The 113,744-nt window shown below is 65.5% G+C and carries 99 protein-coding genes, 1 tRNA gene, 1 rRNA gene and 2 pseudogenes (1 of these 103 running past the window's edge); 40 read left to right on the top strand and 63 right to left on the bottom strand.

What is annotated here, in order from left to right; all coding sequences use genetic code 11:
• Positions 1–303, top strand: the end of a protein-coding gene (locus DN388_RS13460; protein WP_043861630.1) for a response regulator transcription factor. Its footprint begins 354 nt before the window's first position; 303 of the gene's 657 nt are visible here — the last part of the coding sequence; its start codon lies beyond the left edge, outside the window; the stop codon is at positions 301–303.
• Between the two features lie 12 nt (positions 304–315).
• On the opposite strand, the gene DN388_RS13455 is transcribed toward DN388_RS13460, so the two are convergent.
• Positions 316–744 carry a thioesterase family protein gene (locus DN388_RS13455; protein ID WP_255000352.1) on the bottom strand — a complete coding sequence of 143 codons (429 nt, stop codon included), beginning with the start codon at positions 742–744 and terminating at the stop codon, positions 316–318.
• Between the two features lie 179 nt (positions 745–923).
• Between DN388_RS13455 and DN388_RS13450 the strand changes: the two genes are divergently transcribed.
• Positions 924–1,238: a hypothetical protein gene (locus DN388_RS13450; protein WP_058541683.1), complete on the top strand. Its 315-nt coding sequence runs from the start codon at positions 924–926 to the stop codon at positions 1,236–1,238.
• A complete protein-coding gene (locus DN388_RS13445; RefSeq protein ID WP_043861671.1) occupies positions 1,238–1,525 on the top strand; it encodes a DNA-binding transcriptional regulator in 288 nt (95 codons plus the stop codon). The genes DN388_RS13450 and DN388_RS13445 overlap by 1 nt, the downstream gene beginning before the upstream one ends.
• 63 nt (positions 1,526–1,588) lie before the next feature.
• On the opposite strand, the gene DN388_RS13440 is transcribed toward DN388_RS13445, so the two are convergent.
• A complete protein-coding gene (locus tag DN388_RS13440) occupies positions 1,589–3,130 on the bottom strand; it encodes a phosphoenolpyruvate carboxykinase (RefSeq protein ID WP_043861627.1) in 1,542 nt (513 codons plus the stop codon).
• A gap of 179 nt (positions 3,131–3,309) precedes the next feature.
• Positions 3,310–4,212, bottom strand: coding sequence for an Hsp33 family molecular chaperone HslO (gene hslO / locus DN388_RS13435; protein ID WP_255000347.1), 903 nt, complete (start codon positions 4,210–4,212; stop codon positions 3,310–3,312).
• A gap of 105 nt (positions 4,213–4,317) precedes the next feature.
• Between hslO and DN388_RS13430 the strand changes: the two genes are divergently transcribed.
• Positions 4,318–5,121, top strand: a complete 804-nt coding sequence (locus tag DN388_RS13430; RefSeq protein WP_043861625.1) for a phosphatase PAP2 family protein — start codon at positions 4,318–4,320, stop codon at positions 5,119–5,121.
• Here DN388_RS13430 and DN388_RS13425 read toward each other — a convergent pair.
• A complete protein-coding gene (locus tag DN388_RS13425; RefSeq protein WP_043861624.1) occupies positions 5,118–5,519 on the bottom strand; it encodes an RNA-binding S4 domain-containing protein in 402 nt (133 codons plus the stop codon). The genes DN388_RS13430 and DN388_RS13425 overlap by 4 nt on opposite strands.
• Before the next feature lie 109 nt (positions 5,520–5,628).
• Here DN388_RS13425 and DN388_RS13420 point away from each other — a divergent pair, with 109 nt between their 5' ends.
• Both DN388_RS13420 and rimK read left to right on the top strand, forming a co-directional pair.
• Positions 5,629–6,111, top strand: coding sequence for an ATP-dependent zinc protease (locus tag DN388_RS13420; RefSeq protein ID WP_054915912.1), 483 nt, complete (start codon positions 5,629–5,631; stop codon positions 6,109–6,111).
• The gene (gene rimK, locus DN388_RS13415; RefSeq protein ID WP_043861622.1) at positions 6,108–7,013 is read left to right on the top strand and encodes a 30S ribosomal protein S6--L-glutamate ligase; all 906 of its coding nucleotides are present in this window, start codon (positions 6,108–6,110) and stop codon (positions 7,011–7,013) included. Before DN388_RS13420 ends, rimK begins: the two co-directional genes overlap by 4 nt.
• Before the next feature lie 12 nt (positions 7,014–7,025).
• Here rimK and DN388_RS13410 read toward each other — a convergent pair whose 3' ends face one another.
• On the bottom strand, positions 7,026–8,339 hold the full coding sequence (locus DN388_RS13410; protein WP_043861621.1) for an ATP-binding protein: 1,314 nt from the start codon (positions 8,337–8,339) through the stop codon (positions 7,026–7,028).
• 124 nt (positions 8,340–8,463) lie between these two features.
• Positions 8,464–9,204: a two-component system response regulator OmpR gene (gene ompR / locus DN388_RS13405; protein WP_043861620.1), complete on the bottom strand. Its 741-nt coding sequence runs from the start codon at positions 9,202–9,204 to the stop codon at positions 8,464–8,466.
• Between the two features lie 242 nt (positions 9,205–9,446).
• Between ompR and DN388_RS13400 the strand changes: the two genes are divergently transcribed.
• The 4 genes from DN388_RS13400 to DN388_RS13385 all read left to right on the top strand — a co-directional run bounded on the left by DN388_RS13400 (position 9,447) and on the right by DN388_RS13385 (position 14,513).
• A complete protein-coding gene (locus DN388_RS13400) occupies positions 9,447–11,762 on the top strand; it encodes a Tex family protein (protein ID WP_058541685.1) in 2,316 nt (771 codons plus the stop codon).
• Complete coding sequence (locus tag DN388_RS13395; protein ID WP_255000330.1) at positions 11,759–12,145, top strand: PaaI family thioesterase; 387 nt, start codon at positions 11,759–11,761, stop codon at positions 12,143–12,145. The genes DN388_RS13400 and DN388_RS13395 overlap by 4 nt, the downstream gene beginning before the upstream one ends.
• 153 nt (positions 12,146–12,298) lie before the next feature.
• Complete coding sequence (gene gshA / locus DN388_RS13390) at positions 12,299–13,885, top strand: glutamate--cysteine ligase (RefSeq protein WP_043861618.1); 1,587 nt, start codon at positions 12,299–12,301, stop codon at positions 13,883–13,885.
• A 1-nt stretch (position 13,886) separates the two neighbouring features.
• Entirely contained in the window at positions 13,887–14,513 is a 627-nt protein-coding gene (locus DN388_RS13385) for a TetR/AcrR family transcriptional regulator (protein ID WP_043861617.1), read from the top strand.
• A gap of 106 nt (positions 14,514–14,619) precedes the next feature.
• Here DN388_RS13385 and DN388_RS13380 read toward each other — a convergent pair whose 3' ends face one another.
• The 8 genes from DN388_RS13380 to DN388_RS13345 all read right to left on the bottom strand — a co-directional run bounded on the left by DN388_RS13380 (position 14,620) and on the right by DN388_RS13345 (position 21,737).
• Entirely contained in the window at positions 14,620–14,835 is a 216-nt protein-coding gene (locus DN388_RS13380) for a molybdopterin-binding protein (protein WP_043861616.1), read from the bottom strand.
• Positions 14,836–14,863: 28 nt separating this feature from the next.
• A complete protein-coding gene (gene ssuB / locus DN388_RS13375) occupies positions 14,864–15,676 on the bottom strand; it encodes an aliphatic sulfonates ABC transporter ATP-binding protein (protein ID WP_043861615.1) in 813 nt (270 codons plus the stop codon).
• Positions 15,673–16,467 carry an aliphatic sulfonate ABC transporter permease SsuC gene (ssuC, locus tag DN388_RS13370; RefSeq protein ID WP_043861614.1) on the bottom strand — a complete coding sequence of 265 codons (795 nt, stop codon included), beginning with the start codon at positions 16,465–16,467 and terminating at the stop codon, positions 15,673–15,675. Before ssuC ends, ssuB begins: the two co-directional genes overlap by 4 nt.
• A gap of 10 nt (positions 16,468–16,477) precedes the next feature.
• Complete coding sequence (gene ssuD / locus DN388_RS13365; RefSeq protein ID WP_078481609.1) at positions 16,478–17,626, bottom strand: FMNH2-dependent alkanesulfonate monooxygenase; 1,149 nt, start codon at positions 17,624–17,626, stop codon at positions 16,478–16,480.
• 58 nt (positions 17,627–17,684) lie between these two features.
• Positions 17,685–18,650, bottom strand: a complete 966-nt coding sequence (locus DN388_RS13360; protein ID WP_054915910.1) for a sulfonate ABC transporter substrate-binding protein — start codon at positions 18,648–18,650, stop codon at positions 17,685–17,687.
• Positions 18,651–18,746: 96 nt separating this feature from the next.
• Positions 18,747–19,340 (bottom strand): NADPH-dependent FMN reductase, encoded by a 594-nt coding sequence (ssuE, locus tag DN388_RS13355; protein WP_043861611.1) that lies wholly within the window; start codon positions 19,338–19,340, stop codon positions 18,747–18,749.
• Between the two features lie 277 nt (positions 19,341–19,617).
• Positions 19,618–20,256 carry a peroxiredoxin gene (locus tag DN388_RS13350; protein ID WP_054915909.1) on the bottom strand — a complete coding sequence of 213 codons (639 nt, stop codon included), beginning with the start codon at positions 20,254–20,256 and terminating at the stop codon, positions 19,618–19,620.
• Between the two features lie 158 nt (positions 20,257–20,414).
• Positions 20,415–21,737 carry an OprD family porin gene (locus tag DN388_RS13345; RefSeq protein ID WP_043861609.1) on the bottom strand — a complete coding sequence of 441 codons (1,323 nt, stop codon included), beginning with the start codon at positions 21,735–21,737 and terminating at the stop codon, positions 20,415–20,417.
• Between the two features lie 490 nt (positions 21,738–22,227).
• Between DN388_RS13345 and tauA the strand changes: the two genes are divergently transcribed.
• The 4 genes from tauA to tauD are packed head-to-tail and all read left to right on the top strand — an operon-like array spanning position 22,228 to position 25,706.
• Positions 22,228–23,205, top strand: a complete 978-nt coding sequence (gene tauA / locus DN388_RS13340) for a taurine ABC transporter substrate-binding protein (RefSeq protein WP_043861608.1) — start codon at positions 22,228–22,230, stop codon at positions 23,203–23,205.
• 15 nt (positions 23,206–23,220) lie between these two features.
• Positions 23,221–24,015: a taurine ABC transporter ATP-binding subunit gene (gene tauB, locus DN388_RS13335; protein ID WP_043861607.1), complete on the top strand. Its 795-nt coding sequence runs from the start codon at positions 23,221–23,223 to the stop codon at positions 24,013–24,015.
• Positions 24,012–24,851: a taurine ABC transporter permease TauC gene (gene tauC, locus DN388_RS13330; RefSeq protein WP_088514105.1), complete on the top strand. Its 840-nt coding sequence runs from the start codon at positions 24,012–24,014 to the stop codon at positions 24,849–24,851. The genes tauB and tauC overlap by 4 nt, the downstream gene beginning before the upstream one ends.
• A 21-nt stretch (positions 24,852–24,872) precedes the next feature.
• Positions 24,873–25,706, top strand: coding sequence for a taurine dioxygenase (gene tauD / locus DN388_RS13325; protein ID WP_054915908.1), 834 nt, complete (start codon positions 24,873–24,875; stop codon positions 25,704–25,706).
• Positions 25,707–25,856: 150 nt separating this feature from the next.
• On the opposite strand, the gene betT is transcribed toward tauD, so the two are convergent.
• Both betT and epsC read right to left on the bottom strand, forming a co-directional pair.
• A complete protein-coding gene (betT, locus tag DN388_RS13320) occupies positions 25,857–27,854 on the bottom strand; it encodes a choline transporter BetT (RefSeq protein WP_054915907.1) in 1,998 nt (665 codons plus the stop codon).
• 274 nt (positions 27,855–28,128) lie between these two features.
• Positions 28,129–29,061 (bottom strand): serine O-acetyltransferase EpsC, encoded by a 933-nt coding sequence (epsC, locus tag DN388_RS13315; protein ID WP_043861603.1) that lies wholly within the window; start codon positions 29,059–29,061, stop codon positions 28,129–28,131.
• A gap of 193 nt (positions 29,062–29,254) precedes the next feature.
• Between epsC and DN388_RS13310 the strand changes: the two genes are divergently transcribed.
• From DN388_RS13310 to DN388_RS13255, 12 genes are all read left to right on the top strand, one after another.
• On the top strand, positions 29,255–30,268 hold the full coding sequence (locus DN388_RS13310; protein WP_255000302.1) for a D-cysteine desulfhydrase: 1,014 nt from the start codon (positions 29,255–29,257) through the stop codon (positions 30,266–30,268).
• Between the two features lie 21 nt (positions 30,269–30,289).
• The gene (gene tcyJ, locus DN388_RS13305) at positions 30,290–31,084 is read left to right on the top strand and encodes a cystine ABC transporter substrate-binding protein (protein ID WP_043861601.1); all 795 of its coding nucleotides are present in this window, start codon (positions 30,290–30,292) and stop codon (positions 31,082–31,084) included.
• Positions 31,081–31,749, top strand: coding sequence for a cystine ABC transporter permease (gene tcyL / locus DN388_RS13300; RefSeq protein WP_088514101.1), 669 nt, complete (start codon positions 31,081–31,083; stop codon positions 31,747–31,749). Before tcyJ ends, tcyL begins: the two co-directional genes overlap by 4 nt.
• 3 nt (positions 31,750–31,752) lie before the next feature.
• Positions 31,753–32,514: an L-cystine ABC transporter ATP-binding protein TcyN gene (tcyN, locus tag DN388_RS13295; protein WP_255000298.1), complete on the top strand. Its 762-nt coding sequence runs from the start codon at positions 31,753–31,755 to the stop codon at positions 32,512–32,514.
• 182 nt (positions 32,515–32,696) lie between these two features.
• Positions 32,697–33,422 carry a hypothetical protein gene (locus DN388_RS13290; protein ID WP_054915905.1) on the top strand — a complete coding sequence of 242 codons (726 nt, stop codon included), beginning with the start codon at positions 32,697–32,699 and terminating at the stop codon, positions 33,420–33,422.
• 183 nt (positions 33,423–33,605) lie between these two features.
• A complete protein-coding gene (locus DN388_RS13285) occupies positions 33,606–34,847 on the top strand; it encodes an SfnB family sulfur acquisition oxidoreductase (RefSeq protein ID WP_054915904.1) in 1,242 nt (413 codons plus the stop codon).
• A 21-nt stretch (positions 34,848–34,868) separates the two neighbouring features.
• On the top strand, positions 34,869–36,074 hold the full coding sequence (locus DN388_RS13280) for an SfnB family sulfur acquisition oxidoreductase (RefSeq protein ID WP_054915903.1): 1,206 nt from the start codon (positions 34,869–34,871) through the stop codon (positions 36,072–36,074).
• Entirely contained in the window at positions 36,074–37,456 is a 1,383-nt protein-coding gene (locus tag DN388_RS13275; protein ID WP_255000293.1) for an LLM class flavin-dependent oxidoreductase, read from the top strand. Before DN388_RS13280 ends, DN388_RS13275 begins: the two co-directional genes overlap by 1 nt.
• On the top strand, positions 37,449–38,255 hold the full coding sequence (locus tag DN388_RS13270; protein ID WP_043861592.1) for a MetQ/NlpA family ABC transporter substrate-binding protein: 807 nt from the start codon (positions 37,449–37,451) through the stop codon (positions 38,253–38,255). Before DN388_RS13275 ends, DN388_RS13270 begins: the two co-directional genes overlap by 8 nt.
• Position 38,256: 1 nt before the next feature.
• Positions 38,257–39,378 (top strand): methionine ABC transporter ATP-binding protein, encoded by a 1,122-nt coding sequence (locus DN388_RS13265; protein WP_043861591.1) that lies wholly within the window; start codon positions 38,257–38,259, stop codon positions 39,376–39,378.
• The gene (locus DN388_RS13260) at positions 39,368–40,012 is read left to right on the top strand and encodes a methionine ABC transporter permease (protein ID WP_054915900.1); all 645 of its coding nucleotides are present in this window, start codon (positions 39,368–39,370) and stop codon (positions 40,010–40,012) included. The genes DN388_RS13265 and DN388_RS13260 overlap by 11 nt, the downstream gene beginning before the upstream one ends.
• A gap of 170 nt (positions 40,013–40,182) precedes the next feature.
• The gene (locus DN388_RS13255) at positions 40,183–40,638 is read left to right on the top strand and encodes a transposase (RefSeq protein ID WP_054915899.1); all 456 of its coding nucleotides are present in this window, start codon (positions 40,183–40,185) and stop codon (positions 40,636–40,638) included.
• Between the two features lie 85 nt (positions 40,639–40,723).
• Here DN388_RS13255 and DN388_RS13250 read toward each other — a convergent pair whose 3' ends face one another.
• The 3 genes from DN388_RS13250 to DN388_RS13240 are packed head-to-tail and all read right to left on the bottom strand — an operon-like array spanning position 40,724 to position 45,920.
• Positions 40,724–43,771, bottom strand: a complete 3,048-nt coding sequence (locus tag DN388_RS13250; RefSeq protein WP_043861588.1) for an efflux RND transporter permease subunit — start codon at positions 43,769–43,771, stop codon at positions 40,724–40,726.
• Positions 43,768–44,835 (bottom strand): efflux RND transporter periplasmic adaptor subunit, encoded by a 1,068-nt coding sequence (locus tag DN388_RS13245; protein ID WP_255000272.1) that lies wholly within the window; start codon positions 44,833–44,835, stop codon positions 43,768–43,770. The genes DN388_RS13250 and DN388_RS13245 overlap by 4 nt, the downstream gene beginning before the upstream one ends.
• Complete coding sequence (locus DN388_RS13240; RefSeq protein WP_043861586.1) at positions 44,832–45,920, bottom strand: efflux RND transporter periplasmic adaptor subunit; 1,089 nt, start codon at positions 45,918–45,920, stop codon at positions 44,832–44,834. The genes DN388_RS13245 and DN388_RS13240 overlap by 4 nt, the downstream gene beginning before the upstream one ends.
• A 104-nt stretch (positions 45,921–46,024) precedes the next feature.
• Here DN388_RS13240 and DN388_RS13235 point away from each other — a divergent pair.
• Positions 46,025–46,147 (top strand): annotated as a pseudogene (locus tag DN388_RS13235) (AAA family ATPase); the annotation flags it as partial.
• 127 nt (positions 46,148–46,274) lie between these two features.
• Here the strand turns inward: DN388_RS13235 and DN388_RS13230 are convergent.
• The 12 genes from DN388_RS13230 to DN388_RS13175 form a co-directional block, all read right to left on the bottom strand.
• Entirely contained in the window at positions 46,275–47,153 is an 879-nt protein-coding gene (locus DN388_RS13230) for a transporter substrate-binding domain-containing protein (protein WP_054915897.1), read from the bottom strand.
• Positions 47,150–47,923, bottom strand: a complete 774-nt coding sequence (locus tag DN388_RS13225) for an amino acid ABC transporter ATP-binding protein (RefSeq protein WP_043859913.1) — start codon at positions 47,921–47,923, stop codon at positions 47,150–47,152. The genes DN388_RS13230 and DN388_RS13225 overlap by 4 nt, the downstream gene beginning before the upstream one ends.
• On the bottom strand, positions 47,920–48,579 hold the full coding sequence (locus tag DN388_RS13220) for an amino acid ABC transporter permease (protein ID WP_043859912.1): 660 nt from the start codon (positions 48,577–48,579) through the stop codon (positions 47,920–47,922). Before DN388_RS13220 ends, DN388_RS13225 begins: the two co-directional genes overlap by 4 nt.
• Positions 48,560–49,225: an amino acid ABC transporter permease gene (locus DN388_RS13215; RefSeq protein WP_043859911.1), complete on the bottom strand. Its 666-nt coding sequence runs from the start codon at positions 49,223–49,225 to the stop codon at positions 48,560–48,562. The genes DN388_RS13220 and DN388_RS13215 overlap by 20 nt, the downstream gene beginning before the upstream one ends.
• 450 nt (positions 49,226–49,675) lie before the next feature.
• Positions 49,676–50,461 carry a MetQ/NlpA family ABC transporter substrate-binding protein gene (locus tag DN388_RS13210; protein ID WP_043859910.1) on the bottom strand — a complete coding sequence of 262 codons (786 nt, stop codon included), beginning with the start codon at positions 50,459–50,461 and terminating at the stop codon, positions 49,676–49,678.
• Positions 50,462–50,672: 211 nt separating this feature from the next.
• Complete coding sequence (locus DN388_RS13205; protein WP_054915895.1) at positions 50,673–51,311, bottom strand: hypothetical protein; 639 nt, start codon at positions 51,309–51,311, stop codon at positions 50,673–50,675.
• A 163-nt stretch (positions 51,312–51,474) separates the two neighbouring features.
• Positions 51,475–52,416 carry a sigma 54-interacting transcriptional regulator gene (locus DN388_RS13200; protein ID WP_043859908.1) on the bottom strand — a complete coding sequence of 314 codons (942 nt, stop codon included), beginning with the start codon at positions 52,414–52,416 and terminating at the stop codon, positions 51,475–51,477.
• A 66-nt stretch (positions 52,417–52,482) separates the two neighbouring features.
• The gene (locus DN388_RS13195; RefSeq protein ID WP_043859907.1) at positions 52,483–53,064 is read right to left on the bottom strand and encodes an alpha/beta hydrolase; all 582 of its coding nucleotides are present in this window, start codon (positions 53,062–53,064) and stop codon (positions 52,483–52,485) included.
• A 226-nt stretch (positions 53,065–53,290) separates the two neighbouring features.
• Positions 53,291–53,692: a biopolymer transporter ExbD gene (locus DN388_RS13190; RefSeq protein WP_043859906.1), complete on the bottom strand. Its 402-nt coding sequence runs from the start codon at positions 53,690–53,692 to the stop codon at positions 53,291–53,293.
• Position 53,693: 1 nt separating this feature from the next.
• Entirely contained in the window at positions 53,694–54,416 is a 723-nt protein-coding gene (locus DN388_RS13185; RefSeq protein ID WP_043859905.1) for a MotA/TolQ/ExbB proton channel family protein, read from the bottom strand.
• Between the two features lie 29 nt (positions 54,417–54,445).
• On the bottom strand, positions 54,446–55,246 hold the full coding sequence (locus DN388_RS13180; protein ID WP_255000255.1) for an energy transducer TonB: 801 nt from the start codon (positions 55,244–55,246) through the stop codon (positions 54,446–54,448).
• Between the two features lie 252 nt (positions 55,247–55,498).
• Positions 55,499–57,838, bottom strand: coding sequence for a TonB-dependent receptor (locus DN388_RS13175; RefSeq protein ID WP_255000252.1), 2,340 nt, complete (start codon positions 57,836–57,838; stop codon positions 55,499–55,501).
• Positions 57,839–57,982: 144 nt separating this feature from the next.
• Here DN388_RS13175 and DN388_RS13170 point away from each other — a divergent pair, with 144 nt between their 5' ends.
• Positions 57,983–58,927: a LysR family transcriptional regulator gene (locus tag DN388_RS13170; RefSeq protein ID WP_043859902.1), complete on the top strand. Its 945-nt coding sequence runs from the start codon at positions 57,983–57,985 to the stop codon at positions 58,925–58,927.
• 100 nt (positions 58,928–59,027) lie between these two features.
• The gene (locus DN388_RS13165; protein WP_255000250.1) at positions 59,028–60,626 is read left to right on the top strand and encodes an alkaline phosphatase family protein; all 1,599 of its coding nucleotides are present in this window, start codon (positions 59,028–59,030) and stop codon (positions 60,624–60,626) included.
• A gap of 119 nt (positions 60,627–60,745) precedes the next feature.
• Here DN388_RS13165 and DN388_RS13160 read toward each other — a convergent pair whose 3' ends face one another.
• The 6 genes from DN388_RS13160 to dibA all read right to left on the bottom strand — a co-directional run bounded on the left by DN388_RS13160 (position 60,746) and on the right by dibA (position 66,899).
• On the bottom strand, positions 60,746–61,735 hold the full coding sequence (locus tag DN388_RS13160; RefSeq protein WP_255000248.1) for a sulfate/molybdate ABC transporter ATP-binding protein: 990 nt from the start codon (positions 61,733–61,735) through the stop codon (positions 60,746–60,748).
• A gap of 3 nt (positions 61,736–61,738) precedes the next feature.
• The gene (cysW, locus tag DN388_RS13155) at positions 61,739–62,611 is read right to left on the bottom strand and encodes a sulfate ABC transporter permease subunit CysW (RefSeq protein WP_043859899.1); all 873 of its coding nucleotides are present in this window, start codon (positions 62,609–62,611) and stop codon (positions 61,739–61,741) included.
• Positions 62,612–62,625: 14 nt separating this feature from the next.
• On the bottom strand, positions 62,626–63,444 hold the full coding sequence (gene cysT, locus DN388_RS13150) for a sulfate ABC transporter permease subunit CysT (protein WP_043859898.1): 819 nt from the start codon (positions 63,442–63,444) through the stop codon (positions 62,626–62,628).
• 87 nt (positions 63,445–63,531) lie between these two features.
• Positions 63,532–64,539: a sulfate ABC transporter substrate-binding protein gene (locus tag DN388_RS13145; protein WP_043861301.1), complete on the bottom strand. Its 1,008-nt coding sequence runs from the start codon at positions 64,537–64,539 to the stop codon at positions 63,532–63,534.
• Between the two features lie 45 nt (positions 64,540–64,584).
• Positions 64,585–64,767 carry a sulfur starvation response protein OscA gene (gene oscA / locus DN388_RS13140; RefSeq protein WP_007941032.1) on the bottom strand — a complete coding sequence of 61 codons (183 nt, stop codon included), beginning with the start codon at positions 64,765–64,767 and terminating at the stop codon, positions 64,585–64,587.
• A gap of 236 nt (positions 64,768–65,003) precedes the next feature.
• Positions 65,004–66,899 carry a phosphodiesterase DibA gene (gene dibA / locus DN388_RS13135; protein ID WP_043861302.1) on the bottom strand — a complete coding sequence of 632 codons (1,896 nt, stop codon included), beginning with the start codon at positions 66,897–66,899 and terminating at the stop codon, positions 65,004–65,006.
• A 150-nt stretch (positions 66,900–67,049) separates the two neighbouring features.
• On the opposite strand from dibA, the gene desA reads away from it, so the two are divergent.
• Positions 67,050–68,234, top strand: a complete 1,185-nt coding sequence (desA, locus tag DN388_RS13130; protein WP_043861303.1) for a delta-9 fatty acid desaturase DesA — start codon at positions 67,050–67,052, stop codon at positions 68,232–68,234.
• Between the two features lie 150 nt (positions 68,235–68,384).
• Positions 68,385–69,374, top strand: a complete 990-nt coding sequence (locus DN388_RS13125) for a sensor domain-containing diguanylate cyclase (protein ID WP_255000782.1) — start codon at positions 68,385–68,387, stop codon at positions 69,372–69,374.
• 98 nt (positions 69,375–69,472) lie between these two features.
• Here DN388_RS13125 and DN388_RS13120 read toward each other — a convergent pair whose 3' ends face one another.
• The 3 genes from DN388_RS13120 to gabD form a co-directional block, all read right to left on the bottom strand.
• The gene (locus DN388_RS13120) at positions 69,473–70,675 is read right to left on the bottom strand and encodes a response regulator (protein WP_043861305.1); all 1,203 of its coding nucleotides are present in this window, start codon (positions 70,673–70,675) and stop codon (positions 69,473–69,475) included.
• Between the two features lie 136 nt (positions 70,676–70,811).
• On the bottom strand, positions 70,812–72,092 hold the full coding sequence (gene gabT / locus DN388_RS13115; RefSeq protein ID WP_054915891.1) for a 4-aminobutyrate--2-oxoglutarate transaminase: 1,281 nt from the start codon (positions 72,090–72,092) through the stop codon (positions 70,812–70,814).
• 182 nt (positions 72,093–72,274) lie between these two features.
• Positions 72,275–73,717: an NADP-dependent succinate-semialdehyde dehydrogenase gene (gene gabD / locus DN388_RS13110; RefSeq protein WP_043861307.1), complete on the bottom strand. Its 1,443-nt coding sequence runs from the start codon at positions 73,715–73,717 to the stop codon at positions 72,275–72,277.
• A gap of 262 nt (positions 73,718–73,979) precedes the next feature.
• Between gabD and DN388_RS13105 the strand changes: the two genes are divergently transcribed.
• A tRNA-Arg gene (locus DN388_RS13105) sits at positions 73,980–74,056 on the top strand.
• A 69-nt stretch (positions 74,057–74,125) separates the two neighbouring features.
• Here DN388_RS13105 and DN388_RS13100 read toward each other — a convergent pair.
• The 8 genes from DN388_RS13100 to DN388_RS13065 form a co-directional block, all read right to left on the bottom strand.
• On the bottom strand, positions 74,126–75,031 hold the full coding sequence (locus DN388_RS13100; RefSeq protein ID WP_043861308.1) for a hypothetical protein: 906 nt from the start codon (positions 75,029–75,031) through the stop codon (positions 74,126–74,128).
• Positions 75,032–75,162: 131 nt separating this feature from the next.
• The gene (locus tag DN388_RS13095; protein WP_255000195.1) at positions 75,163–75,780 is read right to left on the bottom strand and encodes a hypothetical protein; all 618 of its coding nucleotides are present in this window, start codon (positions 75,778–75,780) and stop codon (positions 75,163–75,165) included.
• A 4-nt stretch (positions 75,781–75,784) separates the two neighbouring features.
• On the bottom strand, positions 75,785–76,399 hold the full coding sequence (locus DN388_RS13090; RefSeq protein ID WP_043861310.1) for a GAD-like domain-containing protein: 615 nt from the start codon (positions 76,397–76,399) through the stop codon (positions 75,785–75,787).
• Positions 76,399–85,479, bottom strand: a complete 9,081-nt coding sequence (locus DN388_RS13085; protein ID WP_255000189.1) for a hemagglutinin repeat-containing protein — start codon at positions 85,477–85,479, stop codon at positions 76,399–76,401. Before DN388_RS13085 ends, DN388_RS13090 begins: the two co-directional genes overlap by 1 nt.
• Before the next feature lie 40 nt (positions 85,480–85,519).
• On the bottom strand, positions 85,520–86,038 hold the full coding sequence (locus tag DN388_RS13080) for a toxin-activating lysine-acyltransferase (RefSeq protein ID WP_255000184.1): 519 nt from the start codon (positions 86,036–86,038) through the stop codon (positions 85,520–85,522).
• 8 nt (positions 86,039–86,046) lie between these two features.
• On the bottom strand, positions 86,047–87,819 hold the full coding sequence (locus tag DN388_RS13075; RefSeq protein WP_054915887.1) for a ShlB/FhaC/HecB family hemolysin secretion/activation protein: 1,773 nt from the start codon (positions 87,817–87,819) through the stop codon (positions 86,047–86,049).
• A gap of 368 nt (positions 87,820–88,187) precedes the next feature.
• Complete coding sequence (locus tag DN388_RS13070; RefSeq protein WP_078481732.1) at positions 88,188–90,185, bottom strand: TonB-dependent receptor; 1,998 nt, start codon at positions 90,183–90,185, stop codon at positions 88,188–88,190.
• Between the two features lie 58 nt (positions 90,186–90,243).
• Positions 90,244–91,674 (bottom strand): PLP-dependent aminotransferase family protein, encoded by a 1,431-nt coding sequence (locus tag DN388_RS13065; protein ID WP_255000774.1) that lies wholly within the window; start codon positions 91,672–91,674, stop codon positions 90,244–90,246.
• A 110-nt stretch (positions 91,675–91,784) separates the two neighbouring features.
• Here DN388_RS13065 and DN388_RS13060 point away from each other — a divergent pair, with 110 nt between their 5' ends.
• The gene (locus tag DN388_RS13060; protein ID WP_213606680.1) at positions 91,785–92,411 is read left to right on the top strand and encodes a LysE family translocator; all 627 of its coding nucleotides are present in this window, start codon (positions 91,785–91,787) and stop codon (positions 92,409–92,411) included.
• Between the two features lie 104 nt (positions 92,412–92,515).
• Positions 92,516–92,956, top strand: coding sequence for a CBS domain-containing protein (locus DN388_RS13055; RefSeq protein ID WP_043861317.1), 441 nt, complete (start codon positions 92,516–92,518; stop codon positions 92,954–92,956).
• 3 nt (positions 92,957–92,959) lie between these two features.
• On the opposite strand, the gene DN388_RS13050 is transcribed toward DN388_RS13055, so the two are convergent.
• The 12 genes from DN388_RS13050 to DN388_RS12995 all read right to left on the bottom strand — a co-directional run bounded on the left by DN388_RS13050 (position 92,960) and on the right by DN388_RS12995 (position 103,900).
• The gene (locus DN388_RS13050; RefSeq protein WP_054915884.1) at positions 92,960–93,598 is read right to left on the bottom strand and encodes a hypothetical protein; all 639 of its coding nucleotides are present in this window, start codon (positions 93,596–93,598) and stop codon (positions 92,960–92,962) included.
• A 69-nt stretch (positions 93,599–93,667) separates the two neighbouring features.
• Positions 93,668–93,910: a DUF2789 domain-containing protein gene (locus DN388_RS13045; protein ID WP_043861319.1), complete on the bottom strand. Its 243-nt coding sequence runs from the start codon at positions 93,908–93,910 to the stop codon at positions 93,668–93,670.
• 279 nt (positions 93,911–94,189) lie between these two features.
• Positions 94,190–95,590, bottom strand: coding sequence for an efflux transporter outer membrane subunit (locus DN388_RS13040; RefSeq protein WP_043861320.1), 1,401 nt, complete (start codon positions 95,588–95,590; stop codon positions 94,190–94,192).
• Complete coding sequence (locus DN388_RS13035; RefSeq protein WP_054915882.1) at positions 95,587–96,462, bottom strand: HlyD family secretion protein; 876 nt, start codon at positions 96,460–96,462, stop codon at positions 95,587–95,589. Before DN388_RS13035 ends, DN388_RS13040 begins: the two co-directional genes overlap by 4 nt.
• On the bottom strand, positions 96,459–96,671 hold the full coding sequence (locus DN388_RS13030; RefSeq protein ID WP_043861322.1) for a DUF1656 domain-containing protein: 213 nt from the start codon (positions 96,669–96,671) through the stop codon (positions 96,459–96,461). Before DN388_RS13030 ends, DN388_RS13035 begins: the two co-directional genes overlap by 4 nt.
• Positions 96,668–98,758 (bottom strand): FUSC family protein, encoded by a 2,091-nt coding sequence (locus DN388_RS13025; RefSeq protein WP_255000167.1) that lies wholly within the window; start codon positions 98,756–98,758, stop codon positions 96,668–96,670. Before DN388_RS13025 ends, DN388_RS13030 begins: the two co-directional genes overlap by 4 nt.
• Positions 98,755–99,207 carry a MarR family winged helix-turn-helix transcriptional regulator gene (locus tag DN388_RS13020; protein WP_043861339.1) on the bottom strand — a complete coding sequence of 151 codons (453 nt, stop codon included), beginning with the start codon at positions 99,205–99,207 and terminating at the stop codon, positions 98,755–98,757. The genes DN388_RS13025 and DN388_RS13020 overlap by 4 nt, the downstream gene beginning before the upstream one ends.
• Before the next feature lie 97 nt (positions 99,208–99,304).
• Positions 99,305–100,117, bottom strand: coding sequence for a tetratricopeptide repeat protein (locus DN388_RS13015; protein WP_043861324.1), 813 nt, complete (start codon positions 100,115–100,117; stop codon positions 99,305–99,307).
• A gap of 90 nt (positions 100,118–100,207) precedes the next feature.
• On the bottom strand, positions 100,208–101,077 hold the full coding sequence (locus tag DN388_RS13010) for an ABC transporter permease (RefSeq protein WP_054915880.1): 870 nt from the start codon (positions 101,075–101,077) through the stop codon (positions 100,208–100,210).
• 15 nt (positions 101,078–101,092) lie between these two features.
• On the bottom strand, positions 101,093–101,956 hold the full coding sequence (locus DN388_RS13005) for an ABC transporter ATP-binding protein (protein WP_043861326.1): 864 nt from the start codon (positions 101,954–101,956) through the stop codon (positions 101,093–101,095).
• A 4-nt stretch (positions 101,957–101,960) separates the two neighbouring features.
• Entirely contained in the window at positions 101,961–102,980 is a 1,020-nt protein-coding gene (locus DN388_RS13000) for an ABC transporter substrate-binding protein (RefSeq protein ID WP_043861327.1), read from the bottom strand.
• 20 nt (positions 102,981–103,000) lie between these two features.
• The gene (locus DN388_RS12995; protein ID WP_054915879.1) at positions 103,001–103,900 is read right to left on the bottom strand and encodes a TauD/TfdA family dioxygenase; all 900 of its coding nucleotides are present in this window, start codon (positions 103,898–103,900) and stop codon (positions 103,001–103,003) included.
• 168 nt (positions 103,901–104,068) lie between these two features.
• On the opposite strand from DN388_RS12995, the gene DN388_RS12990 reads away from it, so the two are divergent.
• A complete protein-coding gene (locus DN388_RS12990) occupies positions 104,069–104,380 on the top strand; it encodes a hypothetical protein (RefSeq protein ID WP_043861329.1) in 312 nt (103 codons plus the stop codon).
• Positions 104,381–104,456: 76 nt separating this feature from the next.
• Here DN388_RS12990 and lapD read toward each other — a convergent pair whose 3' ends face one another.
• Together lapD and lapG are read right to left on the bottom strand one after the other, a co-directional pair.
• Positions 104,457–106,394 carry a cyclic di-GMP receptor LapD gene (gene lapD / locus DN388_RS12985; RefSeq protein ID WP_255000160.1) on the bottom strand — a complete coding sequence of 646 codons (1,938 nt, stop codon included), beginning with the start codon at positions 106,392–106,394 and terminating at the stop codon, positions 104,457–104,459.
• Between the two features lie 9 nt (positions 106,395–106,403).
• A complete protein-coding gene (gene lapG, locus DN388_RS12980) occupies positions 106,404–107,096 on the bottom strand; it encodes a cysteine protease LapG (RefSeq protein ID WP_043861331.1) in 693 nt (230 codons plus the stop codon).
• 211 nt (positions 107,097–107,307) lie between these two features.
• Between lapG and DN388_RS12975 the strand changes: the two genes are divergently transcribed.
• The 5 genes and pseudogenes from DN388_RS12975 (at position 107,308) to DN388_RS12955 (ending at position 113,409) form a co-directional block, all read left to right on the top strand.
• The gene (locus tag DN388_RS12975) at positions 107,308–107,997 is read left to right on the top strand and encodes a GntR family transcriptional regulator (protein ID WP_043861332.1); all 690 of its coding nucleotides are present in this window, start codon (positions 107,308–107,310) and stop codon (positions 107,995–107,997) included.
• Positions 107,998–108,092: 95 nt separating this feature from the next.
• Positions 108,093–108,590 carry a sigma-70 family RNA polymerase sigma factor gene (locus DN388_RS12970; RefSeq protein WP_054915945.1) on the top strand — a complete coding sequence of 166 codons (498 nt, stop codon included), beginning with the start codon at positions 108,093–108,095 and terminating at the stop codon, positions 108,588–108,590.
• Positions 108,580–109,548 (top strand): FecR domain-containing protein, encoded by a 969-nt coding sequence (locus DN388_RS12965; protein ID WP_043861333.1) that lies wholly within the window; start codon positions 108,580–108,582, stop codon positions 109,546–109,548. Before DN388_RS12970 ends, DN388_RS12965 begins: the two co-directional genes overlap by 11 nt.
• Positions 109,549–109,640: 92 nt before the next feature.
• Positions 109,641–112,145, top strand: coding sequence for a TonB-dependent siderophore receptor (locus DN388_RS12960; protein WP_255000147.1), 2,505 nt, complete (start codon positions 109,641–109,643; stop codon positions 112,143–112,145).
• A gap of 86 nt (positions 112,146–112,231) precedes the next feature.
• Positions 112,232–113,409, top strand: a pseudogene (locus tag DN388_RS12955) (PepSY-associated TM helix domain-containing protein).
• Positions 113,410–113,549: 140 nt separating this feature from the next.
• On the opposite strand, the gene rrf reads toward DN388_RS12955, so the two are convergent.
• Positions 113,550–113,665: ribosomal RNA gene (rrf, locus tag DN388_RS12950) — 5S ribosomal RNA — on the bottom strand.
• Between the last annotated feature and the right edge of the window lie 79 nt (positions 113,666–113,744).

Raw genomic sequence — 113,744 nt, 5'->3', positions numbered from 1 at the left:
TTGAAGAACGGCGGCCAGTACCTGTCGTCGGCGGTGTTGCCGCTGGTGATCGGGCAGGCGGTCAAGCACAGCCGCAAGCGCCATGCCGGCAGCAGCACCATGCAACTGACCACCCGCCAGCTGGAGATCCTGCGCCTGATTGCACGAGGCGAGTCGACCCGCTCGATTGCCGATGGCCTGGGCCTGAGCGTGAAGACGGTGGAGGCGCACCGCTCGCAGATCATGCACCGCCTGCAGATACACGACATACCGGGCCTGGTGCTGTTTGCGGTGCGCGAAGGCATCATCCGCATCAACGACTGACCGCGCCGGGTTTCAGCCTTGCAGGGCTACCAGGGCGCCTTGCAGGGCCGTCGGCAAGCTGGCGGGCTGGCCGGTGGCACGCTCGACGAACACCTGCACCATGCGCCCGGCGGCGCAGGGCTGAGCTTCACCGACCTTGAACAGGGCCAGTTGGTACTCCACCGAACTCCCGGCCACCCGCACCGCGCGCAGGCCGACTTCCAGGCATTCGGGGAAGGCGGCCGAGGCGAAGAAGTCGCACCCCGAACTGACCACGAACCCCACCACCTCGCCGTCCTGCGGGTCGAGCCCGGCATGCTCGATCAGGTAGGCCTGCACGGCGCTGTCGAAGAAGGCGTGGACCGTGGCGCTGGCGATGTGGCCGTTGACGTCGTTGTCCTGCCAGCGGGTCGGCAGGGGGTGGACGTGGGGGTAGTGGTGGCGTTCGGGTGTGGCAGACATGAATGACCTGTATGCAGTGAAGGGGGCGGGAAGCATCCCACAACGAATTCAGAAGCACGGTGACAGTAAACCGTAACAGGGCTGAATAGCATGGGCGCCTACTCGAAACATCCATGCGGTTGCGCCGCTACTGCGCAAGGCATAGACTCTAACTACGCCAATGGCGTACAAAGGTTGGCATGCTCTTCATCGAAACAAGCGTATTTACCAGCGACGTTTCAAGCCATCTCGACGATCACGAGTACCTGTCGCTTCAGGTATATCTTGCCGAGCACCCTGAAGCAGGTGACCTGATCGAAGATACCGGCGGGCTGCGAAAAACTCGATGGGCAGCAAAAGGCAAAGGAAAAAGCGGCGGGGTTCGAGTGATCTATTACTACGCCGTGTCAGCCAGCCAGATCCGTTTGCTGCTTATCTACCGCAAAGGCATCCACGACACATTGACTAAAAAACAGAAAGCCGTACTTCGAAGCCTCAACCAAGGGTGGAAATGATGGACAGGAATCTTTTCGGCCGTCTCGTTGACAGCATGACCGAGATGGCTGAAATCGATCGTGGGGAGCGCAAACCTTCACGCGAGTTCCAGGTAGACGCCATGCGGGTCAGGGCCATACGCGAGGCAACCGGGCTTACCCAGGAAAAATTTGCGCAGTGTATCGATGTACCGCTGGGTACGTTGCGCAATTGGGAGCAAGGACGCCGTGCTCCAGAAGGGCCAGCACGGGCACTGCTGCGTGCGATTCACAATGACCCGGAACATGTTCTGGCCGCATTGGCCTGAATCACAGCCCAAACGAAAAAGCCGCCCATTCGGGCGGCTTTTTCTCAGCTGGCGAGCAGCAACTTACAGTTGCGGGCCCGCTGCCTTGATGGCGTCGGAAACGTCGAACTTCTTGAAGTTCTCGATGAACAGCGAAGCCAGGCCCTTGGCCGCTTCGTCGTAGGCAGCGCTGTCAGCCCAGGTGTTGCGCGGGTTGAGCAGTACGGTTTCAACACCCGGTACCAGTTTCGGCACGTCCAGGTTGATGATGTCCAGGTGCTCGGTTTCAGCACCGACCAGTGCGCCGCTCTGGATGGCCGCGATCACCGCACGGGTGGTCGGGATGTTGAAGCGCTTGCCCACGCCGTAGCCACCACCGGTCCAGCCGGTGTTGACCAGGTACACCTTGGAACCGAAACCACGGATACGCTTGATCAGCAGTTCAGCGTATTCGCCAGCCGGACGCGGGAAGAACGGCGCGCCGAAGCAGGTGGAGAAGGTCGACTTGATGCCGCTGCCCGAACCCATTTCGGTGGAGCCCACCAGCGCGGTGTAACCGGACAGGAAGTGGTAGGCCGCCTGCTCTTCGCTGAGGATCGATACTGGTGGCAGTACGCCGGTCAGGTCGCAGGTCAGGAAGATCACTGCGTTGGGCTCGCCACCCAGGTTCTTCTCGGAACGCTTGGCAACGTGCTCGAGCGGGTAGGCCGCACGGCTGTTCTGGGTCAGGCTGACATCGGAGTAGTCAGCGTGCTTGGCGTCGTCGATGACGACGTTTTCCAGCACGGCACCATGCTTGATGGCTTTCCAGATGACCGGCTCGTTCTTCTCCGACAGGTCGATGCACTTGGCATAGCAACCGCCTTCGATGTTGAACACCACGCCCTCGCCCCAGCCGTGCTCGTCGTCACCGATCAGGTAACGGCTTTCGTCAGCCGACAGGGTGGTCTTGCCAGTGCCCGACAGGCCGAAGAACAGGGTCACGTCGCCTGCTTCGCCGATGTTGGCGGCGCAGTGCATCGGCAGCACGTCGGCAGCCGGCAGCAGGAAGTTCTGCACCGAGAACATGGCTTTCTTCATCTCGCCGGCGTAACGCATGCCAGCGATCAGTACCTTCTTCTGGGCGAAGTTGAGGATCACGCAACCGTCGGAGTTGGTGCCGTCACGCTCGGGCACGCATTCGAAGTTGGCGACATTGAGCACTTGCCACTCATCACGACCGGCCGGGTTGTACTGCGCCGGATTGATGAACAGGCAACGGCCGAACAGGTTCTGCCAGGCAGTCTGGGTGGTCATGCGTACCGGCAGGTAGTGCTCGGCAGCCGCACCTACGTGCACGTGGGAAACGAAATGATCCTGGGCGTTGTTGAACGCCTCGACGCGGTCCCACAGGGCATCGAACTTGTCGGCCGGGAACTTGCGGTTGATCGGGCCCCAGGCGATGGCAGACGAGGTGGACGGCTCGTCGACGATGAAACGGTCGACCGGCGAACGACCGGTGCGGTGACCAGTTTTCACGACCAGCGCGCCCGTATCGGCCAGCTCGCCTTCACCGCGGTTCAGCGCTTCTTTTACCAGTTCATCGACGCTCAGGTCGGTGTACACGGTGTTGTTGGCTTGCGTCATGAGATTCCCCATCCGGCCTGCGGCCGAGTGCTCCGAACGTTTTGTAGTAGAGCTTTTAAAACTACTACAGCGAAAAAAGTGGCGGGATTATGCCAGAAACGCCCAAAAAAAGTAGGGCCCTCCTGTCAGAACGGCGTGTTTCCGGCGTTCGACAGGAGATTTACCTGAGCTTAAACGTTTTAGTGACGAGTATATGACGGTGCGTCAACACCCCCGCCGGCGAACAATTGTGCGATTTCGGTTTCATCGAACAGGTAGCGCTGGTTGCAGAACTGGCAGTCGATTTCGATCGCCCCGCCATGCTCGGCCGCCAGGGCCAGGGCATCGTCCTGGCCGAGGCTGACCAGCGCGTTGCCCGAGCGCTCACGCGAGCAGCTGCAGCGGAACTGCAGCGGCTGGATATCGAACAGGCGCACGGCATCCTCGTGGTACAGACGGTGCAGCACGGTCTCGTTGTCCAGGCCCAGTTGCTCTTCGGCCTTCAACGTGTTGGCCAGGGCGGTGACGTGCTTCCAGCTGTCTTCGCGGTCGTCCTCGTCCTTCTGGCGGTCGGCCGGCAACTGCTGCAGCAGCAGGCCGCGGGCGCGCTGGCCATCGGCGTTGAGCCAGAAGCGCGTGCCCACCTGCTGGGACATCACGAAGTAGTTGGTGAAGCACTCCGAGAGGTTCTCGCCATCCAGGTCGACAATGCCCTGGTAGCGCTGGCCCTGCGCCGGGTCGATGGTCAGCGCCAGCTGGCCATCGGGCATCAGGTCGCCCAGGGTGGCATCGGGGGCGATCTGCTCGGCGTGGTAGCGCGCCAGGCCACGGATGTCGCGCTCGCTGGAGCACTCGATCATCAGCAGCGGGATCGGCCCTTCGGAGCGTGCCTGCAGGATCAGCAGGCCGTCGAACTTGAGCGCGCCCACCAGCAGCGCCGCCGCGGCCATCAGCTCACCGAGCAGTTGCGCCACCGGCTGCGGGTAGGGGTGCTTGGCCAGGACTTCGGCGTAGCTGCGCTCGAGCGAAACCAGTTCGCCGCGTACGTCGCGCTCGTCGAAGATGAAGCGTTGGGTGAAGTCGGTATCTGGCAAATCGGACATGGTTTCTGGCTTTCTGAAAGATGACAAAATAATTTCAAGGGCCTATAAAGCCCCGTTTAGAGCACCGGAATGGTGCGAACGATAGCGCTGTAAAAGAGGTAGTTTATGGACAATCCACCCCTGTTCCAAGCCAGGTGGGCTTGGGGCCCCCTGTGTCTGGCTACGTTGATTCCCGTTGCACTACTGTGTTTCTGGTTATGGCCCGTTGGCCAGGCCCTTTGCATGGCGCTCGACGAATGGCTGTTCCACGCCCTCAATCGCCCACTGGCCGACAACACCCTGTGGCGCAGCATCTGGACCCTGGGCAGCCTGCGCCCGTTCGACATCGTGGTCGGGCTCATCATGCTGATGCTGCTGATTCGCGGCGACTGGGTATTCAAGGCCGTCGAGGTGCGCCGGGCTTTTTTCGGCTTCCTGGTGACCCTGCTGGTGCTGGTGGTGATCCGCGCCCTGTTCTCCAAGCTGGTACGCCTGATGGGCTGGCAGCACCATAGCCCGTCGATGGTGTTCAGTGACGCCATCATGCTCAGCGACTACTACCCGGCGCTCGAAGCGCGCTGGGAGCTCAAGGACCGTTCCAGCCAGAGCTTCCCCGGCGACCACGCCTCGGTGCTGCTGCTGTGGGCACTGTTCATGAGCCTGTTCAGCCGCCGCCTGATGCAGCATGTGCTGATCTGGGCACTGGCGGTGCTGTTCATGCTGCCACGCCTGGTGGCGGGTGCCCACTGGGGCCAGGACGACTATATCGGCGGCCTGGGCATGGCCATCCTGGCGCTGGGCTGGAGTTACTATACGCCGTTTGCTGCCCGGACCAGCGCCGGCCTGGTGCGTGTCACCGCGCCCTTGTTCGGTTGGCTGGCACGGCTGCCGCTGCTCGGCCGCCTGAGCGTGATCGGCGCGCGGGGCTAACCGGCGCTGTCGTGCAACTGATGTAGCTGGCGGCGCTGCTTCTTGGTGGGCCGCCCGTCGGTGCTTACCCCAAGGGCGCCGGCCTTGCGCAGCGCCGCGGCCTGCTCGCGGCGTGCCAGGCTCTGTGCGGTCTCCTCGTACAGCGCCTGTGCCTCGGGTGCGCCGCGGCGCACCACCGACAGCGCCGTGACCACCACGGTACGCTCGTCGAAACCGGTACGCAGCACGAACTCGTCACCCACCCGCGGCTCCTTGCCCGGCTTGCAACGCTCGCCCCGACAATGCACCTTGCCGCTCTCGATCGCCGCCTTGGCCAGGGCGCGGGTCTTGTAGAAGCGCGCCGCCCACAACCATTTGTCCAGGCGAACCTTGTCGTCCTCTTCCGGCTTTTGTGCCATGGCATTTCCCCGATTCATTTGTTTCATGGAACTGTACTACCGTAACTGGCGGATGCAAAAAATACGCGGCGTGCTTACAGTTCACCGACTTTTACCCAGGTTGTGCATCTTGAAGACATTTGACCATTTGAGCGTGATCGGCCTGCGCGAGTGGGTGGCCTTGCCCGACCTCGGCGTGGCAGGCCTGCGCGCCAAGATCGATACCGGCGCCAGCACCTCCAGCCTGCACGCCACCGAAGTGGAAACCTTCGAACGCGATGGTGAAACCTGGGTCCGCTTCAACGCGCACCTGGGTTCGGTGGTACAACTGCGTCACCGGCGCTGCGAAGCGCCGCTGGTGACGATGAAGACCATCAAGAGCTCCAATGGCCATGCCCAAACCCGCTACGTGATCCGCACGCCCCTGGCGCTCGGCGACCGGGTGTGGGAAGTGGAGTTCACCCTGGCCTGCCGCAAGGCCATGCGCTATCGCCTGCTGCTCGGCTCCAAGGCCCTGGTACACGGCCAGCTGGTGGTCAACCCGGGCCTCAAATACGTACAGGACAAGCCGGCCTCTCCGGCCACCATTACCCCCTCCACAGGTGTTGCATGAAGATCGCTGTGCTGTCGCGGAACCCGCGTCTGTATTCCACTCGTCGTCTGGTCGAAGCCGGTACGCAACGAGGCCATGAAATGGTTGTGATCGATACCCTGCGCGCCTACATGAACATCGCCAGCCACAAGCCGCAGATCCACTATCGCGGCAAGCCGCTGGAAGGGTTCGACGCCGTCATCCCGCGCATCGGCGCGTCGGTGACCTTCTATGGCTGCGCGGTGCTGCGCCAGTTCGAGATGATGGGCGTGTTCCCGCTCAACGAATCGGTGGCCATCGCCCGCTCGCGGGACAAGCTGCGCTCGCTGCAGCTGCTGTCGCGCCGTGGCATCGGCCTGCCGGTCACCGGCTTTGCCCATTCGCCCGACGACATTCCCGACCTGATCCAGATGGTCAACGGCGCCCCCCTGGTGATCAAGGTGCTCGAGGGCACCCAGGGCATCGGCGTGGTGCTGTGCGAAACCACCAAGGCGGCCGAGTCGGTGATCGAGGCCTTCATGGGCCTGAAGCAGAACATCATGGTGCAGGAGTACATCAAGGAGGCCGGTGGCGCCGACATTCGCTGCTTTGTGGTGGGCGACAAGGTGATCGCCTCGATGAAGCGCCAGGCCAAGCCCGGCGAGTTCCGCTCCAACCTGCACCGGGGCGGCACCGCCAGCCTGATCAAGGTCACCCCGGAAGAGCGCATGACCGCCATCCGCGCTGCCAAGGTCATGGGCCTGAGCGTGGCCGGCGTGGATATCCTGCGCTCCAATCACGGCCCGCTGGTGATGGAGGTCAACTCCTCGCCGGGCCTGGAAGGCATTGAGGTCACCACCGGCAAGGACGTGGCCGGGATGATCATCGAACACCTGGAGAAGAACGGCGGGCCGAACCTGACCCGCACCAAGGGCAAGGGCTGAGCCCTTGCGTCCCTAGACCGCGTCGCGTGGCAGCAGCAGGCCCAGGGGCAAGCGTACCCGCGCCTCGATGCCGCCACCGGAACGGTTGCGCAGCTCCACATTGCCGCCGTGCTGGGCGGCGATGCGCTTGACGATAGCCAGGCCCAGGCCGGTGCCCTTGCCGCTGCGGGCGCGATCACCGCGAATGAACGGATTGAAGATCGCCTCCAGCTCACCCGGATCGATGCCGGCGCCGCGGTCGAGCACGCTCAGCACCACGTAGGGCGCGCTGGTGTCACCCGAGACATAGGCCGCCACTTCCACGCCCTGCCCGGCGTGATGCAGCGCATTGCCGATCAGGTTGTTGAGCAGGCGCTTGATCGAAACCCGGCGCAGCGGAAACGGCGGGATCGGCTCCAGGCACAGCCGCACCTGCTCTTCGGGCTGGTTGAACGGCGCGACCACCTCGCGTACCAGGTCGCTGAGGTCCACCTCCTCGACCGGCTCGTCGCGGCCATCGCGGATGAACGCCAGGAACTGGTCGAGAATCGCGTCCATGTCCTCGATGTCGCGCACCATGTCATCGGTCAGGTCGCTTTCGTTGGCCAGCAGCGACAGCGACAGGCGCAGGCGCGTCAGCGGCGTGCGCAGGTCATGGGACACCCCGGCCAGCATCAGCTCACGCTCGCGCCCCGCCTGCTCGACATCCTCTGCCATCTGGTTGAAGGCCCGGTAGACCTCGGTCATCTCGCTGGGCGTGTCGCTGATCGGCAGGCGCACGCTGCGCCCCTGGCCCAGTTGCCGGGCGGCGAACACCAGGCGCTTGAGCGGCTGGTTGAGCTGGCGCACGAAGATCCAGGCCGAAGCCGTGGACAACAGGCCGATGGCCAGGAACCAGCCCAGCACGTTCCAGATCTTCTGGCCGCGCAACGGGTGCGGGTACAGCGGCACCTTCAGCCAGCCATCGCCCAGGCTCGGGGCCTGTACCCACAGCGCCGGCGGCGCATGGATGCGCAGGCGCACCTCGGTGTCCTCGCCCAGTTCGGCCTGCATCTGGCGCTGGTAGATCTCGCTGTAGGGCCAGTGCTGCTCACCCTCGGGCACACCGGTGCCGACCACCCGCTTCAAGCCGGCGGCTTCGGCAATCTTCTCGCGGTTTTCCTCATCGGCCGCCCAGTAGGCGCGCAGCGTCAGTGCGACGCCGTGGCTGTACTGGCGGTCCACCAGCACGTCCTCGTTCATCAGCAGGTACACCAGCGTCAGTGCCTTGGAGAACAGCACCACGGCCAGCACCAGCCACAGCGTGCGGGCGAAGAAGCTTTGGGGGAACCACAATGGCGTTTTCATGGGCGACGGCTACACGGTTGGCAGGAGCGAGCGCGGCTCGCAGGCGTTGCGGATTTCGGCACAGGCAAAAACAGGGCAACCCGAGGGGCGCCCTGCCTATGCTGACCTGCTCCTGTACAAGGCTTCACTTGCCGGCATTGCCATCCGGCACGAAGACATAGCCCACACCCCAGACGGTCTGGATATAGCGTGGCTTGGAAGGGTCGGGTTCGATCATGCGGCGCAAACGCGAGATCTGCACATCGATGGAGCGCTCCAGGGCGTCCCACTCGCGACCCCGCGCCAGGTTCATCAGCTTGTCGCGGGTCAGCGGCTCGCGGGCATGCATCACCAGCGCCTTGAGCACCGCGAATTCGCCGGTGGTGAGCATGTGCACTTCGTCGCCGCGCTTGAGTTCGCGGGTGGCCAGCGACAGCGCGTAGTCGCCGAAGGTGACGGTTTCGTCCTCGCTGCCTGGTGCGCCCGGTACCACCGGGGCCTGGCGACGCAGCACGGCCTTGACCCGCGCCATCAGTTCGTCGGGGTTGAACGGCTTGGCCAGGTAGTCGTCGGCACCCAGTTCCAGGCCCTTGATGCGGCTGAGCTCGTCACCCTTGGCGGTGAGCATGATGATCGGCACCTGGTTGTTTGCCCCGCGCAGGCGCTTGCAGGCGGTCAGGCCGTCTTCGCCGGGAAGCATCAGGTCGAGCACGATCAGGTTGAACACTTCACGCGCCAGCAGGCGGTCCATCTGTTCGGTGTTGGGTACGGCGCGGGCACGGTAGCCCTTGCTGGTGAAGAAACGCTCCAGCAGGCTGCTCAGGCCCGGGTCGTCATCGACGATGAGGATTTTCTCGCCTTCGGCGGGTTGTGCAGTGCTGCTCATGGGTAGCTCCTTTAATCTCGGCGGGCATTATGGCTTAGGCGCCATTTGAGCGTGCCGTGTGCATTGTTAGCAGATTTTTCCCAAGTCGCCAGCGGCATGCCCCGACAGGCTGGCGCGCCGCGATCCCCGCAAGCCCGGATCGCTGGGTATAATGCGCCGCTTTGATCCAGCGTCGCCCTGCTCGAGCGCGCCCCGTGGCGCCGGCCTGCGGCCTTTGCATTCACGAATTGTCAGGTGGTTTTATGGACAGCATCAACAGCCGCATCGCCGAGGAACTCGGTGTCCGCCCGCAACAGGTCGAAGCGGCCGTGGCTCTACTTGATGAAGGCTCCACGGTGCCCTTTATCGCCCGTTACCGTAAAGAAGTGACCGGCAGCCTGGACGACACCCAACTGCGCAACCTGGAAGAGCGCCTGCGCTACCTGCGCGAACTCGACGACCGCCGCGCCAGCATCCTGGCCAGCATCGAGGAGCAGGGCAAGCTGACCCCGGAGCTGGCCCGCGAGATCAAGCTGGCCGACACCAAGACCCGCCTCGAAGACCTTTACCTGCCGTACAAGCAGAAGCGCCGTACCAAGGGCCAGATCGCCCTGGAAGCCGGCCTGGGCGAGCTGGCCGACGGCCTGTTCAACGACCCGCAGCTGAACCCGGAAACCGAAGCGGCGCGCTTCGTCGACGCCGAAAAAGGCGTGGCCGACGTCAAGGCGGCCCTCGAAGGCGCCAAGTACATCCTCATGGAGCGCTTCGCCGAAGACGCCAGCCTGCTGGCCAAGCTGCGCAACTTCCTCAAGCAGGAATCGGTGCTCAGCGCTCGCCTGGTGGCCGGCAAGGAAGAGGAAGGGGCAAAGTTTCGCGACTACTTCGAACACGACGAGCCGCTCAAGAGCGCGCCCTCGCACCGCGCCCTGGCGATCTTCCGCGGGCGCAACGAAGGCGTGCTGTCGGCCAGCCTTAAGGTCGGCGAAGAGCTGCCCGGCACCCTGCACCCCTGCGAAATGATGATCGGCGAGCACTTCGGCGTGAAAAACCAGAACCGCCCAGCCGACAAGTGGCTGGGCGAAGTGGTGCGCTGGACCTGGAAGGTCAAGCTCTACACGCACCTGGAAACCGACCTGTTCGGCGAGCTGCGCGACAACGCCGAGAGCGAGGCGATCAACGTGTTCGCCCACAACCTGCATGACCTGCTGCTGGCCGCCCCGGCCGGCCCGCGCACCACCCTGGGCCTGGACCCGGGCCTGCGCACCGGCTGCAAGGTGGCGGTGGTGGATGCTACCGGCAAACTGCTCGACACCGCCACGGTGTACCCGCACGTACCCAAGAACCAGTGGGACCAGACCATCGCCGTGCTCGCCGCCCTGTGCGCCAGGCACAAGGTCGAGCTGATCGCCATCGGCAACGGCACCGCCAGCCGTGAAACCGACAAGCTGGCCGCCGAGCTGATCAAGAAATACCCAGCCTTGAAGATGACCAAGATCATGGTCTCCGAAGCCGGCGCCTCGGTGTACTCGGCCTCCGAGCTGGCGGCCAAGGAATTCCCCGACCTGGACGTGTCGATCCGCGGCGCGGTGTCGATTGCCCGTCGCCTGCAGGACCCGCTGGCCGAACTGGTCAAGATCGACCCCAAATCCATCGGTGTGGGCCAGTACCAGCACGACGTGTCGCAACTCAAGCTGGCCCGTGGCCTGGATGCGGTGGTCGAGGACTGCGTGAACGCCGTGGGCGTGGACGTCAACACCGCCTCGGTGGCGCTGCTGGCACGCATCTCGGGCCTCAACAGCACCCTGGCGCAGAACATCGTGGCACACCGCGATGCCAACGGTGCCTTCAAGACCCGCGCCGCGCTGAAAAAGGTCAGCCGCCTGGGCGAGAAGACCTTCGAGCAGGCCGCAGGCTTCTTGCGCGTGATGAACGGCGACAACCCGCTGGACGCCTCGGCGGTGCACCCTGAAGCCTACCCGCTGGTACAGCGCATCGCCGCCGACACCGACCGCGACATCCGCTCGCTGATCGGCGACAGCGGCTTTCTCAAGCGCCTGGACCCGAAAAAATTCACCGACGAAACCTTCGGCCTGCCGACCGTCACCGACATCCTGCAAGAGCTGGACAAGCCCGGCCGCGACCCGCGCCCCGAGTTCAAGACCGCCGAGTTCCAGGAAGGCGTCGAAGACCTCAAGGACCTGCAACTGGGCATGATCCTCGAAGGCGTGGTCACCAACGTGACCAACTTCGGCGCCTTCGTCGACATCGGCGTGCACCAGGACGGCCTGGTACACATCTCGGCGCTGTCGGAGAAGTTCATCAAGGACCCGCGTGAAGCGGTCAAGGCCGGCGACGTGGTCAAGGTCAAGGTCATGGAAGTGGACATTCCGCGCAAGCGCGTGGGCCTGTCGATGCGCATGGGCGACACCCCGGGCGAGAAAATCGACGGCGCCCGCGGCAGCCGCCCGGGCTCGGCACCGCGCCAGCAGCAGCCGGCACGCGCCAAGGAGACCCCGGCCCCGGCCAACAACGCCATGGCCTCGCTGTTCGCCAACGCCAAGCAGTTGAAGAAGAAGTGACCGACCTGCCCGAAGAGCAGGTGCGCAGCGCATTCAGCCAACTGCTCGGCTGTCGCCTGCAACGCCTCGACCAGGGCGTTGCCGAGGTGGCCCTGGCCCTTGAGCCGCACCTGCGCAACCGCGGCGGCAAGCTGCATGGCGGGGCGATCTTCAGCCTGGTCGACATCGCCATGGGCCTGGCCTGCTCCAGCGCCCATGGCTTCGACAAGCAGAGCGTCACCGTGGAATGCAAGATCAACTACCTGCGTCCGGTCAGCGAGGGCGAGGTGCTGTGCTTGGCCCGCGTGCTGCAGGCCGGGCGGCGCATCCTGGTGGTCGATGCCGACGTGCTGCAAGGCGAAAAACTGATGGCCAGGGCCCAGGGCACCTTCACCGTGCTCTAGCCGCAAACGCCCAATGTGCGGTACTTTCGGCAGTGCGCGGGCACTGCCGGAACCCTGCGAAAACCAGGCGACCACGCCAGTTCCTCTGTCCACCCTTGTAGACCGTCGTTTCCACCCCCATATTGGGGCGACTGACGCGTGAAGGAATCCATCTTGAGCGAACTTCTCAACCGCCGCCTGAGCCTGCTCGGCCAGGGCGACAACCTCTCCCTGCTCAAGCAGTGCCTGCACGGCATCGAGCGTGAATGCCTGCGCGTGACCGAGGACGGTCGTCTGGCCCAGACCCCGCACCCCGAAGCCCTGGGCGCGGCCCTGACCCACGAGCAGATCACCACCGACTATTCCGAGTCGCTGCTGGAGTTCATCACCCCTGCCCTGGCCGACCCTGCCCAGACCCTCGAAAGCCTCGAGAACATCCATCGCTTCGCCTACAGCAAGCTCGGTAACGAGTACCTGTGGAGCCCGTCGATGCCCTGCCCGCTGCCGGCCGAGGAAGACATCCCGATCGCCTGGTACGGCACCTCGAACATCGGTCAGCTCAAGTACGTGTACCGCAAGGGCCTGGCCCTGCGCTACGGGCGCACCATGCAATGCATTGCCGGCATCCACTACAATTTTTCGCTGCCAGAACAGATCTGGCCGCTGCTGCGCCAGGCCGAAGGCCAGGCGGGCGACGACCGCGACTACCAGTCGTCGGCGTACATCGCACTGATCCGCAACTTCCGTCGCTACAGCTGGCTGCTGATGTACCTGTTCGGCGCCTCCCCGGCGCTGGACGCAGGCTTCCTGCGCGGCCGCGCGCACCAGCTCGAACAATTCGATGCCGACACCCTGTACCTGCCCTACGCCACCAGCCTGCGCATGAGCGACCTGGGTTACCAGAGCAACGCCCAGGCCGGCCTGACGCCGTGCTACAACAACCTGGCCAGCTACACCGACAGCCTGCGCAAGGCCGTCGCCACGCCCTATGCGCCGTATGTCGAGATCGGCACGCACAAGGATGGCGAGTGGGTGCAGCTGAACACCAACATCCTGCAGATCGAAAACGAGTACTACTCCAACATCCGCCCCAAGCGCGTGACCTACAGCGGCGAGCGGCCGATCCAGGCGCTGATGGCCCGCGGCATCCAGTACATCGAAGTGCGCTGCCTGGACATCAATCCGTTCCTGCCCACCGGCATCGACCTCACCGAAGCGCGCTTCCTCGACGCCTTCCTGCTGTTCTGCGCACTGGAGCAGAGCCCGCTGCTGGACAATGGCGAGTGCGGCCAGTGCACCAGCAACTTCCTCAGCGTGGTCAAGCAGGGCCGCAAGCCTGGCCTGGAACTGCAACGTGACGGCCAGCCGGTCGCGCTCAAGCAGTGGGCCGACGAGCTGCTGCAACGTATCGCCCCGCTGGCCGAACTGCTCGACCGCAGCCACGCCAGCGACGAGCACGCCAAGGCCCTGGCCGCGCAGGCGGCCAAGGTCAGCGACCCGTCGCTGACGCCGTCGGCCCAGGTGCTGGCGAGCATGACCGAGCACAAGGAGAGCTTCAGCCGCTTCTCCCTGCGCCAGAGCCAGGCGCATGCCGACTACTTGCGCGGCACGCCGCTGAGCAGCGAGGCGCAGCAGCGTTTCGAGGCCCTGGCGCGTGAATCGCTGGAGGCCCAGGCCACCCTGGAGCGCGAAGAGGACGTGGTCGATTTCGACCTGTTCGTGGGCGCCTACCAGGCCAGCATCCTGGCGATCAGCAACTGACATGAGCCGTGCAGCCACGCCCCGCAAACCGCGCGCTGCCAGCCAGGCCCGGATCGACTCGATCCTGGCCGCCGCACGCGACCTGCTGGCCAGCGAAGGCGTGGCCAGCCTGTCGATCTATGCAGTGGCCGAACGCGCACAGATCCCACCCTCGTCGGTGTACCACTTCTTCGCCAGTGTGCCGGCGCTGCTCGAAGCCTTGACGGCGGATGTGCACAGCGCCTTTCGCGCCTGCCTGCAGGCGCCGATCGAGCCTGGCAGCCTGCAGCACTGGGGCGACCTGTCGCGCCTGGTGGAGCAGCGCATGCTGAGCATCTACAACCAGGATGCGGCGGCGCGCCAGCTGATTCTGGCGCAGCATGGGCTGAGCGAAGTGACCCAGGCCGACCGCCAGCACGATATCGAGCTGGGCGACCTGATGCACAAGCTGTTTGCCGAGCACTTCCGGCTGCCGGCGTTGCCGGACGATGTGGATGTGTTTGCCCTGGCGATGGAGCTGGGAGACCGGGTGTATGCCCGTTCGGTGCAGCTGCACGGGCAGATCACCCCGCGTATGGCGGAGGAAGGAATGCGGGTGTTCGATGCGTACCTGGGGTTGTATCTGCCGCCCTTTCTGCCCAAACGCTGACGGCCTCATCGCGGGTCAAGCCCGCTCCCACAAGGTAATCGCCGTCCTTGAGAACGGCGGGACACCTGTGGGAGCGGGCTTGACCCGCGATGCAGACGGCGCGGTCTCAGAGCTTGGCGATCGACACTTCAGTCGACTTCACGAACGCAATCACCTCACTGCCCACCACCAGTTCCAGCTCCTTGACCGAACGGGTGGTGATCACCGAGGTGACGATGCCCGATGCCGTCTGCACGTCGATTTCCGACAGTACAGGGCCTTCCAGGATTTCTTTCACAGTGCCTTTGAACTGGTTACGTACGTTGATCGCTTTGATGGTCATGTGCAGGTTTCCTTTTAAAGACGAAAGATCAATGGGCCCAACGCAGTTGCGTGGGCAAAGGTGCTACAGGTTCAGGCTCGGGCGGGGTGCCCGGCACCGACAGGACACGGTTCAGCACTTCCGTTTCCAGCGCCGCCAGGCGATGCGAACCGCGTGCCCGCGGACGCGGCAGGTCGACCAGCAGGTCCAGGCCGATCTCGCCGTCCTCGATCAGGATCACCCGATCGGCCACGGCCACCGCTTCGCTGACGTCATGGGTCACCAGCAACACGGTGAAGCCGTGCTTGCGCCACAGGTTCTCGATCAGTTGCTGCATCTCGATCCGAGTCAGCGCATCCAGTGCGCCCAGCGGCTCGTCCAGCAGCAGCAGGCGCGGCTGGTGAATCAGCGCACGGGCCAGGGCCACGCGCTGCTTCTGCCCACCGGACAACGCCGCCGGCCACTCGTTGGCCCGGTCTGCCAGGCCCACCGCCTCCAGCGCCTGCAACGCACGCTCACGCCAGTTGCCGGTGAGCCCCAGGCCGACGTTGTCGATGACTTTCTTCCAGGGCAGCAGGCGCGCCTCCTGGAACATCAGCCGGGTGTCCTCGCGGGCATCGCTGAGCGCCGCAGAACCGGCCAGCAGCTCGCCGGCACTGGGCTGGTCGAGCCCGGCCAGCAGACGCAGCAGGGTGCTCTTGCCGCAGCCGCTACGGCCGACGATGGCAACGAACTGGCCCGCCGGGATGTGCAAGTCGATATCGCGCAGCACCTGGCGTTGGCCAAAGGTCTTTTGCAGCTTGTGCACGGCCAGCGGTATTCCGCGCAGCAGCCGTGGCGGTTGTTCCTTGAGCACGGTCATGCGCCGTCTCCCTTGCTGACTTGATAGGCCGGGTGCCAGCGCAGCCATACACGCTCCAGGCCACGGGCGGCCAGGTCGGCGAGCTTGCCGAGCACGGCGTACAGCACGATCGCCAGCACCACCACGTCGGTTTGCAGAAATTCGCGGGCGTTCATCGCCAGGTAGCCGATGCCGGCGTTGGCCGAGATGGTTTCGGCCACGATCAGGGTCAGCCACATGAAGCCCAGCGCGAAGCGCACGCCCACCAGGATCGAGGGCAGCGCACCGGGCAGGATCACCTGGCGAAACAGCGCAAAACCGCTCAGGCCATAGCTGCGGGCCATTTCCACCAGCGCCGGGTCGACATTGCGGATGCCGTGGTAGGTGTTCAGGTAGATCGGGAACAGGGTGCCCAGGGCCACCAGGAAGATCTTTGCCGACTCGTCGATGCCGAACCACAGGATCACCAGCGGGATCAGCGCCAGGTGCGGCACGTTGCGGATCATCTGCACCGAGCTGTCGAGCAGGCGTTCGCCCCACTTCGACAGGCCGGTGATGAAGCCCAGCGCCAGGCCGATGCTGCCGCCGATCACGAAGCCGACCGCGGCGCGCCAGCCGCTGATGGCCAGGTGGGTCCAGATTTCGCCGCTGCGCACCAACTCTACGCCGGCACTGAGCACCGCGCTCGGCGCCGGCAGGATGCGCGTCGACAGCCAACCGGCACTGACCGCCAGCTGCCACACCGCCAGCAGCAGCACGGGCAGGGCCCACGGCGCCAGGCGATGCGACAAGGGAATGGAGGATCGTTTCATGCTTCGATCCTCACGCCTTGGCCGCGGCTTTGGGCAGGATGTCGTTGGCGACCATCTCACCGAACGGGCTCACGTAGTTGGCACCGGCCGGGGCCTCGGGGCGCTGGATGTCCAGGTGCGGGAACAGCAGTTCGGCCACGCGGTAGGACTCTTCCAGGTGCGGGTAACCGGAGAAGATGAAGGTGTCGATACCCAGGTCGGCGTATTCCTTGACCCGTGCGGCCACGGTCGGGCCATCGCCGACCAGCGCGGTGCCGGCACCGCCACGCACCAAGCCGACCCCGGCCCACAGGTTGGGGCTGACCTCCAGGTTGTCGCGGTTGCCGCCATGCAGCGCAGCCATGCGTTGCTGGCCCACCGAGTCGAAGCGCGCCAGCGAGGCCTGGGCACGGGCAATGGTGTCGTCGTCCAGGTGCGAGATCAGGCGCTCGGCCGCTTGCCAGGCCTCGGCGTTGGTCTCGCGCACGATCACGTGCAGGCGGATACCGAAACGAACGCTACGGCCCTGCTGGGCGGCCTTGGCGCGCACCTGTTCGATTTTCTCGGCCACGGCGGCCGGTGGCTCGCCCCAGGTCAGGTACAGCTCGACCTGTTCGGCGGCGAGGTCCTGCGCCGCTTCCGACGAGCCACCGAAGTACAGCGGCGGGCGTGGCTGCTGCACCGGCGGGTAGAGCAGCTTGGCGCCTTTTACCTTGATGTGCTGGCCATCGTAGTCGACGGTTTCGCCTTCCAGCACGCGGCGCCAGATGCGGGTGAATTCCACCGAGGCCTGGTAGCGCTCTTCGTGACTGAGGAACAGGCCGTCGCCGGACAGCTCTTCCGGGTCGCCACCGGTCACCAGGTTGAACAGCGCACGGCCATTGGACAGGCGGTCGAGGGTCGCGGCCTGGCGCGCCGCCACGGTCGGCGAGATGATTCCCGGGCGCAGGGCCACCAGGAACTTCAGGCGCTGGGTCACCGGAATCAGCGACGCGGCCACCAGCCACGAGTCTTCGCACGAGCGGCCGGTAGGGATCAGCACGCCACCGAAGCCCAGACGGTCGGCGGCCTGGGCGATCTGTTGCAGGTAACCATGATCGACAGCGCGAGCACCTTCGGCGGTGCCAAGGTAATGACCGTCGCCGTGGGTTGGCAGAAACCAGAAAACATTGAGGCTCATTGGAGTTGTCTCCTAAGGGGTGGCGCAAGCCGGGGCGGCGCCCCGGTGCGGTCGAACGTCAAGGCGCGGTGGCGACCTTGGCCGGTGGCGTCCAGATCACATCCTTGATGCTCAGCGGCTTGGGAATCAGCTTCAGGGTATGGAAGGTGTCGGCGATCTTCTGCTGGGCGGTGACCACGTCCGGGGTCAGGAAATGCGCACCGTAGCCCTGGCGCTTGACCGAGGTCAGGGTGATGTCGGCCGGCAGGCCCAGCAGCGGCGCCACCTGGTCGGTGACCTCCTGCGGGTTGGCCTTGGACCACTCGCCCACCGCGCGCACCTCGTCCACCAGCGCGGCAATCACTTCAGGGTGCTGCTGCGCATAGGGCCGGGTGGCCAGATAGAACTGGTGGTTGTCGACGATGCCACTGCCATCGCGCAGGGTGCGTGCCTGCAACTGCTGCTCGGCGGCAGCCTGGTACGGGTCCCAGATGACCCAGGCGTCGACGCTGCCACGCTCGAACGCGGCGCGCGCATCGGCTGGCGGCAGGAATACCGGCGTGATGTCGGTGTACTTGAGGCCGGCGTCTTCCAGGGCGCGCACCAGCAGGTAGTGCACGTTGGAGCCCTTGTTCAGGGCGACCTTCTTGCCCTTGAGTTCCTTCACCGACTGGATCGGCGAACCCTTGGGCACCAGGATCGCCTCGCTGGTGGGGGCCGGTGGCTCGTAGGCCACGTAGAGCAGGTCGGCACCGGCGGCCTGGGCAAACACGGGCGGGGTTTCGCCGGTCACGCCAAAGTCGATGGAGCCCACGTTGAGGCCCTCGAGCAGCTGCGGGCCGCCGGGGAATTCAGTCCACTGCACCTGCACGCCCTGGGCAGCCAGGCGCTTTTCAAGGGAGCCCTTGGCCTTGAGCAGCACCAGGGTGCCGTACTTCTGGTAACCGATGCGCAGGCTCTCGGCCTGGGCTTGAGTGATGGCGCCGAAGGACACAGCCGCAGCAAACAGAGCGACCAGACCGCGACGCAAAACGACAGTGCGCATAGCGCTCTCCTTTTTGCTGTGGGGGTTCAGGCTGCACCTGCTTGCCCGTTGGCGGGCGAGTAAGGTGGGGTAAGACGGTAAAGCCGGTGTAGCGCTTCAGATGCTCCAGCGAGCACTGAGCAGACGTTCGTTGAGCAGGCCCGGGGCCACCGGCTTGGGGCGGCGCGCGAGGGCGCTGTGAAACAGTTCCAGCGATTCGTTGAGACGCTGCTCAAGCACCGGCGCCAATTGGGCGGCGGCGCTGCCTTCGCCGTAGGCGATCTGGCTGTCGTCGGCGAAGATCCCCTGCAGGGTCTCCTGGGCCTTGAGCGCCGAGAGCACCGGCTTGAGCGCGTAGTCCACCGCCAGCATGTGGGCGATGCTGCCACCGGTGGCGATGGGCAGAACCACCTTGTGTTCCAGCGCACGCTCGGGCAGCAGGTCGAGCAGGGTCTTCAGCGCACCGGCGAAGGACGCCTTGTATACCGGGGTGGCAACCACCAGGCCGTCGGCCTGGGCTACCAGTTGCAGGAAGTGCTGCACCGTGGGGCTGTCGAAACGTGCGTGCAGCAGGTCTTCGGCGGGGAAATCACGCACCTGGAAGCTCACCACTTCCACGCCCTGGCTGTTCAGCCATTGCCGCGCGCGGTCGAGCAGGACGCCGGAGCGCGAACGCAGACTGGGACTACCGCCGAGAGAAACAACCAGCATTGGAGCACTTCCTTGATCGTGTTCTAGAGGGCCGCGAGATTGGATCTCGCTGGAGTGGAGTGACCATAACAGCTCGGCATATATACCAATAAATCATATTTTTTCATTTGTTTATTCTATCTGGAACTATAAGAGCTTCGCCGGCAAGGCCGGCTCCTACAGGGGGCAGTGCAACCTTGCAGGAGCCGGCCCTGCCGGCGAAAGAGGCCCGCGCGGACATAAAAAAAGGGCCGTCGAAACGGCCCCGAAATGCCCTGCTGTGGCTACATCAAAACATTCAACGGTTAGGCTGCGGGGTCAGGCGCAGGTACGGCTTGACCGCCCGGTAGCCCTTCGGAAAGCGCCGCTTGATTTCCTCTTCGTCCTTGAGCGACGGCACGATCACCACCTCGTCACCGTCCTGCCAGTTGGCCGGGGTGGCGACCTTGTGGTTGTCGGTGAGCTGCAACGAATCGATCACCCGCAAAATCTCGTTGAAGTTGCGGCCGGTGCTGGCCGGGTAGGTGATGGTCAGGCGGATCTTCTTGTTCGGGTCGATCACGAACAGGGAGCGTACCGTCAGGGTGTCGCTGGCGTTGGGGTGGATCAGGTCGTACAGGTCCGACACCTTGCGGTCGGCGTCGGCCAGGATCGGGAAGTTGACGAGGGTGTTCTGGGTTTCATTGATGTCTTCGATCCAGCGGTGGTGCGAGTCCACCGGGTCGACCGACAGCGCGATGGCCTTGACCCCGCGCTCGGCGAACTGGTCCTTGAGCTTGGCGGTGAAGCCCAGTTCCGTGGTGCACACCGGGGTGAAGTCGGCGGGGTGCGAGAACAGCACGCCCCAGCTGTCGCCCAGCCACTCGTGGAAGCGGATCTTGCCCGCGCTGGAATCCTGTTCGAAATCGGGGGCGATATCGCCGAGTCTGAGGCTCATGGTGCGGCTCCTTGGCTGGGTTGTTTATGACCTCACTGTAGCCTGCCTGTGCATAAGGTTAAAAAGAATAAATATCGATTTATTTATAACTGAAAAGCCTATCAATTCATGGGCAAAAAAAACCCCGCACACGGCGGGGCTTTTCGTTCAGCCAGGCCTTACAGGAAGCTGTAGGTGTAGCTGAGGATCAGACGGTTTTCGTCCTGGTCGCGCTGGTTGACCGCGTCGGAACGCAGCGAGGCGTTACGCCAGGCCAGGCCCAGACCCTTGAGGGTACCTTCCGGTACGACATAGCCCAGGGTGAAGTCACGTTCCCACTCGGAACGGTCACTGCCCGGCGCGTTGACGTTGTCGCCCTTGAGGTAGATCACAGAGGTGGTCAGGCCAGGCACGCCGATGGCAGCGAAGTCATAGGCGTACTGCGCCAGCCAGGTGCGCTCGCCGGCACGCTGGAACTTGCCGATCTGCACGTCGGTGATCAGGTAGCTGGTCGCACCGTCGCCCTGGTTCAGGAACGGGAAGTCGCTGGTACCGTTGACGCGCTGGTAGCCAGCGCTCAAGGCATGGCCTTGCAGGCTGTAGGTGAACTTGGCGCTCCAGGTACGGTTGTCGACTTCACCGTTGTTCTGGTAGCCGGAGGCACGGTAGCCGGCCAAGCGGCCTTCGGTGCTGCCGTTCTTGCCGTCCGAATCACTGTAGAAGTAGCGCAGGTCGGACTTCAGGCTACCCACTGGCAGTGCCAGGGTGTGGGTCAGGCCCAGGAAGTGCTGCTTGTAGAAGTCGTCCAGGTTGCCGTAGTAGTACTGCGCCAGCAGGTCCTTGGTGACCTTGTAGTCGGCACCGGCGTAGTAGAAGCCGTTGCTGCGCTTGCCTCCGCTGGCGGCGTTGGAGCCGGCGATGCTCAACGACTCGTTGTTGGTCGAGTTACGGCCCTTGGCATGTTCCAGCTTGCCGCCGATCAGGGTCAGGTTGTCGATTTCGTTCGAGGTGATCTGGCCACCTTCGAAAGTCTGCGGCAGCAGACGACCGTCGTTGTAGGTCACGACCGGCAGTTTTGGCTGCAGGGTGCCCAGCTGAGCGACGGTTTTCGAGATCTTGACCTTGCCGGTCAGGCCCACGCTGCTGAATTCGTTGACCGCACGGCCGTCGCCGTCGGTTGGGAACACCAGGCCGCCCTTGGCAGAGCTGGTTGGGTTGTAGTGGGTGCCTTTACCCGAGTCCAGACGGAAACCGGCCAGGCCGATGGCGTCGACACCAAAGCCGACTGTGCCTTCGGTGAAGCCCGAGCTGAAGTTGAAGATGAAACCTTGGCCCCATTCTTCCTGCTTGGAAGGTTTGGCGGTGCCATCACGGTTGTCTTGGTTGATGTAGAAGTTGCGCGCAGTGATGCTCGCCTTGCTGTCTTCCACAAAACCGGCTGCACCCGCTTGCTGGGCCAGTACCCCTACGGCCACGGCAAGTGCCAGGCTGGACTTGTTCATGCATCACTCCTTTCGATTCTAATTTTTGTGTGTCGCTTGATGGGCAGACTCTGTCGTTCCGCTCCAAAGACGATTGGCGATTAGCACCAAAGCGTGACTGATAAGTCAATCGTAACCAGTCGTTTCACTACTTTGGTCTAAGGCGCCGGCCTTGGGTGCGAAGGATAATGACAATCCTATAAATCAAAAAAGACAATTTTGTGAATTTTTCAGATTATTACGGAATATAGTCCGATTATTTCAGCGTTTTGCAGGATAGCCCATAAGCTAATTCCCATATCTTCTTAAAAAGATATTTTTTATACCGATCATCTTCCTCATTGCCCCGGCAGCCCGCGATTGTTCACCACCCTGGCAGCGACCACCTTGACTCGGGTCATCCAGCCAATGACTCCTAAGCTAATGCCAAAAAGTTATTTATTTCGCCATTCTTAGATCAACTAGTCTTCTCGTCATCCACACCGCCTACCCGCCTGACGAGGAGTTTTCCATGACCCTGCCTGCCCCGCTGCGCCTGTTCACCGCCCTGGCCCTGGCCGGTGCCGCCTTCTTCGTCCAGGCCGCCGACCTGACCGTGGCCTACCAGACCACCGTCGATCCGGCCAAGGTGGCCCAGGTCGATGGCACCTATGAAAAGACCAGCAAGGCCAGCATCGACTGGCGCAAGTTCGACAGCGGCGCCGACGTGATCACCGCCGTCGCCTCCGGTGACGTACAGATCGGCTACCTGGGCTCCAGCCCCCTGGCCGCCGCCGCCACCCGCAAGCTGCCGGTGGAAACCTTCCTGATCGCCACCCAGATCGGCGCCGCCGAGGCACTGGTGGCTCGCGAGGGCAGCGGCATCAACTCGCCGCAGGACCTGATCGGCAAGAAGATCGCCGTACCGTTCGTGTCCACCGGCCACTACAGCCTGCTGGCCGCACTCAAACAGTGGAACATCGACCCGTCCAAGGTGCAGATCCTCAACCTCGCGCCACCGGCGATCATCGCCGCCTGGAAGCGCGGCGACATCGACGCCACCTACGTATGGGACCCAGCCCTGGGCGTGGCCAAGGAAAACGGCAAGGTGCTGATCACCTCCGGCGAGCTGGCCGAAAAAGGCGCGCCGACCTTCGACGCCTGGATCGTGCGCAAGGACTTCGCCGCCAAGCACCCCGAGATCGTCAAGGCCTTCGCCAAGGTCACCCTCGACGCCTACGCCGACTACCGCAAAAACCCGCAAGCCTGGCTGGCCGACAAGGCCAACGTCGACAAGCTGGTCAAGCTTTCCGGCGCCAAGGCCGCGGACATTCCGGGCCTGCTGCAGGGCAACGTGTTCCCGCTGGCCGCCGACCAGGTCGCGGCCCTGGGCGCACCGACCACCAAGGCCATCACCGACACCGCCACCTTCCTCAAGGAACAAGGCAAGGTCGACGCGGTACTGCCGGACTACGCGCCCTATGTCAGCGCCCAGTTCATCACCAACTGACACCGGAGCCCCTTCATGGCCCTGCTACAACTGGAGCGCATCAGCGCACAGTACCCCGGCGCTGCCGAACCCGTACTGGCCGACATCTCACTGAGCCTGGGCCCGCAGCAGCTGCTGGTGGCCCTGGGCCCTTCCGGCAGCGGCAAGACTTCGCTGCTCAACCTGATCGCCGGCTTCGTCACCCCCAGCGCCGGGCGCATCACCCTCGATGGCCAAGCGGTGCAGGGCCCCGGCGCCGACCGTGGCGTGGTGTTCCAGGACGACGCCCTGCTGCCCTGGCAGGACGTACTGGCCAACGTCGGCTTCGGCCTGGAACTGGCCGGCGTACCCCGTGCACAACGTGAAGCCAGAGCCCGCGAAATGCTCGCCCTGGTGGACCTGGCCGACTTCGGCAGCCGGCGTATCTGGCAGTTGTCGGGCGGGCAGAAGCAGCGTGTGGGCCTGGCCCGTGCACTGGCTGCCGACCCGCGCATCCTGCTGATGGACGAGCCGTTCGGCGCCCTGGATGCATTCACCCGCGAACAGATGCAGGAACTGCTGCTGCAGGTGTGGCAACGCACCGCCAAGCCGGTGTTCCTGATTACCCACGACATCGAGGAGGCGGTGTTCCTGGCCACCGAACTGGTGCTGCTGGCGCCCAACCCGGGGCAGATCGTCGAGCGCCTGCAACTGGACTTCGGCCAGCGCTACGCCGCAGGCGAATCGGCACGCGCGATCAAGTCCGACCCACGCTTCATCGAAACCCGCGAGCACGTACTGTCGCGGGTGTTCTCCCAACGCAGCGCCACCCCGCGCAAGGAGCTCGCATGAGCAGCCTCGACCTGCCGGTAACGGCCAAACCTGCCGCTGCTGCAGCGGTGCCCGTGAAGGCGCGGCGCAGCCTGAGCACACGCTGGATCAGCGTACTGACCCTGGCCACGCTGTTGCTGGCCTGGTGGGCGGTGACCGCCGCCGAATGGATCGAGCCGCTGTTCCTGCCCTCGCCCGAGGCGGTGCTGGGCAAGGCCTGGCTACTGATGACCCAGGGCTACATGGAATCGACCCTGTGGCAGCACCTGGGCGCGAGCCTGCAGCGTATCGGCCTGGCCCTGGGCGCGGCGATCCTGACCGCGATCCCGATCGGCATCGCCATCGGCCACAACCGTATTGCCCGCGGCATCTTCGACCCGCTGATCGAGTTCTACCGGCCGATCCCGCCGCTGGCCTACCTGCCGTTGATCGTGATCTGGTGCGGCATCGGCGAGTTGTCCAAGGTGCTGCTGATCTACCTGGCGATCTTCGCCCCGATCGCCATCGCCACCGCCACCGGCGTACGCACCGTCGACCCGGCCAGGCTGCGCGCCGCGCAGTCGCTGGGGGCCACCCGGGCACAACTGATTCGCCACGTGATCCTGCCCAGCGCACTGCCCGACATTCTTACCGGCGTGCGCATCGGCCTGGGCGTGGGCTGGTCGACCCTGGTGGCCGCCGAACTGATTGCCGCCACCAGCGGGCTGGGCTTCATGGTGCAGTCAGCCGCGCAGTTCCTGGTGACCGACGTGGTGGTGCTGGGCATTCTGGTGATTGCCCTGATCGCCTTCGCATTGGAAATGAGCTTGCGCGCCCTGCAGCGCAAGCTGGTGCCCTGGCATGGCCAGAGCCATTGAGACTTGCACAAAGAGACCGACATGAGCCTGACCATTACCCCGCTGAGCCCCGCGCTCGGCGCCCAGATCAGCGGCATCGACCTGACCCGCGAGATCAGCCGTGAACACCGTGACGCCGTGGAGCAGGCGCTGCTCCAGCACCAGGTGCTGTTCTTTCGCGAGCAGCCGCTGACCCCGCAGCAGCAGGCCAGTTTTGCCGCGCGTTTCGGCGATCTGCACATTCACCCCATCTACCCCAACGTGCCCGAAACGCCACAGGTGCTGGTGCTCGACACGGCCGTCACCGATGTACGCGACAACGCCATCTGGCATACCGACGTGACCTTTCTGCCCACCCCGGCGCTGGGTGCGGTGCTCAGCGCCAAGCAGTTGCCGGCCTATGGTGGCGACACCCTGTGGGCCAGCGGCATTGCCGCCTATGAGGCACTGTCGGCGCCGCTGCGCCAGCTGCTCGACGGGCTGACCGCCACCCACGACTTCACCAAGTCGTTTCCGCTGGAGCGCTTTGGCAACACCGCCGAAGACCTGGCGCGCTGGGAAGCGGCGCGGCGCAACAACCCGCCGCTGTCGCACCCGGTGATCCGCACGCACCCGGTGAGCGGGCGTAAATCGCTGTTCGTGAGCGAAGGCTTCACTACCCGCATCAACGAACTGGGCGAGGCCGAGAGCGAGGCGATCCTGAAACTGCTGTTCGCCCACGCCACGCGCCCGGAGTTCACCATCCGCTGGCGTTGGCAGGAAAACGACGTGGCGTTCTGGGACAACCGCGTAACGCAGCATTACGCGGTGGACGATTACCGACCGCAGCGGCGGGTAATGCATCGGGCGACTATTCTGGGCGACAAGCCGTTTTGAAGCGGTGCGCCGCGGCCATCAATTACGTACTACGTGGTACGAATCAAGGTATGAAAACACCCCGTTGGGCGTAGCTGGCAAGAGGGGGGCATTCGCCGGCAAATCCGGCTCCTGTAGGAGCCGGCCTTGCCGGCGAAGGGGCCGGCAGCCCTAACGCACCATGTGCAAAAACTGCAGGTGACGCTCGTACTGGTCGAGGATGTCGTTGATGATCTGCTCCTTGCTGTAGCCCACCAGGTCGTAATCCTGGCTGCCTTCGCTCAGGTGCACCTCGGCGCGGTAGTAGCGCCGGTTCTTCAACTCCTGCGTGCCCAGCCCTGCCAGTGCGAACGATGGCGTGAAGTAGCCGCGCATCTGCACCTGGTAGATGAACGGCTGCTCTTCGCCATGGCCGATCTTCAGGCTCACGTTGTCGTGGCTCGGGTCTTCCTGGGTGATGACATTCAGCCCCTTCTCGGCAAACACGTCGGTCACCTCGGCAATCGCCGGGCGCACCACGTCATCCATGAACCGGTACACCTCGTCCCGCGAGGGGAAGTGCACCGCCTGGCTCAGGCGATGCCGCCAGCCGCCACGCCCGCGCCGCGAGTTGGCGAACGGTGCCAGCGAGTGCATTTGCGCGATCTGACGCTGCGACTCCAGGTAGAACGCCTTGTGCAGGCCCCACATCATCGCCAGCAGGATCACCGAGAACGGCAGCGAGGTCAGCACCACCGCCGACTTGAGCGAGTCGATGCTGCCGGCAAACAGCAGCCCGCTGGTCACCAGCGCCGTCATCGCACCCCAGAACACCCGCAGCCAGTTGGGGCCGTCCTCGTCCGGGCTGCCGTCACGGGCCGACAGGGTCGAGAGCACCACCGTGCCCGAGTCGGCCGAAGTGACGAAGAACACGAAGCTGATGAACACCGTGACCGCGATCACCACCTTGCTCCACGGGTAGGTTTCCAGCAGCAGGTACAGGCTCATCGAGGGGTTTTCCAGCGCCGACTGCCCCAGCGCCGTGGCGCCATTGAGCACCTGCAGGATCGCGCTGTTACCGAAGATGGACATCCACGCCAGGGTGAAGCCCAGCGGAATCAGAAGCACGCCGAACACGAACTCGCGGATGGTGCGCCCGCGGGAAATCCGTGCGATGAACAACCCGACGAACGGCGCCCAGGCAATCCACCAGGCCCAGTAGAACACCGTCCAGCCGCCCAGCCAGTCGCTCGGTTCGTTGTAGGCGTACACATCGAAGCTCTTGCGCGGCAACGCGCCCAGGTAGTCGCCCAGGTTCTGGATCAGGGTGTTGAACAGGTGCTGGGTAGGCCCGGCGAACAGTACGAACAGCAGCAGTGCGCAGGCCAGCACCATGTTGATGTCGGACATCACCCGCACGCCCTTGTCGACCCCGGCGATGGCCACCACCACCGCTGCCCCCATCATCAGGCTGATCAGGATCACCTGCACCCACTGGGTGTGCGGGATGCCGAACAGGTAGTCCAGGCCCGAGTTCAGGTGCAGCACGCCAAAGCCCATGTCGGCGCCCAGGCCGAACACCGTGGCGATGATGCCGAAGCCGTCCACCGCGTAGCCGATGGGGCCGTTGATGCGCTTGCCGATCAGCGGGTACAGCGCCGAACGCAACGCCAGCGGCAGGTTGTGGCGGTAGGCGAAGTAGGCCAGCGCCATGCCCACGAAGGCGAACACGCCCCAGCCGTGCAGGCCCCAGTGCAGAAACAGCAGCTGCATCGCCTGGCGCCCGGCCTCGGCGGTGCCGGCTTCGCCCTGGGGCGGCTGCAGCAGGTGGGTCAGGGGTTCGGAGACGCAGAAGAAGAACAGCGTGATGCTGATGCCGGCGGCGAACAGCATGCCGGCCCACGACAGGTAGCTGAACTCGGGTTCGTCGTGGTCGGCACCGAGCTTGATCTTGCCGTAGCCGGACAAGGCGGTGACCACCACGAAGACCAGGTACAGGGTCATCGCCAGCATGTAGTACCAGCCCACGGTGTTGGCGGCCCAGTTCTGCGCCGCCAGCAGCCATTCACCGGCCACCTGCGGGTTGCTGATCACGGCCAGGCCGAACAGCAGGATGAAGCTGGCGGCAAAATAGAACACCGGGGGGTTCATGCGGATAGTGCTGGGGGTATTCGAAGACGGTGCACTCATTGCGTGTGCACCTCGCGGGGGTGTGTGAGAGTTGAGTTGTACGGGTTCAGCAAAGGGTTTCCTCCTGTTGAACACCGGCAGCGGACCACCGTTTAAGTTGAACGAGCGTTCAAGTTAAACATGGATGGGGTCGGTGCGCGACCCTGTAGGAGCCGGCATTGCCGGCGAAAAATGGATCAGGCCCGCATCAGCGCATGGGCAACCGGCGATCGCTACGCGCTCGATCGCCGGCAAGGCCGGCTCCTACAGAGGCTGGCGCTCCCAGGAAAGTTCCTTACTTCTGCGTCCCATCATCATGCTGCAGATTGGCCTGGGTCAGGTTGCTGCCTGCCGCCACACTGCGGGTCAGCCACACATTGCCGCCGATGGTCGAGCCCTTGCCGATGGTGATACGCCCCAGAATAGTCGCGCCGGCGTAAATCACCACGTCGTCCTCGACGATCGGGTGGCGCGGCTGGCCCTTCTGCAACTGCCCCGACTCGTCCGCCGGGAACCGCTTGGCGCCCAGGGTCACGGCCTGGTAGATACGCACCCGCTCGCCAATGATCGCCGTCTCGCCGATCACCACACCGGTGCCATGGTCGATGAAGAAGCTCGGGCCGATCTGCGCGCCGGGGTGAATGTCGATGCCGGTGGCCGAATGCGCCAGCTCCGAACTGATGCGCGCCAGCAGCGGCAGCCCGGCGCGGTACAGGTGATGCGCCAGGCGGTGGTGGATCACTGCCAGCACGCCGGGGTAGCACAGCAGCACCTCGTCCACGCTGCGCGCCGCCGGGTCGCCGTGATAGGCCGCCAGTACATCGGTATCGAGCAACGTGCGCAGGCCCGGCAGGGCGGCGGCGAAATCCTGGATCAGGCGCAGCGCCTGGGCGTCAATCTCCAGCGACTCGGCCTTGCCCTGGCGCGCGGCGTAGCGCAGCTCAAGGCGCGCCTGGGCCAGCAATGCGGTCAGCGCCGCGTCCAGGGTGTTGCCCACATAGAAGTCTTCGCTCTCTTCGCGCAGGTCCACCGGGCCCAGGCGCATGGGGAACAGCGCGCCGCACAGCTGCTCGAGAATCTGGCGCATCGCCTCGCGCGAGGGCAGCTCGCGCCCGCCCTGCTCGCCACTGCTGCGGCCATTGCGGCTGCGCCATTGGTCACGGGCTGAACGCAGCTGGCTGACGAGGGTTTGCAACTGCCAATGGCCTGTTTGCGCGTTGTCGCTCACGGTTGTCTCTCCTGACGCGGCGGCGGCTTGTGGAGGGGGTGGCCGCCTTGTTGCGGATCACTTTACGGCAAATGGCCACGGCGGAAAAAATATCCCTTTATGCACTTTGGCTATAAATCCGGCATAAGCCGGCCCAGTGGAAGAGACGCCCACGGCTGCCTATAGTCGAAGTTTCCCCAGTCAGCCCGATGCCATGATCGAACACCAGCTCGAACGCTTCAAACGCCTGCCCTTGCTCGATGCACCCACCCCGCTGCACCGGCTCGAACGCCTGTCGGCCTGGGCCGGGCGCGACATCTACATCAAGCGCGACGACCTCACCCCGCTGGCCCTGGGCGGCAACAAGCTGCGCAAGCTCGAGTACCTGGCCGCCGACGCGCTGGCCAGCGGTGCCGATACGCTGATCACCGCCGGCGCCATCCAGTCCAACCACGTGCGCCAGACCGCAGCACTGGCCGCGCAACTGGGCCTGGGCTGCGTGGCCCTGCTGGAAAACCCCATCGGCACCGATTCCCCCGCCTACCAGCACAACGGCAACCGCCTGCTGCTGGAGCTGTTCGACGCCAGGGTCGAGCTTGTGGATAACCTCGACGATGCCGATGACCAGTTGCAGGCGCTGGCCGTGCGCCTGCATGCCAGCGGACGCAAGCCCTACATCGTGCCGATTGGCGGTTCCAATGCGCGTGGCGCCCTGGGCTATGTGCGCGCCGGGCTGGAGCTGGCCGAGCAGATCACCCGCAGCGGGCAAACCTTCGCCGGGGTGGTGCTGGCCTCCGGCAGTGCGGGCACCCATAGCGGCCTGGGCCTGGCGCTGGCCCAAGCGCTGCCGCAACTGCCGCTGATCGGCGTGACCGTGTCGCGCAGCGAAGAGGCCCAGCGCCCCAAGGTGCAGGGCCTGGCCGAACGCACCGCCGAGCTGCTGGGCATCGACCTGCCTGACGCCTTCAAGGTCGAACTGTGGGACGAGTACTTCGCGCCGCGCTACGGCGAACCGAATGCCGGCACCCTGGCCGCCATCCGCCTGCTGGCCAGCCACGAGGGCCTGCTGCTGGACCCGGTGTACACCGGCAAGGCCATGGCCGGGCTGCTCGACGGCATCGCGCGCCAGCGTTTCGACGAGGGCCCGCTGATTTTTCTGCATACCGGTGGGGCACCTGCATTATTCGCCTACCCTGAGGTCTGGAGCAGTCAACCAATAACGGCTTAATTGATATCAGCGGGGCCAGTCATGACGATTTCCGTATTCGGTAAACAGTTGCTGGGCACAGGGGCTGCCCTGGTACTTGGCCTGGGCCTGCTTGGCCAGGCGGTCGCCGGCGAGCAATTGCAGAAGATCAAGGACAGCGGCAGCATCAGTGTCGGCCTGGAGGGCACCTACCCGCCATTCAGCTTCGTCGACACCGACGGCAAGCTGACCGGCTTCGAGGTCGAGCTGTCCGAGGCCCTGGCCAAGGAGCTGGGGGTCAAGGCCAGGCTGCAGCCGACCAAGTGGGACGGCATCCTCGCCGCCCTTGAATCCAAGCGTCTGGACATCGTGGTCAACCAGGTGACCATCTCCGACGAGCGCAAGAAGAAATACGACTTCTCCGAGCCCTACACCGTTTCCGGCATCCAGGCCCTGGTGCTGACCAAGAACAAGGACACCATCAAGACCGCACAGGACCTGGCCGGCAAGAAGGTGGGCGTAGGCCTGGGCACCAACTACGAGCAATGGCTCAAGGACAACGTGCCCAAGGCCATCATCAAGACCTACGACGATGACCCGAGCAAGTTCCAGGACCTGCGCGTGGGCCGCATCGACGCCATCCTGATCGACCGCCTGGCGGCACTGGAATACGCCAGAAAAGCCAAGGACACCATCGCCGCCGGCGACGCCTTCTCGCGCCAGGAAGCCGGCGTGGCCCTGCGCAAGGGCGAGCCGGAACTGCTCGACGCGATCAACAAGGCCCTCGACAAACTGCGCGCCGACGGCACGCTGAAAAAGCTTTCCGAGAAGTATTTCAGTGCTGACGTGACGCAATGATCGAAGAGAGCCTGCAACTGGCCCTGGACAGCGCGCCCTTTCTGCTCAAGGGCGCCTACTTCACGGTGTTCCTGAGCCTGGGCGGGATGTTCTTCGGCCTGTTGATCGGCTTCGGCCTGGCGCTGATGCGCCTGTCTGCGATCAAGCTGCTGAGCTGGACGGCGCGGGTCTATGTGTCGTTCTTTCGCGGCACGCCGCTGCTGGTGCAGCTGTTCATGATCTATTACGGCCTGCCGCAGCTGGGCATCGAGCTGGACCCGCTGCCCGCGGCGCTGATCGGGTTTTCCCTGAACATGGCCGCCTATGCCTGTGAAATCCTGCGCGCCGCGATCAGCTCCATCGACCGCGGCCAGTGGGAGGCCGCCGCCAGCATCGGCATGACCCGCGGCCAGGCGATGCGCCGCGCGATCCTGCCGCAGGCAGCGCGCACCGCCCTGCCGCCGCTGGGCAACAGTTTCATCTCGCTGGTCAAGGACACCGCGCTGGCCGCCACCATCCAGGTGCCGGAGCTGTTCCGCCAGGCCCAGCTGATTACCGCACGCACCTTCGAGATCTTCACCATGTACCTGGCCGCCGCCCTGATCTACTGGGTGCTGGCCAGCGCGCTGGCCCACCTGCAGAACCGTCTGGAAGCGCGGGTCAACCGCCATGACCTGGAGCCCTGAGGCATGATCGAAGTCACCCGCCTGAGCAAGCAGTTCAACGGCCTGACCGTGCTCGACGACATCAGCCTGACGGTCGAGGCCGGTGAAGTGATCGCCATCATCGGCCCCAGCGGCTCGGGCAAGACCACCTTCCTGCGCTGCCTGAACCTGCTGGAGACCCCCAGCAGCGGACGCATTCGTGTGGCCGACATCGAGATCGACGGCGACCGTCCGCTGGCCAAGCAGGCCACGTTGATTCGCCACCTGCGCCAGCAGGTCGGTTTCGTGTTCCAGAACTTCAACCTGTTCCCGCACCGCACCGCCCTGGAGAACGTCATCGAGGGGCCGCTGGTGGTCAAGAAGGCCCCCCGCGAAAAGGCCCAGGCCCTGGGCCGTGCGCTGCTGGCCAAGGTCGGCCTGGCGGGCAAGGAGGATGCCTACCCGCGGCGCCTGTCCGGTGGCCAGCAACAGCGCGTGGCCATTGCCCGGGCATTGGCCATGGAGCCGCAGGTGATCCTGTTCGACGAACCCACCTCGGCGCTGGACCCCGAGCTGGTGGGCGAGGTGCTGGCGACCATTCGCGGCCTGGCCCAGGAAAACCGCACCATGATCATCGTCACCCACGAAATGAACTTCGCCCGCGACGTGGCCAACCGGGTGATCTTTTTCGACAAGGGCGTGATCGTCGAACAGGGCGAGGCCAAGGCCCTGTTCGCCGCGCCGAAGGAAGAACGCACACGCCAGTTTCTCGGCAAGTTTCTCGGCGCGCAGGGCCACGCCCACTGACCCGGATGCACCGCCCGAGCACAGACAAATCCGAGTTTATCCACAGCCCCCATGCCGCTTCGGGTAGGACCGCTCTGAAGCGCTGCCGACTGCCCGGTCACGGCCATCGGGCACCTTGACTCACCTGCCGATCCAGCCAATAACCAAAGCCTCGTGCCACCACCCGCACAAGGAAACGGACCATGCACCGCGCAGCCAAAGGATCTGAACTGCCGCCCCCCGCCCTGCTCCATATCGCGCCCCATGGCATTGGCGTGCACACCGCCAGCCACCTGCAAGCCAGCATCCAGACCGCACCGACCCTGCAGGCCGGCGACCTGCTGGAGCTGTTCTGGGGCAACCGCTACGTGGCCGCGCATCTACTGCGCGCCGGCGAGCCCGGCACCTCGATAGCCCTCGCCGTGCCCAGGCAGATGCTCTACCCGGGGCTCAACACCCTGCACTACCGCCTGCTCCAGCCCGGCCAGCACCCGCGTCGCTCCGCGCCATTGCAGGTAGCGGTCAAGCTGAACTGCCCCGGCGGCTACGTGACCACCCCGGAGAACCCGCACCTGACGCCCTTGCGCCTGCCTGGCCGGCTGCTGCGCCAAGGGCTGGATCTGAGCCACTGCGGGCAGGGTGTACCGTTCAACATCGCGCCGTACCGGCACATGGCCGAAGGCGATGCGATCACCCTGCGCTGGGCCGACCTGCGCATCGACCTGGCGCCACTGCCCGGCGACGGTATCGGCGGCCCGATACAGGGCCTGATCCCGCCCCAAGTGCTGCTGGAAGCCGGCAACGACGAGCACCTGGACGCCAGCTACTGCATTCTGGACAAGGTCGGCAACTGCTCGCAGTGGGCCCCGGCCGTGCGCCTGCGGGTGTTCGGCCAAGGGCCGCGGAGGCACTTCTATGCATATTCCTAAAGGTTAGTTTATTTAATTTTTATACACGCTTAGGGTATATAGACCGGACCACCGGACCAGCGCATTTCTGTCGCCCATATCGATCACGGCGACGTTTCCAATACGTGAGGTAGGTATGGTCAGGAACACAATCACCCCAGTGCGCAACGCCAGGGCATTGAGTGCAGCCAAGGAGCGGTACTGATGTCCAGCTTGGTACACGACGCAGTCCACAGCGATCTGGACAACGCCCCATTACTGCTGCCGGCCAAGGTCCTGCGCAATGACGCAGAGGCCCTGGAGGCCGCCCATGAACTGGCCGCCGCCGCGCGCCTGCAGGCCGCCCGCCGCGACCAGCAGCGCAAGCTGCCGTGGGCCGAGATCGAGCAGTTCACCCGCAGCGGCCTGGGCAGCATCAGCATCCCGCGCGAGCACGGCGGGCCGGACGTTTCCTTCGCCACCATCGCCGAGGTGTTCCGCATCATCAGTGCGGCCGACCCGGCCCTGGGGCAGATCCCGCAGAACCAGTTCGGCATCCTCCAGCAGGTCAAGAACACCGGCAACGAACGCCAGAAGCACCTGCTGTTCAAGTCGGTGCTCGACGGCTGGCGCATCGGCAATGCCGGCCCCGAGCGCGGCAGCAAGAACACCCTCGAACTCAAGGCCCGCGCCGTGCGCCAGGGCGATCACTTTCTGCTCACCGGGCAGAAGTTCTATTCCACCGGCGCGCTGTTCGCCCACTGGGTGGCAGTCAAGGCGCTGAACGACGACGGGCGCCAGGTCATGGCCTTCGTGCGCCGTGGCAGCCCGGGCCTGCGTATCGTCGACGACTGGTCCGGCTTCGGTCAGCGCACCACCGCCAGCGGCACGGTGCTGCTCAACGAGGTGCCGGTGGACGCGGAGCTGGTGCTCGACAACTGGCGCCAGGCCGACAGCCCCAACATCCAGGGCGCCGCCTCGCAGCTGGTGCAGGCCGCCATCGACGCCGGCATCGCCGAGGCCGCAGTGGCCGATGCGATCAGCTTCGTGCGCGAACGCGCGCGGCCGTGGGTCGACGCCAAGGTCGATCGCGCCAGTGACGACCCCTATGTGATTGCCGACATCGGCCGCCTGACCCTCGAACTGCATGCCGCCCAGGCGCTGCTCGGCCGCGCCGCGCGCGTGCTCGACGAGGTCAACGCCGCGCCCATCGATGCCGCCGCTGCCGCACGTGCCTCGATTGCCGTGGCCGAAGCCAAGGTGCTGACCACCGAGATTGCCCTGCAGGCCAGCGAGAAGCTGTTCGAGCTGTCGGGCAGCCGCGCCACCCTGGCCGAGTTCAACCTCGACCGGCACTGGCGCAACGCCCGCGTGCACACCCTTCACGACCCGGTGCGCTGGAAGTACCACGCCGTGGGCGCCTACCACCTCAACGCGACCCTGCCTGCCCGGCATTCCTGGATCTGACCAGACCACTGGAGCCCTCTCATGAGCCTATTGCCGCAACCGCACGATCTCGTGGCGGTCATCTCTTCTGATGCCCAGGCGTTGGAAACTGCCGAACAGATTGCCGAACAACTGCGCCGCGACAGCATCGAGCGCGACCGCGAACGCCGCCTGCCGCACCCGGAACTGGCGCTGTTCTCGCGCTCGGGCCTGTGGGGCATCAGCGTGCCGAAAGCCTTCGGTGGCGCGGGCGTGTCCAACGTCACCCTGGCCAAGGTCATCGCCCGTATCGCCCAGGCCGACGCCTCGCTGGGGCAGATCCCGCAGAACCATTTCTACGCCCTTGAAGTGCTGCGCGTGAACGGCAGCCCGCCGCAACAGGCGCGCCTTTACGCCGAGGTGCTGGCCGGCAGGCGCTTCGGCAACGCCCTGGCCGAACTGGGCACCAAGACCGCCCACGACCGCACCACCGCCCTCACCCGTGACGGTGACGGCTACCGCATCAACGGCCGCAAGTTCTACGCCACTGGCGCGCTGTACGCGCAGCGCATCCCCACCTCGGTGATCGACGAACAGGGCGTGCAACAGCTGGCCTTCGTGCCCGCCGACAGCGCCGGGCTCGACGTGATCGACGACTGGAGCGGCTTCGGCCAGCGCACCACCGGCAGTGGCTCGGTGGTGTTCGACAACGTGCGTGTCGAAGCCGACGATGTGGTGCCGTTCCAGAGCGCCTTCGAGCGCCCGACCCCGGTCGGCCCGCTGGCGCAGATTCTGCACGCCGCCATCGACACCGGCATCGCCCGCGCCGCCTATGAAGATGCCCTGCATTTTGTGCGCACGCGCACCCGGCCATGGATCGACTCGGGTATCGACAAGGCAGTCGACGACCCGTTGACGCTCAAGTCCTTCGGTCACCTGGCGATCCGCCTGCATGCCACCGAAGCCTTGCTCGAACGCGCCGGCGAATACCTCGACCGAGCCCAGGCCGAGACCAATGCCGACACCGTCGCGGCGGCCTCCATCGCCGTGGCCGAGGCGCGCGCCATCAGTACCGAGATCTCCCTGGCCGCCGGCAGCACGCTGTTCGAACTGGCCGGCAGCCAGGCCACCCTGGCCGAACACGGCCTGGACCGCCACTGGCGCAACGCCCGCGTGCACACCCTGCACGACCCGGTGCGCTGGAAGTACCACGCCATCGGCAACTTCTACCTCAACGATGAAAACCCACCGTTGCGGGGCACTATCTGATGGCGAAAAAGAAGATCCTGCTCAACGCGTTCAACATGAACTGCGTGGGGCATATCAACCACGGCCTGTGGACGCACCCGCGCGACACCTCGACCCGGTACAAGACCCTCGAGTACTGGACCGACCTGGCGCGGTTGCTCGAGCGCGGGCTGTTCGACGGGCTGTTCATCGCCGACATCGTCGGGGTGTACGACGTGTACCAGCAGTCGGTCGATGTGCCACTCAAGGAGTCCATCCAGCTGCCGGTCAACGACCCGCTGCTGCTGGTGTCGGCGATGGCCGCGGTCACCCGCCACCTGGGTTTCGGCCTCACCGCCAACCTCACCTACGAGCCGCCGTACCTGTTCGCCCGCAGGCTCTCGACCCTCGACCACCTGAGCAATGGTCGGGTGGGCTGGAACATCGTCACCGGCTACCTCGACAGCGCGGCCAAGGCCATGGGCCTGGACGCGCAGCCCGAGCATGACCGGCGCTACGACCAGGCCGACGAGTACCTGCAGGTGCTGTACAAGCTGCTCGAAGGCAGCTGGGAAAACGACGCCGTGCGCAACGACCGCGAACAGCGCGTGTTCGCCGACCCGGCCAAGGTGCACAAGGTGCAGCACCACGGCGAATTCTACCGGGTGGAGGGTTATCACCTGTGCGAACCGTCGCCACAGCGCACCCCGGTGCTGTTCCAGGCCGGCGCCTCCGAGCGTGGCCTGGCGTTTGCCGGGCAGCATGCCGAATGCGTGTTCATCAGTGGCCAGAACAAGGCCGCGACCCGCGCCCAGGTCGACAAGGTGCGCGCCGCGGCCACGGCGGCCGGGCGTGATGGCGACGCGGTGAAGGTGTTCATGGGCCTCACCGTGATCGTGGCCCGCACCGAGGAGCAGGCCCGCGCCAAGCACGCCGAGTACCTGCGCCATGCCAGCCCCGAGGCCGGCGTGGCGCACTTTGCCAGCTCCACCGGCATCGACTTTGCCGAATACGACCTGGACGAGCCGATCCAGTACGTCAAGAGCAACGCCATCCAGTCCGCCACCAAGCACCTGCAGAACAACGACTGGACCCGGCGCAAGCTGCTCGACCAGCACGCCCTGGGCGGGCGCTACATCACCCTGGTCGGCTCGCCGACCCAGGTTGCCGACGAACTGGAGCGCTGGATCGAGGAGACCGGCCTGGACGGCTTCAACCTGGCCCGCACCGTCACCCCTGAAAGCTATGAGGACTTCATCGACCTGGTGATCCCCGAGCTGCAACGTCGCGGTTCGTACAAGACCGCCTACACCGACGGCAGCCTGCGCGAAAAACTCTTCGCCGCCGGCCCGCACCTGCCCGCCGACCATACCGGCGCGGGCTATCGCACCCTCAACCCGACTGGAGCGCAACCGCATGCTTAAGACATTTCTGGCCCGCCCTGTCGCGGCCCTGGCCCTGGCCCTCGGCCTGATCGGTGGCGCCCATGCCAACGATGCACCGCTCAAGGTCGGCACCACCGCAGCCTTCGCCCCGGCCCTGGAAGCGGCCGTGGACGAGGCCAAGAAGCAGGGCCTCAAGGTGGAACTGGTGGAGTTCAGCGACTGGATCGCGCCCAACGTCAGCCTCGCCGCCGGCGACCTCGACGTGAACTACTTCCAGCACATCCCGTTCCTGGAAAACGCCAACGCCGCGGCGGGCTCGACGCTGGTGCCATATGCACCGGGCATCATCAACAACGTCGGGCTGTACTCGAAAAAGTACAAAAGCTTCGACGAGCTGCCCCAGGGCGCCACCGCCGCCATCGCCAACGACCCGATCAACGGCGGACGCGGCCTGCAACTGCTGGCCAAGGCCGGCCTGATCACGCTCAAGCCGGGGGTGGGCTACAAGGCCACCGAGGACGACATCGTCGCCAACCCGAAAAAGCTCAAAATCCTGCAGGTCGAGGCCGTGCAACTGGTGCGTGCCTATGACGACGCCGACCTGGTGCAGGGCTACCCGCACTACATCCGCCTGGCCAACACCTTCGATGCAGGTTCGGCACTGATGTTCGACGGCGTGGAGCACAAGGAATACGTGATCCAGTTCGTGATCCGCCCGCAGAGCAAGGACGACCCGCGCCTGGCCAGGTTCGTGGATATCTACCAGCACTCGCCGGTGGTGCGCGCAGCCCTAGACAAAGCCTACGGCAAGCTCTACCAGCCGGGCTGGGAGAGCTGAGATGAGTGCTGCCACCGCCCGCCAGACGGCGCACCCCAGCCCACCTGCGCAGCCCGCGCCACGGCACGCGCTGCACCCTGAGTTGAGCAGCGCGCAAGTGCGCCTGATCGGCGTCAACAAGACCTACCCCGGGCAGGCCACGGCGGCGCTGGCGGACATCGACCTGAACATCCAGCGCGGCGAGATCTTCGGCATCATCGGCCGCAGCGGCGCCGGCAAGTCGTCGCTGATCCGCACCCTCAACCGCCTGGAGCAACCCAGCAGCGGCCGGGTGCTGATCGACCAGGTCGACATCGGCGAGCATAACGAGGACCACCTGGTGGCGTTGCGCCGACGTATCGGCATGATCTTCCAGCACTTCAACCTGATGTCGGCCAAGACCGTGTGGCAGAACGTCGAACTGCCGCTGAAGGTGGCCGGCGTGCCCAAGGCCCAGCGCCAGCGCAAGGTGGCCGAACTGCTGGAGCTGGTGGGCCTGCAGGACAAGCACGGGGTGTACCCGGCGCAGTTGTCGGGCGGGCAGAAGCAGCGCGTGGGGATTGCCCGCGCGCTGGTGCACGACCCGCAGATACTGCTGTGCGACGAGGCCACTTCGGCGCTGGACCCGGAGACCACCGGCTCGATCCTGGCGCTGCTGCGCGACATCAACCAGCGTCTGGGCCTGACCATCATCCTGATTACCCACGAGATGGCGGTGATCCGCGATATCTGCCATCGCGTGGTGGTGCTCGAGCGCGGGCGCATCGTCGAGCAGGGGGCGGTGTGGCAGGTGTTCGGCGACCCGCAGCACGCGGTCAGCAAGACCTTGCTGGCGCCGCTGCAGCCAGCCTTGCCGCAGCACCTGCAGGCCCGCCTGCTGCCCGAGGCGCCGAATGCGCAGGCCGCGCTGGTACTGCGCCTGCGCGTCAGCGGGCGCGACCGCGAGGCACCGGAACTGTCGACGCTGTTCGCGTTGCTGGGCGGCCAGGTGAGCCTGCTGCAGGGCGGTATCGAACCGATCCAGGAACGTGCGCTGGGGCAGTTGGTGGTGTCGGTGGCCAACTCGGCGCACGGGCATGCGCAGGTGATCGAACGGGCGCGCCAGTGGGCGGCGCAGGTGGAGGTGCTGGGCTATGTGGTTTGATCGATTGTTGCAGGGAGTGCTCGACACCCTGCTGATGGTGGGCGTGTCGTCGCTGATCGCGTTGCTGGCGGGCATTCCGCTGGCGGTGATCCTGGTAACCAGCGGCAAGGGCGGCATCTACGAGGCGCCGCTGGTTAACCGCGTGCTGGGGGCGTTCGTCAACCTGTTCCGCTCGATACCGTTTCTGATCCTGATGGTGGCGTTGATCCCGTTCACGCGGCTGATCGTGGGCACCACGTATGGCGTGTGGGCGGCGGTGGTACCGCTGACGATTGCGGCCACACCGTTTTTTGCGCGCATTGCCGAGGTGAGCCTGCGCGAGGTGGATCATGGGCTGATCGAGGCGGCGCAGGCGATGGGGTGCCGGCGCTGGCACATCGTCTGGCATGTGCTGTTGCCCGAGGCGCTGCCAGGCATCGTGGGCGGCTTCACCATCACCCTGGTGACCATGATCAATTCGTCGGCGATGGCCGGTGCGATTGGTGCCGGAGGGTTGGGGGACATCGCGTACCGGTACGGGTACCAGCGCTTCGACAGCCAGATCATGCTGACGGTGATCGTGATGCTGGTAGTGCTGGTGGCGTTGATCCAGCTGGGCGGGGACCGGTTGGCGCGGGGGTTGAACAAAAGATAGACCGCAGCGTCCGTATCGCGGGTCAAGCCCGCTCCCACAGGTCCGCTGAAGTCCTTGTGGGAGCGGGCTTGACCCGCGATTGGCCAGCCCGGACACATCCGGAGTCAATGACACCCTTCATGCAGGTGCACACCTGACTACCTTGAGATTTCAACCTCAAGGAGATCGACATGGACTGTCCAAGCTCTCGTTTCCTGCGCCGCGGCCGTTTCTCGGAACCTGGCCGACTTTACCTGCTTACCAGCATCATCGAACACCGCAAACCTCTTCTTCGGGACTTCCACATCGCGCGCCTGGTGGTAGCCCAGTTCATGCAGGCGCAGCGAGAAGGCAGTGCACACTCGCTGGCCTGGGTCGTCATGCCTGACCACGTTCACTGGTTGATCGAGTTGCAGAACCTGACCCTGGCGACACTCATGCGACGTTTCAAGTCGCGCACGGGTTGTGCCGTACTCAAGGCTTGCAGGCATCAGGGGCGCATCTGGCAGCCCGGGTTTCATGATCGTGCGTTAAGACGGGAAGACGATGCGCGCGCAGTCGCCCGCTACATCGTTGCCAATCCTTTGCGGGCGGGGCTGGTAAAGCGGCTCGGCGACTATCCGCATTGGGACGCCGTATGGCTCTAGAACCGGTAACGGCCATCGCGGGTCGAGCCCGCTCCCACAGGGACAACTCCGGACCTCTAGAAACGGGCTCGACCCGCGATGGCCATCACTCGCGCTGCGGCTCCTTGATCTTGTACCAGGCCACATACAGCGCCGGCAAAAACAGCAAGGTCAGCAACGTGGCGACAATGATGCCGCCAATCATCGCGTAGGCCATCGGCCCCCAGAACACTTCCCGCGCAATCGGAATCATGCCCAGGCTCGCCGCCGCCGCCGTTAGCAGAATCGGCCGGCGACGATGGTCCGTGGCCTCCACCACCGCATCCCACGGCGCATACCCATCGGCCTCGTACGCATCGATCTGCGTCACCAGGATCACCGAGTTGCGGATGATGATCCCCGCCAGCGCCAGAATGCCCAGTATCGCCACGAACCCCATCGGCGTACCCGTGGGGATCAGCGCCAGCACCACGCCAATCAACCCCAGCGGCGCCACGCTCGCCACCAGGAACAGCTTCTGCACACTGTGCAGCTGAATCATCAGGAACGTCGCCATCAGAAACAGCATCAACGGCACCACCTTGGCAATCGGCCCCTGGGCCTTGCCGCTCTCCTCCACCGTGCCCCCCGTCGCCACCTGATAACCGGCCGGCAACTTACGCGCAAACTCGTCGATCTGCGGCTTGAGCTGCGCCACCAGGTCGGTCGGCTGGATCTCGTCACGCACCGCCGCCTTGACCGTGATGGTCGGCTTGCGGTCACGCCGCCACACCAGCGGCTGCTCCAGCTCGTAGCGCACCGTGGCAAACGCCAACAACGGAATCGAGGTGCCGCTGGGCGTGACGATCTGCAGGTTCTGCAGGGTCTGCGGCGAGTCACGCTCGCTGTCCACCGCGCGCCCGATCACGTCGATCAGGTAGATGTCATCGTTCACCTGGGTCACCGGCGAGCCGCTGACGATGCCGTTCATCAGGTTGGCCACGTCCTCGGACGACAGCCCAAGCTGGCGCGCCTTGTCCTGGGCAATGTCGATGCGCAGCACCTTGCCCGGCTCGTTCCAGTCGTAAATGATCTCGCCCACATGGGAGTTGCCATCGAGCAGCGCCGCCAGTTCGATCGCATGCTTGCGCACCTGGTCGATGTCCTTGCCGCTGACCCGGTACTGGATCGGCCGCCCCACCGGCGGGCCCATCTCCAGCGATTGCACGTAGCTGCCGATGCCGACGAAGTCCTTGCGCAGGCGCTCCTTCAGGCGCGCCGTCAGCGCCTCGCGCGACTCCAGGCCCTTGCTCACGATCACCAGCTGGGCGTAGTACGGGTTCTCCAGCTGCTGGTCCAGCGGCAGGTAGAAACGGATCGCGCCCTGACCGATGTAGGTACTCCAGCGCACGATGTCCGGGTCGTCCTTGAGGGTCGCCTCCAGCTTGTCCACCGCCTTGCGCGTCTCGTCGATGGAGGCGTTCTGCGGCAGGTTGAGGTCCACCAGGATCTCCGGGCGGTCCGAGGACGGGAAGAACTGGTTCTGCACGAAGCGCATGCTGAACACCGCCAGGGCGAACAGCACCACGGTGCCGATGATGGTGATCCAGCGGTGGCGCATGCACCACAGCAGGCCATGGTTGAAACCGCGACCGATGCGCCCGGGCTCGGCGTCGTGGGCCTTGACCTTGGCGCTGAGCAGGTGCACCCCCAGCACCGGCGCGAACAGCACCGCCACCACCCACGACACCAGCAGCGCCACGGCGATCACCGCAAACAGGGTGAAGGTGTACTCGCCCGCGGAGCTGGCGTTCAGGCCGATGGGCACGAAACCCGCCACCGTCACCAGGGTGCCGGTGAGCATCGGGAACGCAGTGGAGGTGTAGGCGAACGTGGCCGCCTGCTCCTTGCTCTCGCCCTTCTCCAGCCGCGTGACCATCACCTCCACGGTGATCATCGCATCATCCACCAGCAGGCCCAGCGCGATGATCAGCGCGCCGAGGGAGATCCGCTGCATGGTGATGCCGCTGTACTCCATGAACACGAACACCATGGCCAGCACCAGCGGAATCGAGCAGGCCACCACCAGCCCGGCACGCACCCCGAGGCTGATGAAACTGACCACCAGCACGATCACCACCGCCTCGAACAGCGCACTGGTAAAGCCGCCCACGGCCTCCTCGACCACCACCGCCTGGTCCGACACGGTGTGCACGCCCACGCCCACCGGCAGGTCGGCAGTGGCGGCCTCCATGCGCTCGTGCAGCTGCTTGCCGAAGGCCTGGATGTTGCCGCCCTTCTTCATGCCGATGGCCAGGCCGATGGCAGGCTTGCCGTCGTAGCGGAACATCGGCGTGGGCGGGTCGGCGTAGCCGCGGCTGATCTCGGCAATATCGGCCAGGCGATAGAAGCGGTCGTCCAGGCGCAGGTTGACCTGCTCCAGGTCTTTCTCCGAGGCGAACTGGCCAGTGGTGCGCACCGAGATACGCTCGGGGCCGGCCTCCATCACCCCGGCCGGGGTCACCGCGTTCTGCGCCTGCAACGCCTGCACCACCTGACGCTGGTCGATGCCCAGGGCCGCCAGCTTGCGGGTGGAGAAGTTCAGGTACAGCACCTCGTCCTGCTGGCCGATCATCTCGACCTTGCCCAGCCCCGGCACCTCGCGGATTTCTGCACGTACCTGCTCGACGTAATCGCGCAGCTGGCGCATCGAGATGCCGTCGGCGGTGAACGCATACACCGAGCCGAACACATCGCCGAACTCGTCGTTGAAGCCGGGGCCCTGGATGCCCTGGGGGAACTCGCCGCGGATGTCCTGGATCTTCTTGCGCACCTGGTACCAGATCTGCGGGATGTCGCCAGCCTTGGTGGTATCGAGCAGGTTGACGAACACCGTCGACTCGCCGGGCCGGGTGTAGCTTTTCACGTAGTCGAGCGAGTCCAGTTCCTCGAGTTTCTTCTCGATGCGGTCGGTGACCTGCAGCAGGGTCTCGTCCTGGGTGGCGCCGGGCCAGCGGGTCTGGATGACCATGGTCTTGATGGTGAACGAGGGGTCCTCTTCACGGCCCAGGTTGAAATAGGAAAACACCCCCATCAGCAACGCGACGAACATCAGGTACCAGACGAAGGATTGGTGCTTGAGTGCCCATTCCGACAGGTTGAAGCTTCCTTTCATCGCGGGCCTTCCTCATCGATTTTTACCTTCTGGCCAGGCTTGAGGCTGTTGACCCCCGCCGTGACCACACGCTCGCCCGGCTGCAGGCCGGCACTGAGCACCACGCTGTTGTCCAGCCGCTCGCTGACCTTCACGTCACGCAATGAAACCGTATGCTCCTGCGGGTCGACGACCCATACCCGGGTGTGCCCGTCGACCTCCTGCAGGGCGCTCAACGGCAGCTCGCTACGCGGTTGGATCGCCGAGCTCAGGGTGACGCTGATGGCCGTGCCCAGGCGAAAGGCCTCGGGGGTGTCGGCCAGGGTCAGGCGCGCGCGCCGGGTACGCGTGGCCGCGTCGGCCTGGGGCTCGATCTCGCGCAGCACGGCACTGGTGTTCACGCTGGGGTCGAGCTGCGCGGCCACCAGGAACTTCACCTCGCCCGACAGTTCGTCGGCCAGGCCTGCGGGCAGGTCGATCACCGCCTCCTTGACGTCCGGGCGCGCCAGCGTGACCACGCCCTGGCCGGCGGTGACCACCTGCCCGGCCTCGGCCTGCCAGGCAGTGACCACGGCGGGGTGGTCGGCCTGCAAGGTGCTGTAGCCCAGCTGGTCGCGGGCCTGGTTGACCGCCGCCTTGGCCTGTTCGAGCGAGGCGCCGGTAGTCTTCAGGTCGGTCTGGGCGATGTCCAGCTGGGCCTGGGCCCCCACGCCCCGGTCGAACAGCTGCTGCTGACGACGGGCGTTGGCCTGGGCGTTGATCCACTGCGCCTGCACCTTGGCCAGGTCGCCTTCGGCGGCACGCAACTGGTTCTGCTGGTCGGTGGGGTCGAGGGTGGCCAGGGTGTCGCCGGCCTTCACCGTGGCGCCCACATCCACCCAGCGCCGGGCGATGCGCCCGCCCACGCGAAAGCCCAGGGTGCTTTCGTAGCGCGCCTGGATGGAGCCGGCAAAGCGCCCCAGGCGCGCCTGGTCCTGCGCCTGCACCACCTGGGACAGCACCGGGCGCACCGGCTCGGGCGGCGGCTCGTCATCGGCGCAGGCGGCCAGCAACACACAAGCGAACATCAGCCACAGGGTTCTCATTGCGTCACCCCGATATCGGCTGGGTCTGCCACTTCCACCTGCATGTCCGGGTGCAGCAACTGCCCACCCGCGATCACCACGGTTTCGCCGCCCTTGAGGCCGTCGCCCACCACCACCTTGCCGGTGAGGTAGCGCAGCACCTTGACCTTGCGCAGGTTGACCTTGTTGTCCTGGCCCACCAGCCACACCGCCGGGTCATGCACATCCTTGGTCAGCGCCGACCACGGCAGCTCGATGCTCGGGGTTCCCTCGGCCCTGGCGGTGGCACTCACCACCGAGCCCAGCTGCATGGCCGGCGGCACCTCGCTCAGGCCGACCTTGACCTGCACCGTGCCGCTCTGCGCCGAGACCGTCGGGGTGATTTCACGCACGTGCCCCTTGGCTTGCACCTTGGGGTCGTCGAGCAGACTGACGATGATCGCCTGCTGGGTGGGTGGCGCCATCAGCAGCGATTCGTAGACGTTGAACACCGCGTCGCGCTCGCCGTCGCGGGCCAGGGTGAAGATCGGCACGGTGGCCTGCACCACCTGCCCCACCTCGGCCTGGCGCGCGGTGATCACCCCCGGCGCCTCGGCGATCAGCGCGGTGTAGCTCAGTTGTTCGCGGGCGTTGGCCAGTTGCGCCTGGGCGGCCTTGAGCGCGCTCTGGCTGCTGCGCAGGGCGGCCTGGGCCGCGTCGTATTCGCTCTGGCTGGTGTAGCCCTTGGGCAGCAGCTTCTGCTGGCGCACGAAGGCTGCGGAAGTTTGGGTCACGCGAGCCTGTTCGGCGAAGACCTCGGCCTTGGCCGAGTCGACATTGGTTTGCAGGTCCTTGGGGTCCAGGCGCGCCAGCACCTGATTGGCGCTGACGTGATCGCCCACGTCGACGTTGCGCTCGATGATCTTGCCGCCCACGCGAAACGACAGGTCGGCCTGCACCCGTGCCTGGACATCGCCGGTGAGGGTCACGGAGGCTGCAAAGTCGCCGGCCTTGACCTGTTGCACCGCCACCCTGGGCAGGTCGGGTGCGGCGGCTTTCTTCTCGCCGCAGCCAAGCAGCAGCGCAAGCCCCAGGCAGACGATCAGGTTGGGGGGCGACACCGTCATGCGGGCTCCTTGCGTGGGTTCTGGGCAGTTGCTAGATGCGACTGTTAGCGTAGATCAGGGTTCCGCGTGCCGCTTGTCCTGGGGGCAATTGAGCACAGCGGCGACGTTGCGAGGGGTGGGGGCTGTCGCCTGCATCGCGTTTGATCGCGGCGCTGGAGCAGGATGCGCAGAGCAACTGCATCGTGCTGGAGAAGGCGTTGGGGCAGACGCGGGGGGTGGGGCAAGGGCGGTGGCCGGAGAGAAGACGGGGCCGCGGGGCGGCCCATCGCGGGTCAAGCCCGCTACCACACAGACAGCGACGGTCCTTGTGGGAGCGGGCTTGACCCGCGATAAGAGCGACGCGGTGTCAGGGCCTCAGCCCTGCCATTTGCCGCCCTCGACGATCACGCTCTCCGGCTTGGTGTCGTCGCTAAGCTCCTTGCGCACGTACTGGTCATACAGCTTGAGCAGGTACTTCTGCTCGCCCAGACGCGCCAGCTCGCTGTTGACCCAGTCACGCAGCTCGATGTTGCCCTTCTTCACCGCCGGCGCAATCGGCGCTTCCTCGCCCAGCTTCTCGTCCAGCACGCGGTAGCCCGGGTTCTGCTTGGACCAGCTGAACAGGATCAGGTTGTCCTGCGCATATGCATCGCCACGGCCATTGGCCAACGCCTGCAACGACTCGGAGTTCTTCTCGAACTTGAGCAGTTTCCAGTCCGGGTGGTTCTTGGTCAGCCAGATGTCCGCCGTGGTGCCGGTGGTGACGATGGTGGTCTTGGCCGCCAGGTCGTCGAGCTTCTTCACCTCGCTGCCCTCGGGCACCAGCGCCTGTACCGCCACGCGCAGGTTGGGGTTGGTGAACTCCACCGCTTCCTTGCGCTCCGGGGTCACGGTCATGTTGGCCAGAATCAGGTCGACCTTGTCGCTCTGCAGGAAGGGAATGCGGCTGGCCGGCTCCACGGCCACGAACTCCACCTTGTTCTCGTCGCCCAGCAGCGACTTGGCCAGCTCGCGACCGATGTCGGTGTCAAAACCCACATAGCGCCCGCTTTCATCCACATAGCCGAATGGCGGCTTGTCGGTGAACACGCCGACGATCAGTTTGTCGCGGGCCTTGATGGTTTCCAGGTAGCTGGTGGCCGGCGCTGCGGCATTGGCGGCAGGCTTGCTCGGCGCTTCGGATTTGTTGCACCCGGCCAGTACGGCCAGGGTGAACAGCGACAGCAGCAGTTTTGAAGCGTGGGCAGTCTTCATGACAGTTCCTTGTGTGGTGTCTTGGGCAGGCTTTCGACAAAGGAGAATTTCTCCAGGAACTGCTGCGCGCGTGCGGTCTGCGGGTTCGTAAAGAAGCTCTCGGGGGGGCTCTGTTCAAGGATCCTGCCGGCCTCCATGAACACGATGCGGTCGGCCACCGCGCGAGCGAAGGCCATTTCATGGGTCACGATCAACAGGGTCATGCCGTCGCGGGCCAGGCCCTGGATCACCTGCAGCACTTCCTTGACCATCTCCGGGTCGAGGGCGGCGGTCACCTCGTCGAACAGCATCACCTGCGGGTTCATGCACAGCGAACGCACAATGGCGATACGCTGCTGCTGGCCACCGGAAAGCTGGCGCGGATAGGCGTCGCGCTTGTCCAGCAGGCCCACCCGCGCCAGCAGTGCTTCGGCCTGGGCCTGGGCCTCGAGGCGTTCGCGCTTCTGCACCTTGAGCGGCCCGAGCAGCAGGTTTTCCATCACGCTCATGTGGCCGAACAGGTGGTAGCTCTGGAACACCATGCCCACCTGCTGGCGCACCTGGCGCCAGTCGGTGGCCTTGCTCAGCAACTCTTTACCGGCCAGTGTCAGGCTGCCGCCGTGGGCCACTTCCAGGCCATTGAGGCAGCGCAGCAGGGTGCTCTTGCCGCAGCCGCTGGGGCCCAGGATCACCACCACTTCGCCGCTGCGCACCTGCAGGTCGATGCCCTTGAGCACCTGGTGCTCACCGAAGAACTTGTTGAAACCCTTGAACTCGATCAATGCGCTCATGCGTGTGTCCAGCGCCGCTCCAGCGCGCGCGAGGCGGCCGACAGCGGGTAGCAGATGAAAAAGAAGAACAGGAACAGCGCGCCGTAGATCAGCACCGACTCATAGGTGCGCTCGATGATCTGCTGGCCCACCTTGATCACGTCCACCACGCCGATCAGCACTGCCAGCGAACTGGTCTTGATGATGCGCGTGTAGATGTTGATGGTCGGCGGGGTCATGCGCTTGAGTGCCTGGGGCAGCAGCACGTAGCCATACAGCTGCCAGCCATCCAGGCCGATCGACAGCCCCGCCTCGCGTTGCCCGCGCGGCAGCGAATGCAGTGCACCGCGCACCACCTCGCCCACCTCGCTGGCACCCCACAGCGACAGCACCAGCACCGCGCACCAGAAGCTGGGAATGCTCACGGCAAAGAAGATCGGCAGGCCGAAGAACAGCAGGTACAGCCACACCAGTACCGGTATCGCCCGAAACAGCTCCAGGTACACCCGCAGCACCAGGTTCACGCTGCGCTTGCCGAGGGTGGCGAGCACGCCGTAGAGCACCCCGCCCAGGGTGCTGAAGGCGATGCCCAGGGCCGAGATCGACAGGGTTTGCGCGGCGCCCTGGGCCAGTTGCGGCAGCGACACCAGCAGCAGTTCAAGACCCGAACTGGCCATGTTGCAACCTCCTTTCCAGGCGGCTCAGCAGCAGCGACAACGGCAAGAACAGCAGCACGCAGATCAGCGTCAGCACCGCGAGCATTTCGTAGGTCTTGTAGTACAGGGCGATGTAGCTCTTGGTGGTGTAGAGAATCTCGGGCACCGCCACCGCCGACACCACGGTGGTTTCCTTGAGCAGGAAGATGAAGTTGGCGAACAGCGCCGGCAGGCTGAGGATGCCGGCCTGGGGCAGGATCACGTGGCGCAGCAGCTGGCCTTCGGACAACCCGATGGAGCGGCCGGACTCCAGCTGTGCGGCAGGCACCGCCTCGACGCCGGCGCGCAGCACCTCGGTCAGGTAGGCACCGCCGAGAAACGTCATGGTGATGATCGCGGCGGCGAAGCCGGAAATCTTCAGGCCCAGGCTGGGCAGCGCGAAGTACACGAAAAACAGCTGGATCAGCAGCGGCGTGTTGCGTGCCAGCTCCACGTACAGGCCCACGGCACGCTGCAGGTAGGGCGTGCGGTAGACCAGGATCGCGGTGTTGATCACGGCCACCACCAGCGAGGTGGCGATGGCGATCAGGCCGACCTGCAGGGTGACCCCGACGGCCTTGAGAAACGCGGGCAATGTGCTGAGGATGAATGCGACGTCGAAGCTCATCGGCGTGGCCTCGGCGTCCGAAACAGGGTGCGCTGCATGGGGGTGGTCTCGAACCGGCCCGAGGGTAGACGGGCGGTGGCGGCTAGGGTTGGGCGTGCCGGTAAGCACTTTGGTAATACTCTAAAGCTATAAAAATATTTATTTAAATATCTTTATTGCATATTGATATCACGCAAAAAACTAACCGCAAATTTCCTCGTGGCAGGCGGGATCTTTCCCGCGCGCGCGCCATCAAACAGCTGTCGTGCGCGGCCCCGTGGGCCGTTCAACCCACAAGGAAAACAACACCATGAACAGCGACCAGCCGACCCTCGACCCCAGCGAACTGATCAAATGGCTGACGGCCCTGCGCCGCGCGGTCAACACACCACGCTGAAACCCCATTCAAAAAAAACGCCGACCCGGTAACCGGAGTCGGCGTTTTGCATCGTGCGGTCTACAGCGGGCGAATCAGAACGCCGGCAGTACCGCGCCTTTGTATTTCTGCTCGATGAAGGCTTTCACTTCAGGGCTGGTCAGGGCCTTGGCCAGCTTCTGGATGGCGTCGCTGTCCTTGTTGTCGGGGCGCGCCACCAGGAAGTTCACGTAAGGCGAGTCGGAACCCTCGATCACCAGGGCATCCTTGGCCGGGTTCAGGCCGGCTTCCAGCGCATAGTTGGTGTTGATCATGTCCAGGTCGACCTGGTCCAGCACGCGTGGCAGCAGGGCCGACTCAAGCTCCTTGAACTTGAAGTTGTGCGGGTTCTTGGCGATGTCCTTGGGCGTGGCCAGGGCGTTTTTCGGATCTTTGAGTTCGATCAGCCCGGCCTTCTGCAGCAGGATCAGCGCACGGCCACTGTTGGAGCCTTCGTTGGGGATGGCGATGGTGGCGCCGTCCTTGAGCTCGGCCAGGCTCTTGACCTTCTTCGAGTAGCCACCGAACGGTTCGACGTGTACGCCGATCACGGTTTCCAGGTGGGTGCCTTTACCTTCGTTGAAGCTCTTGAGGTAGGGCAGGGTCTGGAAGTAGTTGGCGTCCAGACGCTTCTGATCGACCTGCACGTTGGGCTGCACGTAGTCGGTGAACACCTTGATTTCCAGGTCCACGCCTTCCTTGGCCAGGGTTGGCTTGATCAGCTCGAGGATCTCGGCGTGGGGCACCGGGGTGGCGGCAACCACCAGCTTCTGGCCGGCGTGGGCGAAACCTGCAACCGACAGAGCGGCTGCCAATGCAGTCAACAACAAAGCCTTTTTCATGCGCAGTCCTTATTCGAATCACAGCCATCGTCGACGGCGAAAGAGAGGGTGCCAGTATTGTGCTAGCTGGCGTGGAGGCGACAATACCGAGATTTTTTATTCCTTAACAATATCTTTTATGCAGACGCTTATATCTTTTTGACTGATAAAGAAGAGAGCATCGGCTGGCCTGCCAGGTGCATCCGGCGCCGCAACAGACAATGCTCGCGGTCTATCGATTAGCGGTCTCGATGGCAACCTCGGTGATGACAGTGGCCAGTTCCTTCTCGAGTGCACCATCACCCTGCACATTGGCGTAGATGTCATACCTGATCTCATGCGTGGAATTCATCCAGCGCAATCCTGTCCTCCTGACCCCACCCATTACTTTTTCCGACGTTTTCACCAGGGGCTTGCCGGGGTCCTGAGGCTTGGCGTAATCATCGTCGTAAACCACCACGCGCTGTGTCAGCTCGCGCTCATAGTGGGTCTCGTAGGTCACCACATAATCATCGCCGCACGAATAAAGCGACATGACGCCGTTCAAGCCGCCCTCCTTCATCTCGACGCCGGAGGGGAGTTCTTTGGACAGCCGACATTGCAACTTCTCGATCGCTGCTCTGGATTGCGATTTGAATCGGACGGCTTGAGCCAGCCTTCTGTCGCTCGCCTGGGCGAGTGTGATCATCGAACTGAATTGCTCGAAACCAGGAAAGGTCGAGTTCTTCTCTGGCTCGGCCGTGGGCGAGACCGCCCTTTTCTCAATGACCTTCTGGATATGGGTATTGCCACTGAGCGGTAGAATCTCCAGCTCGGCGCTTGCCGAAAAGGAAGCGAGCAGCGTGCTCATGCACAGCATCGACAGGCGCATCAGCGGCTGGCCTGGGCAAGGAAGACACGTACCGCGCAAGGTAGGTTTTTCATGAATATCCTTTCAATGCTTCAAGCGATCCAAGGCTTGCGAAGCAAGAAGGTAATCCACCTCATTCGCATCTGCAACGGTTGCTCCGCAGACAACCGCCTGTGCGTTACGCCTACACACCCAACCGCAGCGCCACCTTCTCCAGCAAGGCCTTCAGGCCACTGCGCTCACTTGCACCTGCGCGCAGCAACACCTCGATCTGCCGCTCCAACGCGGCCAGCGGCGTCAAGGTTTCCGGCAGGTTCAGATGCTCGGGCAGTATTTCCTCCCCGCTGCTGACCAGCAGGGCGAAGTGAATGACGTTTTCCAGTTCGCGGGTGTTGCCCGGCCAGCTGTGCAGTTCCAGCACCCGCTGCGCGGCCTCGCTGAGCAGCGGCGGCACGGCCAGGTTCAGGCGCGGGCTGTAGATGCCCACGAAGTACTCGGCCAGCGGCAGGATATCGCCCACCCGCTCGCGCAACGCGGGCAGCTCGAGGCGGCCTTCGTGCAGGTAGTGGTAGAGACGGTCGTGGAACTTGCCGGCGGCCACAGCCTGGGCCAGGTCGATGCTGGAGGCGGCCACCAGGCGCACGTCCACCGGGTTGGGTTGCTGGGCGCCAACGCGGGTGACTTCGCGGTTTTCCAGGGCGGCCAGCAGCTTGACCTGGATCGGCAGCGGCAGGTCGGCGATTTCATCCAGGTACAGCGTGCCGCCGTTGGCCGAGCCGAACCAGCCGGCGCGGCTGCTGGCGGTACCACTGTGGGCGCCGGCGCTGTAGCCGAACAGTTCGGCGTCGGCGTAGGTGGGGCTGATGGCGCCGCAGTTGACCGAGACGAACAGCCCGCCGCGGTCGCTGGCGCGGTGGATCTGCCGGGCCAGCAGCTCCTTGCCGGTGCCGCTTTCGCCGCGGATCAGCACGGGCAAGGCCAGCGGCGCCAGCAGCTCCAGCTCTTCGCGCAGCTGGCGCGAGCGCGGGTCGACGAACACCAGCGCCTTGGCGCGGATGCTCAACGGGCTCTTGTCGCTCTCGGGGAAGGTCAGCAGTGGCTGGCCGTAGGTGTCGTGAAGGCTCATGGCAAACTCCCGCCCGAGCGACTCACGGCGCGGACGTCTTGATGAAAAAGAGGGTAGCGCCCGGGGTCAGGCGCGACGCAGTGCGTGCTGTTCCAGGCGGCTCTGCAGGCGATAGAGGTAGGCAAAGCCCTGCTCCCAGCGCCGGTGTCCGGACTTGACGTTGATATGCCCGGCGCCGCCGAGCACACCGGCTTCTGCGCCCCAGGCGCGAGCCAGTTGCATCGCCCGTGGCGCGCTGACCGCCGGATCGTTGTCGGAGGTGACCACCTGGCTGGGAAACGGCAGCAGGTTCTGCGGAATCGGCGCGAAGTTGCGCAGGGCCGGTGCACAGGCCGGGCGTTCGACGTCGGCCGGGGCCACCAGCAGTGCGCCACGTACCTGCTGCAGCAGGGTTTCGCTGGCGTGGGCGGCCCAATGCGCGACGGTGATGCAGCCCAGGCTGTGGGCGATCAGGATCACCGGCGAGGTGTCGGCGGCGATGGCATGTTCGAGCGCGGCAACCCAGTCTTCACGACGCGGGGTGATCCAGTCGGCCTGTTCGACGCGGGCACTGTTGGGCAGGCTGTTCTGCCAGTGGGTTTGCCAGTGATCGTCTGGCGATCCTTGCCAGCCCGGCACAATCAGGTAACGAATCGACTCATTGCGCATGAGATGCCTCCTGCTGGGTTTGCATTGCATGAGGGCAAGTATAGGGCGGGGGTTATATTCGTAAAGGAATAAGAAGCTATTTATTAATAACCAAAACTGCTTTCCGAATGCTGTGTGCAACCCTGTGGGAGCTGGTATCGGCGCCCTCGGAACGGGCATAAAAAAAGGGGCCGTCCCCTGCCAGGATACGGCCCCCGAATGCGTTGCCCTTACCGTTGCATCGTGTTCAACGCGCGGTGATCACCGAAAGCTTGGTGATCCCCGCCCGCTCGATCGAGGCCATGGCGCGCGCCACTTCCCCATAATTCACACCGTCGTCCGCCTGCAGTTGCACGCGTACCTCCGGGTCCTTGGCCTTGGCCGCCTGCAAGCTGGTCTCCAGCAAGTCCGGCTGGATCTCGTCCTTGTTGATGAACAACTTGCCGCCCCCATCGATGCTCACCACCAGCGGGTCCTTCTGCTCCACCGGGGCCACGGCCTCGGTCTTGGGCAGGCTGATCGGGATCGCGTTGGTCAACAACGGCGCGGTCACGATGAACACCACCAGCAGCACCAGCATCACGTCCACCAGCGGCGTCACGTTGATCTCGCTGAGTACCTCGTCACTGTCCTGGGTAGAAAAGGCCATGTCAGGACGCCTCTTTCACAGGTTGGCCGCTCACTGTTGCAGCTTTGTGAAGCGCAGGGTGCACCAGCACGCGGAAGGCACTCTTCTGCGCCAGGCTGTAGAAGTCGTGGGCAAAGTCGTCGAGGTCGGCCGCCGTGAGTTTCAGGCGACGCAGGAAGTAGTTGTAAACCAGCACCGCCGGCACCGCGACCGCGATCCCCACACCCGTGGCCACCAGCGCCGCACCAATCGGCCCGGCCACGGTTTCCAGGCTCGCCGAGCCCGCCGCACTGATGCCCTTGAGCGCTTCCATGATGCCCCACACGGTACCGAACAGGCCGATGAACGGCGACGTGCTGCCGATACTGGCCACCACCGCCAGGCCGGTTTCCAGCGAGCGGCGCTCACGCACGATCTGCTGGCGCAGGGCGCGTTCGAGGCGGTCCTGGTGGTTGATCGCCTGGCTCAGGTCATTGGCCTGGCCGGGCTCGCCCACCGCGATGGCGGCGTAGCCGGCCTGGGCCACGCGGGCGGCAGCGCCGGGCTGGGTCTGGGTGAGTTCGGCGGCCGAATCAAGGCTTGAGGCCGCCCAGAACTGCTTGTGGAAGCGCTTGTCCTGGTTCTTCAGGCGGGCGAACTGCAAGCCCTTGACCAGGGCCAGGCCCCAGGTCGCGACGGAAAACACCACCAGCAGCCAGATCACCGCGCTTTCGATGGATTCAAGGGGGGATGCCAATACACTCATGATGGTTTCTCTCTGTTAGCGCGAAATTTTTAGCGAATCTTGAAATCGATCGGCACGCTGACCCAGCCCGCCTGGGCCACTTCGCCCTGCTTGGCCGGCACGAAGCTCCAGCGCTTTACCGCCGCCAGCGCGGCGTCGTCGAGCTGCTGGCGACCACTGCTCTTCTGCAACTGGATCTCGCCAGGCTTGCCGCTGGGCAACACATGCACCCGCAGCAGCACGGTGCCTTCCCAGCCGCGACGCTGGGCCAGCGACGGGTATTCCGGCGCCGGGTTCTTCAGGTACGCCGCGCTGGCCGAAGCCGGGGTCACCGGCGCCGGGGCAGGTGGCGCAGGCGGGGCGGCAGGTTGTGGCGGTGCCGGCGGCGGCTCGACCGGTTTGGGCGCAGGCTTGGGCTCGGGCTTGGGCACCGGCTTTGGCTTGGGCTTGGGTACCGGCTTGGGCGGTGGCGGCGGCTTGACGGCCAACTCGTCGACCACCGGCGGTGGCGGCTCCACCACAGGCTCGGCCGGCGCCGGGGGCGGCGGCTCGACAACCGGTGGCGCCGGCTGGGAAAACTCGATGGTCATCGGCGGGATTTCCGGTGGAACCACCGGCAACACCGGGGCCGGTGCCTGGCTGACCCAGTAGGCCACGGCACCATGCAGCACCAGCGCGAAAACCCCGAGCAGCACCTTCTCGCGGCCCTTCAAGGCACTACGCGGGGTGCGCTGCAAGCGCTGTTGCGCCAGCGGCAACCGGTGCGGCCGACCGAGGTCGACCAGCTCGCCGCCCGGCGCCTGGCGCCAAAGCACATCGAGAGCACTGGCGGCGGTCTGGACATTACCCATTGATCAACTCCTGGGAGGTTCGGTGCATGTGCATCGAAGGCCGCCCGGTCTGGCCGGCCTTCGCTGAGGTGGATGATCGACGCGTGCTGCTTATCTCTTAAAGTAATCTTTAAAGTTATGGATAGAACCTGATCGCATATACAAAACCGCTGAACCGCTCTAGCCCGCGCCAATCAAGGGCTGGAGGGCATTGCTGATCTGGCAATGCCTTTGCGGCATCGAAAATATTCGCCAAAGGCATCGAAAAACCCCTCAGAAGTCATAGCGACCGGTCACGCCCAGGGTCCGCGGGGTGCCGAGCAGCCCTTCGTAGCCGCCGTTGGCGGCGCTCCACAGGGTGGTGTAGTAGGTCTTGTCGAAGGCGTTCTTCAGCCATAGCGACACGTCCCACTGCCCGCCCCCGGCATCGCCGCGCAGGCCGGTACTGAGGTTGACCACGGCGTAGCTGGGGATCTGCGCGAAGTCCGAGTCCTCGACCGTGCCCACCGCCCTGGAGCGGAACGCATAGCTGGCGGTGACATAGGGCTGCAGGCCGTTGTCCAGGTCCCACTGGTACTGGCCGTTGGCGTTGGCGATCCATTTGGAGGCGCCGACCACCTGATGCCCGCTGAGGTCGCAGGCGGCCGGGGCACCCGGTTGCAGAGCCACCTCCGGCGCGCACGGGGCGTCCTTGTAGGCGAGGTAGCGCACGTCGTTGAACGAGCCGTTGAGGTTCAGCGTAAGGCCGCGCAGCGGCACCAGGGTGCTGTCGAACTCGACCCCGCGTGAGCGCACCGAGCCTGCGTTGGTCAGGTACTGCACGCGGTTGGCGTCGTCGTAGGCGTTGGTCTGGTAGCCGTTGACCTGGGTCCAGAACAGGTTGGCGTTCAGTTGCAGGCGGCGGTCCCACAGGGTGCTCTTGAAGCCCAGTTCGGCGTTGTTGGCGCGCTCGGTGCCGATCAGCAACGAGTCGGCGCCAGCCACCGGTGCGGTGCCCACCGCCAGGTTGACCCCGCCGGACTTCTCGCCGTGGGACAGCGTGGCGTAGCCCAGCAGGTCGTCGGTGAAGCGGTAACTGAGGTTGAGCAGGCCCGAGGGGCTGGTGCTGTACTGGTTGAGGTCGCCCGAGTCATACGCACCGGCCCGTCCCTGGCGTACCGCTGCCGCCGCCCCGCTGACCGCAGCGCCGCCCACCGGGGCGCTGCGGTTGACCCAGGCGCTTTTCTCTTCGTAGGTGCCGCGTATCCCGGCGGTGAAGTCCAGGCGCGGGGTGAGGTGCCAGGTGCCCTGGCCGAACAGGGCGAAGCTGTCGGTCTTGATGTGCCCCTTGCCCACCGAGCTGACGTTGGCCAGCGCACCGGTCGGCGTGCCGTTCCACACGTCGGCCTGGGGGCCGTAGAAGGCGAAGGACTTGTTGTCCAGGTTGGAGCCGAAGTAGTACGCGCCCAGTACGTAGTCGAAGAAGCCGCCCGTGGGCGAGGCCAGGCGAAATTCCTGGGAGTACTGCTTGTCTTGCACCGACACCCCGGCGTTGTAGGTCGCCGGCACATCCAGGCCGTCGTCGTTGCGCGGGGTGAAGTCCCACCAGCGGTAGCTGCTGATGGAGGTCAGGGTGAAGTCGTTGTCCAGGGTCCAGTTGGCCTCCAGCGAGGTGCCGCCCTGGAACACCGTTACCTTCTGGTCGTCGTCCAGGTTGACCTTGCGGTGGCGGCCGTCGACCAGCGTGGCGCCGGCCGCCGCCGCACGGTTTTCATAGCGGTTGACGCCGTTGATGGTCGGCCCGGTGCTGTACAGCACGCGGGTGCCGGCGCTGGAGTCTTCCTCGTTGTAGTCGCCGATCCAGCGCAGGTTGAACCGCTCGCTGGGCTTGTACAGCAGTTGCCCGCGAAAGCCCTGGCGCGCGCCACCGTTGAGGGTGTGGCCGTCGTGCTCGTTGCTGATGTCGCCGTCGCTGCGCGTGCGGTAGGCCGAGAAGCGGCCGGCCAGGGTCTCGGTGAGCGGGCCGGAAAGCGTGCCCTTGGTCTGGAAGTAGCCGTCCTTGCCCACCGAGGCCTCGATGCTGCGCTCGGGGGTGAAGCTGGGCGCACGGGTGCTGATGTTGATGACCCCCGCAGTGGTGTTCTTGCCGAACAGGGTGCCCTGGGGGCCGCGCAGCACTTCGAGCTGCTCGATGTCCATGAGGTCGAACACCGCCATGCCGGGGCGGCCGAGGTAGACGTTGTCCAGGTACAGCCCCACGCTGCCTTCCAGGCCGTCGCTGGCCGGGTTGTTGCCCAGGCCGCGGATCGACACGCTGGACTGGCGCGCATGCATGTAGGCCACGTTGACGCTGGGCACCAACTGCTGAAGGTCCTGGATGCGGTACACGCGCTGGCTTTCCAGGGCCTGGCCGTCGAGCACGCTCATCGGCGTGGGCACGTCCTGGGCGCTCTCTTCACGTCGGCGCGCAGTCACGGTGACGGCCTTGAGCTGGCTGTCGGGCTTGACCTCGGGCGTCGCGTCGGTGGCCGCCTGGGCCGGCAGCCAATGCGCGCTGCCGGCCAGCAGCAAGGCCAGCGGCAGGCGCTTGAGCCGTCGGGAAGACAAGGGTGCGGCGGGGGAAGACGGGCGCATGGGCGGCTCCTGGGCAAGGAATTGATATTCCTTAAAGTTATTTATTTATGATTTCACATATGTTTACTGCATAAGAGATTGCCTTTATAAGGAGTGCAGCCGAGGCAGAGCAAATGCATTTGCCCGATACTTTTCATGTGAAAAATGCATATCGACCTACGCCAGCTTCGCCACCTGATCGCGCTTGCCGAGCACCGCAGTTTCGTGGCGGCGGCGAACGCGGTGAGCCTTTCGCAATCGGCCTTCAGCCGTAGCATCCAGGCCCTGGAACACAGCGCCGGGTGCCTGCTGGTGGACCGGTCGAGCAAGGAGCTGGCGCCGACCAAGCAGGGCCTGGTGGTGCTCGAACATGCACGCCGGCTGGTCAGCGGCGCGCACCAGTTGAGCAACGAGATCAGCCAGTTCAACGGCCTGGAGGCCGGCGAGCTGCGCTTTGGCTGCGGCCCGGCGCCGGCCGCCGGGCTGGTGCCGCGTGCCATCGGCACGTTCATCGGGCGCTACCCCAGGGCACGGGTGCGCTTTCAGGTGGATGACTGGCAGAACCTGGACAAGCGCCTGCTGGCCGAGGAGTTCGAGTTCTTCGTGGCCGACACCCGCCGCTTCGAGGCCGACCCGGCCTACCACACCGTGCGCCTGCGCCCGCGCCGCTGGCACTTCTGCTGCCGCGCCGCGCACCCGCTGGCGCAACTGCCGAGCGTCAGCGCCGAGCAACTGCTGGCCTACCCCCTGGCGGTGACCCTGCGCCCGCCCAACCTGCGCAAGGTGATCAGCGACCTGAGCGGGCGCCCGGACTTCACCGCCAGCGTCGAGTGCGAGAACGGCTACAGCCTGCTGGGGGTGGTGCTGAACTCCGACGCGATCGGCATCTGCAGCGCCAACAGCGATGCGCTGCACAGCGCAGCCCAGCAACTGGTGCGCCTGAACATCGACGGCCTGCACGACGACTGCGAGGAGCTGTACACCCGCTACGGCATCGTCAGCCGTGCGCGCCAGCGCCTGTCGCCGCTGGCCGAGGCAATGATCGCGCAGATCGTCGCCACCGATCAGGCCGACCAGGACCTGTGCAACCTGGAGCGCCTGGCCATCTGAGGTGTTGCGCCGGGCGCATCGAAGGTATTCGGCAAATGCGCTTGTGGTCGCGTGGCGTGCAGGGCGAAATCACCCACCAGACTTTCAACCGGTGAGCGCCATGACCCAACCTGCCCCCGTGCGCAACGTGCTGTACATCATGTGCGACCAGCTGCGTCGCGATTATCTGTCGTGCTACGGCCACCCGCACCTGCACACGCCCAACATCGACCGCCTGGCCGCTGCCGGGGTGCGCTTCAGCCGCGCCTACACCCAAGGCACCATCTGCGGGCCGTCGCGCATGTCGGCGTACACCGGGCGCTATGTGAGCAGCCACCAGGTGGCCTGGAACAGCGTGCCGCTGCCGCTGGAGGAGCTGACCCTGGGCGACTACCTGCGCCCGGCCGGCATCCGCACCGCGCTGGTGGGCAAGACCCACGCCACGCCGAACCTTCAGGCGCAGCAGCAGCTGGGCATCGACGCCGACATGGCCAGGCAGCTCGATGAAGTGGGTTTCGAAGCCTATGTGCGCCATGACGGTATCTACCCCGACGACCCGCAGTTCGCCGACAAGCGCGAGAGCGCCCCATACACCCGTTACCTGCGCGAACACGGCTATGGCGGCGACAACCCCTGGCACGACTGGGCCAATGCAGCGCAGGGCGAAGACGGCGAGGTGCTCAGCGGCTGGCACATGCGCCACGCCGACCGCCCCACGCGCCTGCCCGAGCAGCATTCGGAGACGGTGTACACCACCGACCGCGCCATCGACTTCATCACCGAACAGGGCGAGCAGCCGTGGTGCCTGCACCTGTCGTACATCAAGCCGCACTGGCCGTACATTGCGCCGGCGCCGTACCACGCGCTGTATGGCGCGGCGCAGGTGCTGCCGGCGGTGCAGGGCGGGCGCAGCGATCACCCGGTGTATGGCGCGTTCCGCCAGCATCAGGAGAGCGTGAACTTCTCCCGCGAGGAGGTGCGCCTGAAGGTGATCCCCACCTACATGGGGCTTATCAGGCAGGTGGACGACCAGCTCGGACGGCTGTTCGAAGTGCTTCGACGCACCGGGCGCTGGGACGACACGCTGATCGTGTTCACCAGCGACCACGGTGATTTTCTGGGCGACCACGGGCTGGGGGAGAAGGAGTTTCTGCTGGAGCAGGCGGTGGGTGTGCCGTTGATCGTGCGCGACCCGCGTGGGGCGGCAGATGCCACCCGCGGCACGGTGGATGCGCGGCTGGTGGAGACCATCGATGCGCTGCCGACGTTTCTGGACGCACTGGGATTGCCAGGGGCCGAGCATCGGCTGGAGGGGCGGTCACTGGTACCGTTGCTGCACGGTACGGCGCAGGGATGGCGCGAATACGCGATTGCCGAGTACGACTATGCGTTCCAGACCCCGGCGCGGGAGCGGCTGGGGCAGCCGATCGACCGTTGCCGCATGACCATGGTGCGCAGCGAGCGCTTCAAGTACATCGCGTATGACGGCTTCAGGGCGCAGCTGTTCGACCTGCAGGAAGACCCGCAGGAGCGGCACGACCTGGGCGATGATCCGGCGCATGCCGGCGTGCGCGAGGTGCATCAGGGATACCTGTTGCAGTGGCTGCGCGGGCTCAAGCGCCGCACCACGATCAGCCATGCGGAGATCGAGCGGCGGGGGGAGCGGTTCCGCTACGGGGAGCCGCAGGCGGACAGCGTGGTGAAGATCGGGGTGTGGTGAGGCGGGCCGCTTCGCGGCCCGTCGCGGGTCAAGCCCGCTCCCACAGGTACTCCACTGCCCCTTGAATCAGTGATATCCCTGTGGGAGCGGGCTTGACCCGCGATGAGGCCCGTGAGGCCTCAGATACTGCCGACCTTCTGCCACACCTTCGGCTTGAAGAACAACGTCTCGCCTCGGGCCAACCCAGTCAGGCTGTCGTGGTCCTTGACCACCTCGGCCTCGATCAGCTCGCTCTGCCCTTCCACCTTCAGCGTCACCCGCGTGGTCGCGCCCAACGGGCGGATGTCACGCACTTCAGCTGCGTGGTGGCCTTCCACCTCCTGCCGCGACAGCGACACTTCGTGCGGACGAAACAGCACGTGCTGGTCCTCGCTCAGGTGCAGGCGGTTGGAGTCGCCCAGAAAGTGGTAGACGAAGTCGCTGGCCGGGTTCTCGTATACCTCGCCCGGCGAGCCGATCTGCTCGATCACGCCCTTGTTCATCACCACGATACGGTCGGCCACTTCCATGGCTTCTTCCTGGTCGTGGGTCACGAACACCGAGGTCAGGTTGATGTCTTCGTGCAACCGCGCCAGCCAGCGACGCAGCTCCTTGCGCACCTTGGCGTCCAGCGCACCGAACGGCTCGTCCAGCAGCAGCACCTTGGGCTCTACCGCCAGCGCCCGCGCCAGGGCGATACGCTGGCGCTGGCCACCGGACAGTTGCTCGGGGTAGCGGTCGCTGAGCCAGTCCAGCTGCACCATGTTCAGCAGCTCGTGGACCTTCTCGGCAATGCGCGTCTCGTTCGGGCGCTCGCCCTTGGGCTTCATGCGCAGGCCGAAGGCGACGTTGTCGAACACGCTCATGTGGCGAAACAGCGCGTAGTGCTGGAACACGAAGCCGACGTTGCGATCACGCACGTCGTGCCCCGACACGTCCTCGCCATGGAACACGATGCTGCCCTGGTCCGGCGTCTCGAGCCCGGCGATGATGCGCAGCAGGGTGGTCTTGCCGCAGCCGGACGGGCCCAGCAGCGCTACCAGCTCGCCGCTGTGGATATCCAGGTTGATGCTGTCCAGGGCCTGGAAAGCGTTGAAGCGCTTGCTGACGTTACGAACTTCGATCGACATGAATTATTCCTCCGCGGCGCTGTGGCGCAGGCGGTTAATGCGGGACTCGCTCCACTGCTTGAGCAGCAGGATGAAGAGCGCCAGGATCAGCAGCAGGCTGGCCACGCTGAAGGCCGCGACATGGTTGTATTCGTTGTAGAGGATCTCGACATGCAGCGGCAAGGTGTTGGTCACCCCGCGAATATGCCCGGACACCACCGACACCGCACCGAACTCGCCCATCGCGCGCGCCGTGCACAGCACCACGCCATAGATCAGGCCCCATTTGATGTTGGGTACGGTGACGTGCCAGAACATCTGCCAGCCGTTGGCCCCGAGCAGGCGTGCGGCCTCCTCTTCCTGGGTGCCCTGCTCCTGCATCAGCGGGATCAGCTCGCGCGCCACGAACGGCACGGTGACGAAGATGGTCGCCAGCACGATGCCGGGCAGGGCGAACACGATCTGGATGTCATGGTCCTGCAGCCACGGGCCGAAGAAGCCCTGGGCACCGAACATCAGCACGTAGACAAGACCGGCGATCACCGGCGACACCGAGAACGGCAGGTCGATCAGGGTCACCAGGATGCTCTTGCCGGGGAAGCTGTACTTGCTCACGCACCACGCCGCGCTGACCCCGAACACCAGGTTCAGCGGCACCGAGATGGCCACCGCGATCAGGGTGAGCTTGAGCGCCGACAGCGCGTCGGGCTCGAAGATCGCCTCGAAGAAGGTGCCCAGGCCCATCTTCAGGCCCTGGGACACCACGATGAACAGCGGCAGCAGCAGAAACAGCGCGAAGATCAGCCAGCCGAGGCCGATCAGCACGCGCCGTGAAATCGCGCTGCCACGGCGGGCAGCGTTGGCCGAAGCGGCCACACCAACAGATGATGCAGACATGGGTCAGGCCTCCTTCACGGGGTTTCGATGCGCCGCTGCAACAGGTTGATCAGCAGCAGCAGGATGAAGGAAACCACCAGCATCATCACGCCGATGGCGGTGGCGCCGGTGTAGTCGTACTGGTCGAGCTTGACCATGATCAGCAACGGCAGGATCTCGGTCTTCATTGGCATGTTGCCGGCGATGAAGATCACCGAACCGTACTCGCCCACACCCCGTGCGAAGGCCAGCGCGAAGCCGGTCAGCCAGGCCGGCAGCAGCGCCGGCGCCAGCACGTAGCGGAACACCTGCAGCGGCTTGGCCCCCAGGCACGCGGCGGCCTCTTCGACCTCGCGCGGGATGTCGGCCAGCACCGGCTGCACCGTGCGCACCACGAACGGCAGGGTCACGAAGGTCAGCGCCAGGGTGATGCCCAGCGGCGTGTAGGCGATCTTGAAGCCCAGGTCGGTGGCGAACTGGCCCACCAGACCGGACGGCGCATACAGCGCGGTCAGGGCGATGCCAGCCACCGCGGTGGGCAGGGCGAACGGCAGGTCGATCATCGCATCGATGACCTTGCGCCCTGGGAAGGTGTAGCGCACCAGCACCCAGGCCAGCAGCGTGCCGATCACGCCGTTGATCAGCGCCGCATAGAACGCGGTGCTGAAGCTGAGCTTGAGCGCGGCCAGCACCCGGGGTGCGGTGACGATGGTCCAGAACTGGTCCCAGGTGAGCTGGGCGGCATGGATGAACATGGCCGCCAGCGGTATGAGCACTATCAGGCTGAGGTACACCAAGGTGTAGCCCAGCGTCAGCCCGAAGCCGGGTATGACGGGGGAGATACGACGCGACATAGAAGTCCCTGGTTTAACGCACGAAGCCCGAGACGAATCCCGGGCCCATGCTGGCTACTGAATGGCGATTATCCTAACGGCCACGCATCACTGCGCCGTGTAGATCTGGTCAAACACACCACCATCGTTGAAGAACTTGGGCTGCGCAGTTTTCCAGCCACCGAAGTCTTTGTCGATAGTCACCAGTTCGAGTTTAGGGAACTGCTTGGCGTATTCGGCAGCGACCTTCTCGTCACGCGGGCGGTAGAAGTTCTCGGCGGCGATCTTCTGGCCGGCCGGGCTGTACAGGTACTTGAGGTATTCGGTGGCGATCGCGGTATTGCCCTTTTTCTCGGCGTTCTTGTCCACCACCGCCACCGGCGGCTCGGCCAGGATCGACAGCGACGGCACGACGATGTCGAACTTGTCGGCGCCACCGTCTTCCTTGAGGGCCAGGAAGGCTTCGTTTTCCCAGGCCAGCAGCACGTCGCCCTGACCGTTGTTGACGAAGGTGATGGTCGAGCCGCGGGCGCCGGTGTCCAGTACCGGCACGTGCTTGAACAGCTCCTGCACGTATTCCTGGGCCTTGGCTTCGCTGCCGCCGGCCTTCAGGCCGTAGGCCCAGGCGGCGAGGAAGTTCCAGCGCGCGCCACCGGAGGTTTTCGGGTTGGGCGTGATCACCGACACGTCCTTCTTGATCAGGTCGCCCCAGTCCTTGATGCCCTTGGGGTTGCCCTTGCGCACCAGGAACACGATGGTCGAGGTGTACGGGGTGCTGGCGTCGGGCAGGCGGGTCTGCCAGTTCTCCGGCAGGGTCTTGCCGAGCTTGGCGATTTCGTCGATGTCGCCGGCCAGGGCCAGGGTCACCACGTCGGCGCGCAGGCCGTCGATCACCGCACGGCCCTGCTTGCCCGAGCCACCGTGGGACTGCTGGATCTTGACCTTGTCGTCCGGGTGCGCCTGCTGCCAGTGCTTGATGAATTCGGCGTTGTACTGCTGATACAGCTCGCGGGTGGGGTCATAGGACACGTTCAACAGCTCGTAGTCCTTGGCGATGGCGGAACCGGCAAACACGGCACTGGCCAGTGCGGCCAGGGCATAACGGCGGATGGACATGGTGAAGCTCCCGATTGGCGTATTTTTTCTAATTAGAGGGCTGAATCAGCTGGGCTTGTTGCCTGGATTCTGCAGGCGGAATTTTTCCTTGCGTTCGATCTGCACGACCTGGGCGTTGTGCACGGTGATTTCCACCGCGCCGAAACGCAGGTCGCGCAATGCGCTCTGGATCTCGCGCAGAATGGTGGCTTCGTCCTGTCCGTCAACGCTACGCAGAGATGCGCTCATGCTCGTGCTCCTGGAAATAAGGGGTGCCGTGCAGCTGCATCTGAAGGGGACGACTGCGCCTGGCTTGAGGGCAATCTTAGAGAGGGTGGAATATTCTTAAAAATACTATTTAAGAATTTTTATATAACTAAAAAGTGCAGAGGCGGGCTGCTTTGCAGCCCATCGCGGGTCAAGCCCGCTCCCACAAGGTTCTCCACCGGCCCCTGTGGGAGCGGGCTTGCCCCGCGAAAGGGCCCTCAGGACCAGCGCAGTTGCTGCGCCGGCACCGGTCGACCGTACCAGTAGCCCTGGCCCATGTCGCACTGCTGCTCCAGCAGGAAGCGCGCCTGCTCGGCCTCTTCGATGCCCTCGGCCTGGATCTGCATGCCCATGCTGCGCGCCAGGGCGATGATCACCCGCACGATGGCGACGTCATCATCGTCATGGGGCAGGCCCGCCACGAAGCCCTGGTCGATCTTGAGCTTCTGCACCGGCAGGCGCTTGAGCCGCAGCAGCGAGGAGTAACCGGTACCGAAATCGTCGATGGCCAGTTGCAGGCCCAGCTCGCGCAGGCGGTGCAACTGCTCCAGCGCCACCTCGGGGTCTTCCATCACCGCGCTTTCGGTCACCTCGACCTCCAGCCGCGCCGGGTCCAGCCCGGTGTCGTGCAGCACCTGGGCCACCAGTTGGTACAGGCTGCGCTTGCCGAACAGGCGGCTGGACACGTTGACCGCGACAAACCTCAGGGCCTTGCCCTCGGCCTGCCACTGCACCATCTGCTGGCAGGCCTGGCGCATCACCCAGGTGTCGATCTCGGCAATCAGCCCGGTGCGTTCGGCAATCGGGATGAACTCGCCCGGCGGCACCAGCCCGCGCTCGGGGTGCTGCCAGCGCACCAGTGCCTCGACGCCGATCATGGCACCGGTGAGCAGGTCGTGCACCGGCTGGTAGTACACCCGCAGCTCCTGCTGCTCCAGGGCACGGCGCAACTCGCCGGCCGTCTCGACCCGCTGCTGGGCATGGGCGGTCAGCTCCTCGGTGTACAGGGCGTACCCCGAGCGGCCATTGCCCTTGGCCTTGAACAGCGCCGAGTCGGCGTTGCGCAGCAATTGCTCGGCGCTCAGCGCATCGCTGGGGAACAGGCTGATGCCGATGCTGACGCTGGTGAACAGGCGATGGTGGTCGAGCTCGAACGGCTCCTTGAGGCAATCGATGATGCCTTGCGCCAGGGCAGCGGCCTGGCCGACCTGAGCGCAGTTCTCGGACAGCACGGCAAACTCGTCGCCGCCCAGCCGCGCCAGGGTCATGCCGGTGCCCAGTTGGGCCAGCAGGCGTTCGCTCACGGCCTTGAGCAACTGGTCGCCGGTGTTGTGGCCGAGGCTGTCGTTGATGCTCTGGAAGTGGTCCAGGTCCAGCAGCAACAGGGCACAGCCGCGCTTGTTGGCCTGGGCCGCAGCCAGGGTCTGCTTGACCCGGTCGTTGAACAGCAGGCGGTTGGGCAGGTCGGTGAGCGGGTCGTGGTGCACCAGGTGCGCCAGCTCGCGCTCGGTGTGCTTGATCGCGCTGATGTCGCTGAACACCGCCACGTAATGGGTCAGCTGGCCGCTGTCGTCGTGAATGGCGCAGATGGTCTGCCACTGCGGGTAGATCTCGCCATTCTTGCGCCGGTTCCAGATTTCGCCGCTCCATTCGCCCTTCTCGGCCAGGGTGGCGAATATCTGCTGGTAGAACGCGGTGTCGTGGCGGCCCGACTTGAACTTGCTCGGGCGCTGGCCCAGCACCTCGTCCTTCTGGTAGCCGGTGATCTGCATGAACGCCCGGTTGACGTGCACGATCAGGCCGTCGCGGTCGCTCACCAGCACCCCTTCGAGGGTGCTGTCGAACACCGCTGCGGCCATGCGCAGGCGCTCGCGGTCCTCGCGGCGCAGGCGCGCACCCACGCCGATGAAATTGAGCAGGCGCCAGCGCGACACGAAGATCAGTGCAGCGCTGCAGCCCATCCACGCGTAGGCGTTGATCAGCTCCCAGCGTGCCAACTGGGCGGGATCATCGAAAAGATTGCTCAGTATTTGATCAGACAGCACCAACCACATGACCGACAGCACCAGATACAGCGCGGACATACGCAGGGCGTCTCGAACGGATACAGACATAGAGTCGCTGGAACCCAGGGCAAAATGATGGCCATTATAGGGGTAGAAATATCCCGTGACCTCCTATCTAAAACGCCGACTGGTTTTATTTAGTAGGGTAGGGATAATACTTTGCGCTGTTTCTTTCGCTTTACGAGGGCCCACCCGCCTATGTGGTACAACGGTTTTCTCGACCTGTCAGCCTGGCAACTGCTGGCCGTCACCCTGCTGATGACCCACGTGACGATCGTCGCGGTCACGGTTTATCTGCACCGCTATTCCGCGCACCGCTCCCTGGAGCTCAATGCCGGGCTCAAGCACTTCTTCCGCTTCTGGCTGTGGCTGACCACGGCGCAGAACACCCGCGAATGGACCGCCATCCACCGCAAGCACCACGCCAAGTGCGAAACCGTCGACGACCCGCACAGCCCGGTCATCAAGGGCCTGTCCACGGTGCTGCGCAAGGGTGCCGAGCTGTACCGCGAAGAGGCGCAGAACCCCGAGACCCTGCGCATCTACGGCAAGAACTGCCCCGAGGACTGGATCGAACGCAACCTGTACTCGCGCTACAAGCTGGGCGGCATCGCGCTGATGGCGCTGATCGACGTGCTGCTGTTCGGCACCATCGGCATCACCATCTGGGCAGTGCAGATGATGTGGATTCCGTTCTGGGCCGCCGGCGTGGTCAACGGCCTGGGCCACGCGGTGGGCTACCGCAACTTCGAATGCCGCGATGCCGCCACCAACCTGGTGCCGTGGGGCATCATCATCGGCGGCGAAGAGCTGCACAACAACCACCACACCTACCCCAACTCGGCCAAGCTTTCGGTCAGGCGCTGGGAGTTCGACATGGGCTGGGCATGGATCAAGCTGTTCACCTGGCTGCGCCTGGCCAAGGTGCAGCGCGTGGCACCCATCGCGCACCGCGTCGAGGGCAAGGGCCAGCTCGACATGGATACCGCCATGGCGATCCTCAACAACCGCTTCCAGATCATGGCGCAGTACCGCAAACTGGTGATCGCGCCGCTGGTCAAGCAGGAGCTGATGCGCGTGGACGACTCGGTGCGCCACCAGTTCCGCCGCGCCAAGCGCCTGCTTTCGCGTGAGCCGAGCCTGCTCGAAGACCGCCACCACCAGCGCATCGAGTCGATGCTGGCGCACAGCCAGGCACTCAAGACCATCTACGAGAAGCGCCTGGCCCTGCAGCAGATCTGGGCACGCACCAGTGCCAACGGCCACGATATGCTGGCCGCGATGAAGGACTGGGTACACGAGGCCGAGGCCAGCGGTATCCAGTCGCTGCGCGACTTCGCCGCACAGCTCAAGACCTATTCGCTACGCCCTGCCCTGGCCTGACGCCGTTGATCAGCGCGCCCCGTCCTGGGGCGCGCCTGAGGAACTCTCCCTTCGATTTTCACTCTGACTGGCATATCGCCCGCGTGGCGGGCCGTGTCAGGCCGCACGCCCTTCGCCTTTCGATTCCGCTTTTCGAGACGCTTCGTGCACATGGTCAACAAGAACCCGCCGTCCCCGTCGTTCAGCCCACCGTCGCATCCCGCGCACACCTTGCTGGCCCTGCTGCATGCCCAGGGTGAAGTCGCGCGCCTGAGCGAGCGCGAGCAGCTGTTCAGCTCGCTGCTGGACAGTGTCAACGCGGTGCTCTGGGCCATGGACTGGGAAACCCGGCGCGTGCTGTACGTGAGCCCGGCCTACGAGCGGATTTTCGGGCGCTCGGCCGGTCTGCTGCTGGCCGATCACAACGAGTGGCGCGACAGCATCTACCCCGACGACCTGGAGTACGCCGAACGCAGCCTGGCCGAGGTGCTGGTCAAGGGCGCGGTGGAAGACCGCGAGTACCGCATCATCGCCGCCGACGGGCAGGTGCGCTGGCTCAGCGACAAGTGCTTCATCAACCAGCAGGCCGACAGCGCACAGGGCGTGATCGTGGTCGGCATGGCCGAGGACATCACCGAAAAGAAGCAGCTCGAAGGCGAGTTGCAGCGCCTGGCCACCACCGACGTGCTGACCCAGAGCAGCAACCGCCGGCACTTTTTCGAATGCGCGCACCACACCTTCGCAAAGGCACGCCAGGAGCAGGCGCCGATGGCGTTCCTGCTGCTGGACATCGATGACTTCAAGCAGGTCAACGACACCTACGGGCACCAGACGGGTGATCAGGTGCTGCAACGCATCGCCGACAGCGGCAAGGCGGTGCTGCGCCGTGGCGACCTGTTCGGGCGCATTGGCGGCGAAGAGTTCGCGGCGGTGTTTCCCGGGTGCACGCCGGAGCTGGCGCTGCAGGTGGCGCAGCGTCTGCAGCGCGAGATCCAGCGCCTTAGCTTCAGCCAGGACGAACAGGTGTTCGGGGTGACGGTGAGCCAGGGGCTGACCGGCATCGATGAGGAGGATGAAGTGCTCGACAGCCTGTTCGCACGGGCGGATGCGGCGATGTATCAGGCCAAGCGGCAGGGCAAGAACCAGATTGTCAGGGGCTGAAACGTCCGGCGCCTGAGCCGGCCCCATCGCGGGCCAAGCCCGCTCCCACAGGTTTACCAGGGCCCTTGTGGGAGCGGGTTTGACCCGCGATTGCGGTCTCAGGCCTTGCGCAGCAGCTCCAGCTGCGCCAACCCCACCCTCAGCAAGCGCGCCGTCTTGCTCTCGGCCAGTTGCTCCAGGCCCTGCTCGGCCGGCAGCCGCGCCAACTGCCCGGCCAGGTTCAAGATCAGGTTCTCCCGCGAGTACACCCCGCCCCCCAACTGATACACCGAGGCAATCAGTTCGCGCAGCTCCAGCGGCAAGCGCCAGCGGGTACGCAGCGCCGAGCCGTACGCAGCGCCATACTCGTTCAACGACAACTGCACCGCGTCCTCGTCCAGCTCGCCCCCGGCCAGGCTCCACTCCTGCAGGCAGCGCAGCAACGCCAGGTCGCCCAGGCAATGCAGCAAGCCGGCACAGTAGCAACGCTCCTGGTCCAGCTCCATCGACCGCGCCAGGCTGGCGGCATACTCGGCCGTGTGCAGCGACAGGCCCCAGAAATGCTCGGCATGGCGTGACAGCAACGGGTCGCTGAGCCTGGCGCTGCGCTTGAGTGCCAGGCCCATTATCAGGTTCATGCTCTGGGTGGTGCCCAGCTTGTTCAACGCCTGCAGAAGGGTCTGCACCGCACCGTCACGATGCAGCGCCGCGCTGTTGGCCGCAGCGATCAGCACCGCGGTGATCTGTGGGTCGTTGCGGATCTCTTCTTCCAGTGCCTTGAGGTTGAGCCCCTCGGGGTTGAGCGCGTGCTTGATCGCCTGCTTCACATCAGCCAGCAACGGCCCGCCATCGGCGGTGCTGCGGTGGTCTTCGAGAAACCGCGACAAGGTGATGCCCGGGCGCAATGCCGGCACCGGGCAGGCCACCGCCTCGCCGGCACCAAGCAGTTGCTCCTCCAGGCGCTGGCGCAGCAGCTCGGCATTGAGCGGCTTGCTCAGGTACGCCGTGGGCGCCAGCGGCAGCGCCTCGCGCACGCTGGCCACATCGCTGCGGCTGCTGATCAGGATGAACGGCAAGCTGCGGCGCTTGGCGCGCACGCTGCGCAGCAGGTCCAGGCCGTCGATGCCGGGCAGCTCGCGGGCGGCGATGATCAGATCGGGTTGGCTGGCCAGCGCGGACAGCGCCTCGTGGCCATTGGCACAGACGTGCAGGCGGGCATCGCAGCGCACGCTGAGCAGCATGTCCTTGAGCATGTCACGCACCCACGGGTCGCCTTCGGCAATCAGCACACAGGGTGCGGTGGGTGGGTTTGAAACGGTCATCGGGCTTCTCCTGACATCTCGATGCACGCCATCCAGGGCGTCTTCCAAGGTAGCTCCTGTGCAAACCTTAGCGCCCTTGTCGGGCTTTGGGCGAAAAAAAACCCGCCGAGGCGGGTTTTTTCCTATCGTGTCACACTTACGCCAGTTCGGCGAAGCACTCTTCGATGATGGCCAGGCCCTTGTCCAGCTGCTCGTCAGGCGAGGTCAGCGGAACCAGGATACGCAGCACGTTGCCGTAGGTACCGCACGACAGCAGAATCAGGCCCTTGTCACGCGCCTTGGCCACGACGGCTGCAACGGCAGTCGGGTTAGGGGTGTGGGAACCGGCCTTGTCGAACACCTCGACCGCGATCATCGAGCCCAGGGCACGCACGTCACCGATGATCGGGTGCTTGTCCTGGATCTTGCGCAGGCCAGTGACCAGACGCTCGCCGACTGCCTTGCTGCGGTCCAGCAGTTTTTCTTCTTCGAACACTTCCATCACGGCCAGGGCCGCGGCGCAGGCGATCGGGCTACCGGCGTAGGTGCCGCCCAGGCCGCCTGGAGCGATGGCGTCCATGTACTCGGCCTTGCCGCACACACCGGCCAGCGGGAAGCCGCCAGCGATGGATTTGGCGAAGGTGGTCAGGTCAGGCGCGACGCCCATCTGTTCCATGGCGAAGAAGGTACCGGTACGGCCAGCGCCGGTCTGTACTTCGTCGGCGATCAGCAGGATGCCGTGCTGGTCGCACAGGGCGCGCAGACGCTTCATGAACTCTTTAGGCGCGACGTAGAAACCGCCTTCGCCCTGGACCGGCTCCAGGATGATCGCAGCGATATCCTTGGCTTCGGCGTCGTTCTTGAAGATGCGCTCGATCGAAGCGATCGAGTCGTCGATGCTCACACCGTGCAGTTCGTTCGGGTAGATGGCGCGGAAGATGCCGCCTGGCATCAGGCCCATGCCGGCCGAGTACGGTACGACCTTGCCGGTCAGGCCCAGGGTCATCATGGTGCGACCGTGGTAGGCGCCGGTGAAGGCGATCACGCCGGCACGGCCGGTGGCGGCACGGGCGATCTTGATGGCGTTTTCAACGGCTTCGGAACCGGTGGTGACCAGCAGGGTTTTCTTGGCGAAATCACCCGGGATCAGCGCGTTGATCTTTTCGCACACTTCGACATACGGCTCGTAGGCCAGTACCTGGAAGCAGGTGTGGGTCAGCTTGTGCAGTTGAGCTTCAACGGCAGCGATGATTTTCGGATGCACGTGACCGGTGTTGAGTACCGCGATACCGCCGGCGAAGTCGATGAACTCGCGGCCTTCGACGTCAGTCACGGTGGCGTTCTTGGCCGACTCGGCGAAGATCGGGTGGATCTGGCCGACGCCACGTGGGACGGCGGCTACACGGCGTTGCATCAGGGATTCGTTGGTCTTGCTCATAATGTCCTCATTTCGCCACACGCAGGTGGCGCGATTCGATCGGGGCGGCCGGTATTCGACTGCAGCAGCATGCGTTGATCGACTGCTGCAGGGGCCCAGGCGGCCGGATGTCACGGTGTAAAAAAGGCCAGCGGGACGGCGCTCTCGCGCCCCGCTGGCAGAGGTAAAGCCTTACGCTGCGATCAGACGCTGATGCACAGGTATTTGATTTCGAGGTAGTCCTCGATGCCGTACTTGGAGCCTTCGCGGCCCAGGCCCGAGGCCTTGATACCACCGAACGGCGCGACCTCGTTGGAGATCAGGCCGGTGTTGATACCGACCATGCCGTATTCCAGGGCTTCGGCGACACGGAACACACGGCTCATGTCACGGGCATAGAAGTACGAGGCCAGGCCGAATTCGGTGTCGTTGGACATGGCGATGACTTCGGCCTCGTCCTTGAAGCGGAACAGCGGAGCCAGTGGGCCGAAGGTTTCTTCCTTGGCCACGGCAGCGCTTTTCGGCACGTCGACGAGGATGGTCGGCTCGAAGAAGTTGCCTTCGATCAGCTTGCCGCCGCTCAGTACCTTCGCGCCCTTGCTCACCGCGTCAGCGATGTGCTCCTGCACCTTGGCCACGGCCTTGCCGTCGATCAGCGGGCCGGTGGTGGTGCCGTCTTCCAGGCCGTTGCCGATCTTGAGCTTGGCGACTGCCGCCTTGAGCTTCTCGGCGAACACGTCGTAGACGCCGTCCTGCACGTAGATACGGTTGGCGCAGACGCAGGTCTGGCCGTTGTTGCGGTACTTGGAGATGATCGCGCCCTCGACGGCCTTGTCCAGGTCGGCGTCGTCGAACACGATGAACGGAGCGTTGCCGCCCAGCTCCAGGGAAACCTTCTTGATGTCCTTGGCGCATTCGGCCATCAGCTGGCGACCGATTTCGGTCGAGCCGGTGAAGGACAGCTTGCGCACGATCGGGTTGCCGGTCAGTTCGCTGCCGATGTCGCCGGCGCTGCCGGTGACCACGCTCAGCACGCCAGCCGGGATGCCGGCACGGGTGGCCAGCTCGACCAGGGCCAGGGCCGAGTACGGGGTCTGCGAAGCGGGCTTGAGCACCATGGTGCAGCCAGCGGCCAGGGCCGGGCCGGCCTTGCGGGTGATCATCGCAGCCGGGAAGTTCCACGGGGTGATGGCCGCGGTAACGCCGATCGGCTGCTTGATCACGATCAGGCGCTTGTCGGGCTGGTGGCCCGGGATGGTGTCGCCATAGACACGCTTGGCTTCTTCGGCGAACCACTCGATGAACGAGGCGGCATAGGCGATTTCGCCCTTGGCTTCGGCCAGTGGCTTGCCCTGCTCGGAGGTCATCAGGCGGGCCAGGTCGTCCTGGTGCTCGATCATCAGTTCGAACCAGCGGCGCAGCTTGCCAGCACGCTCCTTGGCGGTCAGTGCGCGCCAGGCCGGCAGAGCCTTGTCGGCGGCCTCGATGGCGCGACGGGTTTCGGCGGCGCCCATTTTAGGCACGGTGCCGAGCACTTCACCGGTGGCCGGGTTGGTCACCTGGATCGTCTGACCGTTGTCCGCGTCCAGCCACTCTCCGTTGACGAAGGCTTGCTGGCGGAACAACTGGGCGTCTTTGAGCTGCATGTCGGGCTTCCTTAACTGCACCGTGCGAACACAGGGCGAATTATTGATTTGTAGAAAAAGGAGAGCGTTTGAAATCTCAAACGAATCCTAGGATCAACGGGAACAAAGGACAATAGGGTGTTCGAAAAAAAGAACAAAAAGCCTAGCAGACCCTGAAATTTCAGATCAACGTCACTTTTGCGCCAGCGAGTGTTCGGAATCGAACACAACATTACTGGCGATGGACGCCAAGGGTGCAGATGGGTATCATGGCGCCCGCGTTGCACTCGTAGCTCAGCTGGATAGAGTACTGCCCTCCGAAGGCAGGGGTCGTGGGTTCGAATCCCGCCGAGTGCGCCATCTACGACAAAAGGCCCAGGTGAAAACCCGGGCCTTTTTTCATGGGCGCGCAAAAGGGGCAGGCCGGGCTCAGACCGTGCGCTCGCCCTCTATCAGCTGCCCCTGGCTGTTGCCATGCAATGCCGAATACCTGGCCAACTGCCCCAGCCGCCGATCCAGCTCCTGAAGCAGGCGGTTGCGCCGGGTGGTCACCTCATTGCCGTTGAACAGCCCGGGCTCGACGGTATACAGGTTGAATATCTGGTTGATCGCGGCCGGCCCGGCGATCACATGGTTTTCCTGCGAGCTGTGGTTGTACAGCGCCACCATCTGCCCGGTCTGGGTGTCGGCAGGGCGCGCGAACAGCATACTCACTGTCTGCCCGGTGCGGATGCGCACGGCGCTGTCGGCGAACTGGAAACACGCTTCCCTGCCATCGCGCAGCTTCACCCAGAACTCATGCTCCTGGATGTTGTGGCTGCTCACGTGCATCGACGACGAACTGCCGCCGATGGAGCCGTAGCCGTCGATCATGTAGCCGCCGCCGGAATGGTGCGAGTGGCTGGCGCTGAGGTGGGTCTGGTTGCGCTTCTGGGTGTCGAGAATCTCGCCGGTGACCACGAAGAAATGCAACTGGCGATCGTAGTGGTTGAACGGCTCGTCGATGAAATTGGGGTCGTCGGGCGACAGGCTGATGTCGTACATGGTGCGCACCATTTCCTCGCGCGCGGCCTTGTCGTGCCTGGCGCGCTCCTTGAGCTCGGCGCGGCGCACCTTGGCGTCGTCGATGGCCTTGAGCGCCTGGGCCTTGAGGATTGGGGTTTTCTCCTGGGCGTAGGCAGCGGCCTTTTCGCTGGCCTCCTTGAGCACCGGCGCGGCCTTCTGCCCGGCCTCCACGGCCAGTTCCCTGGCCTTGGTCAGCGCCTGGGCCGCCTTGGCGGCAAGCTCGGGGTTGGCGTCGACGGCTTTCTTTTTCAGGTCATCCCAGAGACTCATTCTCTATCCTCTCAACGCTTGATCGATCAACCGCACAGGTGCGGGGCGCTGGAGAGTCTACAGGCAGTGCCGGAGGTTTTGGCAGGCGGTGCGGGCCTGTTCGCCGTCGATGCCGGCTCTGCTGATACCTGTCAACCGGCCACCAGCAGCCGGTCCTGCAGCACCACGCTCATGCCCCCCAGCCGCCACAGCTCGAAGTAACGCGCAAAATCCACCTTCAGCGCCAGCAGCGGCGCCGCGATGTACCACGCCAGGTAATAGTCAGCGGCAATCCCGTACAACGCTTCGAGCAGCGCGTACATCGGCAGTTGGCTGTCACGCACGTCCTCGATGACCGTGTCGGCGAAATGCTCGAACACCCAGGCATTCGGCGCATCGCTCTGCAACGCCTTCAACGCCACCTCGCGGCTTACCACCTCGACCACAGGCTGCCAGTGGGCCTGCTCCGGCCACGGCCCCTGGGTGGACAGGCAGTACCGTGCCTGTTCGTTCCACCAGGCCAGCGCCGCGGCCTTGAGCCGGCCTTCATCGCAGCCGCGCTGCGGCAACAGGTACAGGCTGCTGTCCAGCGAACCTGCCGCCAGCACCTGCTGCGCCCGCGCCTGCAAGGCATCGGCCTGGGCAAAGCCGGCAAAGATCTGCGCCAGCTCCGCGTCGCTGCCATGCTCCTTGAACAAGCCGAGAAAATGCGAGCTGTCGAGCACGACGCGACCTTCGCGGCACGCTATCCAGTCATCGAGCAGGGTCATGCGCTCAGCGACCGAACTGGCGAAGAATCGTCAGGTGCACATCCAGCTGCAGCTTGCGCAGGTTGCCCAGCACCGCCTTGCCGCCCATCACCAGCGCGGGCTCGAAGCCGTACAGCTCCTGCTCGCCCAGCGGGCCCAGGGCCTGCAGCGCACGCTCGAACAGGAACTCGCCATCGGCGTCCTCCATGTCGAAGTCCTCGCGCTCGACCATCGACAGGAACGACTGCAGCTCCAGGTCCGGGTTGCTGCAGGGCACGTTCTTTTCGCTGCTCATGGCGTACACGCGGTTGTACGCACACAGCACGATCAGCTTGCGGCCATAGGTTTCGCCCCATGCATAGAGGTCGCCAAAGGCCGTGCGGCCGATCACATGGTAGGTGTCCAGCTTCTCGAACTCGGTGCCTTGCAGCCACATGTCCAGCAGGTGCTGGTAGTCGTGCGGGTTGACCAGCCAGAACAGGCCGTCGGCATAGCTGCCCCACCCCTGCTCCTGCCAATACTCCAGCAGTTTGTCCGGCAGGCGGCCACGGTACTGCGCGATGCTTTCGGCCGGCACGGGCCGCTGATGGGCAGGCTCGCCCATGGCCTCGATAAACATCTCGAGAAATGCGTCCTTCATCACTGACTGGCTCCCCTGGCTAGCTCTAACCTGATGTTCAATTTGGCACTGCCGTTGCCCGCCTCCACCGCCTTGCGCACGGTCTCGTCCAGCAGCGGCAGCCGGCTCGACCAGCTGGCGCCGATCGACGAGTTGACGTTCGAATTGCCCATTCTAACAGGGTCGGGTTTTACCCACCCGCCAGCCACCATGTCGGGCTCGTGCAGTGCGGCCAGGTTCGACTTGATTTCCTTGGCCCGTGCCTTGGCCATCTGCGCCGCGACCTTGGGGTCGACGCCGTTGTTGACCAGGCCCTTCTGGATGTTCTCCGCCACGCTGCGCTCGAATTCGCGGCCGAACTTGCGTTGCAGCGCCACCGCGTCGGGGTTGCGCCCGGTGCTGTCGAACGCCTCGCGGGCGAATTTGAACTCGTCGGCGGTCATGTTGTTGATGGCGTCCTGCTGGGCCTGCAACTGCTTGTTGTATTCCTTGAGGTACGCCTGCTGCTCGGTGGGCGTCATCTCCTTGTAGCGCGGGTTGTCATAGGGGTTGAACTGCTTCACGGGCAGTTCGTCCAGGCGCTCGACGGTGGCCACGGTGCCCGCACCCACCGCCGGCTTGCCGGCAGGGGGCAGCTCGACCTTGGCCACCGGCGCTTCCTTGACCAGCACTTCGGCCTTGGCGGCCATTTTTTCCAGACCCGCCCGGCCCATCTTGATGCCGGTCTTGGCCAGCGTCACGCCGGCCTTGGCCGCGCCGCCCACGCCGGTGGCAATGCTGCCGGCCTGCCACACGATCTCGCCCAGGTCACGCCCCAGTTGCATGGCGTGCTCGTCACCGCCCACCTCCAGCGCCAGGGTCACGCGGTCGATCTTGGCGTTGAGTTCATCCACCACATCGGCGCCCAGCTTGTCGCGCGCCTCCTGGTTGGAAATCAGTTCCTTGATGCCCTTGAGGCCATCGATAGGGTGCGCGATGAACTGCGCCAGCCCCTCAATATCGTTGATGCCGGCCTCGACCAGGCCACGCCCCACGCCAACCTGGGTCAGCAGGTCCTGCTTCTTGCTGATGAAGCCCCACTTGGCAATGACCTTGAGCTCGTCCGCCAGGCCCTCGGCTTCCTTGAGCTCCTTCTTGGCCTGCACCAGTTGCTGGGTGGCCAGCCAGTTGTTGTCGGTGGCGGCGCCAGCGGCGGTGTTGGCGGTGGCAGCATCCAGGCCGGTGCTGGCGGCCAGCCCGGTGACCAGGCTGGTGATCAGGTTGCGCTTGGCTTCACGCTGCGCCTCGGACTCGTTGGGGCTGGCTTCGGAGAACAACCCGGTGAGCACGCTCGATGCCGCCGCCCCGGCCGCACCGCTGCCACAACTCTGGCTGCTGGCCGCCGCGCCCGCGCAGGCGAGGATGCCGTGCAGCGCCGCGTGTACCGGCGAGCCTTCGATAAGGCTGCCGTTGGCCACCAGCTCGCCGATATAGCCCGCGCCCTGCTGCTGCACGTAGTTGACCACCAGGCCCTGCATGAACGCCGTGTTGCCGGCGCTGATGTTGCCGCTGGCCGCGCCCACCAGCGCGGTGGTGATCTGCCGGTAGGTGCCGCCGGCGCCCCAGTTTTCGGCAATGCCGTCGGCCTGATGGCGCAGGTCGCTGGCCGCCAGCAGCAAGGCAGTACGCTCGCCGTCGCCCAGTTCCGGGTTGGCGGCCTTGGCTTCGGCCTCCTTGGCCTGGTTGCGCTTGGCGTCGACTTCCTTGGCCTTGTTGTTGAGCAGGGTGCCCGCCTCGTTGGCGAACGCGCCGACGATCTCGAACCCGGCGCGAATCTGCTCCTCGTTGAAGATCGGCTTCAGCGCATTGCTGCCATCGCGGTCGCTGGACACGTCGCGGTTGAGGCTGGCTATGGCCTCGTCCACGCTCTTGCCGGTGCGTTTGTGCTGCTCGGCAGCATCGGTGATGACGATACTGCCACCACTGATACCGCTGCGGGTCACGCTGCTGGCGCTATCGCTGGCACTGATGGCGATCGGCATGCTCACACCGATGTCGTTCTCGTTTTTCGCAAGGTCGGTGCCAGGGGTTTGCGTGGCGCCGCTGGTGGCGTTGCCCTGCTGGTCCTTGCCGACCTCGCGGTAACCGCCGCCTAGGCTCAGGCTGCTGCCCTTGTACTCGGCCTCGTTCCTGATGTCGCGGCTGGTCAGGCTGGCGGTGACCAGGCGGTTGCTGCCGTCCTGCACGGCCTTGTCGCTGCTGGCGATCACTGCGCCCACCAGGTCGGTGTTGCCGGCCACGTAGATATCGAAGCCGCCGTCGCCGGCCTTGATCCCCGACTGCTCGGTGACGCTGGCGTACCTGGAGTCGATGTCGGTGGCGCCGAAGCTGCCGCTGGCACCACTGACCGAGCTCATGCCATAGCAGAACGGCGGAATGCACAGGCTGATACCCACGCCCAGGCTCTTCTCGTCCACGGTGTAGGTGCTGGTGTCCTGCAGGCTCTCGATGTTGAGGTTGCCGCCCACGTCCATCACCACCTGCTTGCCGCTGACCACCGCGCCCTTGAGGTTGGTGTCGCCGCCCGAAACCATGACCAGCTGGTTGCCGGCATCGATATGGGTGTTGGTGTGGGTGAGGTCCTCGCCATCGGCTTCGCCGCGATTGCCCGACACCCCGAGGTCGAGGGTGAAGCCGTTGCGCGTGCCGCCCAGCGACAGGCCGATACCGACGCTGGCACTGCTGCCGGTGCTGTCGGTTTGCTGGGTGCTGGTGTTGGTGGCGGCCAGCAGGTTGATGTCGCCGTCGGCCAGCAGGCTGGCATTGTTGCCGGCCTTGATCTGGCTGCCGCGTACGGTGAGGGTGCTGTCCTCGTCGGCGCCGGTGGCGATCAGGCGCACGTCGTTGCCAGCGACGATGGTCGAGCCGGCAGCGGTATCGCTGTGCTGCTCGGTGGTGCTCTGGTTTTTCTTGGTGCCCAGCGACAGGCTCAGGTTGATCCCGCCCGCCGAACCCGGATCGGTGGCCACCGCGGTGGCCGCGTTGTTGGCCGCCAGCGCCGCGGTGGCCGCGGCCAGCGCCTTCATGCGCCCGTCTTCGGTCTTGTCCGAGGCCTGCTTCATCTGCTGAGTGGTCTGGATGGCGCTGATCACCGGGTTGGTCAGGGTCAGCGACACGCCAGTCTGCTTGAACAGGGTCTGGCGCTCACGCTCGCTGGTGTTGCGCGCCTCGACGATGGCGATCTTCTCGGCACGGATATCCACGTCGCCCTTGGGCGCCATGACCTGGCTGCCGACCTGGCGATAGCTTTTGCCGGCCTCGATCAGCACGTCGCCTTCGGTAGAGCCGACGGTGCTGGCCACCGCGGTGGTGCTGGTGGTCATGTCCTTGACCCGCTGCTCCTGGGTGCCGACGGTCACGGCGATGCCACCACCGCTGAACAGGCCGCTGGTCTTCTCGGTCTTGTCGTGGCGCTCGCTGCGGCTATCGCTGGCCGCCGCGATGTTGACGTCGTTGCCCGCCACCAGGATGGTCTGCTGGCTGGACACCACGTTGGCGCCCTGCAGGTTGATGTCGCGCCCGCCCTGCACGTAGGTGTGCTCGCCGCTGAGGGTCGAGCCCTGGGCGGTGGTTTCGCTGAGCGTGTCACGGGTGGTTCTGGTGGTCTTGGAGAACATGCCGTTGCCGCCGGTGACCTTGTGCGCCTCGTCGGCGAACTGGTAGTTCTGCCCGGCCATCAGGTTCACGTCGCGGCCGGCGTCGGCCATCACCATGCCCTGCTCGCTGCTGGCCTGGCTGGCGCGCAGGTTGATGTCCTGACCGGCCTTGAGGCTGACGTCGCCGGTGCCCTGCACATTGCTGCCCACCTCGGTGCGGCTGGCGTCCTTGCGCCAGTTGCTGCTGTTCCAGGTGATCGACTGCTGGTGCGACTCGGTGACGGTGGTCAGGTTCAGGTTGTTGCCGGCCACCAGTTGCGTGCTGCCGTTGGCACCGGCGTTGACCACCTGGGCGCCGGCCAGGTTGATGTCGTTGCCGGCCGAGGCCGTGAGCGTGCCGCCGGCGCCGCTGACGAACAGCCCGGCCACCCGCGACAGGTTGCTGCGCGTGCCCTGCTCGCTGCTGCTGTCATGGGTGCTGGAGATGACGTTGAGGTCGTTGCCGGCGCTGATCGCCAGGCTGTCCACGGCGCCGATCAGGCCGCCGAGGTTGTCGAGGTTCTCGCGTGCCTGCACCGACACCTTGTCGGCCTGGATGCGCCCGCCGAGGTTCTCCACGTTCTGCGCGGTGAGCGCCAGGATGCTGCGCCCGCCGAGGCTGCCGCTGTTGCTCAGGGTGTCGTTCACGTCGAGCTTGAGCTGCTGGCCGGCCATCAACGCACCCGCGCCGTTGAGGTCGCCCTGCTGCACCCGCACGTACACCTGCGGCACCAGCACCCTGCGGGTTTCGCCGCCGGCCACGGTCACCTGTTTTTCCACCAGCCACACGATGTCGCTGGTCAGCTGGGCCATCTGCTCGGCGCTCAGCGCCACACCCGGCACCAGTTGCCAGGTGTTGGCCACGGTGACCGCGTTGTCGAGCAGCGCGCGGTACTGTTCCTCGTCGTTGGCATAGCCGTCGATGAAGCGCCGGCCAGTGAGCTGGGCGACCTGTTCGCGAATCAGCTTCTGTTCGTAGAAGCCGTCGCCCAGGCGTTGCAGGGTCTGCCCCGGGTCCAGGTGCAACTGTTGCAGCATGTAGTCGGACGACAGCCAGTTGCGGTAGCCGGCAAAGCGCGGGTCGGTCTCCACCAGATAATTGCGCACCGCCTGCGGGTTGCTGTCGAACAGGCTGTTGCTCGGCAGGGTCAGCACCGGGCCGCCGGTGCGGATCTGCTCGCCGACGCCTTCGGCATCGAGCCCGGCCTGCGCCGCCACCTCGATGATCGGCGCCACCTGGTAGGCATTGGCGGCGGCGCTGTCCACCGCGCCGGCGCCGGCGGCCTGCTGGTCGCTCAGCTGGCTGGCATGGCCGCCGAGCTGGGTGCCGCTGCCGGTGATGGCGGCCAGCTCCTGCCATACGGTGGGCTGCAGCGAGATTTCCTGGATCAGCGGCGCGGGCACATAACCGGCCACGCGGGCGCCCTGGCGGTCGCGGCCCTTGCGCTGGATACGGTAGAAGTTGGTCACCGTGCCGCTGTCGGTGGTGACCTTCTGGCCCTTGAACTCGGTGTTCACCAGGCTGCCGATGGCGCCCTGCAGCAGGCCGCCGGCGATGATCCGGCTCTTGTCGTTGAGCACTTCGCCGGCGTTGATGACCAGGTTGCCGCCGGCCAGGATCTGCCCCGGCGCCGAGGTGGCGATCTGGGTTTCGCGCACCACGCGGGTCACGTCGTAGCGGTTCCAGTTGTCCTTCTGGCCCTCGGGGGTGATCAGGTACTGCACTTCGTTGTGGCGGAACGTGACCTGGTCGGCCTGGTAGCGGTTGGGCGAGCCGGCCAGCTGGAATTCCTGAAAGCTCTGGCGGCTGATTTCCACGTCGCGGGTGCTGAAGTGGTTGTTGAGGTTGCGCAGGGTCTGCACGTCCAGCGCCATGTGCCCCAGCGACTCGATGGTGGCGCTGGCGTTGGTCAGCAGCGCGGCGCGGCCGCTGGCGTGGTCGGCGTCATCCAGCGTGGCGCCGATGGCCATGTCGCCGGCACTGAAGATCAGCGCCGCTTCGCTGTTGTCGATCTGCGTGGCGCCGATGTCCAGGCGCGCACGGGCGGCGATGGCACCGGAGCGGTCGCCCTCGTTGGCGTTGACCAGGGTGCCGGCAGCGATGCCCAGCTGGTCGCCGTAGATGCGACCGGTGCCCAGGTTGTACAGCACGCCGGTTTGCAGGCGTACCTTCTGGCCGTCGATCAGGCCACGGTTGGTCAGGCTCTGGTGGGCAGTGATGCGCACCTGGTCGGCACTGATTTCACCCTCGGCGCGGTTGTCCAGGGTACTGGCGTCGAGCAGCATGGAGCGGCCGGCCAGCAGCTTGCCGCTGTTGTTCAGCGCACCGCCGGTCTGCACGTCGAGGGTGCCGTTGGCCTGCAGCAGGCCACTGAGTTCAAGGCCTGCGAGCAGGCGCAGGGTCAGGTCGCCCAGGCTCACGGCCTGACCGTTGCCACTGTAGTAGGCGGCGTTCAGGCTCAGCGACTGGCCGGCCAGCAGGCGCCCGTCGAGGTTGCTGATGCTCTGGCGGCGCGCAGCGGGGTCACGGTCGGTAATGTTCAGGTGCTGGCTGGAGCTGATCAGCCCGCCCGCGTTGTCCAGCAGTTGGCTGACGCCGATGTCCAGCGTGGTGTCGGCGCGAATCACACCGGCCTGGTTGCCCAGCACGTCGGACTCAAGGCGCAGGGCGTGCCCTTGCAGGCCCTGGTTGTCGGCCTGAGTGGCGTTGTTGGCGAGGGTGCCGGTCGACACATGCAGCAAACCGGCGGAGCGGATCAGGCCGCCCTGGTTGTCCACACGTTCGGCCGAGGCCACGTCGATGGCGCCCAGCGCCTGGATCTGCCCGGCCTGGTTGTTCAGCCGCAGGCCCTGCACCTGCACACTGTCGGCGCCGACGATGCGCCCGCCGGCGTTGGTCACGTCGGCGGCCAGCAGTTGCATCGCGCCCTTGGCCGAGACGTAACCGCCGGCGTTGCTCAGGTGCGCGCTGTGAATCTCCAGCGCACCCTGGCTGATGATGCCCTTGCCGCTGCCATCGTCGAGGTTGACCAGTGCCTGTTCGCCGGTATCGATGTACAGCCTGCCCTGGGACTGGATCAGCCCGCCGGCGTTTTCCAGGCGCCCGCTGCGCAGGTCCAGGGTGCTGCGCGCATCCAGGGTGCCCTGGGCGTTCTGCAGCAGTTGGCCATTGCTGTTCAGGTTGAGTGCCAGGCCGCTGATCACGCCGCCACTGTTGTCGATACCCTGAGCGTTCACCACGATGTCGCCCGCCGCTTCCAGGCGCCCGCCCACGTTGCCCAGCTGGCTGTCGCGGGCAGTCAGCAGCAGGGCGCCCTGTACCGAGCCGACCGTACCGCCGCTGTTGTTCAGGTGCGCCGCAGTCAGCGTCATCTGGCGGATCGCGGCGAAGGTGCCGGCGGTGTTGAACAGCTCGCCAGCGCCCGCAAACAGTGTGCCGCCGGCGCTCACGGTGCCGCTGCGGTTGTCCAGCGTGCCGGCGTTGAACACGCCATTGCCGCTGGCCGCAAGGGTGCCGCCGGTGTTGTCGAGCAGGCCCTGGGTGGTGACCGCAAGGCTGCCGCCCTGGGTGGCCAGGACCTTGCCGCCGCGGTTGGACAGGGTGTCGGCCTCGATCGATACGTCCTTGCCCTGAGCCACGCCGGCGTCGAGCTGAACCTGGCCGGCGTTGACCTGCAGGGTGCCGGTGCTGACCAGCGTGCCCTGCGCACTGTCGAGCGTCGTGGCAGTCAACTGCAGGGTGCCGGCGCCGGCATGCTCGACGCGGCCCTGGGTGTTGACCACGGTGGCGGCGCTGAGCGTGGCATGGGTCGCGTTGCTGGCGATGCGGCCACTGCGGTTGTCGAGGGTGCCGTCGACCTTGATCGAGGTGCTGCCCTTGCCGCTCTGGGTCAGCTCGCCGCCCACGTTCGACAGCTCGCCGGCGCGTACTTGCAGGTTGCCCGCCACCACCTTGGCGGCGTCGCTGCGCAGGGTCTGGCGGGCGGTGGCACTGAGGGTCTTGCTGGCATCGACGCTGGCGTTGGCGAGGTTGATGTCGCCGCCGGTGAGGGTGATGTTGCCGGCCACGTTACGGCTGGCGCTCAGGTCGACGTCGCCTGCACTGACCTGCAGGTCGCCGCCGGCCAGGTGTTCGCCGTGGGCCTGCACGCGCTGCGCGGTGAGGGTCAGGTTGCCGGCCTTGCCCAGCTTGCCGCTCTCGTCCAGCCCGGCAGCCAGTGCCGAGCCCTTGCTGCTGGTGATGGTCGACTGCGCGCCGGTCGCCTTGAGTTCGACATTGGCCTGGCTGGCCAGGGTGCCGCTGTTGTTCAGGTCGCCGGCGCTGCTCAGCTGCAGGTCGCCCTTGGCATAGACCGTGCCGCTGTTGTCGACCCCGCCCTTGGCGGCGACGCGGGTGGCGCCGGCACTGCTGAGGGTACCGCTGTTGAGCAGCTTGCCGTCGGCGCTGATCACCACTTCGCCGGCGCCGGCACCGATCGTGCCGGCGTTGCGCACGCCCACACCGCCCTCGGTGCCCACCAGCATGATCTTGCCGGCGTACATGCCGCCGAGCTTGGCCACGTCGATGGCGACTGCGGGGGCCTCCTCGTCGCTGCCTGCCAGCCGGGTTGCGCGGGTGTTGTCGGCGTTGACCTGGTTGCGCCCGGCGGTGACTTTCAGGTCCTTGGCCCAGATGCCGGCGTTGACCTGCACGCTCTGCGCGATCAGGTCGGTGTAGTCGGCGTCGGCGCTGTCCAGGCCCTTGCCCTGGATGCTGAGGGTACCGCCCTTGACCTGGTAGCCGGTGATGCGGCCGTTCTCAAGCTGCGCCTGGCCGGTGGTCAGGGTGGCGCGGTTGGCGTTGATGAAGCCGCAGCCGTCGCAGGTGACGCCGGCCGGGTTGGCGATCACCACCTGGGCGCGTTGCCCGGCCACTTCCACATAGCCGCGCAACTGGCTGGGGTTGCTGGCGTTGACCTCGTTGAGGATCACCCGCGCACTGCCCTTGCTCAGGTTGCCGTTGCCCTGGATCCAGCCACCCAGCTGGGTCTGGCTGGCCTTGACGCCGTTGTTGAGGATGACCCCGCGCTTGTCCACGTCGAACTGGCTGTAGGTATTGCGCGACACGCCGGCGGCGCTGGGGGCGGTGATGTTCACCTGCGGCGTGCCGTTGGCACTCTGGCCCACGTTCGGGCGCTGGGCTGCTGGCGCACGTCCATCGGCAACCACCCCGGCGGCCCAGGAAGGTGCAGCGTCCAGCGCCACCAGGCCGAGGGCGAGCATCATTGCGAAACGCAGGCGGCCCAGTTCGGCCAGTGTGCCGGCCGAGCCGGCCACGGGCCCGGTGGTGGTGCCCGGCGCCTTGCCCTGGCTGGCGACGTTCTCGGCAACCACCATCAGCAGCCCGCGAGCCTTGTTGAAAACGATACGGTAGAGATGCTTGTTCATTGCAATTCCATTTGCGGTGCCAGACCGCCAGAAGTCAGGGTTACGCTGTGAGTTCCAGCGGGTGAGCGGCAAACCAGGCCTTGGCCTGTTCGGGAATCACGCCGATCCCCAGGTGCGTCTTGACCCGCAGGCCGCGCACTTCGCCCTGGTGGTCGAGGGCGCGCATGCAGCGGTTGGGGAACAGCTGGCGCTGCACCAGGCGCGCCAGCGTTGCCGCATGCCCGAACGGGGCGACGAAGTCGTTTATCCACAGGCGTTCGCCGCTGTTCCAGTCGGCATCGGCCATCTCGACAGGCGAGCGCTCGATGTAGCGCTGCTCGGCGGCGTCGTCGAGGTTGAGCCAGGACAGGTAGAACACCGGCTTGCCGGCCTCGCTGCCGAGCACGAACTGGCGGTGCTTGAGCGCCGGCAGCAACAGGGTGGCCAGGCTGTGCAGCGGTGCGTCGCGGTGAGCTGTGGAGTGCATCCACAGCCAGGTGGCCGAGCCCAGCACGGTGGCCTCGTTCCAGGGCTCGTCGAAGAGCCCGGGGGCGATGATGTCGAAGCGATCGATACGCATGGCGGGCCTCAGAACGACAAAGAGACAGTGAAGGCACTGGTGATGTTGGCCGTTTCGAAACCGTCGGGCTTCTTCAGCGGCGTACCCCAGGACCAGTCATACGACAGCGCCTTGTAGCCGCCGCGCACCCCCACCACGGCACCGGCCAGGCGCTTGCCCACCAGGTACTCGCTGGAGTGGCCGCTGACTTCGCCGTAGTCGACGCCGGTGTACAGCTCCTGGCCGGTATCGCCCAGGGCCAGGCCGATCTCGTTGCGCAGGGTCCAGCCGCGTTCGGCCGAGAGGATGTTCTCGCCGTCGAAGCCGCGCACGGTGTAGCGCCCGCCGATGGAGAAGCGGTCCTGCGGCACCAGCGCCGAGCGGTTCCACTGCGCGCGCCAGCCACCGATGTAGCGCATACGCTGGTTGTAGGCGATGAAGGGCACCTGCAGCTGGGCATCGGCACTGATGATCTTGGAGCGCGAGGTGCCTTCGCCGGTGAGTTCTTCTGGCGCCTGCAGTGCGCCATGGGCACCGGTGCCGCGGCGGTAGCCCGCGCTCAGGTCGAGAGTGGAGGCGCCGATGAATTCGCGGTGGCTCAGGCCCGCTTCCCAGCCGGCCATGCGCCGGCGCTGCAGCTGGATTTCAGTGTCGTCGATGAAGTTTTCCGAGGTACGCGTCCACAGGCTGCCCCAGGCCGTGGTCTTGCGCACCGCATCGCGGTACAGCAGGCGCGACAGGCGCAGCTCGTTGTTGCGGGTTTCGCCGCGGTACTGGTAGGTCTCGTTCTCGCCGGCCACCTGCTGGTGGTAGTCGTACTCGCTGGTGGTGAAGCCCAGCAGCCAGTAGCCGAACGGCAGCGAGTAGTGCAGCGTGTTGCCCTTGGAGCCGCGATTGCCCGACTCGCCGCCGCCCAGGTCGTGGGTGGCGCTGGCGTAGAACAGGTCGTTGAGCGAGAGGATGTTGTCCAGCGACAACGCCAGGTTGCCCTGGTACTTGCCGGTGGTCTTGCTACCGGAGTTATCCACAGACAGGCTGAGCCGCGCCGGGAAGGCCTGGCGCCAGGCGATCACGATGTCGCTCTCGCCGGGGCCGGCGTCGCGGGCCTGGGCCGGGGCGATCTGGATGTCGGCTTCGGCGGTGGGTACGCGCTTGAAGTTCTCCAGGGCCTGTTCGATGTCGCGCAGGTTGAGCAGGTCGCCCGAGTGCGCCGGCAGCGCGTTCCAGGCATTGGCGCGCGAGCTGGTGCCTTCGGCGAAGCGGATGTCGCGGATACGCCCGGGAATCAGGGTCAGGGTCAGTTCGCCGCTGTTGAGGTCCTGGGCCTGGGCCAGCACGCGGGTGGTGACGTAGCCTTTTTCGATGATCGCGTTCTGGATGCGCTTCATGGTCAGGTTGATGCCCGCGCTGCCCAGGCAGCGCCCGGTGGCCGGGTCATCCTTGGGGTTGGCGGCGCGCAGCGCCCACTGGAAGCGCTCGGCCGCATCGCCCACCAGGCGCAGTTGGCGGATAGGGAAGCACGGGGTTTCGTTGGCGGGCAGGCGGCCGTCGCCTTCATCGGCCAGCGGTGCTTCGAGGCGCACGTCGGGGCGTGCTTCGAGCTGCTCGCGCTGCACCCGCTCGCGGTCGCGCTGGCGCAGCAGCTCGGCATTCGGGTCGGCGGCGTGTGCGGCGGTGCCGGCACCGGCGGCCCAGGCAGCGAGGGCCAGCAGCAGTGCGGCAGCGGGAGTGGGGCGCGAGGTGCTGACGAAGCAGTGGGCAACACGTGTCGTCAACGCCCGGCAATGGGCGATCGGCAGCATGGCACATCCTTGTGGGCCGGAATTCTAGGGGGAGTGTTATCGGGGGGCGGAGCGTTGTGCGCGGCTGAATGTTCAAGCCTGCTGGGAGGGACGGTGATTTGTCCTACAACCTCTTCCGCACCGCTCTGACGGGGATATCGCGAGAAAGTTGCAACGGGGTGTGGGAAACGTGATGGGGTTCAAGGTTTTGCAGGGGATGGCAACAGATGCGACCTCACAAGGTGCCAGCCGCTGCTTCTGTGGCGATCGATCAGATCGAGCGCCGCCCGCGCGGCGCTTCGCCGGCAAGGCCGGCTCCTGCATCGATTGCAACGCGCAATGGCCTGCACGATCGGCGGTGCCAGCCTTGTTCGCTCGGCGTCAGGTCTTCAGAAGCTCGCGCGGATGCCCGCGTACAAGGTCCGACCTGGGCCCGGCTCGTAGTAACGGGCGCCTGTGTCGTTGATGCGCAGGTTGTCGTAGTAACGCCGGTCAGTCAGGTTATCCACACCCACGTACGGTTCCAGCTCCTGGCCCTGAAGCTTGAGCACCGTGCCCACGCGCAGGTTGAACAAGGCATTGCCCGCCACCCGCGCCTCATTGGCGTTGTCCGCATACTGCGGGCCATAGGCGTTCATGTTGACCCGTGCATAGAACGCATCCGACTCGTAGCCCACCTCGGTGAACAAGGTCTGCCGGGGAATGCCCGGCAGACGGTTGTCGTCATAGCCCTCGAAACGGGTGTAGTGGTAGTCGTTGTAGCTGTAGGCCATCGACAGGCGCCAGTTATCCACAGGCCGGTATTCGCCACTCAACTCGAAGCCGTCACGCCGCGATTTGCCGGCGTTGCTGTAGGTGTTGCCGCGGTCGGTGCTCTGCGCCACCAGTTCGTCCTTGAGCAGGATGCTGTACACCACCGCCTCCAGGCGCAGGTCGTCCCACTCGCCCTTCACACCCAGCTCGCGGGTCAGCGCCCGCGCCGGTTGCAGCCCGGTGTTGAAGCCGCCTGCGGTCGGGTTGCTCAGTTCGTTGAGGGTGGGGGTCTCGAACGAGGTGGCCACCCGCGCATACGCCATGGTGTGCTCGGTAAGGCGGTAGCTCAGGCCGGCACTGTAGTTGAAGTCTTCGAAACGCTGCGCATCGGAGGCGTCGCCGTCGCTCGGGAAGCGGTCGTCGACCGACTGGCGCGTGGCGTCATAGCGTCCGCCCAGGGTCAGTTGCAGACGCTCGGTGAGGTCGATGCTGTCCTGCACGTACAGCCCATAGCCACCGGCCTTTTCGCGTTGGCGCAGGGTGAGGTTGCCGGTGTGACCACCGACTTCGTTGTTGTGCCGCTCGCGGTCGTCGCGCTGCTGCTCGATGTCGATGCCGGTGGTGAGCTGATGACCCAGGCCGAACCAGTTGGCCAGGTGCGTGTACTGCCCGCCGACACCGGCAAACAGGCGTTCGTAGGTGGTCTGCCCGCCCGCGCGCAGCGGCAGCCGGTTGCCGAAGTCACGCCGGCCCAGCCAGGTACGCAGCTGGTAGCTGTCGGTGTCGCTCAGCTGGCTGGTCCAGTTGACCGCCAGGCGTTGCTGGTTCATCTGTTCGTCGGAGTCGAACAGCAGGCTCTGCGGGCGCGCCTGGCTGCGCTTGTCGCGCACCTGCGCGAGGGTCAGGGCGCCAGGGTCTTCGGAGCGGTTGTCGAGGGCCTGGAAGGTTACCCCCAGCACGCCGGCATCGGCCTGCCAGCGCAGCTTGCCGGTGAGGTTGCGCGCTTCGGAGGCGGCGTGATCGCGGTAGCCGTCCATGTTGGTGACGTTGAGCGCCAGCAACCCGCCAAGGTTGCCGGAGGTGCCACTGGTTTCGGCACGCACGCGGCGATAGCCGTCGGCACCACCACCCACGTCCACGAGGGTGCGCGGCTCCAGCGAGGGCTCGCGGGTGGTGATCGCCAGTACGCCGCCGGCACCGTTGCCGTACAGGGTGGAAGCCGAGCCGCGGATCACTTCGATGTTTTCCACCAGGCTCAGGTCGACACCGTCCATCTCGGTCTGGCCGTCGGGCATGGTCAACGGCACGCCGTCGACCAGTACGCGGATGCCGCGCATGCCGAAGCTGGAGCGGGCACCAAAGCCGCGAATCGACAGGCGCATGCCCTGGGCCATGTTGTAGCGGCTTTGCGGCACCGCACCGGGCACCGCCATCAGCAGGCTGTCGAGGGTCAGCATCTGTTCGCCGGGCTTGTCGGCGACGCTCACCGAGCTGACGGCGGCCGGGGTCTGCAACCATTCGGAGGTCACGCGGGTGGAGGTGACTTCCAGCGGCGCCAGGTCGACACTGTCGGCGCTCGCGGAGCCCGCGCCAAGCAACAGGAAGGTGAGGACGGTGGGCCGCCTTGGCAACATGGTGACTCCTTGAAGGTGGCCGCCGGCTACACACTGTGCCGACGTTTTTGGGGGTTCGTTATAACGCAGATGCCGGGTCGGCAAAACTGTCCAATAGTACCGCCAGCTCCGACCATAGCTGCGGGTCGTCGCTGCAGGCGACGTTGAAGCGCATGCACTGCAACAGGCCGGGCTCGGGGCCGAACAGGCTGCCCGGCCCCAGCAGCACATCCCGCGCCAGGCCTGCACGGGCCAGGGCCTGGGCGTCGCAACCGGGGGGCAGCCGCACCCAGATGAACAGGCCGCCGGCATACCCCTGCAGCGGCTCGCAGCCCAGCGCCCGCAGGCGCTGCTCGACGCGCCCGGCCGCCTCCTGCAGGCGCAGTTGCAGGCGCTTGCGGTGCTTGTCGTAACTGCCATCGGTGAGCAGCTGGTCGACCACCTGCTCCAGCAGTTCGGAGGTAATGCCGCCGCTCATCAGCTTCATGTGGGTGAGGCTGGCGGCCAGTTGCGGCGCGGCCACCACATAGCTGACCCGGGCGTTGGCACTGAGGGTCTTGGAGAACCCGGACAGGTACGTCACCTGCTCCAGGCCCGCCAGCGCCGCCAGGCGGGCCGGCGCCTGCGGGTGCAGGTCGGCGTAGAGGTCATCCTCGATGACATGGCAGTCGTACTGGCGCGCCAGCTGCAACAGCGCGAACGCCTGGCCCGCAGTGAACGAGTGCCCGGTGGGGTTGTGCAGCACGCTGGTGGTCAGGTACAGCCTGGGCCGGTGCTGCGCCAGCAGCTGTTCGAAACGCGCCAGGTCGAGGCCCTCGGCGGTGCGTTGCACGGTGACGATGCGCGCGCCGTGCAGGGCCAGGTTGGCGTGGAAGTTGAAATAGCACGGGCTGTCGAGCACCACGCAATCGCCCGGGCGCAGCATCACCCGCAGCAGCATGTCCAGCGCCTGCACGGTGTTGCTGGTGGTGACGATCTGCTCCAGCGGCGCGGCGATGCCCTGGCCGAGCAAGCGCGTCTGCAGGGTCTGGCGCAGCGCCAGGTAACCGGCCGGCGTACCGTAGCCGCCAATGCGCAGGCGCGTGGAGCGGGCCACGGTGCGCAATGCCTGGCGCAGGTTGCCGGGCTCCAGCCAGTCGGGCGGCAGGTGCCCGCTGCCGGGGCGCAGGCTGTTGTCATCGGCCAGCAGCGAGCGGCGCAGCACGCTGGCCAGGTCCTGCGGCAGCCAGTCGGTGTCGCCCCCCGGCACCCTCGGCGCGTGACGGCTGGCGACAAAGTGCCCGCGGCCCTGGCTGGAGGTGATCAGGTTGCGGGCACGCAGGCGGTCCAGCGCTTCGATCACGGTGAACTTGCTCACGCCCAGTTGCGCGGTCAGTTCGCGCACCGGCGGCAGGCGACTGCCCGCCGGCAGCTCGCCGGCCTCGATGGCACGCGCCCAGGCTTCGGCGATCTGCTGGACCTTGGGTTCCAGGGCAGAATTCGATGACGGGCAGCATGCAGGTCTCCACAGGTTTACCGGTAATCCTACCAGTAAAGTAGGGCGCGATTGCCCGCTGCTTGGCCTGCCCGCAGCGTGGCCTGCACTCTAGACTGCGGCCTTTGCACTGTGAGCACTGCCCCATGAACCTCGGCCTGACGCCCTCCTCTTTCGGTTACTTCGTGGTGTTCTGCGCCAGCATGACCTTCAGCCCAGGGCCGATGACCCTGCTGTTGCTGAGCCTGGGCCTCAAGGCCGGCCTGCGCCAGTCGCTGCCGGCGCAACTGGGCGCCAGCGTGGCCTACCTGCTGTCGATTCTGGTGTTTGCACTGGGCTTTTCGGCGCTGATCCAGGGCTACCCGCTGGTGCGCCAGCTGATCCAGGCCCTGGGGGTCGCGTATGTGCTGTACCTGGCCTGGCGGCAGTGGACCAGTACCGGGCTGGCGCTGGGCGATAGCGGCGGGCCGGCGCTGGAGGGTTTCCGGGCGCTGTTCGCCAGGGGCCTGCTGACCGGGCTGTCCAACCCCAAGAGCATCCTGATGTTCAGCGCGGTGTTCCCGCAGTTTGCCAGCCACACCCGCGACATCGCCGTGCTCGGCCTGACCTTCCTGCTGCTGCAGTTTGCCAGCGGCTGCCTGTACTGCTACTTCGGCCAGCGCATCCGTCATGTGCTGCAGCAACCGGCGCGTCGGCGCCTGCTGCAACGGGCCACGGCGGTGCTGCTGACAGGCGTGGCGTTGATGCTGATGCGCGGTTTCGACGGAGCATGACGTTTTTCAATCGGCCCCATGGCGTTTTCAACCTTGCCGAGTGGGCATCCGTGCACGATTCTTAGGGGATAGGCATCGCCGCTTATCCACCGCCGAGGCTGCACATGAAAACCGTGAAAGAGCTGCTCAATACCAAAGAAGAAAAACACCATGCGGTACACACCATCAGGTCGCACCAGACGGTGCTCGAGGCGCTGATGGTGATGGGCGAGAAGAACGTCGGCGCCTTGCCGGTGGTCGATGACGGCCAGGTGGTCGGGATCATCAGCGAGCGTGACTACGCCCGCAAGATGGTGCTCAAGGGACGTTCGTCGGTGGGCACGCCGGTACGCGACATCATGAGCGCACCGGTGGTCACGGTAGACCCGCACCAGAGCGTGGAGGTGTGCATGAACCTGATGACCAACAGCCATCTGCGCCATCTGCCGGTGGTGGAGAACGGCCAGCTGATCGGTCTGCTGTCGATTGGCGACCTGGTCAAGGCGGCGATTGCCGAACAGGCCAACCTGATCCTGCAACTGGAGCAGTACATCCGCGGCGAATGAACCTCAGCGGTATTCGCCCTCCAGCTCGTCGAGCTGGTGGTCGAAGCTGCGCAGGCGCGCCGACCAGGTGTACACCAGCACTTCGAGGTCGCGGTTGAGCACGGCGCTGCCGCGCCCGGCACTCTGCTGCGAGTCGCACAGGTCGAGCTGGTAGCGTTCGCGGGCCATGGCCGTGGCCACGCTGGAAAGTTCGCGGGCGTTGTTCAGCCAATAGCGGTGGCGCCCGCGGGTCTGCTGGTCGAGCTGCTGGCACTGGCGCTTGAGGGCTTCGAGGCTCTGTTCGAGCGGGGTGCCTTCAAGCTCGCCCATCACTTCCTGAAAGGTGCGCCCCGGCTGCCAGTAGCTGCCCCAGAAGTAGCGGTCGAATACGGTTTCGACCCGGCGCAGGGCAACCTTGGTGTTCCAGATGGCCACCAGGGTGCGGCCCTGCTCGAGCTGGCGCTTGCGCACCTTGAGCTGCTGCCAGCTGCTCCAGGCCAGGGCCGTGAGGGCCAGCGCCGCAATCACGGCGGCGGCCGCGTACATGAAGTGCATGGCCTCCACCAGCTGGTAGAGCTGGCGAACGCCGTAGAAGTAGCCGGTGCTCAGCAGGCCCAGGGCGGTCACGGCCGCCCAGAAGCCGGGTGCGTAGGGATCTTTCATTGGCGCCATCCCCTTATTGTTTTCCTGAGCATAGCAACGCCAACTGCAGGTACAGGTGCCGCTCAGCGCTTATTTGCGGGGATTGCGCAGCGCCTCGTTGAGCTGGTCGAACTGAACGGCCCAGTCGGCATCCTCCAGAATCGCCTCCTTGAGGAATTCGCGCTGTGCCGGCGTCCAGAACGGCGCATCCACCAGCTTGATGTCGCCCTTGAGCGGCGAGTGGCTGGTGATGAACTGGTCGATGCCTTTGGGATCATCGGGCAGGCCAAGCTGCTTGAACAGGGCGCTAAAGCTGTGGGTAGGTGCTTCCATGGGTCACTCCTTCTGGGCGTCAGGCCGGGTTGAATGGGGTAGACAGCGCACAGGTCGTTCGAGGTCAGTCGGGTTGGCGTTTAATTTCACCGCCGGTCCCGACCGCTGGAGTTTAGTCGCTGCAGTTGCGGTACATGCAGACGTTCCGATGCCGATGGCGTTGCTCAAGGGGTGGGTGGGGGCCGCTTTGCGGCCCAATCGCGGGTCAAGCCCGCTCCCACAAGGATCACCGCTGCCTATGTGGGAGCGGGCCAGAATGGCCCTGCAAGATAGCGGTTGCTACCAGCCGCCGCCCAGCGCCAGGAACAAGCCGATCTGCCCCATCGCGACCTGGGTATTGGCCGCCGCCAGCTGCGCACGCATGTCGGTGTAGGTGCGCGTGGCCTGCAGGTCGGCCAGGAACGATTCACGCCCGGCCTTGAAGAACCGGTGGGTCTGGTCGGCCGCCAGTTGCGCCGAGCGCTCGGCCTCGGCCAGCGCGTCGCGCCGGTCAAGCAGCGCGCTGTACTGCGCCAGGCTGGTCTGGGTCTCGCGGATGGCGTTGAGCACCACCCCGTCGAAATGCGCCAGCGCCGCCTGGGTCGAGGCCTCGGCCTGGCGAATGCGTGCCCGCGAACCATTGGTGGGCACGGTCCAGGTCAGCAGCGGACCAAAGCCCCAGCGGTTGGTCGCCGGCTTGCCCAGGTTCTCGAGGATGCCGATGGTGCCCACCTGCGCGCCGATGCTGATGTCCGGGTACAGTTGCCCGGTGGCCACGCCGATGCCGGCAGTGGCCGCCGCCAGGCTGCGTTCGGCCTGGCGGATGTCGGGGCGGCGCTTGAGCAGCGCGGCGCCATCGCCCACCGGCACACGTTGCGCGATGTGCGGCAGCTCGGCGCAGTGCGCGGTACCCGCCGGCAGTTGCTCGACCGGCTTGGCCAGCAGCATCGACAAGGTGTACAGGCCCGCCTCGCGCATGGCCTGGTAACGCGGCAGTTCGGCGCGCAGCGACTTGAACTGGGTCTCGGTGCGCGTCACCTGGGTTTCGTCACCGCGCCCGGCATCGCGCAGGCGCTGGGTGAGGGTCACGCTCTGCTCCTGCAGGTCCAGCGAGGCCCGTGCGATGTGGTATTCCTCGTTGGCCGCGCACACCTGGGTGTAGGCCCGCACCACATCCGCCACCAGGGTGATGCGGGCGGTGTCGGCGGCAGCCTGGGTGGCGTCGGCGTGGGCCTGAGCGGCCTCGACGCCGCGCTTGAGCGTGCCCCACAGGTCGAACTGGTACGAGGCGCTGAGGATCGCCTCGCCGATGTTGGCCACCGGCACCTTGTCGGGTTGCAGAAAGGCTTCGCCGGACTCCTGCAGGCGCTGCGCACCCAGCTTGACCCCGCCATTGAACCCGCCCTGGGCCTCGGCCTCCTCGACCTGTGCCCGCGCCCGCGCGATGTTCGCCGCGGCCACGCGCAGTTCGGTGTTGGCGGCCAGCGCCTGGTTGACCAGCGCGTCGAGACGCGGGTCCTGGTAGAGGTGCCACCAGTTGGCGGGCACCGGTGCCGAGACCACGCTGTCGGCGTCGCTGCGCAGCGCGCCCTGCAGGTCGCCGCGATTGACCGCCGCCTCCTTGGGCACGCTGTAGTCGGGCCCGACCATCTGGCAGGCCGACAGCAGCAACCCTGCGCCCAGCAGCGCAAAGCGTTTCATCGGGCGGCATCCTCGATGATCGACACCGTGGCAGTACGCCCGGCGATCATGCGAAAGTTTTCCGGCACCTCGTCGAATGCGATGCGCACCGGTATGCGCTGCGCCAGGCGCACCCAGCTGAAGGCCGGGTTGACGTTGGGCAGCAGGTTGGCGCCACTGCTGCGGTCACGGTCCTCGATGCCTGCGGCGATGCTCTGCACGCGACCGCGCAGGCGCGCGTCGTCGCCCATCACGCGGATATCCACGGCCTGGCCGATATGGATGCCGCCCAGCTTGGTCTCTTCGAAATAGCCATCGACGTGGTAGGAGTTACTGTCGACCACCGACAGCACCGGGCGCCCGGCGCTGACGAACTCGTGGGCGCGCGGGGCGCGGTCGTTGAGGTAGCCGTCGACCGGGCTGCGTACCACCGAACGGTCGAGGTTCAGCTGCGCCGCGTCCACCGCCACCTGCGCCTCGGCCAGGGCCGATTGCGCGCGGGCCTGGCGCGACTGGCTTTCTTCGAGCTGCTCCTGCGCCACCAGGTTGCCCAGGCCACGGTTGCGGCGCGCCTCGCGCTGCGCCTGGGCCAGGGTTTCACGGCGCTCGGCCAGGGTCGCCTGGGCCTGGCGCAGAGCCAGGTGAAAGCGGTCCTGGTCGATGCTGAACAGCACGTCGCCGCGCTTGACCACCTGGTTGTCGCGTACCGACACCTGCTGGATCAGCCCGGACACATCGGGGGCGATCTGGATCACGTCGGCGCGGATGTGGCCGTCGCGGGTCCAGGGGGCGAACATGTAGTACAGCACCATCTGCCACACCAGCACGGTTGCCAGCGATACCACCAGCAGGGTCAGGACCACGCGGCCCAGGGTCAGTAAGGGTTTTTTCATGGCAGCATCAGGCTTCGGCAAAAGTGGTCGACCGTGCCCAGCAGCACGGCGTAGAGAGCAACGTTGAACAGCGCCCGGTGCCAGACCAGGCGGTAGAAGTGCAGGCGCGTGAGTACCGCGTGCACCCCCAGGAACAGCACATAGGTGAACACCATCATCACCAGCAGCGTGGGCAGAAATACCCCGCTGATATCCAGTTCACCGATCACAGGGGGGCTCCATCGATGCCGTAGGGCAGTTGCGGTTGATCGTCGGACGGTTCCAGCACCACCTCCACCCCCGGCAGCAGCGCCAGGCGCAGGCCGCTCAGGGCATGCAGCAGGTGCACGCGGGTTTCCCCGCAGTCGGCCATGGCCTCAAGGTTCAGGGCATGCCGCGCACGCTCCATGCTGCGCAGCAGGTCGGCCGGCGCATGCAGGCGGCGGCGGGCCTTGAGGCACGCCTGAAAGTGCGCACCCACCTCAGCGATCACCTGCGCCAGCGCCGCCTGTGCCGGCGACGTGGCCCGTGGCATGTAGGCCAGCAGGTCGAGCAGGTTGAGCCCCACGCGCAGGTCGCGCAGCGCGCTGTTGGTGTCCTGGCCGGTCTGGGTCAGGCGCGGCAGGTGCTGCATCAGGCGGTCGAGCATCTGCACGCCGAGGCGCCGGTGTTCGGCCAGGCTGGCCGGGCGGGTCATGCCGACGATGTCGTGCCAGCTGAAGCGGGTCAGGCGCTTGGCCGCCAGCTCCACGCCGAACGGGCGCACCACCAGGGTCCAGATGAAGGCGAACAGCAACCCCACCGGGCCGGCCAGGTTGGCGTTGGCAAAGGTCAGGAAGTCCGCGTCGTAGGCGCCCTGGATGCTGATGAACGAGGCGGTGTTGACGATGGTGAGCAAGGTGCCCAGGTAGAAGCGCGGCTGCACCGTGAGGGTGCCGACGCAGATGAACGGCACGGCGAACGCCAGTACCAGCATCGGGAAGTCATGCAGGTTGGGCAGCACCAGGAACAGGTAGAGGCTGGCGAACACCACCGACAGGGTGGTCCAGAAGAAGAACCGGTAGATCTGCGGCGCGGGATCGTCCATGGCCGCGAAGAAACTGCACGCCACCGCCGCGAGGATCACGGCGCTGGCGCCGTCGGGCCAGCCGAGCAGTATCCACAGCGCGGTGGCGGCGAGGATCGCGGTGAAGGTGGAGAACACCGAGTAGAGCATCAGCCCACGGTCGAAGAACGGCGTCAGGCGGCCCAGGCGCCAGTGCCGGTACACCGCGCGCCAGGGCGACAGGTCTTCGTCGCGGATGGCGTGCTGCAGGCTGCAGCAGTCCTGCCACAGGTCGATCCATTCGCCCAGCCGGTAGAGGGCATTGGACAGCAGCAGGCCGGGGCGCTCGTCGAGGGCGGCGACACTCGGTTGCAGGCGTTCGAGCTGCTCGCGCAGGGCCGTCCAGCGCGCCACCGAGGCGTCTTCGGCGCTGGCCTGCAACCAGCTGCGGGCCTGCTCCAGCAAGCCTTGCAGTTGCGCCGCCTGGGCCGGGGCGCGGCCTTCGAGGGCCAGCAGCGCGTCGTCGAGGGCGTCGATCACCGGGAACAGGTGGATCATGCGCCCGCGCAGCTCGCGGGCATTCTTGACCGTCTGCGGCCGCGCGCCCTCGTGGGACAGCTGGCCGATCATCATCTCCAGCGAGTTGAAGGTGGTGACCATCGAGGCGCGCAGCCCGCCCACGGTTTCGGGCGTGGCCTGGCGGGCAAGAAAGGTGTCGCAGTAGCGGATCGCCTCGGCGAACCAGTTGCCGGTGGCGCCGACCACCACCGGGGTGAGCCGGCGCGGCCAGAAGATCGCCCCGACCACCGCCGCGCAGACGATGCCCAGGCAGATTTCCTGGGCCCGCGAGGAGGCGATGTCGAACACCGCCAGCGGGTTGTCCACCACCGGCAGGGCGATCATCGGCAGGGTGTAGCCGGCCAGCATCAGCGCGTAGCTGTTGGCGGTGCGCAGGTGCAGCGAGAGAAACAGCAGGGTGCCGGTCCACAGGGCGATGGCGCAGGTGAGCAGCACCGGGGTCTGTACCAGCAGCGGTACCAGGAACACCGCCCCCGCCGCGCCCAGCAGTGTACCCAGGGCGCGGTACAGGGCCTTGGAACTGGTGGGCCCGACGAACGGGCTGGAGACGATGTAGACCGTGGCCATCGCCCAGTAGGGGCGCGGCAGTTGCATGAGCAGGGCGATGTACAGGGCGATCATCGACGCGGCGAAGGTGCGCACGCCGTAGAACCAGTCCCGCGCCGGCGGCATGGAGCTGAAGAAGTCCTTCATGAAGGCACGCCCGGCGAGCGCTGCGCGGCGTCTTCGAAGGCGCGCACCACACGCAGCGCCGCTTCGAGGTCGGCGGGCGGGATGTCGTGCAGCACCTGGCGGCGCAGGCGCACCAGCTCGGCCTCGATCGCCTCGGCCAGCTCGCGCCCGCGCGGGGTCAGGCTCAGGGCCTTGGCGCGGCGGTCACCGGGGGCTTCGCTGCGGCATACGAAACCGGCGCTGCACAGCTGGTCGAGCAGGCGCACCAGCGACGGGCTTTCAAGCCCTGCGGCCTGGGCCACCGCCACCTGGTGCACGCCATCGCCCAGGCGCACGATCATCAGCAGTGGTACCGCGCAGGCTTCGGAGATGCCGTAGCCGACCAGCGTGGCCTGGCAGATGCGCCGCCAGTGACGGCTGGCCGCGACCATGCCGCTGCTGATGTTCAGTTGCAGTGCATCAAGATTCATGGGCAAGGTGTCGAGATTCATAGTTTGCTAACTATCAATATTCTTCGATCAACGCCCCGGGCGTCAATAGCGGCAATGCGGCATCCGTCGGCCGAGGTCAGCGCCGGTACTGGTCTTCGTGTTTCAGGGTCAGCGCCCGCGGGCTGCCCAGGCTGATCGCCCGGTCACGCCAGAACAGATAGCGCATGGGGTTGCCGGCCACGCTGAAATGCATGGCCAGTTCCTCGGCCGCCGGCATCACCCCCGCTGCGGCCGCCAGCTCCAGCCAGTACACGGCGAGCCTGGCATCGGCCCGCACCTGCTGGCCATGCAGGAGGCGGTAGCCGATCTCGAACCGGCAGCGCCCATCGCCGCGCTGGGCGCCCTGCATGAACCAGTCGTAGGCGCGCTGCGGATCGACCTGCCAGGTTTGCAGGTGGGTATCGCAGATCTCTTCTTCGTAGAGGTCGCCCAGCGCCGCGGCGGCTTCGTCCAGGCCGCGCTCGAAGGCCTGCCGGTAGCACTCGGCGGCGCTGGCGTAGGCGATGGTCACGCCCTTGCCGAAATAGTGCTGCTGGCCCAGGTTGTACCAGGCCACCGCACTGCCCTGCAGCGCCGCCATGCGCAGCAGGCGCCCGGCCAGGGCCGGTTCGGCACGCCAGTACTTGCCGTTGAGCCATACCCAGCCGAGGTCGTTGAGCGCCACCACGCTGCCATCCAGCGCCTGCTGGCGCAGGTCGGCATACACCGCCTGCAGGTCGACGGCTTCGTCCAGGCGGTTGACCAGGCAGAAGCCCCTGCCGAGCACCGCACGCTGGGCCGGCATGCCGATGCCGGCCGTGTGGCGCTGGGTCTGCCCGCCCGGATCGGGGGCGATCGCCCTGGGCAACAGCCGCGCGAGCAGTGGGTAGATGGTGCTGGCAGCAGACAACGGTTCATCCCTGACTGACCGGTGGGTGGCCCATGCCACCCTGTGAGGCAAGCCTAGACAAGGACGCGCACTTTTGTCGCCCCGATGCGCTCAGCGCTGCATGCCCCAGCGCCGTACTGTGACGCGCTCGAGGGTATTGAACACCAGGCTCTCGACCAGCAGGCCGATGAGGATCACCACGGCCAGGCCGGCGAACACCTTGTCGGTGTACAGCTCGTTGCGGTTCTGGAAGATGTACCAGCCCAGCCCGCCCTTGCCGCTGGTGGCACCGAACACCAGTTCGGCGGCGATCAGGGTGCGCCAGGCGAACGCCCAGCCGATCTTGAGCCCCGACAGGATCGACGGCAGCGCCGCCGGAATCAGGATGTGCACCACCAGACGCAAGCCGCGCAGCCCGTAGTTGCGCCCGGCCATGCGCAGGGTTTCGGACACACCCATGAAGCCGGCATAGGTGTTGAGCGCCAGCGCCCACAGCACCGAGTGCACCAGCACGAAGATCAGGCTGTTGTCGCCCAGGCCGAACCACAGCAGCGCCAGCGGCAGCAGGGCAATGGCCGGCAGCGGGTTGAACATCGAGGTCAGGCTGCTGAGCAGGTCGCGGCCGATCTGGGTCGACACGGCCAGGCTGGTGAGACCGAAGGCCAGCACGATGCCCAGCAGGTAGCCCTTGAGCAGCACCACCAGCGACACCCCCACCTTGGCCGGCAGTTCGCCGCTGAGCAGGCCGTCGTACAGCGCCGCGGCGGTTTGCAGGAAGCTGGGCAGCAACAGGTCGTTGCCCTGATAGCGCGCCACGGCTTCCCAGGCCAGCGCCAGCAGGATCAGGATCAGGCTCTTGCGCAGCCAGCCCTGTTGCCACAGGCGCTGGCCCAGGGGCAGCTCGCGTTCCAGCGGTACGCTGAGCAGGGGTTCAAGGGTGACTTCGTACTCCTGACGCGGAGCCGGTGCAGAGGTGGTCATCGGTGGGGCTCCCGGTCAGTAGGCGATGCGGATGTCGGTGAAATCCAGGGCGGCGTCCTGCTCGGCGGCGGCATCATCGTCGAACAGCAGACGATGGATGCGCCGCGCGCTGGCCTGGAAGTCGGCAGCGCCCAGGCTGTGCAGGTCGTACTGGTGACTGTGAATCTCGGCGCGCACGCGCCCCGGGTGCGGCGACAGCAGCAGGATGCGGTTGCCCACCACCAGCGCCTCCTCGATGGAGTGGGTGACGAACAGCAGGGTGAAGCGCACCTCCTCCCACAACAGCAGCAGTTCTTCCTGCATCTTGCGCCGGGTCAACGCGTCGAGGGCGGCAAAGGGTTCGTCCATGAGCAGGATCTTGGGCTGCATGGCCAGCGCCCGGGCGATGGCCACGCGCGCCTTCATGCCGCCGGAGAGGGTGTGCGGGTATGCATCGGCAAATGCCGCCAGGCCGACCTTGTCCAGGTAATGCAGGGCGCGCTGTTCGGCCTCGGCGCGCTTGAGCGTGCCGGAGGCCAGCAGCGGGAACATCACGTTCTGCCTGACGGTTTTCCACGGCGGCAGCTGGTCGAACTCCTGGAACACCACGATGCGGTCCGGGCCCGGCCCGTGCACCGGCTGGCCCTGCAGGCGGATCGCGCCCTCACGGGGCTCGATGAAGCCGGCCACGGCCTTGAGCAAGGTCGACTTGCCGCAACCTGAGGGGCCGAGCAGGACGAAACGGTCAGCCTTGTCCACTTCGAAGCTGACCTGGTGGGTGGCCCGCACCACGCGCTGGGCGGTGCGGTATTCGAGGCTGAGGTTGTCCACCTGCAGCAGCGCCGGTGCGCTCACGGGGCTCAGGTTGCTGGCCGTGTGGCCTGGCAAGCGGGCGGTCATGCGCTCAGCTCCCCTGCAGTGGCTTGGCGTCCTGGAAGAAGTAGTCCTTCCACGATTCGGGTTTGTGCTTGATCGCGCCGATGCGGTACATGAAGTCGGCCAGCTTGTAGGTGTTCTTCGGCGTGACGCTGAATTCGTATTGCGGGTTGTCGATGATCTTGAGCAGCGCCTCGCGGTCGATCTTGGCCTTGGTCACGCGAATGTAGGTATCGGCCGCCGCGCCCTTGTCGTGCTGGGCGAAGTCGGCCGCCTCGGCCAGGGCGTCGACGAAGGCCTGGTAGGTTTTGGGGTTGTCGTTGCGGAATTTTTCGGTGGCGAACAGCACGGTGGGCGAGTTGGGCCCGAGCAGGTCGTAGGTGTCGAGCACCACGTGCACGCTTTTGTTGGCCAGCGCCTGGTCCTGGAACGGCGGGTTGGAGAAGTGCGCATTGAGCTCGGTGCCGCCGGCCAGCAGCGCGGCGGTGGCGTCGGGGTGCGGGACCGCCAGGGTGTACTTGTCCAGGCGCGCGTAGTCCTTGTCGCCCCACTGCTGGGCGGCGGCGTACTGCAGGAAGCGCGACTGCACCGAGACGCCAACCGCCGGCAGGGCGATGCGGTCCTTTTCGGTGAAGTCTGCGATGGTCTTGACGTTGGGGTTGCTGCTGACCAGGTAGTACGGGAAGTTGCCCAGCGAGGCCACGGCCTTGACGTTCTGGCGGCCGTAGGTGCGGTCCCAGATGGTCAGCAGCGGGCCGACGCCGGCACCGGCGATGTCCACCGAGCCGGACAGCAGCGCGTCGTTGATCGCGGCGCCGCCCGAGAGCTGGGTCCAGTCGACCTTGATGTCGATGCCCTGGGCCTTGCCGTGCTTCTCGATCAGGTGCTGGTCGCGCACCACGTTGAGCAGCAGGTAGACGATGCCGAACTGTTCGGCGATGCGGATTTCACCTTCGGCCTGGGCCGTGGCGGGGGCGACGAGGCTGCCGGCGAGCAGGCTGACGCCCAGGCCGATGCTGGCCGCCAGGCGGCTGATTGAGTTGCGCATGCGGTACTCCTGAAGACGGGTCAGAACGGGGCGTCGCCCTGGATGGTGGTGCGGTACAGCTTGCGGCGCAGGTGCGCGGGGCAGCCGGCGGCCAGGTGGATCAGCGAGCGGTTGTCCCAGAACACCAGGTCGTGGGGTTGCCACTGGTGGCGGTAGATGTTGTGTTCGAGCACGCTGTGGGCGTACAGCTCGGCCAGGATCTGGCGGCTTTCGTCCTCGGGCAGGCCGACGATGCGGGTGGTGAAGCCCTCGCTGACGAACAGCGCCTTGCGCCCGTTTTCCGGGTGGGTACGCACCACCGGGTGGATCACTTCCTGCACCTGGGCCAGTTGCTCGGCGGTGAGCGTGGGGCGCCAGTTGCCTTCGAATTTGGTTTCGCTGTAGCGCGCGGTGTAGGAGTGCGCGGCGCTGCGGCCTTCGACGGCGGCGCGCAGGTGGGCGGGCAACTGGTCCCAGGCCTTGTGCATGTCGGCGAACAGGGTATCGCCGCCCTCGCTGGGCAGCTCCTGGGCATGCAGCATCGAGCCCAGGCTGGGCAGTTCCTTGTAGGAGAGGTCCGAGTGCCAGAACTTGCCGGCATCGCCCAGGCCGATGTTCTGGCCGTTCTCGATGATGTTGGAGACGATCAGGATCTCGGGGTGGCCGCCGAGCAGGAACTGCTTGAGCACGTGGATCTGCAACACGCCGAAACGGCGGCTGAAGTCGACCTGCTGCTGGGGGGTGATGCGCTGGTCGCGGAACACCACCACATGGTGGTCCAGGTGCGCGCGGTGGATGCGCGCAAAATCGCCAGCGTTGACCGGACGGCTCAGGTCCAGGCCGATGATCTCGGCGCCCACGGCACCGGCAAACGGACGAATCTCGAAGGCTTGGGGTTGGGCGCTGTCGGTGTACGACAAGGCGCCAGGGGCCGCTGACATATCTTTTCACTCCCACGTGTCGGGTCGGTAACTGCGCGTGGAAATAAATATAAATGCATAAGAAAAATAATTTAAATACCTTTAGAGAATAAGCATAGAGAGGGTTGTCCGCCTCGCGTGGCCTATGCTGCTGAGGCCATCATGCAGATGTCATCAGGGGGAAAGGCCATGTTCTATGTGCAACGCGACACCCGTGGGCAGATCGTGCGGTTGGAGTCGACGCCCTTTGCCGAGGAGAACGAAGCGCTGCCCAACGATTCGCCGGAGGCCCAGGCCTGGTTTGCCAAGAAACTGCAGCAGAGCGACCTGGACATGATCCGGGTGCTGGAGGACTTGATCGAGGTACTGACCAGCAAGGGCGTGATCAGCATCACCGACCTGCCGGCGAGCGCACAGGCCAAGCTGCTCAGCCGTTCGAGCGCGCGCCAGACCATGGGGGGTTTGAACAAGCTGATCGATGAGGAGCGGCCGTTGATCTAGCAGCTTCGCCGGCCACGTCGGCGCCTGCGGGGTTCACCGCCGCCTGCAGGCGCCGGCGTGGCCGGCGAAGAAGCCACTACGGCGCCCAGGGCCGGGGCTCGCCGATCAAGCGCCCCTGCACCCCGAAAATCCCCATTTCGCGCAGCACCTCCAGTTCGCCTTCGGTTTCCACCCGCTCGGCGATCAATGGCAGGTCGATGCTGTGCGCTGCGCGCTGGATCGCCTCGATGAACAGGCGCTTGTGCGGCTCCTGATCGATGGCGCGGATGAAGCTGCCGTCGACCTTGAGGTACGCCAGGCCCAGGTGCGCCAGGTTGCCGATCATGCTGAAGCGCCCGCCAAAGTGCTGCAGGCTCAGCTTGAAGCCCAACGCGCCCAGTTGCCGTGCCAGCTGCTCGAGCGCGGCCTGGTCGGGCAACTGCTCTTCGCCGATCTCCAGGGTCAGGCGCGGGCCCAGCGCCGCATGACGCCCCAGCAGCCCGTACACCGCCTGCAACGCCTGGGGGTCGGCCAGGGTGGCCGCCGACAGGTTCAGCGCCAGCGCCTGGTCATGGCGCTGCAGGTGGGCCAGCACCTGTTCGAGCATCAGCAGGTCATGCCGGATCGACCAGCCGAAACGCTCGAGCCAGGGCAGGAAGCGCCCGGCGGGCAGGGTTTGCCCATGCCCGTCGGGCAGGCGCGACAGCACCTTGTACTGCAATACGCGGCCCAGCTCGTGCGTCGCCACCACCGGCTGGAAGAACAGCTCGAAACGGCGCTGGTCGAGGGCGTGCTGCAGCAGGGCATGCCAGTCGTGGTCCAGCAGCGCCGGGGCGTGCGCGGGCAGGCAGACCCACGTCGGCAGCTGCTGGCTCTGCGCCTGGGCCAGGGCTTCGTCGCAGCGCTCGAGCAGGGCCTGCGGGGCGTCGCCCGGGCTGTAGGGGGCCAGGCCGATCCAGGCCACCGGGTTACGGTCGGAAGCACCGGTGTCGTACAGGCTGTGCAGGGTCTGCTCCAGTTCCTGGGCCAGGTGCACGGCCTCGTCATGCACCAGCCCCGGTGCCAGCACGGCGAACTCGCCGCCACGGCTACGGGCGATCAGGTCGAGGGTTTTGGGATAGTGCGCGCACACCCGCTGCACCTGCTGCGCAAGAGCCTGCAGCAGGGCATCGGTGCGCTGGCCGCCCAGGCGCAGGTTGAGCCCGGCCAGGTCCTGCACGTGCACCAGCATCAGGTAGCCGGGGCTATCGTCCTGGGCGCTGAGCCGGGCAGACAGCTGCATCTCGAAGAAGCGCCGGTTGCCCAGGCCGGTCAGGCTGTCCTGCCAGGCCTCGGCGCGCAGGGCTTCACTGCGCTGGGCCTCCTCGAGAAACAGCGCCTTGAGTTTCTCGACCATCTGGTTCATGGCCTGCACCACCCGGCGCAGCTCCGGGGTGCGCGGCAGGCGCGGAGCACTGAGGAACTCGCGACGCGCAATGGCCTGGGACTGCGCCACCAGGTAGTCCAGCGGTCGCAGCTGACGGCGCAGCAGCAGCGCCCCCAGCAGTGCACTGACCACCCCGCAGGCCAGCAGCCAGGCCAGGCTGCCGAGCGCGCTGCGCCACAGCTTGGCCAGGGCGAACATCGGGTGGCTGACCACCTCGACCCGCGCCGCCTGCTGCCAGCCGCGGCTGACGATGGCATCGCCGCCGGCCGGCTCCAGGTTGATCAGGCGGATGAACCAGGCCGGCACACCGCTGCTGTCCGGCTCGGCGTGACGCTCCACCAGCAGGGCATTGGGGCCCAGGTCGATCACGCGGATGCTGGCGTAGTAGCCGCTGTCGAAGATGGAGCTGACCATCAGCTCGACCATTGCCGGGTCGTCGATGTTCGGCGTGAGCGACAGCGCCAGCGCGGTGGCGGCGTCCTGCGCATGCGCGCGCAGCTGATTGACGTACTGGCTGCGCGAGCTTTCCAGGCCGACCATGAAGCTGCCGCTGAAGGCGACCACCAGAAACAGGCAGATGGCGAGCAACAATTGCTTGAACAGTGACATCCGCAATCCTCAGTAAGCCGGCTCGGTGGGAAACCCCTCGGCCTGCATCTTCTTCAACAGATCCTGCCAGCGCGACAGGCGCTTGCTGTCGCCGACCTTGCGATTGCCACCCGCCCCGGTCAGCCACAGGCCCTCGCCATTGAAGGCATACACCGGCAGCAGGTCGGTGCGCTGGCTGGCCGGCTCGATGGTGTCGATCAGGCTGTCGAGCACCAGCGGCATCGCCTCTGGAGTGGAATAGTAGGTCAGGACCATGTGCGCGCGATTCTGGCGCAGCGCCTTGACGTAGGTAATGCGCAGTTTCTCGCTGGGGATACCCAGGCGGCGCAGGCTGAAATACTTGGCGATGGCGTAGTCTTCGCAGTCGCCGGCGCCCTTGATCAGTGACTGGATCGGGGTGGACCAGTAGTCGGCCTGCTGCCACAGTTCGGGGTCTTCGACGTAGCGCAACTGGCGATTGAAGAACTGGTTGACCACCTGCAGGCGCTCGGCTTCGCTGCCCTGGCGCTGGGTGGCAAGCAACTGCTGCCAGGCATCGATACGCTGCTGGCCGGCACCAAGGGGGCCGTACAGGGCCTGGGCCTTGCGGCTGATCTGGGAAAAGTCCCAGTCCGCGCGCAGGTTGCCCAGCAATACGCAGCCGAGCAACAGCGCCAGGCCAGCCCGGCGCGGGGTCAGAGGCAAAGCCCAACGTATCGCCAAGGCCGGCGGTCCATGCAGATCGTGGAATCGCGATGGTGCAGGCTGGGCGGGCAAAAGACAATGGCGCACGGCGGCAAGCTTCCAAAGCGCTGCGACTTCATTCAGGATAGCCGCCGCGAACGCCCGCAGGCCCGCGCCGGCCTGAATTTGACAGGCGCAACCGTCATCACTAGGGTCATTGGATCCAATCTTTGCTAGCAGGGCAGTCAGCGTGGCCGAAAAAATCAAACTCCTGAGCATTCTGGGTGACGAGCAGGTGCCTGCTCACCTGGCGCGCAGCGTGATCGAAGAGCGCCTGCGCAGCGCCATCCTCGACGGGCGCCTGGCACCCGGCATGGCGTTGCGCCAACAGGAGCTGGCGACGCTGTTCGGGGTCAGCCGCATGCCGGTGCGCGAGGCCCTGCGTCAGCTGGAGGCGCAGTCGCTGCTGCAGGTGGTGGCGCACAAGGGCGCGGTGGTGGCCCCGCTGATCAGCGAAGATGCGATGGACTCCTACGGGCTACGGGTGATCCTGGAGAGCGAGGCGCTGCGCCAGTCGATCCCGCTGCTGGACGCCGAGGACATCGCCCTGGCCCGGGGCTACATCGAGCAACTGCAGAACGAGACCCGGCACGCCGAAATGGGCCAGCTCAACCGCCTGTTGCACATGGCCCTGTACCGCAAGGCGCCCAATCAGAAGTTGCTGCGCCTGATCGACAACGAGTTGAGCGAAGAGGCGCGCTTCCTGCGGTTTCATCTGTCGTCGATGGGGCTGGGCAAGCTGACCCAGGACGATCACATCGCGCTGGTGGACGCAGCCCAGGCCGGCCAGGTGGACGAAGCTGTACAGCTTCTGACCCAGCACCTGGACAAGGGCATGCAGGCCATCAGGCAGTACCTGGCCAGCCAGCCGCAGGGCTGAACGCGCCGCCGGGTCGGTCAGTGGTTGCAAATTGCGCAAGGCCCCATAACAATGAGACTAATTATCATTTATGACCTTGGTTGCAGCGCGCCTTCATGTCCTCCCACGACTCTGTGCACAGGCTCTATCAGCAACACCACAGCTGGCTGAACACCTGGCTGCGCTGCCGCCTGGGCAATGCGGCCGATGCCGCGGACCTGGCCCAGGACACCTTCGTGCGCCTGCTGCAGCGGCGCGAACAACTGGAGCTGAATGCACCACGCGCATTCCTGCGTACCATCGCACGGGGGCTGGTGATCGATCACTGGCGCCGCGAAGAGCTGCAGCGTGCCTACCTCGAAGCCCTGGCGCAGTTGCCCGAGGCCGAGGTGCCATCAGCGGAAACTCGCGAGCTGCTGCTGGAGCTGCTGGAACGCATTGCGTGCCTGCTCGACGGCCTCAGGCCCAAGGTGCGCACCGCGTTCCTGCTGGCCCAGTGCGAAGGGTTGAGCCACAAGCAGATCGCCGAGCAGATGGGTATCTCGCTGCGCTCGGTGGAGCGGTATGTGGCCGACGCCCTCTATCACTGCTACCTGCTGCGCTATGAACCCTAGCCCGCGCGTGGTCAAGCAGGCCATTCACTGGATGCTGCGGGTGCGCGAGAACGGCGCCAGCCCGCAGTTGCAGGCCCAGTGCGAGCAGTGGCGCAGCGCCAGCCACGAGCACGAACTGGCCTGGCAACGGGTGCACAGCCTGCAGCAGGAAATGAACCTGCGTGCGGTGCCGGGCGCCGGTGTCGTCGCCCTGCAGACCCTGGAGAACAGCCAGCAGCGGCTGCACCGGCGCCAGGCCCTGAAGCTGCTGGGCGGCGTGGTGATGCTTGGCTCAGCGGCCTGGGTCAGCAAGGACGTTGGCCTGCTCGACCCGTGGACCTCGGATTTCGCCACGGCCACCGGCGAGCGGCGCAGCGTCCGCCTGCCCGATGGCAGCCTGCTCAATCTCAATACCCATACCGCGGCAGACCTGGCCTTTGACAGCCGCCAGCGCCTGGTGCGCCTCAAGCACGGGGAGTTGATGCTGACCTGCGCCGAACACCCGCTCGGACCGGCTGGGCGGCCGTTGCTGGTGCAGAGCCGCGATGCGCTGCTCGAAGGCTTCGATGGGCGCTTCGTGGTGCGCCAGGAGCGCGACTGCACCCGCGTCACGGTCAGCCAGGGCAAGGTGGCGATCCATCACCCCGGCCCCGCCGGGCTGCAATGGGTGGCTGCTGGCGAAGCCTTTCTGGTGAATGCCCAGGGCGCCACACCCGTGGCGCAGCAGAACATGGACCCCGGTGCCTGGGCCGATGGCCTGATCGTCACGCGCAACATGCGCCTGGGGGACTTCATCGACGAGGTGGCGCGCTACCGCCACGGCTACCTGAGCTGCTCCGACGATATCGCCAACCTGCGCCTGTCCGGGGTGTTCCGCCTGGAAGACACCGACAAGCTGCTGCACCTGCTGCCGCAGACCCTGCCGGTGCATGTCAGCTATCGCACGCGCTGGTGGGTACGCCTGGAACGCCAGGCGTGATGCGCTGATTTTTTTGGCGGGTTTTGTCGGCACGTCCGGCTAGGACAGTAAGCGACTCCCTTCTGCCCTTACCGACCCTACGGATGCTCTTCATGCGCGATACCCTGGCCCAGCCGCGGCTCACTGACAGTAATGAGTTTCAACCTCTCTTAGATTCACGCCTGGGCAAGGCGGTGCGCGCCGCACTGTTCGGTACCGCGCTTGGCCTGGCCAGCGTGCCGATGGTAGTGATGGCCGAACCTGCGGGCAGCGCCAGCCAGCAGTACAACATCCCCGCCGGCTCGCTGGACGAGGTGCTGAATCAGTTCGCACGCCAGGCCGGCATCACGCTGTCGAGCACCCCGCAGATGACCCAGGGCGCGCAATCGTCCGGCCTGCAGGGCAGCTACGCCACCGACCAGGCGCTGCGCCAGTTGCTCAATGGCACGGGGCTGGAGGCGGTGAGCCAGGATGGCACCAGTTATGTGCTGCATGCGGCCCCGCAGGACGCCGCACTGGCATTGCCTACCACCGACGTGCGCGGCTTTGCCCTGGGCAACGCGCTGGGCAGCATGGAGGGCTACAACGCCACCCACAGCCAGATCGCGACCAAGACCAGTACCGCGCTGCTGGAGACCTCGCAGTCGGTGTCTGTGGTAACCCGCCAGCAGATGGACGACCAGGGCGCGCAGACGGTCTCGCAGACCATGCGCTACACCCCGGGCGTGCTGACCAACCCGTATGGCGCGACCCACCGCTATGACTATGTGGCCATGCGCGGCTTCAACGATGGCTCGGTGGACAACATCTACATCGACGGCCTGAAGTCGATGGGTGACAGCGGCACCTTCAGCACCATGCAGATCGACCCGTACTTCCTCGAGCGCGTGGATATTCTCAAAGGTCCGTCGTCGGTGCTGTATGGCCGCAGTTCGCCAGGTGGCCTGGTGGCACTGACCACCAAGAAGCCACTGTACGAGACCTTCCGCCAGGTGCAGGCTACCGTCGGCACCCAGGGCCAGCGTGGGGTGGGCTTCGACTTCAGCGGCCCGCTGGACGACGACAAGCGTATCGCCTACCGCCTGACCGGCCTGACGCATCAGTCCGACACCCAGTTCGATCACAACGAAGAAAAGCGCTATGCGCTGGCCCCGACCCTGAGCATCGACTTCACCGAGGACACCTCGCTGACCTTGCAGGCCTACCTGCAGAACGATCCGGAAGGCGGCTACCACGCCGGCGTGCCCGCCGATGGCGCGCTGCACAAACGCAACGGCCAGCGTATCTCGGAGCACTTCTTCGAGGGCGAGCCGGGCATCGACAGCTACGAGCGCAATCAGCAGTCGTTCGGCTACCAGTTCGAGCATCGCTTCAACGACGTGTTCACCGCACGCCAGAACTTCCGCTACCTGGACTCGACGGTGAAGATGGACCAGGTGTACGCCTGGGGCTACGAGTCGCCCACCAGCAACAAGCTGAACCGCTACTACACCGGTGCCGACGAGAAACTGCACTCCTACATCATCGACAACATGCTGCAGGCCGAGTACTTCACCGGCGCGGCCAAGCACACCACGCTGGTGGGCCTGGACTACCAGCGACGCAAGACCGTGGTGGACTGGAGCAGCGGCGGCCTGGCGTCGATCGATGCGTTCAACCCGCAGTACGGCAATTCGCAGATCACCTATTACGCACCGACCAGCTACACCCGGCGCCTGCAGCAGACCGGCATCTACGCCCAGGACCTGATCGAGCTGAACAAGTGGCGCTTCTCGCTGGGGCTGCGGCAGGACTGGGTGAAGACCTCGGATGAGAATCGTATCGCCGAGCCTACCCGCCCACTGGGCACCAAGATCAGCGATGACCGCACCAAGCTCACCGGCCGCGCGGGCGTGCTGTACCTGTTCGACAACGGTATTGCGCCTTACCTGAGCTATTCGGAGTCGTTCAACCCCAACTCCTACGCCGATGCCGCCGGCAACCCGCTGGCACCGACCGAAGGCACCCAGTGGGAGGCCGGTATCAAGTACCAGCCGCCGGGCACCGACAACCTGTTCACCGCCTCGGTGTTCCGCATCGAGCAGGAGAACCTGGCCACCAAACAGCCGCAGGACGACTTCTACTACCCGGTCGGGCAGGTACGCTCCCAAGGCCTGGAGCTGGAAGCGCACATGCAGTTGAGCGAGAACCTCAAGGTGCTGGGCAGCTACACCTTCACCGACATTGAGTACAGCAAGACGATGCCGAGCACCCTGGCTGGCAGCACACTCGACAACAAGGGCAACTCGCCAACCCAGGCGCCAAAGCACATGGCCTCGCTGTGGGCGGACTACAACTTCCGCCAGGGGGTGCTGGACGGTGTGCGCGTAGGCGGTGGCGTGCGTTACGTGGGCTACAGCTGGGTGGATGCGGAAAACACCATGAAGGTACCGTCGTACACCCTGTTCGATGCGTCGGTGGGCTACGACCTGGGCAAGGTCGGGCTCAAGGGCGTGGATGTGCGGCTCAATGCCAACAACCTCACCAACGAGAGCTACATCGCCTCGTGCGCGAGCCTGAACTACTGCTACATGGGTGAAGAGCGCAATGTCAGCGCCACGGTCAGCTATCAGTTCTGACCACACCCCCGTGAGCCGCAAAGCCAGTGCCTGATTCCAGGCGCTGGCTTTGTCGCATCTGGCGACCTGATCTGGAATCCCTTTATATGCGCCACCTCTACGTATTGCTGCACCGCTATATCGGCCTGGCCACCGCGCTGTTCCTTGCCCTGGCAGGGCTCACCGGGAGCGTGCTGGCGTTCAACCACGAGATCGACGAATGGCTGAACCCTTCGTTCTATGAAGCCCCGGCGCAAGGCCCCCGCCAGGACCCCGGCAACCTGGTGGACAAGGTGCAGGCCGAACACCCGCGCCTGCAGGTGTGGTACATGGAATACCCCGACGAGCCCGGCCATTCGGCGTTGCTGGCGATGGTGCCGCGCAACGACCCGGCCACCGACAAGCCGTATGCCGAGAAAAACACGGTGTTCTACCTCGACCCGGTCAGCGGCCAGACGCTGGGCCAGCGCTACTGGGGCGAGTGCTGTTTCTCGCGGGAGAACTTCATGCCGTTCGTCCTCGAGCTGCACTACAACCTGACCCTGCCGGGCAACTGGGGGCTGTGGCTGATGGGCGTGGTGGCGATCCTGTGGGTGCTCGACTGCTTCATCGCCCTGCTGCTGACCCTGCCCCGTGGTCGTCCGTTCTGGCGCAAATGGAGCACGGCCTGGAAGATCAAGGGAGGGCATGCGTATCGACTGAACATGGATATCCACAGGGCTGGGGGCTTGTGGCTGTGGCTGCTGCTGTTGCCGGTGGCCGTCAGCAGTGTGGGATGAACCTGCCCAGCCAGGTGTTCAAGCCGGCAGTGTCGCTATTCTCGCCGGTGGAACCAAGCGTCTATGAGGCCCGTGGCAGGCTGCCCAGAGAAGAACTGGGGCAGACCCAGCTGACATGGCATCAAGCCCATCAGCTGGCGCAGCAGGAGGGCCAGCGGCTGGGGCTGACGGCGCCGATCGGCGAGTTGTACTACAGCTTCGAGTACAACTTCTATGGCGCCGGTTTCGGACAGCACGACACCGACGCCCAGGGCAAGTCGTGGTTGTTCTTCCATGGCACCGACGGGCGCCTGCTGGGGCAGGAGATCGCTGGCCAGGGCACCCTGGGGGAACGCTTCTACCGGCTGCAACTACCCATACATGGCGGCAGGATCCTCGGCACTACAGGCCAGGTGATGATCGCGGTGCTGGGGGTAGTGATTGCGGTGCTGTCGGTGACAGGGGTGTATATCTGGTGGCGCAAGTTGCTGGCGCGGCGCAGTAGCCGGGCTCGGCGCACTGCATAGACTGAAGGTCGGCTCCTGCAGCCCATTGTGTGCAGGGGCCGGCCTGGCCGGTGCAGAGGGTGACAGGAACAACCCGCTACCCTAGCCCCTGAAAAGACAAAACCCCTGTCTGCAGCGCAGACAGGGGTTCTGGAATTGAATCTTGACGATGACCTACTCTCACATGGGGAAACCCCACACTACCATCGGCGATGCATCGTTTCACTGCTGAGTTCGGGATGGGATCAGGTGGTTCCAATGCTCTATGGTCGTCAAGAAATTCTGTGTGCTGGCCCGTACATTGCGACGTGCCGGCGAATTCTTGATGCTTCTACTCTAAAGACAAAACCCCTACC

Source organism: Pseudomonas sp. S12(2018), assembly GCF_024355235.1.
GTDB classification, from domain to species: Bacteria; Pseudomonadota; Gammaproteobacteria; order Pseudomonadales; family Pseudomonadaceae; genus Aquipseudomonas; species Aquipseudomonas palmensis.
This window is presented reverse-complemented; position numbering and strand designations above follow the sequence as displayed.

What these genes read in the sequence shown, in the direction of transcription:
- DN388_RS13455 (WP_255000352.1), bottom strand. Translation starts at nt 744, where the DNA reads ATGTCTGCCACACCCGAACGCCACCACTACCCCCACGTCCACCCCCTG.
- DN388_RS13450 (WP_058541683.1), top strand. Translation starts at nt 924, where the DNA reads ATGCTCTTCATCGAAACAAGCGTATTTACCAGCGACGTTTCAAGCCAT.
- DN388_RS13445 (WP_043861671.1), top strand. Translation starts at nt 1,238, where the DNA reads ATGGACAGGAATCTTTTCGGCCGTCTCGTTGACAGCATGACCGAGATG.
- DN388_RS13440 (WP_043861627.1), bottom strand. Translation starts at nt 3,130, where the DNA reads ATGACGCAAGCCAACAACACCGTGTACACCGACCTGAGCGTCGATGAA.
- hslO (WP_255000347.1), bottom strand. Translation starts at nt 4,212, where the DNA reads ATGTCCGATTTGCCAGATACCGACTTCACCCAACGCTTCATCTTCGAC.
- DN388_RS13430 (WP_043861625.1), top strand. Translation starts at nt 4,318, where the DNA reads ATGGACAATCCACCCCTGTTCCAAGCCAGGTGGGCTTGGGGCCCCCTG.
- DN388_RS13425 (WP_043861624.1), bottom strand. Translation starts at nt 5,519, where the DNA reads ATGGCACAAAAGCCGGAAGAGGACGACAAGGTTCGCCTGGACAAATGG.
- rimK (WP_043861622.1), top strand. Translation starts at nt 6,108, where the DNA reads ATGAAGATCGCTGTGCTGTCGCGGAACCCGCGTCTGTATTCCACTCGT.
- DN388_RS13410 (WP_043861621.1), bottom strand. Translation starts at nt 8,339, where the DNA reads ATGAAAACGCCATTGTGGTTCCCCCAAAGCTTCTTCGCCCGCACGCTG.
- ompR (WP_043861620.1), bottom strand. Translation starts at nt 9,204, where the DNA reads ATGAGCAGCACTGCACAACCCGCCGAAGGCGAGAAAATCCTCATCGTC.
- DN388_RS13400 (WP_058541685.1), top strand. Translation starts at nt 9,447, where the DNA reads ATGGACAGCATCAACAGCCGCATCGCCGAGGAACTCGGTGTCCGCCCG.
- DN388_RS13385 (WP_043861617.1), top strand. Translation starts at nt 13,887, where the DNA reads ATGAGCCGTGCAGCCACGCCCCGCAAACCGCGCGCTGCCAGCCAGGCC.
- DN388_RS13380 (WP_043861616.1), bottom strand. Translation starts at nt 14,835, where the DNA reads ATGACCATCAAAGCGATCAACGTACGTAACCAGTTCAAAGGCACTGTG.
- ssuB (WP_043861615.1), bottom strand. Translation starts at nt 15,676, where the DNA reads ATGACCGTGCTCAAGGAACAACCGCCACGGCTGCTGCGCGGAATACCG.
- ssuC (WP_043861614.1), bottom strand. Translation starts at nt 16,467, where the DNA reads ATGAAACGATCCTCCATTCCCTTGTCGCATCGCCTGGCGCCGTGGGCC.
- ssuD (WP_078481609.1), bottom strand. Translation starts at nt 17,626, where the DNA reads ATGAGCCTCAATGTTTTCTGGTTTCTGCCAACCCACGGCGACGGTCAT.
- DN388_RS13360 (WP_054915910.1), bottom strand. Translation starts at nt 18,650, where the DNA reads ATGCGCACTGTCGTTTTGCGTCGCGGTCTGGTCGCTCTGTTTGCTGCG.
- ssuE (WP_043861611.1), bottom strand. Translation starts at nt 19,340, where the DNA reads ATGCTGGTTGTTTCTCTCGGCGGTAGTCCCAGTCTGCGTTCGCGCTCC.
- DN388_RS13350 (WP_054915909.1), bottom strand. Translation starts at nt 20,256, where the DNA reads ATGAGCCTCAGACTCGGCGATATCGCCCCCGATTTCGAACAGGATTCC.
- DN388_RS13345 (WP_043861609.1), bottom strand. Translation starts at nt 21,737, where the DNA reads ATGAACAAGTCCAGCCTGGCACTTGCCGTGGCCGTAGGGGTACTGGCC.
- tauA (WP_043861608.1), top strand. Translation starts at nt 22,228, where the DNA reads ATGACCCTGCCTGCCCCGCTGCGCCTGTTCACCGCCCTGGCCCTGGCC.
- tauB (WP_043861607.1), top strand. Translation starts at nt 23,221, where the DNA reads ATGGCCCTGCTACAACTGGAGCGCATCAGCGCACAGTACCCCGGCGCT.
- tauC (WP_088514105.1), top strand. Translation starts at nt 24,012, where the DNA reads ATGAGCAGCCTCGACCTGCCGGTAACGGCCAAACCTGCCGCTGCTGCA.
- tauD (WP_054915908.1), top strand. Translation starts at nt 24,873, where the DNA reads ATGAGCCTGACCATTACCCCGCTGAGCCCCGCGCTCGGCGCCCAGATC.
- betT (WP_054915907.1), bottom strand. Translation starts at nt 27,854, where the DNA reads ATGAGTGCACCGTCTTCGAATACCCCCAGCACTATCCGCATGAACCCC.
- DN388_RS13310 (WP_255000302.1), top strand. Translation starts at nt 29,255, where the DNA reads ATGATCGAACACCAGCTCGAACGCTTCAAACGCCTGCCCTTGCTCGAT.
- tcyJ (WP_043861601.1), top strand. Translation starts at nt 30,290, where the DNA reads ATGACGATTTCCGTATTCGGTAAACAGTTGCTGGGCACAGGGGCTGCC.
- tcyL (WP_088514101.1), top strand. Translation starts at nt 31,081, where the DNA reads ATGATCGAAGAGAGCCTGCAACTGGCCCTGGACAGCGCGCCCTTTCTG.
- tcyN (WP_255000298.1), top strand. Translation starts at nt 31,753, where the DNA reads ATGATCGAAGTCACCCGCCTGAGCAAGCAGTTCAACGGCCTGACCGTG.
- DN388_RS13290 (WP_054915905.1), top strand. Translation starts at nt 32,697, where the DNA reads ATGCACCGCGCAGCCAAAGGATCTGAACTGCCGCCCCCCGCCCTGCTC.
- DN388_RS13285 (WP_054915904.1), top strand. Translation starts at nt 33,606, where the DNA reads ATGTCCAGCTTGGTACACGACGCAGTCCACAGCGATCTGGACAACGCC.
- DN388_RS13280 (WP_054915903.1), top strand. Translation starts at nt 34,869, where the DNA reads ATGAGCCTATTGCCGCAACCGCACGATCTCGTGGCGGTCATCTCTTCT.
- DN388_RS13275 (WP_255000293.1), top strand. Translation starts at nt 36,074, where the DNA reads ATGGCGAAAAAGAAGATCCTGCTCAACGCGTTCAACATGAACTGCGTG.
- DN388_RS13270 (WP_043861592.1), top strand. Translation starts at nt 37,449, where the DNA reads ATGCTTAAGACATTTCTGGCCCGCCCTGTCGCGGCCCTGGCCCTGGCC.
- DN388_RS13265 (WP_043861591.1), top strand. Translation starts at nt 38,257, where the DNA reads ATGAGTGCTGCCACCGCCCGCCAGACGGCGCACCCCAGCCCACCTGCG.
- DN388_RS13260 (WP_054915900.1), top strand. Translation starts at nt 39,368, where the DNA reads ATGTGGTTTGATCGATTGTTGCAGGGAGTGCTCGACACCCTGCTGATG.
- DN388_RS13255 (WP_054915899.1), top strand. Translation starts at nt 40,183, where the DNA reads ATGGACTGTCCAAGCTCTCGTTTCCTGCGCCGCGGCCGTTTCTCGGAA.
- DN388_RS13250 (WP_043861588.1), bottom strand. Translation starts at nt 43,771, where the DNA reads ATGAAAGGAAGCTTCAACCTGTCGGAATGGGCACTCAAGCACCAATCC.
- DN388_RS13245 (WP_255000272.1), bottom strand. Translation starts at nt 44,835, where the DNA reads ATGAGAACCCTGTGGCTGATGTTCGCTTGTGTGTTGCTGGCCGCCTGC.
- DN388_RS13240 (WP_043861586.1), bottom strand. Translation starts at nt 45,920, where the DNA reads ATGACGGTGTCGCCCCCCAACCTGATCGTCTGCCTGGGGCTTGCGCTG.
- DN388_RS13230 (WP_054915897.1), bottom strand. Translation starts at nt 47,153, where the DNA reads ATGAAGACTGCCCACGCTTCAAAACTGCTGCTGTCGCTGTTCACCCTG.
- DN388_RS13225 (WP_043859913.1), bottom strand. Translation starts at nt 47,923, where the DNA reads ATGAGCGCATTGATCGAGTTCAAGGGTTTCAACAAGTTCTTCGGTGAG.
- DN388_RS13220 (WP_043859912.1), bottom strand. Translation starts at nt 48,579, where the DNA reads ATGGCCAGTTCGGGTCTTGAACTGCTGCTGGTGTCGCTGCCGCAACTG.
- DN388_RS13215 (WP_043859911.1), bottom strand. Translation starts at nt 49,225, where the DNA reads ATGAGCTTCGACGTCGCATTCATCCTCAGCACATTGCCCGCGTTTCTC.
- DN388_RS13210 (WP_043859910.1), bottom strand. Translation starts at nt 50,461, where the DNA reads ATGAAAAAGGCTTTGTTGTTGACTGCATTGGCAGCCGCTCTGTCGGTT.
- DN388_RS13205 (WP_054915895.1), bottom strand. Translation starts at nt 51,311, where the DNA reads ATGCGCCTGTCGATGCTGTGCATGAGCACGCTGCTCGCTTCCTTTTCG.
- DN388_RS13200 (WP_043859908.1), bottom strand. Translation starts at nt 52,416, where the DNA reads ATGAGCCTTCACGACACCTACGGCCAGCCACTGCTGACCTTCCCCGAG.
- DN388_RS13195 (WP_043859907.1), bottom strand. Translation starts at nt 53,064, where the DNA reads ATGCGCAATGAGTCGATTCGTTACCTGATTGTGCCGGGCTGGCAAGGA.
- DN388_RS13190 (WP_043859906.1), bottom strand. Translation starts at nt 53,692, where the DNA reads ATGGCCTTTTCTACCCAGGACAGTGACGAGGTACTCAGCGAGATCAAC.
- DN388_RS13185 (WP_043859905.1), bottom strand. Translation starts at nt 54,416, where the DNA reads ATGAGTGTATTGGCATCCCCCCTTGAATCCATCGAAAGCGCGGTGATC.
- DN388_RS13180 (WP_255000255.1), bottom strand. Translation starts at nt 55,246, where the DNA reads ATGGGTAATGTCCAGACCGCCGCCAGTGCTCTCGATGTGCTTTGGCGC.
- DN388_RS13175 (WP_255000252.1), bottom strand. Translation starts at nt 57,838, where the DNA reads ATGCGCCCGTCTTCCCCCGCCGCACCCTTGTCTTCCCGACGGCTCAAG.
- DN388_RS13170 (WP_043859902.1), top strand. Translation starts at nt 57,983, where the DNA reads ATGCATATCGACCTACGCCAGCTTCGCCACCTGATCGCGCTTGCCGAG.
- DN388_RS13165 (WP_255000250.1), top strand. Translation starts at nt 59,028, where the DNA reads ATGACCCAACCTGCCCCCGTGCGCAACGTGCTGTACATCATGTGCGAC.
- DN388_RS13160 (WP_255000248.1), bottom strand. Translation starts at nt 61,735, where the DNA reads ATGTCGATCGAAGTTCGTAACGTCAGCAAGCGCTTCAACGCTTTCCAG.
- cysW (WP_043859899.1), bottom strand. Translation starts at nt 62,611, where the DNA reads ATGTCTGCATCATCTGTTGGTGTGGCCGCTTCGGCCAACGCTGCCCGC.
- cysT (WP_043859898.1), bottom strand. Translation starts at nt 63,444, where the DNA reads ATGTCGCGTCGTATCTCCCCCGTCATACCCGGCTTCGGGCTGACGCTG.
- DN388_RS13145 (WP_043861301.1), bottom strand. Translation starts at nt 64,539, where the DNA reads ATGTCCATCCGCCGTTATGCCCTGGCCGCACTGGCCAGTGCCGTGTTT.
- oscA (WP_007941032.1), bottom strand. Translation starts at nt 64,767, where the DNA reads ATGAGCGCATCTCTGCGTAGCGTTGACGGACAGGACGAAGCCACCATT.
- dibA (WP_043861302.1), bottom strand. Translation starts at nt 66,899, where the DNA reads ATGTCTGTATCCGTTCGAGACGCCCTGCGTATGTCCGCGCTGTATCTG.
- desA (WP_043861303.1), top strand. Translation starts at nt 67,050, where the DNA reads ATGTGGTACAACGGTTTTCTCGACCTGTCAGCCTGGCAACTGCTGGCC.
- DN388_RS13125 (WP_255000782.1), top strand. Translation starts at nt 68,385, where the DNA reads ATGGTCAACAAGAACCCGCCGTCCCCGTCGTTCAGCCCACCGTCGCAT.
- DN388_RS13120 (WP_043861305.1), bottom strand. Translation starts at nt 70,675, where the DNA reads ATGACCGTTTCAAACCCACCCACCGCACCCTGTGTGCTGATTGCCGAA.
- gabT (WP_054915891.1), bottom strand. Translation starts at nt 72,092, where the DNA reads ATGAGCAAGACCAACGAATCCCTGATGCAACGCCGTGTAGCCGCCGTC.
- gabD (WP_043861307.1), bottom strand. Translation starts at nt 73,717, where the DNA reads ATGCAGCTCAAAGACGCCCAGTTGTTCCGCCAGCAAGCCTTCGTCAAC.
- DN388_RS13100 (WP_043861308.1), bottom strand. Translation starts at nt 75,031, where the DNA reads ATGAGTCTCTGGGATGACCTGAAAAAGAAAGCCGTCGACGCCAACCCC.
- DN388_RS13095 (WP_255000195.1), bottom strand. Translation starts at nt 75,780, where the DNA reads ATGACCCTGCTCGATGACTGGATAGCGTGCCGCGAAGGTCGCGTCGTG.
- DN388_RS13090 (WP_043861310.1), bottom strand. Translation starts at nt 76,399, where the DNA reads ATGAAGGACGCATTTCTCGAGATGTTTATCGAGGCCATGGGCGAGCCT.
- DN388_RS13085 (WP_255000189.1), bottom strand. Translation starts at nt 85,479, where the DNA reads ATGAACAAGCATCTCTACCGTATCGTTTTCAACAAGGCTCGCGGGCTG.
- DN388_RS13080 (WP_255000184.1), bottom strand. Translation starts at nt 86,038, where the DNA reads ATGCGTATCGATCGCTTCGACATCATCGCCCCCGGGCTCTTCGACGAG.
- DN388_RS13075 (WP_054915887.1), bottom strand. Translation starts at nt 87,819, where the DNA reads ATGCTGCCGATCGCCCATTGCCGGGCGTTGACGACACGTGTTGCCCAC.
- DN388_RS13070 (WP_078481732.1), bottom strand. Translation starts at nt 90,185, where the DNA reads ATGTTGCCAAGGCGGCCCACCGTCCTCACCTTCCTGTTGCTTGGCGCG.
- DN388_RS13060 (WP_213606680.1), top strand. Translation starts at nt 91,785, where the DNA reads ATGAACCTCGGCCTGACGCCCTCCTCTTTCGGTTACTTCGTGGTGTTC.
- DN388_RS13055 (WP_043861317.1), top strand. Translation starts at nt 92,516, where the DNA reads ATGAAAACCGTGAAAGAGCTGCTCAATACCAAAGAAGAAAAACACCAT.
- DN388_RS13050 (WP_054915884.1), bottom strand. Translation starts at nt 93,598, where the DNA reads ATGAAAGATCCCTACGCACCCGGCTTCTGGGCGGCCGTGACCGCCCTG.
- DN388_RS13045 (WP_043861319.1), bottom strand. Translation starts at nt 93,910, where the DNA reads ATGGAAGCACCTACCCACAGCTTTAGCGCCCTGTTCAAGCAGCTTGGC.
- DN388_RS13040 (WP_043861320.1), bottom strand. Translation starts at nt 95,590, where the DNA reads ATGAAACGCTTTGCGCTGCTGGGCGCAGGGTTGCTGCTGTCGGCCTGC.
- DN388_RS13035 (WP_054915882.1), bottom strand. Translation starts at nt 96,462, where the DNA reads ATGAAAAAACCCTTACTGACCCTGGGCCGCGTGGTCCTGACCCTGCTG.
- DN388_RS13025 (WP_255000167.1), bottom strand. Translation starts at nt 98,758, where the DNA reads ATGAAGGACTTCTTCAGCTCCATGCCGCCGGCGCGGGACTGGTTCTAC.
- DN388_RS13020 (WP_043861339.1), bottom strand. Translation starts at nt 99,207, where the DNA reads ATGAATCTTGATGCACTGCAACTGAACATCAGCAGCGGCATGGTCGCG.
- DN388_RS13010 (WP_054915880.1), bottom strand. Translation starts at nt 101,077, where the DNA reads ATGACCACCTCTGCACCGGCTCCGCGTCAGGAGTACGAAGTCACCCTT.
- DN388_RS13005 (WP_043861326.1), bottom strand. Translation starts at nt 101,956, where the DNA reads ATGACCGCCCGCTTGCCAGGCCACACGGCCAGCAACCTGAGCCCCGTG.
- DN388_RS13000 (WP_043861327.1), bottom strand. Translation starts at nt 102,980, where the DNA reads ATGCGCAACTCAATCAGCCGCCTGGCGGCCAGCATCGGCCTGGGCGTC.
- DN388_RS12995 (WP_054915879.1), bottom strand. Translation starts at nt 103,900, where the DNA reads ATGTCAGCGGCCCCTGGCGCCTTGTCGTACACCGACAGCGCCCAACCC.
- DN388_RS12990 (WP_043861329.1), top strand. Translation starts at nt 104,069, where the DNA reads ATGTTCTATGTGCAACGCGACACCCGTGGGCAGATCGTGCGGTTGGAG.
- lapD (WP_255000160.1), bottom strand. Translation starts at nt 106,394, where the DNA reads ATGTCACTGTTCAAGCAATTGTTGCTCGCCATCTGCCTGTTTCTGGTG.
- DN388_RS12970 (WP_054915945.1), top strand. Translation starts at nt 108,093, where the DNA reads ATGTCCTCCCACGACTCTGTGCACAGGCTCTATCAGCAACACCACAGC.
- DN388_RS12965 (WP_043861333.1), top strand. Translation starts at nt 108,580, where the DNA reads ATGAACCCTAGCCCGCGCGTGGTCAAGCAGGCCATTCACTGGATGCTG.
- DN388_RS12960 (WP_255000147.1), top strand. Translation starts at nt 109,641, where the DNA reads ATGCGCGATACCCTGGCCCAGCCGCGGCTCACTGACAGTAATGAGTTT.